74 protein-coding genes and 5 pseudogenes (1 of these 79 running past the window's edge) are annotated in these 86,787 nt (G+C 70.6%); 50 read left to right on the top strand and 29 right to left on the bottom strand.

Annotated elements, in window-relative coordinates:
- Positions 1-42: 42 nt before the first annotated feature.
- A complete protein-coding gene (locus IEZ21_RS23415) occupies positions 43-837 on the bottom strand; it encodes an IclR family transcriptional regulator (protein ID WP_246568070.1) in 795 nt (264 codons plus the stop codon).
- A gap of 193 nt (positions 838-1,030) precedes the next feature.
- Between IEZ21_RS23415 and IEZ21_RS23410 the strand changes: the two genes are divergently transcribed.
- The 4 genes from IEZ21_RS23410 to gnd are packed head-to-tail and all read left to right on the top strand — an operon-like array spanning position 1,031 to position 4,952.
- Positions 1,031-2,029 carry a cyclase family protein gene (locus IEZ21_RS23410; RefSeq protein ID WP_189323868.1) on the top strand — a complete coding sequence of 333 codons (999 nt, stop codon included), beginning with the start codon at positions 1,031-1,033 and terminating at the stop codon, positions 2,027-2,029.
- A complete protein-coding gene (locus IEZ21_RS23405) occupies positions 2,029-3,096 on the top strand; it encodes an NAD(P)-dependent oxidoreductase (RefSeq protein ID WP_189323867.1) in 1,068 nt (355 codons plus the stop codon). The genes IEZ21_RS23410 and IEZ21_RS23405 overlap by 1 nt, the downstream gene beginning before the upstream one ends.
- Positions 3,093-4,049 carry an NAD(P)-dependent oxidoreductase gene (locus IEZ21_RS23400; RefSeq protein WP_189323866.1) on the top strand — a complete coding sequence of 319 codons (957 nt, stop codon included), beginning with the start codon at positions 3,093-3,095 and terminating at the stop codon, positions 4,047-4,049. The genes IEZ21_RS23405 and IEZ21_RS23400 overlap by 4 nt, the downstream gene beginning before the upstream one ends.
- 6 nt (positions 4,050-4,055) lie before the next feature.
- Complete coding sequence (gnd, locus tag IEZ21_RS23395) at positions 4,056-4,952, top strand: phosphogluconate dehydrogenase (NAD(+)-dependent, decarboxylating) (protein ID WP_189323865.1); 897 nt, start codon at positions 4,056-4,058, stop codon at positions 4,950-4,952.
- A 454-nt stretch (positions 4,953-5,406) separates the two neighbouring features.
- On the opposite strand, the gene IEZ21_RS23390 is transcribed toward gnd, so the two are convergent.
- Entirely contained in the window at positions 5,407-6,960 is a 1,554-nt protein-coding gene (locus IEZ21_RS23390; RefSeq protein WP_189323864.1) for a gluconokinase, read from the bottom strand.
- A 287-nt stretch (positions 6,961-7,247) separates the two neighbouring features.
- Here IEZ21_RS23390 and IEZ21_RS23385 point away from each other — a divergent pair, with 287 nt between their 5' ends.
- The 6 genes and pseudogenes from IEZ21_RS23385 to IEZ21_RS47760 all read left to right on the top strand — a co-directional run.
- Positions 7,248-8,138: an NAD(P)-dependent oxidoreductase gene (locus tag IEZ21_RS23385; RefSeq protein WP_246568068.1), complete on the top strand. Its 891-nt coding sequence runs from the start codon at positions 7,248-7,250 to the stop codon at positions 8,136-8,138.
- Complete coding sequence (locus IEZ21_RS23380; protein WP_189323863.1) at positions 8,135-8,944, top strand: SDR family oxidoreductase; 810 nt, start codon at positions 8,135-8,137, stop codon at positions 8,942-8,944. Before IEZ21_RS23385 ends, IEZ21_RS23380 begins: the two co-directional genes overlap by 4 nt.
- A 17-nt stretch (positions 8,945-8,961) precedes the next feature.
- On the top strand, positions 8,962-10,026 hold the full coding sequence (locus IEZ21_RS23375) for an L-idonate 5-dehydrogenase (protein WP_189323862.1): 1,065 nt from the start codon (positions 8,962-8,964) through the stop codon (positions 10,024-10,026).
- Between the two features lie 96 nt (positions 10,027-10,122).
- Positions 10,123-11,178: a 2-hydroxyacid dehydrogenase gene (locus IEZ21_RS23370; RefSeq protein WP_246568066.1), complete on the top strand. Its 1,056-nt coding sequence runs from the start codon at positions 10,123-10,125 to the stop codon at positions 11,176-11,178.
- Positions 11,162-11,674 (top strand): annotated as a pseudogene (locus IEZ21_RS48870) (ATP-binding protein); the annotation flags it as partial. The gene IEZ21_RS23370 and the pseudogene IEZ21_RS48870, both read left to right, overlap by 17 nt.
- Before the next feature lie 40 nt (positions 11,675-11,714).
- Positions 11,715-12,620 (top strand): annotated as a pseudogene (locus IEZ21_RS47760) (IclR family transcriptional regulator); the annotation flags it as partial.
- A 137-nt stretch (positions 12,621-12,757) separates the two neighbouring features.
- Here IEZ21_RS47760 and IEZ21_RS47755 read toward each other — a convergent pair.
- Complete coding sequence (locus IEZ21_RS47755; RefSeq protein ID WP_373302275.1) at positions 12,758-14,134, bottom strand: RICIN domain-containing protein; 1,377 nt, start codon at positions 14,132-14,134, stop codon at positions 12,758-12,760.
- 31 nt (positions 14,135-14,165) lie between these two features.
- The gene (locus IEZ21_RS23355; RefSeq protein WP_189323860.1) at positions 14,166-15,596 is read right to left on the bottom strand and encodes an endo-1,4-beta-xylanase; all 1,431 of its coding nucleotides are present in this window, start codon (positions 15,594-15,596) and stop codon (positions 14,166-14,168) included.
- An 886-nt stretch (positions 15,597-16,482) separates the two neighbouring features.
- Between IEZ21_RS23355 and IEZ21_RS23350 the strand changes: the two genes are divergently transcribed.
- Positions 16,483-17,964 (top strand): non-reducing end alpha-L-arabinofuranosidase family hydrolase, encoded by a 1,482-nt coding sequence (locus IEZ21_RS23350; RefSeq protein WP_189323859.1) that lies wholly within the window; start codon positions 16,483-16,485, stop codon positions 17,962-17,964.
- 178 nt (positions 17,965-18,142) lie between these two features.
- On the opposite strand, the gene IEZ21_RS23345 is transcribed toward IEZ21_RS23350, so the two are convergent.
- The 7 genes from IEZ21_RS23345 to IEZ21_RS23315 are packed head-to-tail and all read right to left on the bottom strand — an operon-like array spanning position 18,143 to position 26,774.
- Positions 18,143-18,871, bottom strand: a complete 729-nt coding sequence (locus IEZ21_RS23345) for an alpha/beta fold hydrolase (protein WP_189323858.1) — start codon at positions 18,869-18,871, stop codon at positions 18,143-18,145.
- A gap of 34 nt (positions 18,872-18,905) precedes the next feature.
- Positions 18,906-19,604: a maleylpyruvate isomerase family mycothiol-dependent enzyme gene (locus IEZ21_RS23340; protein WP_189323857.1), complete on the bottom strand. Its 699-nt coding sequence runs from the start codon at positions 19,602-19,604 to the stop codon at positions 18,906-18,908.
- Entirely contained in the window at positions 19,601-20,437 is an 837-nt protein-coding gene (locus IEZ21_RS23335; RefSeq protein ID WP_189323856.1) for a fumarylacetoacetate hydrolase family protein, read from the bottom strand. The genes IEZ21_RS23340 and IEZ21_RS23335 overlap by 4 nt, the downstream gene beginning before the upstream one ends.
- Complete coding sequence (locus IEZ21_RS23330; protein ID WP_189323855.1) at positions 20,434-21,564, bottom strand: cupin domain-containing protein; 1,131 nt, start codon at positions 21,562-21,564, stop codon at positions 20,434-20,436. The genes IEZ21_RS23335 and IEZ21_RS23330 overlap by 4 nt, the downstream gene beginning before the upstream one ends.
- Positions 21,554-23,227, bottom strand: a complete 1,674-nt coding sequence (locus IEZ21_RS23325; protein ID WP_189323854.1) for a (2,3-dihydroxybenzoyl)adenylate synthase — start codon at positions 23,225-23,227, stop codon at positions 21,554-21,556. The genes IEZ21_RS23330 and IEZ21_RS23325 overlap by 11 nt, the downstream gene beginning before the upstream one ends.
- Positions 23,228-23,238: 11 nt before the next feature.
- On the bottom strand, positions 23,239-25,281 hold the full coding sequence (locus tag IEZ21_RS23320) for an acetate--CoA ligase family protein (protein ID WP_189323853.1): 2,043 nt from the start codon (positions 25,279-25,281) through the stop codon (positions 23,239-23,241).
- A complete protein-coding gene (locus tag IEZ21_RS23315) occupies positions 25,278-26,774 on the bottom strand; it encodes an FAD-dependent monooxygenase (protein ID WP_246568062.1) in 1,497 nt (498 codons plus the stop codon). Before IEZ21_RS23315 ends, IEZ21_RS23320 begins: the two co-directional genes overlap by 4 nt.
- 204 nt (positions 26,775-26,978) lie before the next feature.
- Between IEZ21_RS23315 and IEZ21_RS23310 the strand changes: the two genes are divergently transcribed.
- The 3 genes from IEZ21_RS23310 to IEZ21_RS23300 all read left to right on the top strand — a co-directional run bounded on the left by IEZ21_RS23310 (position 26,979) and on the right by IEZ21_RS23300 (position 30,406).
- Complete coding sequence (locus IEZ21_RS23310; protein WP_189323851.1) at positions 26,979-27,788, top strand: PaaX family transcriptional regulator; 810 nt, start codon at positions 26,979-26,981, stop codon at positions 27,786-27,788.
- A gap of 732 nt (positions 27,789-28,520) precedes the next feature.
- Positions 28,521-29,543, top strand: coding sequence for a DNA-directed RNA polymerase subunit alpha (locus IEZ21_RS23305; RefSeq protein ID WP_189323850.1), 1,023 nt, complete (start codon positions 28,521-28,523; stop codon positions 29,541-29,543).
- 239 nt (positions 29,544-29,782) lie between these two features.
- Complete coding sequence (locus IEZ21_RS23300; protein WP_189323849.1) at positions 29,783-30,406, top strand: TetR/AcrR family transcriptional regulator; 624 nt, start codon at positions 29,783-29,785, stop codon at positions 30,404-30,406.
- A gap of 62 nt (positions 30,407-30,468) precedes the next feature.
- Here IEZ21_RS23300 and IEZ21_RS23295 read toward each other — a convergent pair whose 3' ends face one another.
- The 4 genes from IEZ21_RS23295 to IEZ21_RS23280 all read right to left on the bottom strand — a co-directional run bounded on the left by IEZ21_RS23295 (position 30,469) and on the right by IEZ21_RS23280 (position 35,036).
- Positions 30,469-32,184 (bottom strand): DHA2 family efflux MFS transporter permease subunit, encoded by a 1,716-nt coding sequence (locus IEZ21_RS23295; RefSeq protein ID WP_189323848.1) that lies wholly within the window; start codon positions 32,182-32,184, stop codon positions 30,469-30,471.
- Positions 32,185-32,434: 250 nt separating this feature from the next.
- Positions 32,435-33,142, bottom strand: a complete 708-nt coding sequence (locus IEZ21_RS23290) for a 3-oxoacid CoA-transferase subunit B (protein WP_189323847.1) — start codon at positions 33,140-33,142, stop codon at positions 32,435-32,437.
- A complete protein-coding gene (locus IEZ21_RS23285; RefSeq protein ID WP_033327575.1) occupies positions 33,139-33,834 on the bottom strand; it encodes a 3-oxoacid CoA-transferase subunit A in 696 nt (231 codons plus the stop codon). Before IEZ21_RS23285 ends, IEZ21_RS23290 begins: the two co-directional genes overlap by 4 nt.
- A complete protein-coding gene (locus IEZ21_RS23280) occupies positions 33,831-35,036 on the bottom strand; it encodes a thiolase family protein (RefSeq protein WP_189323846.1) in 1,206 nt (401 codons plus the stop codon). Before IEZ21_RS23280 ends, IEZ21_RS23285 begins: the two co-directional genes overlap by 4 nt.
- Before the next feature lie 71 nt (positions 35,037-35,107).
- On the opposite strand from IEZ21_RS23280, the gene IEZ21_RS23275 reads away from it, so the two are divergent.
- A complete protein-coding gene (locus tag IEZ21_RS23275) occupies positions 35,108-35,989 on the top strand; it encodes a LysR substrate-binding domain-containing protein (RefSeq protein ID WP_189323845.1) in 882 nt (293 codons plus the stop codon).
- A gap of 57 nt (positions 35,990-36,046) precedes the next feature.
- Here IEZ21_RS23275 and IEZ21_RS23270 read toward each other — a convergent pair whose 3' ends face one another.
- On the bottom strand, positions 36,047-36,469 hold the full coding sequence (locus IEZ21_RS23270; protein WP_189323844.1) for a GlcG/HbpS family heme-binding protein: 423 nt from the start codon (positions 36,467-36,469) through the stop codon (positions 36,047-36,049).
- A 184-nt stretch (positions 36,470-36,653) separates the two neighbouring features.
- Entirely contained in the window at positions 36,654-37,295 is a 642-nt protein-coding gene (locus tag IEZ21_RS23265; RefSeq protein WP_189323843.1) for a TetR/AcrR family transcriptional regulator, read from the bottom strand.
- A gap of 333 nt (positions 37,296-37,628) precedes the next feature.
- Here IEZ21_RS23265 and IEZ21_RS23260 point away from each other — a divergent pair, with 333 nt between their 5' ends.
- From IEZ21_RS23260 to IEZ21_RS23230, 7 genes are all read left to right on the top strand, one after another.
- The gene (locus tag IEZ21_RS23260) at positions 37,629-38,924 is read left to right on the top strand and encodes a Rieske 2Fe-2S domain-containing protein (protein WP_189323842.1); all 1,296 of its coding nucleotides are present in this window, start codon (positions 37,629-37,631) and stop codon (positions 38,922-38,924) included.
- A 9-nt stretch (positions 38,925-38,933) separates the two neighbouring features.
- Complete coding sequence (locus tag IEZ21_RS23255) at positions 38,934-39,896, top strand: PDR/VanB family oxidoreductase (protein ID WP_189323841.1); 963 nt, start codon at positions 38,934-38,936, stop codon at positions 39,894-39,896.
- Positions 39,893-40,297 carry a nuclear transport factor 2 family protein gene (locus IEZ21_RS23250; RefSeq protein ID WP_189323840.1) on the top strand — a complete coding sequence of 135 codons (405 nt, stop codon included), beginning with the start codon at positions 39,893-39,895 and terminating at the stop codon, positions 40,295-40,297. The genes IEZ21_RS23255 and IEZ21_RS23250 overlap by 4 nt, the downstream gene beginning before the upstream one ends.
- A 167-nt stretch (positions 40,298-40,464) precedes the next feature.
- Positions 40,465-41,955, top strand: a complete 1,491-nt coding sequence (locus IEZ21_RS23245) for an aldehyde dehydrogenase (protein WP_189323839.1) — start codon at positions 40,465-40,467, stop codon at positions 41,953-41,955.
- A gap of 236 nt (positions 41,956-42,191) precedes the next feature.
- Complete coding sequence (locus tag IEZ21_RS23240) at positions 42,192-42,788, top strand: nuclear transport factor 2 family protein (protein ID WP_189323838.1); 597 nt, start codon at positions 42,192-42,194, stop codon at positions 42,786-42,788.
- Positions 42,789-42,846: 58 nt separating this feature from the next.
- On the top strand, positions 42,847-43,914 hold the full coding sequence (locus IEZ21_RS23235) for a maleylacetate reductase (protein WP_189323837.1): 1,068 nt from the start codon (positions 42,847-42,849) through the stop codon (positions 43,912-43,914).
- An 11-nt stretch (positions 43,915-43,925) separates the two neighbouring features.
- Entirely contained in the window at positions 43,926-44,864 is a 939-nt protein-coding gene (locus tag IEZ21_RS23230; protein WP_189323836.1) for a hydroxyquinol 1,2-dioxygenase, read from the top strand.
- A gap of 144 nt (positions 44,865-45,008) precedes the next feature.
- Here the strand turns inward: IEZ21_RS23230 and IEZ21_RS23225 are convergent, their stop codons facing one another.
- Both IEZ21_RS23225 and IEZ21_RS23220 read right to left on the bottom strand, forming a co-directional pair.
- Positions 45,009-46,706, bottom strand: a complete 1,698-nt coding sequence (locus IEZ21_RS23225; protein WP_189323835.1) for a thiamine pyrophosphate-binding protein — start codon at positions 46,704-46,706, stop codon at positions 45,009-45,011.
- A gap of 237 nt (positions 46,707-46,943) precedes the next feature.
- A complete protein-coding gene (locus IEZ21_RS23220) occupies positions 46,944-48,143 on the bottom strand; it encodes an FAD-dependent monooxygenase (RefSeq protein WP_189323834.1) in 1,200 nt (399 codons plus the stop codon).
- A 147-nt stretch (positions 48,144-48,290) separates the two neighbouring features.
- Here IEZ21_RS23220 and IEZ21_RS23215 point away from each other — a divergent pair, with 147 nt between their 5' ends.
- Positions 48,291-49,070, top strand: a complete 780-nt coding sequence (locus IEZ21_RS23215) for an IclR family transcriptional regulator (RefSeq protein ID WP_189323833.1) — start codon at positions 48,291-48,293, stop codon at positions 49,068-49,070.
- Between the two features lie 242 nt (positions 49,071-49,312).
- On the opposite strand, the gene IEZ21_RS23210 is transcribed toward IEZ21_RS23215, so the two are convergent.
- On the bottom strand, positions 49,313-50,944 hold the full coding sequence (locus IEZ21_RS23210; protein ID WP_246568060.1) for an MFS transporter: 1,632 nt from the start codon (positions 50,942-50,944) through the stop codon (positions 49,313-49,315).
- Between the two features lie 557 nt (positions 50,945-51,501).
- Between IEZ21_RS23210 and IEZ21_RS47750 the strand changes: the two genes are divergently transcribed.
- Complete coding sequence (locus IEZ21_RS47750) at positions 51,502-51,798, top strand: hypothetical protein (protein ID WP_246568058.1); 297 nt, start codon at positions 51,502-51,504, stop codon at positions 51,796-51,798.
- Between the two features lie 245 nt (positions 51,799-52,043).
- On the opposite strand, the gene IEZ21_RS23200 is transcribed toward IEZ21_RS47750, so the two are convergent.
- Together IEZ21_RS23200 and IEZ21_RS23195 are read right to left on the bottom strand one after the other, a co-directional pair.
- Entirely contained in the window at positions 52,044-52,472 is a 429-nt protein-coding gene (locus IEZ21_RS23200) for a nucleoside deaminase (protein ID WP_189323831.1), read from the bottom strand.
- Positions 52,469-53,344, bottom strand: coding sequence for a TIGR03619 family F420-dependent LLM class oxidoreductase (locus IEZ21_RS23195; protein WP_189323830.1), 876 nt, complete (start codon positions 53,342-53,344; stop codon positions 52,469-52,471). Before IEZ21_RS23195 ends, IEZ21_RS23200 begins: the two co-directional genes overlap by 4 nt.
- Positions 53,345-53,439: 95 nt before the next feature.
- On the opposite strand from IEZ21_RS23195, the gene IEZ21_RS23190 reads away from it, so the two are divergent.
- Together IEZ21_RS23190 and IEZ21_RS23185 are read left to right on the top strand one after the other, a co-directional pair.
- A complete protein-coding gene (locus tag IEZ21_RS23190) occupies positions 53,440-53,910 on the top strand; it encodes an Lrp/AsnC family transcriptional regulator (protein WP_189323829.1) in 471 nt (156 codons plus the stop codon).
- A gap of 58 nt (positions 53,911-53,968) precedes the next feature.
- Positions 53,969-54,517, top strand: a pseudogene (locus tag IEZ21_RS23185) (FAD-dependent oxidoreductase); the annotation flags it as partial.
- Positions 54,518-54,728: 211 nt separating this feature from the next.
- On the opposite strand, the gene IEZ21_RS23180 reads toward IEZ21_RS23185, so the two are convergent.
- The gene (locus IEZ21_RS23180; protein WP_143644986.1) at positions 54,729-55,112 is read right to left on the bottom strand and encodes a DoxX family protein; all 384 of its coding nucleotides are present in this window, start codon (positions 55,110-55,112) and stop codon (positions 54,729-54,731) included.
- Positions 55,113-55,305: 193 nt separating this feature from the next.
- Between IEZ21_RS23180 and IEZ21_RS23175 the strand changes: the two genes are divergently transcribed.
- The 8 genes and pseudogenes from IEZ21_RS23175 to IEZ21_RS23135 all read left to right on the top strand — a co-directional run bounded on the left by IEZ21_RS23175 (position 55,306) and on the right by IEZ21_RS23135 (position 62,459).
- Entirely contained in the window at positions 55,306-55,779 is a 474-nt protein-coding gene (locus IEZ21_RS23175; RefSeq protein WP_189323828.1) for a carboxymuconolactone decarboxylase family protein, read from the top strand.
- A gap of 178 nt (positions 55,780-55,957) precedes the next feature.
- Complete coding sequence (locus tag IEZ21_RS23170) at positions 55,958-56,881, top strand: RNA polymerase sigma-70 factor (RefSeq protein ID WP_189323827.1); 924 nt, start codon at positions 55,958-55,960, stop codon at positions 56,879-56,881.
- A 168-nt stretch (positions 56,882-57,049) separates the two neighbouring features.
- Positions 57,050-57,883 (top strand): NAD(P)H-binding protein, encoded by an 834-nt coding sequence (locus IEZ21_RS23165; protein WP_189323826.1) that lies wholly within the window; start codon positions 57,050-57,052, stop codon positions 57,881-57,883.
- Positions 57,880-58,542 carry an NAD(P)-dependent oxidoreductase gene (locus tag IEZ21_RS23160; protein ID WP_189323825.1) on the top strand — a complete coding sequence of 221 codons (663 nt, stop codon included), beginning with the start codon at positions 57,880-57,882 and terminating at the stop codon, positions 58,540-58,542. Before IEZ21_RS23165 ends, IEZ21_RS23160 begins: the two co-directional genes overlap by 4 nt.
- Before the next feature lie 145 nt (positions 58,543-58,687).
- On the top strand, positions 58,688-59,191 hold the full coding sequence (locus IEZ21_RS23155; RefSeq protein WP_246568056.1) for an anthrone oxygenase family protein: 504 nt from the start codon (positions 58,688-58,690) through the stop codon (positions 59,189-59,191).
- 24 nt (positions 59,192-59,215) lie between these two features.
- A pseudogene (locus tag IEZ21_RS23150) lies at positions 59,216-59,716 on the top strand (transposase family protein); the annotation flags it as partial.
- A gap of 387 nt (positions 59,717-60,103) precedes the next feature.
- Entirely contained in the window at positions 60,104-61,843 is a 1,740-nt protein-coding gene (locus IEZ21_RS23140; RefSeq protein WP_246568054.1) for a sensor histidine kinase, read from the top strand.
- A 193-nt stretch (positions 61,844-62,036) separates the two neighbouring features.
- Positions 62,037-62,459 carry a pyridoxamine 5'-phosphate oxidase family protein gene (locus IEZ21_RS23135; protein WP_189323823.1) on the top strand — a complete coding sequence of 141 codons (423 nt, stop codon included), beginning with the start codon at positions 62,037-62,039 and terminating at the stop codon, positions 62,457-62,459.
- Between the two features lie 56 nt (positions 62,460-62,515).
- On the opposite strand, the gene IEZ21_RS23130 is transcribed toward IEZ21_RS23135, so the two are convergent.
- A complete protein-coding gene (locus IEZ21_RS23130) occupies positions 62,516-63,175 on the bottom strand; it encodes a hypothetical protein (protein ID WP_189323822.1) in 660 nt (219 codons plus the stop codon).
- A gap of 343 nt (positions 63,176-63,518) precedes the next feature.
- Between IEZ21_RS23130 and IEZ21_RS23125 the strand changes: the two genes are divergently transcribed.
- Both IEZ21_RS23125 and IEZ21_RS23120 read left to right on the top strand, forming a co-directional pair.
- Positions 63,519-64,565, top strand: coding sequence for a histidinol-phosphate transaminase (locus IEZ21_RS23125; RefSeq protein WP_189323821.1), 1,047 nt, complete (start codon positions 63,519-63,521; stop codon positions 64,563-64,565).
- Between the two features lie 5 nt (positions 64,566-64,570).
- The gene (locus IEZ21_RS23120) at positions 64,571-66,289 is read left to right on the top strand and encodes an aldehyde dehydrogenase family protein (RefSeq protein WP_246568052.1); all 1,719 of its coding nucleotides are present in this window, start codon (positions 64,571-64,573) and stop codon (positions 66,287-66,289) included.
- A 13-nt stretch (positions 66,290-66,302) separates the two neighbouring features.
- Here the strand turns inward: IEZ21_RS23120 and IEZ21_RS23115 are convergent, their stop codons facing one another.
- Positions 66,303-66,803 carry an Lrp/AsnC family transcriptional regulator gene (locus IEZ21_RS23115; RefSeq protein ID WP_033327607.1) on the bottom strand — a complete coding sequence of 167 codons (501 nt, stop codon included), beginning with the start codon at positions 66,801-66,803 and terminating at the stop codon, positions 66,303-66,305.
- A 120-nt stretch (positions 66,804-66,923) separates the two neighbouring features.
- On the opposite strand from IEZ21_RS23115, the gene pdhA reads away from it, so the two are divergent.
- From pdhA to adhP, 13 genes and pseudogenes are all read left to right on the top strand, one after another.
- Positions 66,924-68,045: a pyruvate dehydrogenase (acetyl-transferring) E1 component subunit alpha gene (gene pdhA / locus IEZ21_RS23110; protein ID WP_189323820.1), complete on the top strand. Its 1,122-nt coding sequence runs from the start codon at positions 66,924-66,926 to the stop codon at positions 68,043-68,045.
- 5 nt (positions 68,046-68,050) lie between these two features.
- Positions 68,051-69,070: an alpha-ketoacid dehydrogenase subunit beta gene (locus tag IEZ21_RS23105; RefSeq protein ID WP_189323819.1), complete on the top strand. Its 1,020-nt coding sequence runs from the start codon at positions 68,051-68,053 to the stop codon at positions 69,068-69,070.
- The gene (locus IEZ21_RS23100) at positions 69,067-70,611 is read left to right on the top strand and encodes a dihydrolipoamide acetyltransferase family protein (RefSeq protein WP_189323818.1); all 1,545 of its coding nucleotides are present in this window, start codon (positions 69,067-69,069) and stop codon (positions 70,609-70,611) included. Before IEZ21_RS23105 ends, IEZ21_RS23100 begins: the two co-directional genes overlap by 4 nt.
- A gap of 102 nt (positions 70,612-70,713) precedes the next feature.
- Positions 70,714-71,151 (top strand): annotated as a pseudogene (locus IEZ21_RS23095) (phenylacetic acid degradation protein PaaN); the annotation flags it as partial.
- Positions 71,141-72,322 (top strand): thiolase family protein, encoded by a 1,182-nt coding sequence (locus IEZ21_RS23090; protein ID WP_189323817.1) that lies wholly within the window; start codon positions 71,141-71,143, stop codon positions 72,320-72,322. The pseudogene IEZ21_RS23095 and the gene IEZ21_RS23090, both read left to right, overlap by 11 nt.
- On the top strand, positions 72,319-73,125 hold the full coding sequence (locus IEZ21_RS23085; protein WP_189323816.1) for an enoyl-CoA hydratase/isomerase family protein: 807 nt from the start codon (positions 72,319-72,321) through the stop codon (positions 73,123-73,125). The genes IEZ21_RS23090 and IEZ21_RS23085 overlap by 4 nt, the downstream gene beginning before the upstream one ends.
- On the top strand, positions 73,122-73,991 hold the full coding sequence (locus IEZ21_RS23080; RefSeq protein WP_189323815.1) for a 3-hydroxyacyl-CoA dehydrogenase family protein: 870 nt from the start codon (positions 73,122-73,124) through the stop codon (positions 73,989-73,991). Before IEZ21_RS23085 ends, IEZ21_RS23080 begins: the two co-directional genes overlap by 4 nt.
- Before the next feature lie 100 nt (positions 73,992-74,091).
- Entirely contained in the window at positions 74,092-75,066 is a 975-nt protein-coding gene (gene paaA / locus IEZ21_RS23075) for a 1,2-phenylacetyl-CoA epoxidase subunit PaaA (RefSeq protein WP_246568048.1), read from the top strand.
- Complete coding sequence (gene paaB / locus IEZ21_RS23070) at positions 75,063-75,359, top strand: 1,2-phenylacetyl-CoA epoxidase subunit PaaB (protein WP_189323814.1); 297 nt, start codon at positions 75,063-75,065, stop codon at positions 75,357-75,359. The genes paaA and paaB overlap by 4 nt, the downstream gene beginning before the upstream one ends.
- A 46-nt stretch (positions 75,360-75,405) precedes the next feature.
- Positions 75,406-76,272 carry a 1,2-phenylacetyl-CoA epoxidase subunit PaaC gene (paaC, locus tag IEZ21_RS23065; RefSeq protein WP_189323813.1) on the top strand — a complete coding sequence of 289 codons (867 nt, stop codon included), beginning with the start codon at positions 75,406-75,408 and terminating at the stop codon, positions 76,270-76,272.
- Positions 76,266-76,784, top strand: coding sequence for a 1,2-phenylacetyl-CoA epoxidase subunit PaaD (gene paaD / locus IEZ21_RS23060; RefSeq protein ID WP_246568046.1), 519 nt, complete (start codon positions 76,266-76,268; stop codon positions 76,782-76,784). The genes paaC and paaD overlap by 7 nt, the downstream gene beginning before the upstream one ends.
- A complete protein-coding gene (paaE, locus tag IEZ21_RS23055; protein WP_189323812.1) occupies positions 76,781-77,890 on the top strand; it encodes a 1,2-phenylacetyl-CoA epoxidase subunit PaaE in 1,110 nt (369 codons plus the stop codon). Before paaD ends, paaE begins: the two co-directional genes overlap by 4 nt.
- Before the next feature lie 251 nt (positions 77,891-78,141).
- A complete protein-coding gene (gene adhP, locus IEZ21_RS23050) occupies positions 78,142-79,152 on the top strand; it encodes an alcohol dehydrogenase AdhP (protein ID WP_189323811.1) in 1,011 nt (336 codons plus the stop codon).
- Positions 79,153-79,222: 70 nt separating this feature from the next.
- Here the strand turns inward: adhP and IEZ21_RS23045 are convergent, their stop codons facing one another.
- The gene (locus IEZ21_RS23045; protein ID WP_189323887.1) at positions 79,223-81,604 is read right to left on the bottom strand and encodes a phosphoketolase family protein; all 2,382 of its coding nucleotides are present in this window, start codon (positions 81,602-81,604) and stop codon (positions 79,223-79,225) included.
- A 202-nt stretch (positions 81,605-81,806) separates the two neighbouring features.
- Here IEZ21_RS23045 and ppk2 point away from each other — a divergent pair, with 202 nt between their 5' ends.
- Positions 81,807-82,610, top strand: a complete 804-nt coding sequence (gene ppk2 / locus IEZ21_RS23040) for a polyphosphate kinase 2 (protein ID WP_189323810.1) — start codon at positions 81,807-81,809, stop codon at positions 82,608-82,610.
- Positions 82,611-82,619: 9 nt separating this feature from the next.
- Here the strand turns inward: ppk2 and IEZ21_RS23035 are convergent, their stop codons facing one another.
- From IEZ21_RS23035 to IEZ21_RS23025, 3 genes are all read right to left on the bottom strand, one after another.
- Positions 82,620-83,723 (bottom strand): zinc-binding dehydrogenase, encoded by a 1,104-nt coding sequence (locus IEZ21_RS23035; RefSeq protein WP_189323809.1) that lies wholly within the window; start codon positions 83,721-83,723, stop codon positions 82,620-82,622.
- A 342-nt stretch (positions 83,724-84,065) separates the two neighbouring features.
- The gene (locus IEZ21_RS23030) at positions 84,066-86,141 is read right to left on the bottom strand and encodes an iron ABC transporter permease (protein ID WP_189323808.1); all 2,076 of its coding nucleotides are present in this window, start codon (positions 86,139-86,141) and stop codon (positions 84,066-84,068) included.
- Positions 86,142-86,148: 7 nt separating this feature from the next.
- Positions 86,149-86,787, bottom strand: the 3' portion of a protein-coding gene (locus IEZ21_RS23025; RefSeq protein WP_189323807.1) for an iron-siderophore ABC transporter substrate-binding protein. The gene runs 348 nt beyond the window's last position; 639 of the gene's 987 nt are visible here — the last part of the coding sequence; its start codon lies beyond the right edge, outside the window; it ends in the stop codon at positions 86,149-86,151.

Raw genomic sequence — 86,787 nt, 5'->3', positions numbered from 1 at the left:
CCGTGGGGTGTACCGAAGAGGGCGTCGACCCGCCCCTGGGGCTCAGCCGCCGCCGACCGGCGCCCCCTGCGGAAGCATGGGGTTCTCCAGCCCCGCCGCTACGACGCGCAGGTCCTTGAGCAGCGCCTCGCGGAACTCGTCGTCGAGCCGGGCTTTGAGCACGGTGACACTGATCGCGAACGGCGCCGAGTCCGCACGGAAGCCGTTGACCGGCACGGCAAGACAGAGAATGCCCGCCGTGGCCTCCTCGTCGTCGATCGCGTAGCCACGCTCCCGGGTCTCGGCCAGGTCCGCCATCAAGGCGGGCACGGAGGTGATGGACCGCTCGCTGAGCGCGGGCAGGGCGCGGCCTCGCAGCCGGTCCTCGGCCACCGCCGGGTCCAGGGTGGACAGGATGGCCTTGCCGGTGGCCGTACAGTTCGCCGGGAAGCGGTCGCCGATGTTGGCGGTCAGCCGCAACGGCTGCGTACCGTCGTAACGCCCCAGATAGAGGACGTCCAGGCCGTCGAGTACAGCGACCCGGGCGGTCTCCCGCGAGATGTGGGCGCTGCGTCGGCACAGCTCGTAGAAGTCGCGCAGCTGATCGACGGTGGCCAGATAGCGGCCGCCGAGCTCGACGAGCTTGCGCCCCAGGCTGAAGCCCGAACCGTTTCGTGCGATCATGCCGGCCGCCTCCAGTGAGGCGCACAGATTGCCCGTCGAGGACTTCGGCAGGCCCAGGGCGCGCGCGATCTCACTCACCGACAGGGGGCGCCCTTCCGCCTCGCCGAGCGTGTCGAGGATGGCCACGGCCCGCGTCACGGCGGGGACGAGACCTCCCGGGTCACTTGCGCTCACCAGTAACTCCACCCATCATTCTGTTCGTCGTTCAGCATATTGGCTATTGTCTCTCGTGTGCCCCCGAACGACAATGCCGTCGGCGCACGCTTTTGCCGTCGAGATTCTTCGCATCCCTTCGGACACCTCGACCGTAGCGCGCCCTCAGGGCCCGCCGACGGCACCCTCCGAGCCTTGGAGCGCTGAGCAGCAGATGACCAGCAGCCCGCACGATCCACCTCCCGCCTCCTCCGGCCCCGCCGGTGACGCCTCCGGCAGCGGACCGGACAACGGACCCGCCCTGTCCCGCGCGGAGTTCGACACGCTCTTCGACGAGCTGCGCACCTGGGGCCGCTGGGCCCCGGACGAGGCCGACCGCGGCGCGTGGAACGGGGTCACCCCCGAACACGCACGGCGCGCCACCGCCCTGGTGCGAACCGGCACCGCCGTCCCCACCGCCCTGCCGTGGAACACGGTGCCCGGCCCCGACAACGGCAAGCCCGCGCTCCACTACATGTCCGACCTCGGCGACGTCGAAGCCCCCGAACCGTCCTGCCACAAGGACTTCATCGCCGTCGACTACCACGGCAAGGGCGTCAGCCACCTCGACGCCCTCTCCCACATCGCGTACCGCGGACAGCTCTACGACGGCCGCACCGCACGCGAGGTCGTCGACGCGGGCGGCGCCCGCTTCGGCGACGTGTCCGCGCTCGGGCCGCTCGTCACCAAGGGCGTACTCCTCGACCTGCCCGCCGTCCTCGGCGTCGACTGGCTGGAGCCCGGCCGGGCCGTGCACGCCGAGGACGTCGCCGCCGCGGAGAAGGCGCTCGGCGTCACCATCGGCGACGGGGACGCGGTACTGCTGCGCTCCGGCCACTTCCGGCGCCGCGCCGAACTCGGCGCCTGGAACCCGGACTCCGCGAGCGCCGGCTTCCACGTGGACGCCATGCCGTTGTTCGCCGAGCGCGGGATCTCGCTGCTCGGCGGCGACGGCGACAGCGACGTACGGCCCTCGCCCGTCGAAGGGCTGCATTCCCCCGTGCACGCCCTCGCGATCACCGCCATGGGCGTGCCGCTGCTGGACAACCTCGACCTCGAAGCGCTCTCCGCCGCTTGCGCACAGGCCGGCCGCTACGAGTTCCTGTTCGTCGTGGCCCCGCTGAACGTCCCCGGCGGCACGGGTTCGCCCGTCAACCCGATCGCGGTGCTGTGATGGGCGCCCCGGGATTCAGAGTCGGCGTCAGCCGGGACTTCCTGAACACGGACGGCCACAATGTGTGGGGTGACATCCGGCTCGGCGAACTCGACGCCGCCGGGATCGACTGGCACTACCTGCCGCGCGACACCGCAGAACTTCTCGCGACCGACGTCGACGGCCTGGACGCCGTCCTGTTCGCCGGCCCCGCCGTCACGGCACGCACCTTCGAGGGCGCGATCCGCCCGCCGCTCCTCTTCGCCCGCTTCGGCGTCGGCTACGACGCCGTCGACCTCGACGCCTGCACGCGCAACGGCGCCCTGGTGACCATCACCCCGGACGGCGCCCGTCGCCCGGTCGCCACCGCCGCCCTCACCCTGCTTCTGGCCGTGCTCCACAACGTGACCGCCAAGGACCGGCTGGTACGGGAAGGGCGCTGGGCCGAGAAGGAGCAGTGGATGGGCCTCGGGCTCACCGGCCGCCGTATCGGTCTGCTCGGCCTCGGCAACACGGCCCGCGATCTGGTCGGGCTGCTGCGGCCGTTCGAGGTCGACATCGTGGCGTACGACCCGTACTGCCCGCCGGAGACTGCCGCCGGGCTCGGCGTACGGCTCGCGGACGCCGACACCGTGATGGCGGAGGCCGACGCCGTGATCGTGATGTGCGCGCTGACGGAGGAGACCCGTCATCTCGTCGATACGCGGCGGCTGTCGCTGATGAAGCCCACGGCCGTCCTCCTCAATGTCGCCCGCGGGCCCATCGTGGACGAGGCCGCGCTGATCGAGGCGCTGCGGGTGCGGCGCATCAGGGGCGCGGGACTGGACGTCTTCGAGAGCGAACCGCCCGCCCTCGACAACCCGTTGCTGAGCATGGACCAGGTCGTGCTCAGCCCGCACGCCCTGGCGTGGACCGACGAGATGTCCGCCGGGAACGGTGGCAGCGCGGTGCGGGCCGTGCTGGAGGTGGCGGCGGGCCGCGTACCGCCCTTCGTCGTCAACCGGGATGTGGTCGGCAGCCCCCGACTGACCGGCCGGCTCGCTGAATTGACGGCTCGTCAGGAGACCCCGGCGGGAGCCGGCACATGAGCCCTGACAACGGCACCGGCACTGCTCGTCCGGACGTCGGCACCGGGCAGCCTGGGCCGGCGACCGTCGGCTTCCTGGGGCTCGGCGCGATGGGACTGCCCATGGCGGTCAACCTCGCACGGACAGGTTTCGACGTGCTCGCCTGGAACCGCGGCCGGCTCCCGCTGGAAGCCGCGGCAGCCGCCGGCTGCCGCAGCGCCGACCGGCCGGAGCACGTGTCCGCCGCCGCACCGGTCGTCCTCACCATGCTCCCCGACCTCCCCCAGGTGATCGAGGTGTTGGACGGCCCGGGCGGACTGCGCTCCGGCCGGCCGGTCATGGACACCCTGGTCGTGATGGGCACCGTATCCCCCGTCGCCGTCCGCGCCCTCGCCGAGAAGCTGCGCCCGCACGGCATCGCGGTCGTCGACGCACCGGTCAGCGGCGGGGTGACCGGCGCCCGCGACGCCACCCTGTCGATCATGGCCGGGGGCCCGGCGGAGACCGTCGCACGGGTCCGCCCCTGTCTGGAGGCGATGGGCTCGACCGTACGGCGCCTGGGAGACACCGGCGCCGGCTCGCTCGCCAAGGCCTGCAACCAGCTCGTCGTCGCCGGAACCCTGGTCGCGCTCGCCGAGGCCGTACTGCTCGGCGAACGCGGCGGCCTCGAACCCGCCGCACTGCTCGACGTACTGGCCGGCGGCCTCGCCTCCTCCGAAGTGCTCACGCAGAAACGGCACCACCTGGCCGAGGGGGACTTCACCCCGTCCGGCCCGGCCCGCTACCTCCACAAGGACCTCGGGTTCGTCCTGGACAGCGCCGCCGACGAACACGTCACGCTGCCGCTCTCCACCACCGTCGCCGGGCTGTACGCGGCGGTCGTGGAACAGGGCCTCGGCGACCTGGACAACAGCGTCGTCCTCGGCCTGCTGCGCGGCGGCTCCCCCAACTCCGATCACCACACGAAGGACTGAAGACACATGCAGGTAGGAATCGTCGGCCTCGGACGCATGGGCGGCAACATGGCGGCCCGCTGGCGGGACCGCGGCCACGAGGTACTCGGCTACAGCCGCACCTCCCCGGACCGTGACGCCAGTTCCCTGGAGGAACTCGTCGGCAAGCTCGCCGGGCCCCGCGTGGTGTGGCTGATGCTCCCCTCGGGAGAACCGACCCGCCAGGCCCTGCGGCAGCTCGCGGAGCTGCTGTCCCCCGGCGACGTGATCGTCGAGGGCGGCAACTCGCGCTTCAGCGACGACACCGAGCACGCCCTGATGCTCGCCGGGCACGGCATCGGCTACGTCGACTGCGGTGTCAGCGGTGGCGTCTGGGGCCGTGAGAACGGCTACGCCGTGATGTGCGGCGGCCAGGACGAGCACGTACAGCGCGTCTGGCCGCTGCTGGAGTCGCTCGCCCCGGACAAGGACGGGCTGTGCCACGCGGGTCCGGTGGGCGCCGGTCACTACTCCAAGATGGTCCACAACGGCATCGAGTACGGCATGATGCAGGCGCTCGCCGAGGGCTACGAACTGCTGGAGGCCGGCGAGTACGTACCCGACGTGCCCAAGGTGCTCGCCTCCTGGCGGCACGGCACGGTCGTCCGCTCCTGGCTGCTCGATCTCCTCGTCCGCGCCCTGGAGGAGGACCCCGGTCTGGCCGCCCTCTCCGGCCGCGTCGACGACTCCGGTGAGGGCCGCTGGACGGTCGAGGAGGCGGTACGCCTCTCCGTGTCCGCCCCGGCCATGACCGCGGCCCTCTTCGCCCGCTTCGCCTCGCGCAAGCCGGACGCGGACCAGCTCAAGGCCCTCGCGGCGATGCGCCAACAGTTCGGCGGCCACGCCGTGCACGCCACCGCCGCGGGCGCGGCGGAGCAGGGCTGACCGGTCCTGCCGGGCCCGCAGCACGTCCGGGAGCCCGCGATGGCCGTACGGCAGCCGTACGCACAGCCGGCGGCCGGTGGCCGGGGATGACCGGCACCCAGGTGCGAGCGCCCAGCGCCGTGCGATCGCACCGCAGGGGCCGTCGAGCCGCCCCGCCAGCGCCCGTGGCCCGATCCGCGCCTTGCCCATCACGGGTGCACCCCTGACCTCGCCCGGAAGAGGCGAGAACGGGGACCGGGCTGCCAGGAGCCGTAGCCGCCGACCGCTACGGCGCCCGCCGGGCTCGGGGTCGCCTTCGGCGCTCTCGCGCTGCGCGCGGCGGACCCTCTCGCGCCCCTCCTCGGGCTGAACGGACCCCTCGCGCCCTACCGGGTGGCCTTCGCGCTGCTCGCGCTGCTTCCCCTGGTCACGGTCGTGGAGGCGGCACGACTGCGGCGGGACGCCGGAGCCGTGGTCACCGGTGCGGCTCCTGGACCCCGCGCAGGAGTTGGTACAGCTCTTCGCTGAGGCCCCGGGTCTCCGCCAGCCGCCGCGCCGCCGTCGGGTCCGGGATCACGGTGCGGTGGGCGCGGGCACCGGGCACCGGGGAGGTCAGCGAGGGCAGGGCTCCGAGCGCGTGCCGGGCGAGCAGCGCGGCACCGAAGCCGGAGCCCGCGGCGTCGTCGGTGATCTCCAGCGGCATGTCGAGCGCGGCGGCGACGATCTCCGCCCAGAGGGGGGAGCGCAGGGCGCCCCCGGTGGCCCGTACCGAGGTGATCGGCGCGTCGGCGGCGACCAAGGAGTCGCGGACGAAGGCGAGTTGCTGCCCGACGCCCTCGATCATGGCCCGGGTCATATGGGCCCTGCCGTGTCCGCGGCGCAGCCCGATCAGGGCGCCGCGCGCGTCCGGGTCCCACCAGGGGGCGCGTTCCCCCAGCAGATGCGGCAGGGCGATCAGGCCCTCGGCACCGGGTTCCACCTGAGCCGCCTCCTTCAGCAGGTCGCCCACGTCGACGCCGCCGAAGGACTCGGCGGCCCACTGGGCGACGACCCCGGCGTTGCTGACCGCGCCGCCGAGCACCCACAGCCCGTCCGCGAGGTAGTAGCAGAACACCCGGCAGCGTTCGTCCACGCCCGGCCGGTCGCGTACGACACGCAGGGCGCCGCTGGTGCCGAGAGACAGCGCGGCGGTGGCCGGCGCGGTGGCACCGACGGCGAGATTGGCCAGCGGGCCGTCCCCGGCACCCGCCACCACGGGCAGGCCGGCGGGCAGCCCCAGCGCTGCGGCGGCTTCGGGGAGCAGCGTGAACAGGGCGGTCGGCTGCACCAGTTCGGGCAGCCGGTCGGCGCTCACCCCCGCGATGTCCAGGGCGGGGCGGTGCCATCGGGTGGTGCGCATGTCGAGCAGGCCGGTGGCGGACGCGCAGGACAGATCGGTGACCAGGCTGCCGGTGAACCGGGAGAGTACGTAGTCCTTCAGGCCGCACCAGGAGGCCGAACGCCGCACGAGTTCCGGCTCGTGTGCCGTGAACCAGGCGAGTTTGGTGAGCGGGGCCATGGAGTGCACGGGCGTTCCTGTCGCCCGGTGCAGCGCGGCGGCATCGGCGTTCTCGATGCTCACGGCGCCGCTGCCGCTTCCGGCCAGGCTGTTCCCGGTGCCGCGGCTGCTCCCGGGCGCCCCCAGGCGTCTGGCGATGCCGGCGGCCCGGGTGTCCGCCCAGCTGAGCGCCGGGGTCAGCGGTTCGCCGGAGGAGTCCAGGGCGAGCAGGGTGTGCAGGGCCGCGCTGAAGGACAGGGCGGCGACCGTGAGACCACGCCCGGCGCAGATCGCGGCGCTCTCCCGTACCGCTTCGACGACCCCGGCCAGCACCGTCTCCGGGTCGTGGACGGCTTCCCCGTGCCGCCCTGTGTGCAGGGGTGCGGGACGCTCGACGGTCGAGACCACCCGGTACGCACCGTCCACCGCGACGACTTTGGTGGCGGTGGTGCCCAGGTCGATCCCGAGCACCACCTGGGCCTCGTCCTTCATGATCGTCTCCGTTTCCGTCTCAACGGACGTGGAAACACGCCGTACATCTGCGGACGACCAGGACCGTAACAGCATGCGAGACTCAAGCCAATATACTGAACAGGCGGGCCTGCATGGACGTGCTCCCAGCTTGCCAATTCCAGCCCCTGAGTTCCCTTTGAGCAGCAATTACATCGCGGCCTACCCCTCAGTGAGAGGTTTTACTGTGCCGCACAGTTGCGCCCCCTGACCCATCTAGTTCAACATGTTGGCTCAAGTACAGCATTTGGTTCTGGAGGTAGGTCTGAGTGTCAGGACATCCGGAGGTGGGCGTCGCCGGGCTCGGGGTCATGGGGTCAGCCATCGCCCGCCGACTGCTGCGGCGTGAACGCACCGTGCGGGTCTACGACGTCCGGCAGGACGCGGTGGCGGAACTCGCCGGGGACGGGGCGGAACCGGTGGACTCGGCTGCACAGCTCGCCGCGTCCTCCGTGGTGATCCTTTCCCTCAACACCGCCGACATCGTCGAACAGGTGGTCTTCGGCGACGAAGGAGTCCTCACCGCCGGCCCGGAGGGCGTACTCGTCATCGACATGTCGAGCATCGATCCCGGGCGCACCCGCGCCTTCGCCGAACGAGCCGCGAAGCTCGGCGCCGGCTGGGTCGATGCCCCTTTGTCGGGCGGTGCGCCGGGCGCGGAACGCGGTGAGCTGACGCTGATGCTCGGCGGTGAGGAGGCAGACGTGGAACGGGCGCTGGCCGTGCTCGGGGCGCTCTCCTCCCAGCTCACCCACATCGGCCCGCCCGGCTCCGGGCAGCTGGTCAAGTCCGTCAACCAGGTGCTGGTCGGCTGCGGATTCGCCGCCCTCGCCGAGGCCGCCGCCCTGGTGCGGGCGGCCGGTCTGCCGCCACGGCACGTAAAGGCGGCGCTCACCGGGGGCAGGGCCGACTCGGTGCTGCTCCAGGAGTTCTTCGTCAAGTTCGCCGAAGTCGACCTCACGCCCACCGGGCGGGTCAGCAACATGGTCAAGGACCTGGAGGCGGCCCGCGACTACGCGCGCTCGACGGGAGTACCGCTGCCGGTCACCACCGCCGTCTCCGAACTGCACCGCTGGCTGGCCGCCGCGGGCCACGGCGACGCCGACAACGCCGCGCTCATGCACTACTACGGACACGGTCCGAACGGAGACCAGTCATGACAGCTTCTGCCCACGGTTCGGCGGAGCGATCCGCCAAGGGCCCCGCACTGTTCGGCCTCTCCGGGCGGCTGGCCCTGGTGACCGGTTCCAGCAAGGGCATCGGAGCGGCCCTCGCCACCGGACTGGCCGAGGCGGGCGCCGAACTCGTCCTCAACGGCCGCGACCCCGAGGCCCTGGAACGGGCCCGCGGCGAACTCGCCGAACGCACCGGGACCAAGGTGCACGCCGTGCCCTTCGACGTCACCGACGAGGCGGCCGTACAGGCGGGGGTTCAGGAGATCGAGGACCGGATCGGCCCGCTGGACATTCTCGTCAACAACACCGGTGTACAGCACCGAGAACCACTCCTGAAGGTCTCCGCCGAGAACTTCGAGCGGGTCCTGCACACCAACCTCACCAGCGCCTTCCTGGTCGGCCGCGCGGTGGCCGCGGGCATGGTCGGACGCGGCCACGGAAAGATCGTCAACATCTGTTCCGTACAGACCTGGCTCGCCCGTCCGGGCATCGCCGCCTACGCGGCGTCCAAGGGCGGCCTCGCGATGCTGACCCGGGGCATGTGCGCCGAGTGGGCCGGTTCGGGGCTGACGGTCAACGGACTGGCGCCCGGCTATGTGGTCACCGAACTGACCCGCCCACTCGTCGACGACCCGGCCTTCGACTCCTGGATCCGGGGCCGCACCCCGGCCGGGCGCTGGGCCTCGGTCGAGGATCTCGTCGGAACGCTGGTGTGGCTCGCCGCCCCCGCGTCGGACTTCGTCAACGGCCAGGTGATCGCCGTCGACGGCGGCCTGACCGCGGTCATCTGAGAAAGGACCGAGGACACATGAATCCAAGCTCGATGCGAGCGGTCGTGGCCCACGGGGCGGGGGACCTGCGCCTGGAGGAGCGTCCGGTGCCGGAGCCCGGGCCCGGTGAGGTGGCGGTCGACATCCGCTACGGCGGGATCTGCGGCTCCGACCTGCACTACTGGCGGCACGGCGCGGTCGGCGAGTTCCGGCTGCGCGAACCGCTCGTCCTCGGTCACGAGATCGTCGGCCGGGTGCGCGCCGCGGGCCCCGGCGCCCAGGCCCCACCGCCCGGGACCCCGGTGGCCGTGCACCCGCTGGCCTCCTGCGGCACCTGCCGACAGTGCCTCGCGGGACGGCGCAACACCTGCCTGGACACCGGCTATCTGGGCAGCGCCGCCCGCAACCCCCACGTCCAGGGCGGCTTCGCGGAGGTCCTGGTGGTGCCCGCGGAGCGGGTGCTGTCCCTGCCCGAGGGCCTGGACATGCGGCTCGCCGCGGTAGCCGAGCCCGCGGCGGTCGCCTGGCACGCGGTACGGCAGGCCGGTGACGTACGTGGCAAGCGGGTCCTGGTCACCGGCGCCGGACCGATCGGCTGCCTGGTGGTCGCGGCCCTGCGCGCCGCCGGAGCCGGTGAGATCACCGTGACCGATGTCCACGAGGCCCCGCTGGCCGTCGCCAAGCAGGTGGGCGCCACCTCGACCGTACGGGTCGACGGCCCGGCGGCCGATCGGGAAGAACTGGAAGGACTCGCGGCGGACATCGCCATCGAGTCCTCGGGCAACCCCGCCGGGCTGCGCACCTGCGTGTACGGAGTGGACCGGGGCGGTCTGGTGGTGGGCCTCGGCCTGCTCCCGCCCGGGGACACTCCGGTCGCCGCGAACGCGATGATCACGAGGGAGCTGCGGCTGGTCGGCTCCTTCCGCTTCGACACCGAGCTCGGCGAGGTGCTCCGGGCGCTGGCCGACGGCCGTCTCCCGGTCGGCCCGGTGGTGACCTCCGTACTCCCCGTGGCACGAACCGGCGAAGCCTTCGAACTGGCAGCCGACCCGGCGCGCTCCTGCAAGGTGCTCCTCGACTTCGCGGATCCGACGACGCCCTGACACGGCCGACGACGCCCTCACGTGACCCGACCACTCCGACCCGCCCGGGCCATCACCTCCACCCGCCAACATCTCTTCTGACCATGGGAGTTCAGCATGTCGGGCACACCCGTACCCCGCCCGCGCGTCGCAGTGAGCCGCGCCGGTCTGCCGGGGGCCGCCATGCGGTGGCTCGCCTCGCGGTACGACGTCACCTCGTGGGAAGGGACGACGCCGCCCACCACGGCCGAGTTGGGCGCGCTGGCCCGGGGCTGCGAGGGACTGCTCGTCCTCGGCAGTGACCGGGTGGACGCCGCCCTGCTGGACGCGGCCGGCCCGGGCCTCCGTGTCGTGGCGCTGGCGTCGATGGGCTACGACGGCGTGGATGTCGATGCCGCCGCCGCGCGCGATGTGGTGGTCACCCACACCCCCGGCGTGCTCGCCGACACCACCGCAGACGTGGCGATGGCGCTGATCCTGATGGCCCGGCGGCGCCTCGGCGCCAGCATGGGCGCGCTGCGGCGCGGAGAGTGGGGCGACTTCAGGATGGACGCCTTCCTGGGGCTCGACGTACAGGGCGCGACTCTCGGGCTGATCGGCTACGGGCAGATCGCCAAGGCCCTCGCGCGCCGGGCGGCCGGATTCGGGATGCGGATCCGGCACCACCACCCACGCCGCAAGGAGGACGACGAACTGTCCCGCTGGGTCACCTTCGAGGAGCTGCTGCGGACCAGTGACGTGGTGTCCGTTCACACGCCACTGACATCCGAAACCGCTGGCATGATCGGCGCACCGGAGCTCGCCCTGATGAAACCGACGGCGACGCTCGTCAACACCGGACGGGGCGGAATCGTCGACGAACAGGCCCTGCTCACCGCACTGCGCGGCGGGAAGCTGCACTCGGCGGGGCTGGACGTGATGGTGGACGAGCCACGTACGGACCCCGCCGATCCGCTGTTCGCCGAGCCGCACCTGGTGGTGCTGCCGCATGTGGGCTCGGCGACAGAGGCCACGCGCGCGGCGATGGTGGAGCTGGCGGCGCGCAATATCGAGGCCGTACTGGAAGGGAAAACGGCGCCGACTCCGCTGCCGGGGACCAGAGGGCGGCCCGCGGTGCCCCCGGGGGGACGCGAATCCGGTCTGCAGGGACCGGGACATGCGGTCAGCCGCTGAGGAAGTGCGAGCCGTGCGAATCGACCCATCGTGTACCGCTTGTGGGACGGGGTCCCATACGCGGTACCTGGCTGATGCGATCCCCGTACGACCAGGCACCGGCTCTCCCCGCGCCCGGAGTGGGACGGCCATGACTTCCAGCCACACACTCCCCCAGCCGCCACGGCCCGCTTCTCCTGCTCCGGGCACTCCGCTACGCGCCCGTATGGCCCTGCCCGCCGAGGAACACCGCGTCAGCCACCTACGGCGTTTCGCCGCCGCCGTGCTCAGCGGCTGGGCGATCAGTGGCGACACCCTCGACTCCGCCGTCCTGGTCGCCGGTGAACTGGCCGCGAACGCGGTCCGGCACGGCCGCCGGAACATGGTGCTGACGCTCGCCCTCGGCCCCGAGATCCTGCTCGTCACGGTCCACGACCACGGCGCCCGTCCCCGCCACGCCGCCGTGGGAGACGACCCTCGGCCCGAGGACGAGCGTGGACGCGGCCTCGCCATCGTCGAAGCCCTGGCGGAGTGGACCGTGATGCGCCGGCACTCCCATGGCACCCGTGTCCGTGCGGCACTGCGGCACTGCGGCACTGCGGCACTGCGGCACTGCGGCACTGCGGCACTGCGGCACTGCGGCACTGCGGCACTGCGGCACCAGGAGCCGACGCGCGCAACGAGCAGCGGGCAACAGACGCCGGACTGCAGGCAGCAAGTGGTACATCGTTCGCAATATGGGACCGAGGCAGCAGCCTGCAGCCCCGCACCCGCAGGTCCACCGCGCAGTACGGAGGAGCCTCATGACCCAGGTCGCACCACAGCCGCGGGCCAACGAACCCGCGGCGCGCTCCCTTCGCTCCGTCGAAAGCCGCTCGCCCGCGGTGACCCGCGCGGTCGCCGTGCTGGAGACCCTGTCACAGAGCCGCCGGCCCCTCACCATGACCGAACTGGCGCGCGCCCTCGACCTGGCGAAGTCCACCGTCGCGAACCTGTGCACGGCGCTGGAGGACAGCCACATGATCCGACGCGTCGACGGCCGCTGGGCTCTGGACTACAAGGTGCTCGAACTCGGCCAGGGCTTCCTCGCGGGCACCGACATCGTCAGCGAATTCCGTACGGCCACCGCGGCCCTGTCCGTCACCTCGCAGGAAACCCTGCTGCTGGCCACCCTGGACGACCTCGACGTCGTGTATCTCGCCCGGCACGACGGCAGCCAGCCCATCCGCCTGGCCAGTGACATCGGACGCCGTATGCCGGCCGTGGTCACCTCGCTCGGCAAGGCCATGCTCGCCTCCCTCCCTCTGGAGGAAATGGACCGGCGCCTCGCGAGAGTGCGGGCGCTGCCGGCGTTCACACCCCGCTCCCACCGGACCATGGACGCCCTCCGCCGCGACCTCGAGAGCATCCGCGAGCGCGGCTACGCCGTCGACGACGAGCAGAACACCGAGGGCATCACCTGTGTGGGGAGCCCCTGGGGAGAAGTGATGCGACTGATCTCCTCGCCCTACGCCCTCCGAGTTCTGGGTACGGTCGATGGGACAGACGTCGACGGAGTGGAGCCAGGATTGTCCTGGCTCCACTCCGTGGTGCGGGCGTGTCACTGGAACTGTGCGAAGAACCTCCAGATCTCTGCTTTGGTCCAGGTGGCGACGCCGCTTTCGTTGGGGGAGCCGTCGACCGGACCGGGTATGTGGCCACCGTCGAACGCGGCCCATTGGACCGGGTATCCGGCACGGCAGCCCGAGTAGGTGGTGGTGATGTGCGTTCGGCTGCCCGGCGCGGGCTCGCGCGGGCTTTGGGCAGTGCAGCCGTTGTTGGCGACGAACTTGTCGCGCAGGGACCGTCCTTGCCCGATGTTGAGGACGTTGTCGCTGATGCCGTGGATTCCGAAGTAGGCGATGGGCTGGTTGCCGCCGCTGCACCCGCTGATCTGGGCGCCGGAGATGACCGCGACGGCCCTGAAGACGTTCGCCCGGCTGCATGCGAGTGCGTAGCTCATGCCGCCGCCCCAGCTGAATCCCGTGGCGAAACGCTGTGCCGGGTTGACACAGAGGCCGCCCTCGATTCGCCGGATCATGTCGTCGACGAAGGTGATGTCCTCACCGCCCGAATTGGCCCAGCCGTTGCCGAGGCCCTGGGGGGCGACGAGGATCGCGCCGTTGTTCGACTGTTCCTGTTGGCCGTAGTAGGACCAGGCGGTCCCGCTCGTGCCGCCCGAGGCGACGTCGCCGGCGGTTCCGCCCCGCCAGTGGAACGCGAAGATCAGCCGGTAGGGGCGGCTGTTGTCGTAGTTGGCGGGAACCCTGAGGATGAAGCTGCGGCTCTTGCCGCCGCTCTGAATCGTGTGCGTCCCGCTCGCCAGAGTCGGGGCGCTGCCGCATCCGCCGCCACCACCGCCACCGGACGACAGCTTGACCATCTGCCATTGTTGGTTGGCGCCGCCCCAGTCGGAGTACTGGACGACGTTGCCGCCGTCGGCGGTGGAGGCGCCCTGCACCTCCACCGCCTTGCTGCTGCTGCGGTTGATCAGCCGGACGTGGCCCGCGTCGGAGTCCGCCAGGCGGAACTGCTGGTTGGCCCCGTTGTGGTCGGCCCACTGCTGGATCGCGGCACCGTCGGCGGTCGAGGTGCCGGCCACGTCGAGAACCTTGCCCGAATGCCGGGCCTTGAGGCGGTAGAAGCCACCGCCGGAGTCCACGAACTGCCACTGCTGGTTGGCTGCGTCGTTGCGCGTCCACTGGCTGACCCGCGCGCCGTCGGCGGTGGACGTGCCGGAGACGTCCAGCGCCTTGCCGCTGTTGCGATTGACCAGGACGTACCAGGCATTGGTGTCCACCGTCGCCGCCTCGGCGGGCGCCGGATTCACCGCGGCGAGCATGCCGATCGCGAGGGTCGCCGCCACCACGGCGGCGACCCGGGACCACCAGCGATGTCTGCGTGGAGGGGCGGGGGAAGCCGCACCGTAGGTCTTCATCGATTCACCCCTTCGTGCGTGGTAGGTCCCATCAGGTGCGGGTCCAGCGTTGGTTGCTGCCGTTCGAGCAGGAGTAGAGCTGGATCAGGGTGCCGTTGGCGGTGCCGGCTCCGACGGCGTCGAGGCAGAGGCCGGACTGGACGCCGACGATGGATCCGTCGGAGTTGAGGCGCCATCTCTGGTTGTCGCCGCCCCAGCAGCTGTAGATCTGGACCTTGGTGCCGTTGCCGGTGCCGGCTGCGTCCAGGCACTTGTTGCCGTAGACCCTGAGCTCGCCGGCGGCGGTGTGCGTCCACTGCTGGTTGGTGCCGTTGTTGCAGTCCCACAGCTGGAGCTGGGTGCCGTCGGTGGTGCCGGTGCCGGGCACGTCCAGGCAGCGGCCCGAACCGACGCCCTTGATCTGTCCGCCATCCGAAGGGGGCGTGGTGGAGCCGCCGTTGAGTGCGTTGAGGACTGCGGTGTAGGCGGGCTTCTTGCTGCCGTCGGAGTTGAACAGCAGCGGCGTGTGCTGCGGACGCCAGGAGTCGCTGTCGCGCACACCCCAGACGGTGATGCCGAGGCAGCGCGGGACGGCCAGGCAGTCGTTGGTCACGTTGGCGTACGTCGTGGGCGAGGCGCCCTGGATGTCGAGCTCGGTGATGGCCACATCCACACCGAGGGCGGCGAAGCTCTGCAGGGTGGTGCGGAAGTTGGCGTTGTACGGGCTGTCGTTGTTGAAGTGGGCTTGGAAGCCGACGCAGTCGATCGGGACGCCGCGCTGTTTGAAGTCGCGGACCATGTTGTACATGGCCTGGGTCTTGGCCCACGTCCAGTTCTCGACGTTGTAGTCGTTGTAGCAGAGCTTGGCGGCCGGGTCGGCGGCGCGCGCGGTGCGGAAGGCGACCTCGATCCAGTCATTGCCGGTGCGCTGCAGGTTGGAGTCGCGCCGGGCTCCCGAATTACCGTCGGCGAAGGCCTCGTTCACGACGTCCCACTGTGCGATCTTGCCCTTGTAGTGGGCCATCACGCCGTTGATGTGGCCGATCATCGCCTGGCGCAGGTTGCTGCCGCTGAGGCTCTGCATCCAGCCGGGCTGCTGGGAGTGCCAGGCCAGGGTGTGGCCGCGCACCTGCTTTCCGTTCTGCACCGCCCAGTTGTAGACGCGGTCACCGGCGGTGAAGTTGAACTGGCCTCGCTGCGGTTCGGTGGCGTCGATCTTCATCTCGTTCTCGGCCGTCACCGAGTTGAACTCGCGGTTCGCGATCGACGTGTACGCCGAGTCGCCCAGCCTGCCCGAGGCGATGGCGGTGCCGAAGTAGCGGCCGCTCTGCGCCGCCGCGGCGCCGAGCGTGCTCTCGGCCGCCTGTGCGGGCGGCGGCGCGACCAGTGCGGTGACCACAGCGAGGACGCCGACGACCAGCGCCAACAGCAGGCCGCGGATCTTCCGGCGGACAACGGGTCTGGGAAGGGCATACGAGCCCATGGCTGTGCCTCCAAGGTAGAAATCACGGAAGGACTGAAGCGCAGGGGAATGCGTCGTCCGCTCCCACTCGGCAGACGGACGGGGCGGGCCGGAACCCTGGCAGCACGGAATCACCGGACACCGCGGCCATGGGACCGGGACGGTCTCAACCAGCACGGACGGCACCCGGTCGGCCGTCGGGTGACGTACGGCGGGCGGCGGTGTTTCGACACAGGCATGGGGGTACCTCCATCGCGGCTCAGCCGGGGGACCGCCACGCAGCGTCGCGTACCTCTCCAACTGCGCGAAGAGCCAGGACGCGCTGGTGCGGACCTCACCGGAACGAAACGGGGTGGCGCAGGTGCATTGGTGCGCGGATCTGCCGGCAGCACAGATAGCTCAGGGCCAACAACGTTCGATATCTCGAACTATGGCCGGTTCTCAGACTGGGAGATTGAAGTATTGACGGTGGATCGTCAATACTCCCCGCAGAAGAAGTTTCGATTTCTTGCCCGAAACATTCGGAATTCCGGCGAGCCGGACGGCGAACCCCGGCGCCGCCGTCAACGGATCTCGTAGGGCCGGGACCGGGGCTTGGGCCGGGACGAGCGTGCGGACGCTTCTTGCTCGGCTTCCCGCCTCCGCGCGGACGCCTTTGGACTGGCGAGCCGTATCCGCAAACTCCGGAGTGATTCCGGTCGGCGCGACAGCTCGTCAGCCCAAAGGGGAGGGCTGTTTGTGGCCAGATCGGCGACAGGCCTTGACCAGAGGGCCCCACATTCCTAGCTTGTGGCGTCGAAGCATCCGGGAATTAGCTCGAAACATTCGAGATTGCCCCTGTCCCCCGGCACATCCGCTCCGTGGTTCATCGGGGGTCACCTCACCCCGCCCCCAAAGGAGGCCTCTGATGTGGTTACGCCACCCGTCCCCGGTCCGTCCAAGACGCTTACTCGCCGTCCTTGCGCCCTTGCTGCTCGTGGCCACCTTCCTCGGCGCCCAGCCCGCCAACGCGGCGACCGTCGACCCCAACGCCTCGTATGTGCTGGTCAACCGCAACAGCGGCAAGGCCCTGGACGTCTACAACCTGGCGACCAACGACGGCGCCCGCATCACCCAGTGGATCAGGAACGACCAGAACCAGCAGCAGTGGCAGTTCGTCGACTCCGGCGGCGGTAACTACCGCATCAAGTCCCGCCACTCCGGCAAGGTGCTGGACGTCAACAACGGGTCCACCGCCAACGGCGGCGCGATCGTCCAGCGGACCGACCTGAACAGCACCAACCAGCAGTGGCGGCTGGCCGACAGCTCGGACGGCTACGTGAGGCTCATCGCGCGCCACAGCAACAAGGCCCTCGAAGTACAAGGCGGCTCCACCGCCGACAACGCGAACATCGTCCAGTACGACGACTGGGGCGGCACCAACCAGCAGTGGCGGCTCGTCAAGGTCGGCGGCGGCAACCCTCCCGGCTCGTGCAATCTCCCGTCGACCTACCGCTGGACGTCTACGGGCGCGTTGGCGCAGCCCAAGGCCGGGTGGGCCTCGCTCAAGGACTTCACCGTCGTCCCCTACAACGGCAAGCATCTCGTCTATGCGACGACGCACGGCGCCGCGGGAACAGGAGCGGGCTGGGGTTCGATGAACTTCGGCCTGTTCAGCAACTGGCCGGAGATGGCCTCGGCCAGCCAGAACACGATGTCGAACTCCGTCGTGGCACCCACGCTCTTCTACTTCGCGCCGAAGAACATCTGGGTGCTCGCCTACCAGTGGGGAGGTGGCAGCGCCTTCTCCTACCGGACGTCGAGCGACCCCTCCAACCCCAATGGCTGGTCCGCACAGCAGGTGCTCTTCACCGGAAGCATCACCGGCTCCAGCACCGGCCCCATCGACCAGACGCTCATCGCTGACGGCCAGAACATGTACCTGTTCTTCGCCGGTGACAACGGCAAGATCTACCGGGCCAGCATGCCGATCGGGAACTTCCCGAGCAGTTTCGGCTCGACCTACACAACGATCATGAGCGACACGACGAACAACCTGTTCGAAGCCCCGCAGGTCTACAAGCTCCAGGGCCAGGACCGCTACCTCATGATCGTCGAGGCGATCGGCTCACAGGGCCGCTATTTCCGCTCGTTCACGGCCACAAGCCTGAACGGCTCATGGACACCCCAGGCCGCGACCGAGAGCAACCCCTTCGCCGGCAAGGCCAACAGCGGCGCCACCTGGACCAACGACATCAGCCACGGCGAACTGATCCGCACCACCGCCGATCAGACCTTCACCGTCGATCCCTGCAACCTGCAGCTCCTCTACCAGGGACGCAGCCCCAACTCCGGCGGCGAGTACGGCCACTGGCCCTACCGGCCGGGACTGCTGACACTGCAGCGCTGACGGCGTGACACCGGTCCGGCTCCCGTGCGGAGCCGGCGTGACGAAGAACCTGCTGGTGAGCTACTCCCCGCGGAAGCTGGGCTTCGTCCAGCAGCACGCGAAGGGCACCCGACCACGCCCGGCGCGGGTCAGGTGCCCTTCTCTGTGTGACTCTCTGTATGACGCGAAAGCGGCCGTTCTACACCGCGCAGGCCCGGACGAACGCGTCGGCCAGTTCGGCGGGGCGGGTGAAGAGGGCCTCGTGGCTGCCCGGGGTCTCGATGACCAGCGGGTTCTTGAGCCGTGGCAGGAAGCGGTCGGCCCAGGCCCACTCGCCGGGAAGGGCGAGGTCTTCCGTGCACAGGACGTAGGCGGTGGGGATGTCGAGTGCGGCGAACGCCGTCGTGTCCGCCTTCTCGGTGAAGGTACCCAGGGGCTGCGGGACGAGCAGGGCATGGACCAGGCGCTGCGTCTCCTCACTGGCGTCCTGCATGAACGCCTGCTGGAAGACCTCGAACGGGAACGTCACCGTGTCGTTGCCGGAGGCGGCCGCCACGCCGAGGAACATCTCGCCGTAGTGCGGCGGGCACGCGTCGATCAGGGACTCGCCGTCGTTCGGGACGAACGCGTTCCAGAACACCAGGCGCCGTATCCGGGATTCGAGCTTCGGCGCCGCGCCGGTCAGGACGAAGCCGCCCCAGCTGTGGCCGAGCAGGGTGATGTCGGTCAGCCCGGCACGTTCGACGTAGTCCACGAGGCTGTTCACACAGTCGGTGAGTGTCACACCGCGCGGGTCGTCGTCGGCGCCAAGGCCGGCCAGGGTGGGGGTGTGCACCTGGTGTCCGGCGGCTCTCAGCTCGGCCGCGACCGGGCGCCAGGCCCATCCGCCGTGACAGGCTCCGGTCACCAGGACGAAGGTCTCGCTCATGCCGATCTCCTTTGATCGTTCAGCCACGTCCGGCTCACAGCCAGCGTGGAAGTTCCGGGAGTTCACCGGTGGGGTGCAGTTCGTCGGTACCGCTCCGGCCGGTGAGCCAGGCGGCCAGGGCGTACGGCGGCCCGGTGACCGTGACGCCGGTGGTGGGCGTGCCGAGGACGACGGGGTCGTGGCCGTCCGCCGACAGCTCGGCACCGATACCCGGGGCGACGCGGGCCGACATCCACCCGGCCACCTCGCGTACGAGGGCCCAGGCGAACTCGGGTGGCAGCGCGTCCATGCCGACGCCCACGCGGAGGTCGGCCAGGTGGATCCACACCTCGCGGGCCCGCAGCCACGGCACTTCCGACGCCGGGATCTCGCGGCCCTGCGCGCTGACGACGGTGGCCGACCAGGCGTCGGACGAGAGTGCCTCGGCGGCTTTCCGGAAGCGGTCGGCGGACTCTCGTACGTCGGCTTGCTGTTCGGCCAGAGGCCGTCCGGCGCCCGCCTCGATGTCCGTGCCGCGCTGGTCCGGGGAGTCGTACATGGGCGTACGGATCCCCGTCCGGGCCCAGGTCAGCAGGTTGACCAGGGCGTCGGCGTTGCGGGCGAGGTGGGTGAGGAGGTGACCGCGGGTCCAGCCGGGCAGGGCGGACGGCTCGGTCACCGCGTCGGCGGGCAGGGCGTCGACCGACCGCTGCAGTGCGAGCTGCCCCTCCTCCGCCCAGCGCAGCGGGGTCACGGCTGCTTGTCCTCGACGATGGTGTTCACGCACTCCCCGATCCCCTCGGCCACGGTTCGTACGACCTGGCCGGGCTTCAGGAACACCTTGGGATCGCGGGCCGCGCCGACCCCGCCCGGTGTACCGGTGAGAACGAGGTCACCCGGCTCCAGCGTCGTGAACGTGCTGAGGTACGCGGCGATGTCCGCCGGGGTGAAGAGCAGGTCGGACGTGCGCGAGCGCTGCATGACCTCGCCGTCCACCTCGAGGCGGATCTCCAGGTCGGCCGCGTCGTCGATCTCGTCGCCGGTCACCAGCCAGGGACCGGCCGGGGTGCTGGCCTCCCACGCCTTGCCCTGCAGCCACTGCAGGGTACGCCACTGCCAGTCCCGCATGGAGACGTCGTTGACGACGGTGTAGCCGGCGATCGCGGCCGCCGCCTCCTCCTTGGTGGCCCGGCGGCGCAGCCGGGAGCCGATGACGAAGCCGAGTTCGGCCTCCCAGTCCAGCTGCTCCGTCTCGCCCGGGTGGACGATGTCGTCGCGGGCGCCGAGCAGGACGTTGGCGAACTTGCCGAAGAGAGCGGGGTACGACGGCATCTCCCGGCCCATCTCCGCGATGTGGGTGCGGTAGTTGTGGCCCACGCAGAAGATCTTGGCCGGGGTCGTGACGACCGGGGCGAGGTCGAGTGCGGCCACCTCGTGCGCCGGGCCGTCGGCGGCGGCCGCGTACGCACGCCAGTCGGGGCGGCGCAGCAGGGCGGCGACGTCGGTGGCGCCGGTCTCCACGGCCCTGACGCCGTCGAGGCGGACGGCCGCCGTGCCGGCGACGGTGCGGATGGTGGCGAGCTTCATGCGCGGGTGCTCCCGGTGTTCCCAGCCGTTTCCGGCTTCTCGGTCGTTTCGGTGCGGGCGAGGTTGAGCGCCTCGTAGAGGGGCGCGTCGCTGAAGGTGAACAGGTCGAGCTGCGTGTGCGCGGCGATGGTGAGCGCGCACCAGGAGGGGACGGCGATCAGGTCGCCTGCGGTCACCTCGATCACGCGGTCGTCGAGGGTGACGGTGCCGCTGCCGCGGAAGATCTGCCAGACCGAGGAGCCCACCGTGCGGCGCGTGGCGGTGGCCGTGCGCGGGCGCAGACGGTGCATCTCGGTGCGCAGGCTGGCGAGGGCGTCGCGGCCGGTGGCGGGGTTGGTGAAGCGGACACCGGCGTGGCCGGGCTCGATGACTCCCGGGTGTCCCTCGTCCGCCAGTTCCAGCTGGGCGGTGAGGGCGTCGTCGGTGTCGGCCCAACGGTAGGCCATCAGCGGGGAGTTGGGGCTGTCCGGCGCCCCGATCGGGCGCAGGCCCGGGTGACCCCAAAGCCGCTCGTTCCGCGACCGGGACGGGGTCGACCGGTCCGACACCCCGTCCTCGCCGAACTCGAAGAACCCCGCGTCCAGGCGGTGCACGAGCGGGATGTCGAGGCCGTCCAGCCAGACCATCGGCGCGTCGCCGACGTGGTGGTGGCCGTGCCAGTGCATCGACGGGGTGAGCAGCAGGTCGCCGGGCCGCATCTCGACGGCGTCGCCGTTGACGACCGTCCACACGCCCTCGCCCTCCAGGATGAACCGGAACGCGCCCTGCGAGTGGCGGTGGGCGGGGGCAACCTCGCGCGGGCCCAGGTACTGAACCGCCGCCCAGAGGTTGGGAGTCGCGTACGGCCGTCCGGGCAGGCCGGGGTTGGCGAGGGCGATGGCGCGGCGCTCACCGCCGCGCCCGACCGGCACCAGGTCTCCGGACCGGCGGGCGAGCGGCAGCAGGGTGTCCCACGGCCAGACGTGCGGGACGGCCTCGGGCTGTGGGGTCATCGGCATCAGGTTGCCGATCTCGGTCCACAGCGGGATGAGCCCGGCCGCCGCGAATCCGTCGTACAGCTTCCGGAGTTCGGGGTCCGTCTCCTCCGGGGCTATGACGGGCGCGATGCCGTAGCTGTCACTGGTCATCGGGGGTTCCTTCGGCGTCGAGCCGGCGCGTGATGTCGGCGCGCAGCGCTTTCTTGTCGATCTTTCCGACCTTGGTGGCGGCGAGTTCGGGGACGGTCACCAGCCGGTCCGGGAACTTGAAGCGGGCGACCCCGGCGTGCGCCATGACGCGGTGGACGTCGTCGAGGGTCACCGTGTGCCCCGGTTCCGGTACGACGTAGAGGCAGACACGCTCGCCGAGCGCGGCGTCGGGCATCGCCACGGCGGCGGCGCGCGCGACGCCGGGGGTCTGGTAGGCGAAGTTCTCGATCTCCTCGGCGGAGATGTTCTCCCCGCCTCGGATGATCATGTCCTTGTCGCGGCCCTCGACGACCAGGTTGCCGTCGGGCAGCAGCCGCACGATGTCGCCGGTGCGGTACCAGCCGTCCTCGGTGAAGGCGCGGGCGTTCTGTTCCTCGGCGCGGTAGTAGCCACGTGGGGTGTACGGACCGCGGGTGAGCAGCACCCCCGGGGCCCCCTCCGGGACCGGATCGCCCAGCTCGTCGACGACGAGGAGTTCGTCGTCCTCGCACATGGGGCGCCCCTGCGTCGTACAGATGACGTCTTCCGTGTCGTCCGGACGCGTGTAGTTGAGCAGCCCTTCGGCCATGCCGAACACCTGCTGGAGCGTGCAGCCCAGCTCGGGGCGCACCCGGCGGGCGACGTGGTCGGCGAGCCGGGAGCCGCCGACCTGCAGGAGACGCAGCGAGCTCAGGTCGGTTCCGGGGTGTTCGCGATGGTGGTCGAGCCAGCGCTGGGCGATGGCCGGGACCAGGGCCGAAGCGGTGACGCCCTCCTGCTCGAGCAGCGGGAACGCCTTCTCCGGGTTGGGAGAGCCCAGCACCACCCGGCCGCCGTTCAGCAGCGCGCCGAGCAGGCCCGGGCAGGCGAGCGGGAAGTTGTGCCCGAGGGGGAGGGCGGCGAAGTAGACCGTGTCGGCGCCGAATTCGCAGACCTCGGCGCTGCGGCGGGCGTTGTAGAGGTAGTCGTCGTGCGTGCGGGCGATGAGCTTGGGCAGCCCGGTCGTACCGCCGGAGAGCAGGAAGACGGCGATCGAGCGGCTCTCGGGCCGGTACGCGTCCACGGCGGCCCGGTCCTCGGGCGTGCCGGGAGCGGTGCACAACTCCCGCAGGTCCACGGCATCGTCGCCGACCTTGTCGCCAAGCACGAGGACGTGCTCAAGGGTTGGAGAGTCGCTCGCGACCTCGATGGCCATCGCCCGGTGGTCGTGGTCCTTGAGGAAGTCCGGCACCGCGATGGCGACGGCCTCGCTGTGCTCGACCAGGTGGCCGATCTCGTGTCTGCGGTGCCCTGGCAGGGCCATCACCGGGACGACGCCGAGGCGCAGACAGGCGTAGGTCAGGATCACGAACTCGGCGGTGTTGGGCAGTTGCACCACGAGCCGGTCGTCCGGTCGGAGCCCGAGCGCGGCCAGGCGCAGGGCCACGGCGTCCGCGCGCTCGGCGAGTTGACGGTACGTCAGCCGCCGGTCGCCGTCGACGAGCGCGACCGCGTCGGGAGTGGCGTCGGCGGCGGCGTGGAGCCGGTCGCCGATGGCGTGGCCTTCCCAGTAACCCTTCGCGGTGTAGCGCTCGGCGTACTCCGCGGGCCAGGGGACAGCGCCGTTGCTGCTCGGCCTTGGCATGGTCGTTCTCCTCAGGTGCGGTCGGCCGTGTGCACGATCACGGCGTCCAGGGCGATCAGCCCGTCGGCGGTGAGCCGCAGGGGGTTGATCTCGATCTCGGCGGTGCCGGGGCTGGCGGCGAGGGAGGCGGCGAGTGCCGAAACAACCCGCCCGAACTCGGCCCGGTCGAGCACCGGCCCGCCGCGCCAGCCGTCGAGCAGGGCGCGCGCGGCCAGGTCGTCGGGCATCCCCGCGGCCTCGGCCGCGGACAGCGGGGCGAGCCGGATCGCCACGTCGGCGAGCGCCTCGGCGGCCGTACCGCCAAGACCGGCGAGGACGACCGGCCCGAACACGGGGTCCCGTCGTACGCCGAGCACGAGGTCGACGCCGGCCGGGGCCATCGCCTCGACCAGGTAGCGGTGGCCGGGTCCGATGGCGTCGAGCGCCGCGTCGAGTTCGTCGGGGGTGCGTACGCCCAGGTGGACTCCGCCGATCTCCGTCTTGTGGAGGATCGCGGCATCGAGCACCTTGACCGCGACGGGCCCGTCCAGCAGGCGCAGGGCGTAGTGGGCGTCGGCGCGGGTGTCGCAGGCGACACGGTCGGGGGTGCGGATCCCGAGGGAAGCGAGGAACGTCTTGGCGGCGTCCTCGTCCAGCAGGCCGGACGGCACGGCGGCGGCAGTCTCCTGCTGAGGCCCGACGGCACGCACGGTCCGCTGCCGGGCATGCGTCACCAGGGCCCGTACGGCATTGGCGGCCGATGCCGGTCCGGTCAGCGCCGGAATCCCCGCCTTGTGCAGCCGCGCCCGCTGTTCGGCGACGTCCTCGGGGAGGCCGCCGACGACCACCACGGCCGGGGAGTCCGCACCGAGGCCGGCGTCCTGCGCGGCCGAGGCGAGGTCGACGCTGTCGGGCTCGGTCAGGGCGTAGACGGCGAGCAGGTCCACCGCCGGATCGGCGGCCGTGGCGGCGAGAACGCGGCCGAAGGTCTCGGCGGGCCGGCCGGTGTCGACCGGGTTGCGCTGGTAGGTGAGCGGGGGCAGCAGCTCACTCAGCGTGCGCTGCGTGGTCTCGGCCAGCTCCGGCATCCGTACGCCGTCGGAGCCCGCCCGGTCCGCGAGCAGCAGCCCCGGCCCGGCCTGGGCGGTCACGATCGCGAGCCCCGGGTCCGCATGCGGCCGCAGCCGGACGCGGGAGAGGGCGGTGAGTGCGTCCACCGTCTCCCGTTCGTCGTCCACGACCACCGCCCCGGCCTGTCGCAGCGCGGCGCGCGTCGTACGCCAGGAGGTGGCGAGCGCTCCGGTGTGCGACCGGGCGAAGTCACCGACGTCGCTGCGGCCGACGACGAGCGCCACGACGGGCTTGACGGAGGCCACCAGGCGTACGGCCTCGACCAGCCGTGGCCCGTCCGGAACCGTCTCCAGGTGCAGTGCGACGGCTGTCGTACGGCCGTCCCCCGCGAGGTGCTCCAGGACGTCCGCGGCGGTGACGTCGAGGCCTGCCCCGATGCCGACGCCGACGCTGATCCCGTTCCCGGCGGCGACCAGGTCGAAGGAGAGCGCGTGGTTGACGCCGCCGCTGGCCGCGACGACCGCGATGTCTCCGGCCGGCAGCTGCCCGGCCGCGGGCACGAAGCTGGCCGTCAGTCCGAGGTGGGGGGCGAAGAAGCCGGAGGTGTTGGGACCGAGCAGGCGGATCCCCGTCTCCTGGGCGACGCGGCGCAGCGCCTCCGCGTACTGCTCGCCCTCCGGGCCCGCCTCGCCGAAACCGCCCGCGCAGACCAGCGCCGCACGGCAACCCGCGGCGGCCGCCTCGGCCAGTGCCTGGGCGCAGCCGGCCGCCGGTACGCAGAGCACGGCCAGATCGAGCCGTCCGTCGGTGTGCGCGGCGGCTTCCGCGACCGAGGCGTACACGCCCTCGTCGGGCTCCGGGCGCCGCGCGTTGACCAGGGCGCGGGCTCCGGGGAAGGTGGCAAGGGAACGGGCCATGGCGGCGCCCAGCTTGCCGCTCTGCCGTGAGGCGCCGATCACGACCACGCCCTCGGGCGCGAGCATCGGCGTCAGGTCGGTGCTCATGCCCGCTCCCCCGCCACCAGGTCGGCGCGCCCGGACAGCAGCAGCGTCTCGGCCCGGTCGTCGTCCATCGCGTCCTCCACGATCAGCACGGGTACGCCGTGCTCCAGCCGGGCCTGCTCGGCGAGCAGCGACCGGGTGAGCGGTGTTCCGCCGTGCACGGCGACCAGGTCCGGGGGTGTCTCGTCGCCCAGGGCGTCGGCCAACTCGCCGAAGATCTCCGGCAGTTGAGCCTCACTTTCGGGTGCGGTGAGCCACAGGCACCCCTCGGAGCGCAACGCCGCGAGCTCCGCCGCGGTCAGCCGCCGTCCGCCGAACTCCCTGAACGGTGTGTCCAGGGGATCGCGTCCTTCGTGCGCCGCCCGCCAGTCCTGTACGACCTGCTCGACGAACTCCGGGTCGCGGCGCGCGATCCGTTCCTTGCCGATGCTGCGGGAGATGAAGTGGAAGGCGAACCGCGTCGGTTCGAACGCGTCGTGGTAGCGCCCGAAGTGCTCCCACCACGACAGGCTCGGCCGGGCGGCGCCCTGGATCTTCGCCACCGAGGGCTGCCGCGCCGCCTCGTACGCGTCCAGGGCGCTCGCGAGGTCGTCGCGGTGGGCGAGGAGGCTGTCGGCGAGGGCGACGGCGTCCTCCATGGCCATCTTGGTGCCGGAGCCGACGGAGAAGTGCGCGGTGTGCGCGGCGTCGCCGAGCAGGACGACGTTGCCGCTGTGCCAGCGCCGGGTGCGCAGGGTGCGGAAGTTGCCCCAGCGTGAGTTGTTGACCAGCAGTTCGTGGCCGTCGATCTGCTCGGCGAAGAGCTTCTCCAGGTAGTGCCTGGTCTTCTCGTCGCTCGGGCCGGGCGGCTGGGCGGTGTCGAACTCGTCGAGCCCCGCCCGCCGCCAGGACTCCTCGTCGGTCTCGACGATGAAGGTGCTGACGCTGTCGCTGATCGGGTAGCCGTGCACGGCGAAGGTGCCGTGCGGGCCGTGCTCGTGTACGAAGGTCAGACCGTCGAAGAGGTAGTTCGTGCCGAACCAGATGAACTTGGCGGTCGCGACCTCCACCTCCGGCACGAGAACGTCGGCGAGACGGTCACGGAGCCGGGAGTTGGCCCCGTCGGCGGCCACGATGAGGTCGTAGTCGGCCAGTTGCGCGGGGTCCGCGGGAACCTCGTGGCTGAACCGGAGCTCGACGCCGACCTCCTCGGCCCGCCGGTGCAGCAGCTCCAGCAGGGTCTTGCGGGTGATGGCGGCCATGCCGTTGCCGCCGCACCGGATCCGCTGCCCCTTGAGCCGCACCTCGATGTCGTCCCAGTGCCGGCCGTGCTCCGCGAGCGCGGTGCGCAGGACGGGATCCGCCGCGTGGATGGCGGCCAGCGTCGCGTCCGAGAACACCACGCCGAAGCCGAAGGTGTCCTCCGGGCGGTTCCGCTCGAAGAGCGTCACCTCGACCGACGGATCGGCCTGCTTGATGAGCGCCGCGAAGAACAGCCCACCTGGGCCGCCTCCCACGCAAGCGATCCGAGAAACCATGGCTCCTGCCTCCACGTCGAGTACAAGCCCAGACTCAGGCTCGGACACATCCTGTGTCAATGCATGCACGGGCGTTAATAATTTGTTGCGCATCGCCGAGGCTGATTTCCCTGTGAAAGCATGGGTTCTCTCGGTCGGATGGCTCATCATCACGACGGCCGTCCTTGTGACATAGTCGATTCCGTGAAGCCTCGATCGATCGTCTTCGACCTGTTCGGCGACTACGTCCGCTACCGCGGCGGCACCGCCCGGCTGCGTACCCTCAGCACACTGATGGGCTGCTTCGGTGTCGGTGAGAGCACGGTGCGGGTGGTTCTCGCGCGCCTGCGCAAAGAGGGCTGGTTCGACGTCCGGCGCGAGGGCAGGGAGACGCTCTACGCGCTCAACAAGCGCAGCCTCCAGCTCCTCGACGAGGGCCGCTCACGCATCTTCGACCGGGCGCCGTCCGACTGGGACCGGCACTGGTACATGGTCATCTACTCGGTCCCCGAGAGTGAGCGCGGTGCACGCGACCGCATCCGCAAGGAGCTGGCCTGGCTGGGCTTCGGCCCTCTGGCCCCGTCCACGTACGTCTCCCCGCACGACCGGCTCCAGCAGGTCCGGGAGAAGTTCGCCGACGAGCCTGCCATCCGCCTGGACACCCTGCGCTGCCAGTCCGGCGGGCTGCCCGTCGACCGCGAGATGGCGGCGCGCAGCTGGGACCTCGCCGCCCTCAACGAGGACTACCGGGAGCTGCTGCGCACCTACCGAAGCCGGATGCCGTCGTACCGGGCCGGGCACCTCAGCCCCGAGGAGGCGCTGGTCGAACGCATGCGACTGACCTACGACTACCGCAAGTTCCCCTTCCGCGACCCGGACCTGCCGACCGAACTCCTCCCGGCGGGCTGGGTGGGCCACGAGGCCCACGAGATGTTCCTGGAGGCCCACGAGGTCCTCGGCCCGTCGGCCGAGTCCTACTACGACGAGGTGGCCGGCCCGCGCCCCGTCCAGTAGGGCACCACGACAGGTGTCCCAGCTCGTGCGACGCCGCGGCCATGGTGTCGTGCAGCTCGCGGGTCACCTCGGCGTCTCGGCGACCGCCGATCTCCGTGGCGACGCACAGTGCACCCGTCAGCGAATCACGGGCCGCGTTCGCCGCCGCGGCGGGCAGGGCGGAGACCGCGTCGCCGGTGTCCGGCCGACACCGAAGCGACGCCCGTGAGGAAATAGCGGCCCTGCCAGTCGCCATCCAGCCTGGCGTCAGCACTGCCCGCTCCAGAGCGCGAGAGAAGACCGCCGAGGTCACGACCGGCGGCGGCCGCCACCCGCCGCGAGCCTGATGGTCCGCCCGCTGAGTCCGGTCCGCACCCCGCCCACGGCCCTCCGCCCTCCGCCCTCCCATCAGAAGGGCGTTTGTGCTGTTCAGGGCGGGTTCACTCACACGCAGAAAAGCGCCGGACTCTCCCCGGTGATCGCGGGGAGAGTCCGGCGCTGTCCGGCTGTCACCGGGTTTCTGCGGGTGGCCACGGTGAATACGCGGTGGCGCTTCCGAGCGCCCGTCAGGCGGTCTTTGACACCTCGGGGCAGAAAAGGCCGTGGGAGCTGCGGGGGGGGAAGGGAGGCCAGAAGCCGCCTCGCCGGGTTGGGGAGGCGGGCGGTTCGGCCTGCGGAGACCGCATCGCCCGTACCCTTCATGGTGTCCACGGCGTCACACAGCGGGCGCCAAACCACTGGAGGCAATACCTCGTGCTGATTGCTCAGCGTCCGTCCCTGACCGAAGAGGTCGTCGACGAGTTCCGTTCCCGGTTCGTGATCGAGCCGCTGGAGCCGGGCTTCGGTTACACCCTCGGCAACTCCCTGCGCCGCACCCTCCTCTCCTCGATCCCGGGTGCGGCGGTCACATCCATCCGTATCGACGGCGTGCTGCACGAGTTCACCACCGTGCCGGGCGTCAAGGAGGACGTCACCGACCTGATCCTCAACATCAAGCAGCTGGTCGTGAGCAGCGAGCACGACGAGCCTGTGGTGATGTACCTGCGCAAGCAGGGGCCGGGTCTGGTGACCGCCGCCGACATCGCGCCGCCGGCCGGTGTCGAGGTGCACAATCCGGATCTGGTTCTTGCCACGCTCAACGGCAAGGGCAAGCTGGAGATGGAGCTGACCGTGGAGCGCGGTCGCGGCTACGTCTCCGCCGTGCAGAACAAGCAGGTCGGTCAGGAGATCGGGCGCATTCCGGTCGACTCGATCTACTCGCCGGTCCTCAAGGTCACGTACAAGGTCGAGGCCACGCGTGTCGAGCAGCGCACCGACTTCGACAAGCTGATCGTCGACGTCGAGACCAAGCAGGCGATGCGTCCGCGTGACGCGATGGCTTCCGCCGGTAAGACGCTGGTCGAGCTGTTCGGTCTGGCCCGTGAGCTCAACATCGACGCCGAGGGCATCGACATGGGTCCGTCGCCGACGGACGCAGCGCTCGCCGCCGACCTGGTCCTGCCGATCGAGGATCTCGACCTCACCGTCCGGTCGTACAACTGTCTCAAGCGCGAGGGCGTCCACTCCGTGGGTGAGCTCGTGGCGCGTTCTGAGGCCGACCTGCTCGACATCCGTAACTTCGGTGCGAAGTCGATCGACGAGGTCAAGGCGAAGCTGGCCGGCATGGGCCTGGGCCTGAAGGACAGCCCGCCCGGATTCGACCCGACCGCCGCTGCCGACGCCTTCGGCGCGAACGACGACGCGGATGCGGGTTTCGTGGAGACCGAGCAGTACTGAACGCTGCGCCACGGCCGGGTCACAGGGGAGCCGGTGATCAGGAGACGGCACAGCGGACGACCGCACCCCCTTTCCCTGAGAGGGGTGTGCAAGGAAACGTATTCACCTGCCGTTCAGCGGGAACTGACCTGCGCGGCCACAGACCGGGCTCCAGCGGCCACGTCACCCGGACAACGGCCACAACAAAAATGACTTCATCGAGCGACTGGTTCATGAGACTCAGTCGGTATGATGCGGTCATGGCTCACGTTCCCGCGGCCGAGCGCCGCCCTCAGCTGATCAAAGCGGCCATCGACTTCATGACGAGGGAAGGAGTCGCAGCCGGGAGCACCCGTGCCATCGCCGCCGAGCTGGGGGTGGCCCAGGCCACGGTGCACTACACCTTCGGCACGAAGGAAGGGCTGTACCGCGCCGTCATGGAGCAGCTCGCGCAGGATCTGATCGCACAGGTCGAGCGGGCCGCACCGGCCGACGCCGGATTCGAGGAGACGGTCAGCACCCTGACCGCCGCCCTGTGGCGCACGGTGCGTGAGCAGCCCGCCAGCCATCAACTCCTCACGGAGCTGACCCACTTCGCGCTCCGCACCCCCGCCCTGAGCGAGGCCCTCGAGAGCCACCACCGGGGCGTGACCGAGGTGACGGCGCGACTGGTGACCGAGGCGGCCGAGCGCACCGGGCAGCCTCTCGCCCAGCCCGCGGAGACGATCGCCCGCTTCTTCCTCGCCGGCTTCGACGGGCTCACGATGCAACATCTCTCGTTCCCCGACGAGGAGGCCGAGCAGACCTGCCTCCAGGCCTTCGTGTCCGCCGTGGTGGCGATGGCCGGCGGCCGACTTGAGCTGGTGTCCGTACCGACGAGCTGACAGCGCACGGACTCGGGCGCCCTCGTACGCGTACGAGGGCGCCCGAGTCCGGTCCTAGGGGATCATGGATTCGGTCCGGTGTACTCGGGCTCCTTCTCCAAGGTGCCCGAGGTCCTGGTCTCTTCCCCGGACTCGGAATCACTCTCCATTCCTGCCTCCGCAGTACGGTCCTTGCCGGGGAGCAAGAAGGCCACGGACACCGCCCCCACTCCCAGGATCGCCGCGCCCACCAGGCTGGTGTGAGCCACCGCGTCCGCGAAGGACGAGCCGACCGCGTCCGCCATCTGGTGAGCGCCGTCGGTGAGTTGGCCGGCCTGCTCCTTGAGCTGTGCGGCCTGCTGCGGGTCGGTCGCCCGCGCCGCCTGTTCGGCGAGCTGCCGGGCCTGGTCGCCGATACCCTGGGCGACCCCGTATCCGGCGGCGACCGAGTCCTGCGCCTGGCCCAGTGCGTCGGCCGGGAGCTTGCTGCCGGCGGTCGCGTCCGACAGGTTCGACGAGTACGAGGTCGACAGCAGCGAACCGAGGATGGCGATGCCGATCGCCCCGCCCAGTTCCTGCGAGGTGTCGTTGACCGCGCTGCCCACGCCCAGCTCCTCCTCGGGGAACGCACCCATGATCGCGTCCGTGCAGGGCGAGAGCGCCAGGCCGATCGCGAGCCCGAGTGCGATGAGGGGTGCCACGAAATCGCCGTACGACGACGACTTGTCGACCTGGGTGAGCAGCACGAGTGACGCCGTGCCGCCGACCATGCCCGCGACGATCGTCGCCTTCATGCCGATGCGCGGGGTGAGGTAGCCGGTCAACGCGGAGCCGACGAAGACCGCGCCGGCGAGCGGCAGCATGCGTATGCCGGTCTCCAACGCGTCGTATCGCAGGACGAACTGGAGATGCTGGGTGAGGTAGTAGAAGGCGCCGAAGACCGCGAGGAGGAACAGTACGACGGCGATGTTGGCACCCGTGAACGTGCGGTTCGCGAAGCGGCGCGGGTCGAGGAGGGGGTGCGGGTGGTGCAGCTCCCACAGGACGAACGCCACGAGCCCCACGACCGCGACGACCGTGCCCGTGAGGGCCTTGGCGTCCCAGCCGTGCGGGGCCTCGATGAGCGTGAAGACCAGCGCGGCGATCCACACCACCGACAGCAGTCCACCGACGTAGTCGATCCGCGGGCTGTGCGTGGCCTTGGACGGCGGTACCAGGACGAAGGTGCCGACGATGGCGAGGGCGATCACGGGAACGTTGATCAGGAAGGTGGACTGCCAGCCGGAGCTCTCCAGCAGCATGCCCGCGATCAGCGGTCCGGCGGCGATGGCGAAACCGGCGGTGCCCGCCCACAAGGTGATCGCCTTGGTCCGCTCGGCGCGCGGGAAGGTCGCGGCGAGCAGAGAGAGCGTGGCGGGCATGATGAGCGCCGCGCCGACACCCATCACCGCACGGGCCGCGATGACCCCGATCGCGCTGTCGACGAGTGAACCCCATATGGCTCCGCCGCCGAACAGGACGAGCCCGAGAACGAGCGCGCCGCGTCGGCTGTACTTGTCACCGATCGCGGCGAACAGCAGCATCAGGGCGGCGTAAGGGATGGTGTAGCCGTCGATCACCCACTGCAGGTCCGTGCTGGTCAGGCCGAGGTCCTGGGTCATGGAGGGAGCCGCGACCGTGAGAGCGGTGTTGGCCATCACGATCATCAGCAGGCTCAGACAGAGCACGAGCAGAGCCCACCAGCGTCGGGCGTAGGGCCGGTCCATCTTCTCGACCGGTTCGTTCATGAATACATGCATGGCCAGGTCAGTCCTTCCGCCAAGAGGATCCGCGCAGTGCCCCCGCAGGCAGGGGTGGGTGCACGGAACGAACGGCATGCAGCAAGCTTCCGTTCGACAGACTTTATCACTCGACCAAGTCAAAGGATCGAGTCAGGCTCACCTGGCTGTTGAGAGAATGGGTCGCGCCGTGCTCTCCTTCATGCGCGACACCAGTTTGTACGTGATCTTCAAGCGGCGGGACTGGCCCCAGGGTTCCGGCGATCGCTCCTCAAGCCACTCGACCGTTTGCTCCCACGTCGCCGAGTCGCTCCGCGAGTTCGTGGGCGCTGATGCCGTATGTCTCCCGGATCCGTACGCCGTCGGGGCCGACGTCGAAGACGCCGTGGTCCGTGTAGACGCGGCTGACGCAGCCGACGCCGGTGAGCGGGTAGGTGCACTGCGGCACGAGCTTCGGCTCACCGGAGCGGGTGAAGAGCGTCATCATCACGTAGACGTCCTTGGCGCCGATGGCGAGGTCCATGGCGCCGCCGACGGCGGGGATGTCGTCGGGCTTGCCGGTGGTCCAGTTGGCGAGGTCGCCGTTGAAGGCCACCTGGTATGCCCCGAGGACGCAGACGTCGAGGTGCCCGCCGCGCATCATGGCGAAGGAGTCGGCGTGGTGGAAGTACGCCGCGCCCGGCAGCTCGGTCACCGGGACCTTGCCGGCGTTGGTCAGGTCGGGGTCGACCGCGTCGCCCTCGGCCTTGGGACCCATGTTGAGCATGCCGTTCTCGGTGTGCAGCACCACCCCGGAGTCGGCCGGCAGATGGTCGGCGATCTTGGTGGGCTGCCCGATACCGAGGTTGACGAAGGCGCCGGCCGGGATGTCGCGTGCGATGACGGCGGCCAGTTCGTCCATCGAGAGCCGGTGTTCGGCGCTCCTCGGCGCCCCGGCGTACGCCTGGCCGCTCGACGTGGTGCTTGACGTGGTGGTCATCGGGCCCCCTGCACGGTGTAGTGACGGGCCGCCACCTGGACGACCCGGTCGACGTAGATGGACGGGGTGACGACGGCCTCGGGGTCGAGCTTCCCGGGCTCGACGACCTGGTCGACCTGGACGATGGTCGTCGTCGCGGCCGTGGCCATGACCGGTCCGAAGTTGCGGGCGGTCTTGCGATAGACGAGGTTGCCCATCGCGTCCGCGACGTGCGCGCCGATCAGCGCGTAGTCGCCCTTGATGGGGTACTCCAGCAGGTACTTGCGACCGTCGATCTCACGCTCCTCCTTGCCCTCGGCCAGCGGCGTGCCGACCGCGGTCGGGCAGTAGAACGCGCCGATGCCGGCACCGGCCGCGCGCATCCGCTCGGCGAGGTTGCCCTGCGGCACCACCTCGAGCTCGATCTTTCCCTCGCGGTAGAGGCCGTCGAAGACCCAGGAGTCGACCTGGCGCGGAAAGGAGCAGAGCACCTTGCGCACCCGGCCGGCGGCCAGCAGCGCGGCCAGCCCGACATCACCGTTGCCCGCGTTGTTGGACACGATCGTGAGGTCCTTCGCCCCCTGCCGGATGAGCGCGTCGATCAGATCGAACGGCATCCCGGCCAGGCCGAAGCCGCCGACGAGGACGGTGGAGCCGTCCTCGATCCCGGCGACCGCGGCGTCGGCGCTCTCGACTATCTCCGCCCGGCTCACTGGGCTGCCCCCGTGACGTCGCAGTTCTCCAGTACGACGGCCAGGCCCTGACCGACCCCGATGCAGATCGCGGCGACGCCGTAGCGCTGCTTCGTCTCGCGCAGCACCTTGGCCAGCGTGGCGAGGATGCGACCGCCCGAGGCGCCCAGCGGATGCCCGATCGCGATGGCGCCGCCCTTCTGGTTGACGATGGCGGGGTCGACCTTCCACGCGTCGAGGCAGGCGAGCGACTGCACGGCGAAGGCCTCGTTGAGCTCGACCGCGCCCACCTGGTCCCAGCCGATCCCGGCCCGCGCCAGCGCACGGTTCGCGGCCTCGACCGGGGCGTAGCCGAACGCCTGCGGCTCCAGCGCCATCACACCGCGGCCCGCGATGCGGGCGATCGGGCCGGCCCCGATCGAGGCCGCGGCCTTCTCGCTGCCCAGCAGCACCGCAGAGGCGCCGTCGTTGAGCGGGCTGGCGTTGCCCGCGGTGATGGTGCCGCCCTGCTCCGGGGTACGGAAGACCGGCTTGAGCCCGGCCAGCACCTCCGGTGTGGATCCGGCTCGGATGCCCTCGTCGCGGGTCAGGCCGACGCCTTCGACCGGCACGACCAGGTCGTCGTAGAAGCCCGACTCCCATGCTGTGTGGGCGAGTTGGTGGGAGCGGGCGGCGAACTGGTCCTGCCGCTCGCGGGAGATCCCGAAGCGCTCCTGGAGCTGCTCGTTGGCCTCGCCGAGGCTGACCGTCCACTCCTTCGGCATCCGCGGGTTGACCAGCCGCCAGCCGAGCGTGGTGGAGACGGCGGTGACGTCGCCGGCCGGGAACGGTTTCGCCGACTTGGGCAGCACCCATGGCGCACGCGTCATCGACTCCACGCCGCCGGTCAGCACGACCTCGGCGTCGCCGGACTCGATCGTGCGACTGGCCGTCATCGCCGCGTCGAGGCTCGAGCCGCAGAGCCGGTTGACGGTGGTGCCGGGCACGCTCACCGGAAGCCCGGCGAGCAGCGCCGCCATGCGGCCGACGTTGCGGTTCTCCTCGCCGGCACCGTTGGCGTTGCCCCACACCACGTCGTCGATCGCGGCAGGGTCGAGGCCCGGCACCCTGGCGAGCGTCGAGGTGATCGCGGCGGCGGCGAGGTCGTCGGGACGGACGCCGGCCAGCGCGCCGTTGAAGCGGCCGAACGGCGTGCGCGTCGCGGCGTAGATGAAAGCACTCATGGCAGCGACGCTAGTCCCGGGCAACGATATTCTGAAGTATGCATATCCGGCCCGATTGATATGGACGACATATGGATCTGCGTCATCTTCGGTACTTCGTGGCGGTGGCCGAGGAGCGCCATTTCGGTCGCGCCGCCGAGCGGCTCCACATGGCCCAGCCGCCGCTCTCCCAGCAGATCCGCCAGCTCGAGGCCGAGCTGGGCGTCGAGTTGCTCCACCGCACCACACGCCGCGTGGACGTCACCGAGGCCGGCCGGGCCTATCTCGAGCGGGCGCGCGCGATCCTCGCCGACGTCGACGAGGCCGCCCACCACGCACGGCTCGTCGCTGCCGGCTCGGTGGGCCACCTCGCGATCGGGTGCGTGGGCTCGGCGACGTACAGCCTCCTGCCCGCGCTCTCGCGGCGGCTCTCGGAGGAGCTTCCCGGCGTCGACTTCTCCTTCCGCGGCGAGATGCTCGCGCCCGACCAGGTCGAGGCGCTGCGCACCGGCGCGATCGACGTCGCGCTGCTGCGCCCTGTGGCGGCCGACCTCTCCCTCACCGTGCACACCCTGCGCCGGGACCGCCTCGTCGTCGCCGTACCGGTCGACCACCGCCTCGCCCGCCGGAAACGGTTGCGGGTAGCGGACCTGGCCGGTGCCGACCTGATCGTGCACTCCGCCGACCGCCGGTCGGTGATGTACGACGTGGTGCTGGGCCTGCTGCGCGACGCCGGCGTCGAGCCGCACATCCGCCACGAGGTCGGCGAGACCTCGACGCTGGTCACACTCGTGGCCGGCGGCCTCGGCGTCGCAGTCGTCCCCGAGCCCGTGACCGCGTTGGCGCTCGACGGCGTCGCCTACCTGCCGCTGGCCGGGGCCGACGCACGCGTGGAGCTGGCCGTGGCCCACCGCCCCGACCGCTCCGAACCGCACCTGGCGCGCACCGTGGGGATCATCCGGGCGGCGTTCTGAGACATCTGCCGACGCCAGGAGGCTCGGCATCGCCGCCTCGCCGACCAGGAGGAAGGCCTACGCAACGATCTTCGCGACGGAATCGCGAGCCTGATGCGCGATGCGGTCGTCAGTGACGTCGTCCGCCCCGCCCACGCCGATGGCGCCGATGACCTCCCCGTCGGCCGTCACGATCGGCACGCCGCCGGCGACCGGCAGAAGGTTGGCATCGACCAGGTGGGGAGGCGCCACCTGCATCTGGGGGGATGCGGCGAAGGCCGCGAACTTGGCCGTCGGGACACCACTCACGGCCGACGTGTAAGCCTTGCGTCGCGCGGTCTCCACGCCAAGGAGGCCGACGCCGTCGTCGCTGAGAAGGACCTTCGTGACGCCACTTCGGTTGACCACGACAGCGCACACCTTGTGCCCCTCGGCCCTTCCCGCTTCCAGAGCGGCAAGTGCGGCGCCGTGCGCGATCTCGTAGCTGAGGGGCTCTCGCATCGAGCGGTTCCTTCCCTTGGCGACCTGGTGACCGAACGGTCGACCGGCCGTCTTCCGTGGAGTCCTTGGGCGCCCTCGGTCCAGGCGATCGCTGATCCCCAAGGCGCCAGGAGCCCGGCCAGTATGCAGCCGCCCGACCGCAAATGTGAAGCGGTTCTCACATTCGCATCCGGATGCTCAGAACTTACTGCGCCGGCCTGCCGAGGAGGTACAGGCAGGCAACGTCCACGAGCTCATCGGTGAGCTGACGCCACGTCAGTGGCCGGTCGGACTCGAACAGTTCGCCGTACAGCACACGGTTCTGACAGGCCCCGTAGACCAAGCGGTAGACGACATCCAGGCGCAACTCCGGCTCCGGCGCGTCGATCATCGGCAGGATCGGCTCCAGGAACTGCCGGAAGACATGGCAGGCATCGGTGGCGGCCTCGGACCCGACCCGAGCCACTGCGGGATCGGTGGCGCCTGCGGCCAAGAAGACCCGCATCAGTCGCTCGTGCGCTTGATATGTCCCGGTGAGTCCGGCGACCGCCGAGGCGACCAGGGCGGTCGGCTCTGTTCGCTGCGGAGCGAAGCGGCGAATGGTGTCGGCGCGAAAGTGATCGATCATGTCGAGCTGCAGCGCCGCGATCAAACGGTCCTTGCCGGCGAACCGTCGATAGACGCTGCCCACCGAGACGCCCGCTCGAGCAGCGACGGCCGCGACAGTGAGCGCCTCGGTGCCGCCCTCTTCGAGGAGGGCCGTACCTGCTTCCAGGATCCGCTGCTGGGTAAGCCGGCTGCGCGCCTGCTGCGCCGGCGGCAGATCGAGTGACGGTTCGGTACTCACCAACCCAGCGTATACGCCGCCGACATCGGCTCCGGCAGCCTCGCATCCAGCACTGCCGGGCCGCGGACAGCGGCGCGATCAGGCCGGTGGGCGAGCGGCGCGCACAGGGGTGGGACCACGCTGACCGGCTCGCGGCCGAGGCCGCCCGTCGGGTGACCGCTCCCCCCGACCGAGGAAGCACCGAACGCGACTCTTGACGCGCCGCGAGAAGAAATGCGAATGTGAATCACGTTTTAATTTTGCGTGTCGCACATGACGGTGCCCTCGCAGGTGACCCCCACAGCCCTGCACTCGCCACCTCCTGTGCACCCGAGCCGCACAGGAGGCAGGACGATGAGCACCACTTCAGAAGTCGACACGGGCACGGCCTACGGCCGCCCGAAACCCTCGTACAACGCCCGCCTCCGCGAGGTCGGGCCCGGTACACCCATGGGCGAGGCACTGCGCCGCTACTGGCACCCGGTCGCCAGCTCCGAGACGCTCATCGCCGGCGCCCTGCCGCAGAAGACCCGCGTACTGGGCGAGGACCTGGTCGTGTTCCGGGACGGGCAGGGCAAGCCCGGTGTCGTGATCGAGCGCTGCACCCACCGAGGCGCCAGCCTCTTCTACGGCCGTGTCGAGGACGACGGCATCCGCTGCTGCTACCACGGCTGGAAGTTCGACGTGCAGGGCCGCTGCATCGAGCAGGCGTGCGAGCCGGGCCTGGGGCGCAGGCGCGACGCCGCCCGTCAGCCGTGGTACCCGGTGGAGGAGCGCTACGGCCTGGTCTTCGTCTACATGGGCCCGCCCGAACTCAAGCCCGAACTCCCCCGCTACGACGTGCTGGAGAACCCCGCGGAGGACGAGAAGTACTTCGCCAGCTGGCCGGTCCCCCACGCCGCGGTCCTCGGCATGCCGACGGACTTCAGCTGGCTCAACATCTACGAGAACTCCGCCGACCCGACGCACGTCACCTGGCTCCACTCCACGCACAGCGGGTACCAGATGCTGGGCACCGGCACCTTCGGCTACCCCGAGAACTTCTTCGACCCGGCCCTCGTCGCCGACCGTGTGACGTACGAGCGCACCGACCACGGGCTGAAGTACACCCAGCGGTTCGAGATGGAGGGCGAGGACGGCGAGGTCACCGAGTACGGCTTCGCGGTCGAGCAGCACCTTCCCAACGTCTTCGGCCTGCCGAACTTCGTGAAGGTCACCCCCGACGAGCGGCCGGACCAGTTGCTGTGGGTCGTGCCCTCCGACGACACCAGCCACCGGCTCTTCTTCTCGATCCGCACGAACGATCCCGAGCGCATGATCCACTTCGTGATCGGCATCACGCAGAACGGCAAGCAGAACCACGAGCTGACCGACGAGGAGCGCCAGCAGTTCCCCGGTGACGCGGAGGCCCAGGGCTCGCAGGGAGCCATCACCCTGGACTCCGAGGAGACCCTGGCCACCGGAGACCGCGGCGTCGTCATGCTGCGTCGCATGCTTCTCTCGATGGCCGACGACGTCGAGGCCGGGCGCGACCCGATCAACATCGTCCGCGACCCGTCGGTGGTCCACCGCACCGAGTCCGGCCTCTTCACCCTCGGCAAGCGCCCCGCGGGCGACAACGCCGACGCCCCGACCGCCGCCGGCATCTGAGCGGGAACCATGAACAACGAGTGGCTCGACACCATCGTGGTCGCCCGGCGCGACGCGACTGCCCGGATCGTGGTGCTCGAACTGGTCAGTCCCGACGACGTCGAGCTTCCGGAGTTCGCCGCCGGCGCGCATGTCGACGTACTGGTGGACGGTGCCGCCGGGCTGGTCCGCCAGTACTCCCTGTGCGGGCCGCCGCACGACCGCGCCCGATACCGGCTGGCGGTGCTGGCCGAGACGGCGTCACGCGGCGGCTCGCTGGGGATGCACCGGCTTCGCGAGGGCGACAGGCTGCGGATCTCCCGTCCGCGCAACAGGTTCGGAGTCTCGGACCAGGCGCGTCGCCATCTGCTGATGGCCGGCGGAATCGGCGTCACTCCCCTGTTGGCCATGGCACACGAGCTCGAAGCCAGGGGCGCGGAGTACACGTTGCACCACTTCGCTCGAAGCCGGCCGGATTCGGCGTTCCTCGACGAGTTGGAGCAGAACCCCCGCGTTCGGCTCCACTTCGACGACGGCCCGGACGACCAGCGCTTCATCTCCGCCGCCGACCTCGGTCCGCCCGACCCCGACACGGCGATCTACGTCTGTGGCCCCGGGGGCTTCATGGACTTCGTGATCTCCCTGGCACTCGGAGCGGGATGGCCCGCCGAAGCGATCCACAAGGAGCGCTTCGCACCCGTGGAAGACGCCGCCGCGCACAGGGCCGGCGGGGCGTTCAGGGTGCGGCTGGCCAAGACCGGCGGCGAGTACGAGGTCAAGGACGGCGAGAGCGTCCTCGACGCCCTGCTCGCGGGCGGCGTCGACGCCCCCTACTCCTGCCAGCAGGGAATCTGCGGCGAGTGCATCGTCCGCGTACTCGCCGGAGAGCCCGACCACCGCGACGACATCCTGACCGATCGTGAACGCGCCGACGGCATGTTCACCACGTGCTCGTCCCGAGCACACTCACCGATTCTGGAGCTGGACCTATGACAACCACGTCCACCGCAACCACCAAGGCCGTCGAGGCGATCGAGCAGCTGGAGGCCGCATGGCTCGAAGCGCTCGTCGAGGGCGAGAAAGCGTTGATCCCCCTCATGCTCGAGGACAGCCGCGTCGTCCATGGCCCGGTCGGGAGGGTCGACGACCGGGAGACCTGGGCCCATTTCCATGTGACCCGCCGCCGCTCGGTCTCCGCGAAGGCCACGGAGCTCGAGATCACGGTGCGTGGCAACACCGCGATCACCACGTGCTTCCACGAGATGTACACCGTCCTCGACGAGAACCTCGCGCCGTTCCCGATGCAAGAAGTGGTGACGAAGGTCTGGGAGGAGACCGCGGAGGGCTGGCGCCTGGCGCACATGGTCATGGGCAGGCGGTTCCCGCCGGTCTGACGTCCCGGAAGGCCGACGGCACGACCCTCACGACGCTGTTCGATGAATGGACAACAGGGTTCAGGGCGTGCCGCCGGTCATGGAGTGTTCGACGTACATGATTCGTGCGGCGATCGCCCTGCATGGTTCATGCGGCGATCGCCGCTGTCGTGGAAGTGAGGCAACACATGTCAGCCACTGAGACCGAGGCACCCACATCCGGCGCGGTCCGGACCAGCGACCTCTTCATCGCGGGTGAGCACGTCGCGGCCAAGGACGGCCGCTACTTCGAGACCACCGAGGCCCTGACCGGCGAACCGATCGCACGGGTCGCCGCGGCCTCCGTCGATGATGTCAACCACGCGGTGGACGCGGCGGCGGCGGTCCTTCCGGACTGGTCGGCCCTTCCGCCGGCCGCACGGCGGTCGGTCCTGGAGCGTGCGGCCGCCCTGCTCGACGAGCGCACCGACGACATCGTCGCCACGATGAGCCGCGAAATGGGCGCCACGCTCCCCTGGTGCGGCTTCAACGTGCACGTCGCGAAGGGCATGCTCGTCGAGGCGGCGGCCCAGGCGTACGCGGCCGTCGGCGAGGTCATCCCGTCGGACGTGCCCGGCCTCACCGCCCTCAGCGTGCGTCAGCCGGTCGGCGTCGTCGTCGGCATCGCACCGTGGAACGCACCGCTCATCCTCGGCGTACGCGCCATCGTGTGGCCGCTGGTGTGGGGCAACACCGTGGTACTGAAGTCCTCCGAGCAGACACCGCTCACCCAGGCCGCCATCGTCCAGGTGCTGCACGACGCCGGTGTGCCCGCCGGAGCGGTGAACCTCATCAGCAACGCGCCCGAGGACGGTCCGAGCGTCGTCGAGGCGCTGATCGCGCACCCCGCCGTGACGCGTGTCAACTTCACCGGATCCAGCAGGGTCGGCCGTATCATCGGCGAACTCGGCGGTCGCCACCTGACCCGTGTGGTCCTCGAACTCGGTGGCAAGGCACCTTTCCTGGTGCTTCCCGACGCGGATCTGGAGGAGGCAGCCGCCGCGGCCAGCTTCGGTGCCTTCATGAACCAGGGCGAGATCTGTATGTCGACCGAGCGCGTCATCGTCGACAGAGCCGTCGCCGACGAGCTCTCCTCCCGCCTTGCCGAGCGTGCCGCCAAACTGGTCGTCGGCCCCCCGAGCGACCCCACCTCACAGATCGGTCCACTGGTCCACGCCGGCGCCCGCGACCACGTGGTCGAGTTGATCGAGGACGCCCGTGCCAAGGGTGCGCAGGTCCTGACCGGCGGCACGTCCGACCGCCTGTTCGTGCAACCCACCGTGCTGCGCGGTGTCACGCCGGACATGCGTATCTACACCGAGGAGACCTTCGGACCGGTGGTCTCCATCATCGAGGTGGATTCGACCGACGAAGCCGTCGCCGTCGCCAACGACACCGAGTACGGGCTCTCCGCCGCGGTCTTCGGCAAGGACGCGGCCGCGGCGCTCGACGTGGCGCGCCGGATCAAGTCCGGCATCTGCCACATCAACGGCGCCACCGTGCACGACGAGCCCCAGATGCCCTTCGGTGGTGTCGGTGCCAGCGGCTGGGGCCGGTTCGGCTCCCGCGCCGCGTTGGAGGAGTTCACGGAGTTGCGCTGGATCACCATTCAGTCCGGTTCCCGCCACTACCCCATCTGACGATGCGACGAGTTCGTACGGCGCACGTGACACGGCGTGCGCCGCTCCCCCGGCCCTTGCTCCCATGGCTGTGGTGCCTTGCCGCGGCTTTCAGCCCGGCGGTGGGCGCGGCCTGGCTGGCGGACGCCCGAGAGACAGAGGCCTCCCAGCGGCTCGACCGCGAGCTGGAGGAGCTCTTCCGGTCTGTCTGACGAGGCACCCGCACCAGGGATCTACGCCCCTCCAAGGAGTCAACAATGTCGCAGGCCGACAACGACCGCCACGAGATCCGGCAGCTCATCGAGAACTGGGCACTGTGGCGCGATGCCGGGGCTTGGGACCGCTTCGCCACGGTCTGGCATCCGCGCGACGGCTGGATGAGCGCCACCTGGTTCCAGGGAAGCGCCACCGACTTCATCAAGGCCAGTCGTGAGGGCTTCGAGAACGGAGTCAGCATCCTCCACTTCCTGGGTGGCCACACCGCGGACATCGTCGGCGACCGGGCCATCGCCCAGACGAAGATGACCATCAACCAGCGTGCGAGCATCGACGGTGTCGAGGTCGATGTCGTCTGCACCGGCCGCTTCTACGACTTCCTCTCCCGCGACGAGGGCCGCTGGACCATCGTGCGCCGGCAGCCGATCTACGAGAAGGACCGGCTCGACATCGTCGACCCCGCTGCCTCACTGACGTTGGATCCCGAGCTCCTGGATCGGTTCCCGACCGGCTACAGGCACTTGGCCTACCTGCAGACCAAGGCGGGCTTCACGGTGAAGGACGGGCTTCCCGGCCTCACCGGCACCGCAGTCGAGCAGCTCTACTCCGAAGGCACACAATGGCTGGCCAGGGCCTGATGCGGGCCGTCACCCGCATGCGGTCGACCCAGCCGAAGACCTACCCGAGGAACAAACGATGAGGTTCACACACGAGACCCTTCCCCAGCGGGTGGTGTTCGCGGCCGGGGAGTCGCCCGTCGCCGTGACGGCGGAGGTCGAGGCACTCGGCGGTTCCAGGGTCATGCTGATCGCGTCGGACCGCGAGAAGGAGCTGGCCGACCCGATCGCCAAGGAACTCCCGGTCGTACTGCGTCACGACGAGGTCGTGATGCACGTACCGGTCGAGGTCGCGGGGCGAGCCCTCCGGGCGGCGGTCGACGCGGACGCGGACATCCTGGTCAGCGTCGGCGGCGGCTCCACCACGGGTCTGGCCAAGGCCGTTGCGCTGAGCACCGGGCTGCCGATCGTCGCGGTACCCACCACATACGCCGGCTCAGAGGCGACCAACGTGTGGGGCCTGACCGAAGGCGAGACCAAGACCACCGGTGTGGACAACAAGGTGCTGCCCGCGTCGGTCGTGTACGACGCCGCTCTGCTGACCACGCTGCCCGGCGAGATGACCGTGGCGAGCGGCCTGAACGCGATGGCGCACTGCGTGGACTCGATGTGGGGGCCGCGTGCCGACCCGATCGACCGGGCGCTGGCGCAGGAGGGCATCCGCGCACTGGCGACCGGCCTGCCGGCGGTGGCCGACGACTCGACGAGTGTCGAGGGCATCGAGCAGACGCTGTACGGCGCCTACCTCGCCGCTGTCGCTTTCGCCTCGGCCGGCTCCGGGATGCATCACAAGATCTGCCACGTCCTCGGCGGCATGTTCAACCTCCCGCACGCACAGACTCATGCGGTCGTGCTGCCCTACGTACTGGCCTTCAACGCCCCGCAGGCCCCCGAGGCGGAGGCGCGTATCGCCCAGGCCTTCGGCACGGTCTTCCACACCGAGGCGGCGAGCGCCGGCCTGGCCGCCCTGCGCCAGGTGCTGGACGCGCCGAGGGCGCTGCGCGACTACGGCATGCCCGAGGACGGCATCGCCAAGGCGCTGGGGCCGATCACGCAGGCGATCCCGGCCAACAACCCCACCACTGTCACCGAAGAGAACCTCACCGCGCTGCTGCACGCGGCGTGGGCCGGCGACCCGATCAACTGAAGGAGGCCGTCATGGCTACCTACGTCAACCCCGGCTCGGCCGAGGCCGGTGCCCACGGCGCGATCTACCGCGAGGTGTCGCCGGAGCAGCAGACAGTCGAGCAGCAGCTCGTCGACAGCGTCGTGGCCTCCTTCGGTGCCTGCGAGGACCCGCGGCTGCAGGAACTCATGGTCTCCCTGGTCAAGCACCTGCACTCCTTCGTCCGCGAGGTCCGGCTGACCGAGGAGGAGTGGGGGACGGCGATCGACTTCCTCACCAAGGCCGGCCACATCACCGACGAGGTCCGGCAGGAGTTCATCCTGCTGTCCGACACCCTCGGCGCGAGCATGCAGACCATCAACGTCAACAACCAGGCCTACAAGGGCGCCACCGAGGCGACCGTCTTCGGGCCGTTCTTCGTCGAGGACGCCCCGGGGATCGAGCTCGGCGGCGACCTGGCCTTCGGTGCCCCCGGCGAGCCCTGCTGGGTCGAAGGCACCGTCACCGACACCGACGGCACCCCGCTCGCCGGCGCGCGGCTCGAGGTCTGGGAGGCCGACGAGGACGGGTTCTACGACGTGCAGTACGACGCCGGCAAGCGTGCAGGGCGGGCGCACCTCTTCTCCGCGGCCGACGGCAGCTACCGCTTCTGGGGCCTCACCCCGACGCCGTACCCCATCCCCGACGACGGACCCGTCGGCAAGATGCTCGACGCGGTCGGCCGCTCACCGCTGCGCGCCGCCCACCTGCACTTCATGGTGTCTCACGAGGGGGCGCGCACGCTGGTGACCCACATCTTCCCCGAGGGCGACCCGATCGGCCGCAAGGACACCGTCTTCGGCGTGAAGGACTCACTGATCAAGCGGTTCGAGCAGCAGCCCGCCGGCACGCCGACGCCCGACGGCCGCGTCATCGAGGGCACGTGGAGCCGGGTGCGCTTCGACATCGTCCTCGCTCCCGCGGGCGTATGACCGTGCCTGCCGCTCCGACTTGAGTCCGCCTTGAGGAGGCAGTTCTTGCCGCGGAGGCGGCGCGCAGCGTCGAGGAGCGCTGCGAGGGAACCTCGGTTCCCTCGCAGCGCTCCTCGACTTCGTGGGCGGGTTCGGAGTGGTGGCTCACGCCTCGCTCTCGACGCCGCCGAACGGAGCTTCGCCATTCATGACGCGCTCCTCCGGAGGAATGGGCGCGAGGCTCACTCGCACGTCGATGCACGTCGGCCGGCGGGCCGCGAGGGCGGCCTCGATCGCCGGGCGAAGCTGGTCCAGCTCTGTGACGTCGACGCCGTCCGCACCGAGAGCTCGTGCCACGCCGCTGTAGGAGCCGTTCTCCAGGCGGTTGTTGGTGACGCGTTCCTGTCCGTAGAAGAACTGCTGGGTGTGCAGGGTGGCGCCCCAGGCCTGGTTGTTGAGGACGATCACAACGACTGGCAGCCCCGCACGGACGAGGGAGTCGAACTCGGCCAGGCTGTAGCCGACCGCGCCGTCGCCGGTGACGAGGATCGTCGCCTTGTCGGGGGTCGCGTACTGCGCTCCCAGAGCGACACCGAGGTTGCTCCCCATCGAACTGAGGTAGCCGTGCCCGAGGTAGTGGGCCAGAGGAGCGAGCGCGATCGTCTCGGAGAGCCACAGCTCGGTCAGAGCGCCGTCGACGAGCACGGTGGCACCGTCGGGGACACTCTCGGTGATCGTGCGGACCGCGAGGTACGGGTGGATCGCGTCGTCCTCGTGCTTCTCGGTCTCGGCGGCAAGGGCGGACCGCCGGGCGGCCGAGACGTCCCGCAGGGTCCCCAGCCAGTCGCCCCGCCCCGAGGGCACGGGGCTGTCGCCCAGGCGCTCGTTCAGCAGGCCGATCGTGCCGATCGGGTCGGCCTGGATGCCGAGTTCGACATCCTGCAGACGGCCGAGCTCACGGCCGTCGGGGTCGATCTGCAATATCCGCGCGCTCTTCGGGAGCAGTTGACCCGTGCCGAACCCGGTGGTCATTCCGAAGCGCAGCCCGAGCAGCAGGACCAGGTCGGGCCGCTCGTCCTCGGGGACGGTGGCCAGGGTCTGGACGAGACCGACCTGCTGCTCGGAGCCGACGATCGCCCCGAGGCCCTCCCAGTCGGAGAGGAGGGGCACTCCGGTACGGGCGGCGAACTCGTGCAACCGGGCCCGTGCCTCGGCGGTGACGAAGGACTTGCCGACCAGCGCGATCGGCCACTGGGCGGTGCTGAGCGCCCCGAGGATCTGGTCGACCGCGGCGGCGGAGGCGATGCCGGTGCCGTCGATCTCGACGCGGTAGTCCTCGACCTCGTCGACGTCGACCGTCTGGCGAAGGACGTCCCAGGGAATGTCGAGGAGCACCGGGCCCTTGGGCTCCGACTGCGCGGCGCGGATCGCCTGGGCGACCAGGCGGGGGATCAGGTCGGCACGGGTGACGCGGTGCGCGAACCTGGTCACCGGGGCCGCCATGGCGACCTGGTCGAATCCGGCCTGCTGGTCGTTGATCTCGTCCCGTTCGAGAGGACCGGAGCCTGCGATGTAGAGGACGGGGGTCCGGTCCAGATAGGCGTTGGTGATCGAGGTCAGGACGTTGGTGAAGCCGCCACCGGCCGTGACGACGGCGACCCCCAGGTTCCCGGTGACCCGTGCATAGCCCTCGGCCGCGTGGCCGGCGTTCATCTCGTGCCGCACGTCGACGACCCGGAGCTTGGCGTCCAGGGCCTCCTGGAGAATGGGGTCGATGTGCGCTCCGGGCAGGCCGAAGGCCACGTCGACTCCGGCTCGCTGCAGCGTTCGCACGACGAGCCCACTACCGGTTGCGGTTGCCATTCGGTGGTCCGCCTCTCTGGACGTACTCAGGGTTTCGACAAGGGTCGTTGGGACATGGGCCGGGACAGGGCCGCGTCTCGGGCCGCCCGTACGGGAGTCTCGGGTGCGGCCCGGGTGACGACAACGGCTGTGTTCGTTGGATGGTCAATGCTTTGTTCGGCGTTCGGCGTTCGGCGTTCGGCGTTCGGCGTCGAAAGGTCGAGACCTCGGCCTCGGATCCTCGATGCCGGCTTTGCTTCACACCGAGGCCGAGACAGCGACCTCGGGGTCGTACTCGTAGATCCAGCCGTTCGTCCTGAGTGGGTCGGCCTGCGAGTACGCCAGGTCGCGCGCCTGCTGCTCGGGGCCGTCCGGAAGGTGGTTGATGTGAGACCTTCCGTGCGACACCTCCTGCAGGCGTGCCGTGCGGCGTCGACGTAGTTCTTCGTAGCGCCCCAGTGCCGCGGTCGGGTTGTCCGGGTCCGCTGCGAGGCAGAGGGCCAGGACAGCGCCGTCCTCGATCGCCTGGGCGGCGCCTTGGGCGAAGAACGGGAACATCGGGTGGGCCGCGTCACCCAGCAGGGTCGTGTTTCCACGGTTCCAGTGGTCGAGGGGCTCACGGTCGAGCAACGCCCAGCGCCCCGGCGTGTCGGCTGCCGTGATCAGCTCCACCAGACGCGGATCCCAACCGGCGAACTCGTCGAGCAGTTCCCTGAGCGTCGCGGTGGCCGTCCACGACTCGACACTGTTGCCCCCGGCCGGTGTGAAGGCGACGAGGTTGACGTACTCCTCGCCGGAGACCGGGTAGTGCACGAGGTGGCGGTCGGGGCCGATCCAGAGGGTCTGGGCGCGCCGCCTGGCGAAGTCGGGTGCCTTCTGGGCCGGTACGAGAGCCCGGAAGGCGCAGATGCCCGACTCCCTGGCGTGAGTCGGCCCGACGATGGCGCCGCGCACTCGTGAGTGGACCCCGTCGGCGCCGATGAGGATGTCCGGGCGAACCGTCTCGCCGTCCTCGAACCGAAGAACCGCCTGGTCGCCTTCGAACTCGACTGAAACGCAGCGCTTGCCGAGGTGGATCGAGTGCTCGGGGACAGCCGACCTCAAGGCGTTCAGCAGGTCGGCGCGGTGGGCGGTGTAGGTGTGCTCGCCGTACAGGCGTACGCACTCCTTCTCCAGGTTCTCCGCGGAGAGGACGGTGCCGCTCTCCCAGCGCCGGAACTCCCAGCCGGTCTCCATCTGGACCGCGCGCTTGATGAACCGGTCCAGCACGCCGAGACGTCGTAGAAGGCGGGCGGCGTTGGGCGCGATCACCAGGCCGGCACCGACCTCGGTCAGTGCGGTCGCCTGTTCGTAGACGTCACTGTCGAAGCCCTTGTCGCGAAGGAAAGCCGCGGCAGCGAGGCCCCCGATGCCGCCACCGAGGATCGCGATCTTAGGGCCGTCCTCTGTACTCATCATGCTCTTTCACTCCCGTGGACCTCGAGCGAGGTAGTGACTGGTCTGCATGCAAGAGTTCCGCAAAGTACGCGTTGTTAGAACGCCATCATTCATTCAACGAACATAGAAGGTAGAGTGACCGGGTCATGAGCGATGGAGGAGAGGCCCATGCCTCGCGCGAACGAGCCAGGACGCACGGTCAGCTCCCGACTGTGGGATCTGCTGTTCGCCTTTGACCCCAACAACACCGAGCTGACCCTCGCCGACCTGGTCCGGCGTACCGGCATGCCGCACGCCACCGCCAGGCGCCTCACGCTCGAACTCGTGGAGGCCGGCGCGCTGGAGCGCACCAGCGACAACCGGTTCGCGATCGGCCTGCCGCTGTGGCGCCTGGGGACCCTCGCACCGCGCGCCGAGACGCTCCGCAGCGCCGCCCAGCCGTTCGTGGAGGACCTGTACACGGCGCTTCGCCAGCATGTGCAACTGGCCGTCCTCCAGGGCGAGCAGGCCGTGATCATCGAACGGCTGTCGGCGGTCAACGCTGTCGGTCTGACGTCGCAGGTCGGCGGCCTTCTGCCCTTGCACTGCTCAGGTGTCGGCAAGGTGCTTCTGAGCCACAGCAGTACGGACTTCATCGATGAGGTGCTGACGGGAAGGCTGCAGCGCTTCACTCCCAGGACGATCGTGGACCCGGCCGAACTCCGTCGCGAACTGGCGTCCTGTCGCTCGACCGGAACGGTGGTCGTCAAGGAGGAGTTGAGCGAAGGGGCCGAGTCGGTTGCGACGCGCATCGTCGATGGCCGCGGCAAGGTCGTCGCGGCTCTGTCGGTTGTGGTGGCCGCGGGCTCGATCAAACTGCAAGCGGCCGTCCCCTCGCTGGTCGCGAGCGGACTGGGTCTGTCCAGGAGTCTCGGCTGGAGGCCGGGCGTTCCCATTCGCACCTCGTAACATTCGCGGGACGAGGAAACCAGCGCGTCATGCCGGCGGTTGCCGCCGGGAGAATCGCATGTGGCCGAGGCGCCGTCCCTCGTCGGGCGAACTCGTCGAGAACCGCACCCGTGTGTACGCCGTGGCCTGCCGCGACTACTGCCTCCGAGGAGGAGGAGGAGGAGGAGGAGTCGCGGCCGGCGCTCCGGTTGTCCTGGCCGGCCTGCCACCCGTGTCCCGGTGCCGACCCGTTCGTCGGGCGGTCAGTCGTTGAGGGTGTGCGGGTCGTCGTCGAGATGGGTCTCGCCCACACCACCGCGCGCACCCACGAGAGTGAGTGCCGCCGCCACCAGAGCAGCCACACCACCGAGCACGTACGCGAGGGAGTAACTGCTGCTGAGGGCGTCGAAAGCGATGTCCTTGAGCGGGTTGAAGGGCACGACCTGACCATCCGGCAGTGTGATGCTGGACGGCACCGAGTTGGCGCCGAGCGGGCCCGATTCCACGGCGTGCACCGCCGCCTCGAGCTGCGGTCTCTGCTCCGCGGGAGCATTGGCCGCAGAGGCCTGGAAGGCCTCGTAGGCGTTCCTCAGTTCAGGATCGCCGGCCAGCTTGCCGGCGATCTCGTCGGCGGCCCGGCCCAGTGCGACAGCGCCGGCGATCGCAGGACCAAGGGCGAACCCGAGGTCCCGGAACGTGCTCGTGACACCGCTCGCCATACCGGCAAGGTGGTTGGGCAACGTGTTGACCGCGACCGCGCTGATGGAGGCGAAGGCGAGTGCCGAGCCGACGCCGGCGAGAATCAGTGGCCCGACGATGGCGCTTATGGCCCGATCGCTCGTCGGAACGTCGGCGAACCACAGCCCGCTGGCGCCGATGAGGGTCAGGGCTGCGCAGAGAACCCACCGGGGGTTGTAGCGCTCGAGCAGCTTGGACGTGAGAGGCAGCAGTACGAAGCCGATGCCTCCGAAGAAGAGGAACGCGACGGAACTCTGCAGTGGGCTGAATCCCTGGATGGTGGTGAGACGGATACTGGTGCCGTACATGATCACGAGGAACGCGAACATACCGATCAGGGTGACCACCGAGTTCATGGCGAACGCCCGGTTCCTGAACACACTCAGGAGAAGGAGCGGCGCGGACGCACGGCTCTCGGCGAAGACGAACAGCACGAGCAAGGCGGCCGCGACGATGAACGCGATGACGATCTGCGGGCTCCCCCAGCCACTCTCGGGTCCCTGGATCACGGCGTACATCAGAGCGAACAGGCCGAGCGCGGCAGTGATCTGACCCGGCCAGTCGATGGACCGGCCCTCGGGCGAGGCGGAGTTCTGGGCGCGGGTCAGCGACAGGAGCACGCTCACCGCAGCGATGACAAGGACACCGACGAAGGCCCAGCGCCAGTTCCCGTTCCCGGCCCAGCCGAGTTCGATCTTGGCGGCGAGGCCTGCCAGCAGCGGTCCGAGGAAGCCGCCGACCGAGAGCGCGGTGGCCCAGATCGCCACGCCACGCGCGCGGGTGGCGGTGGTGTGCGTGCCGGCCGCCACCATGGCGAGGCTCGTCGGGAAGATGGCCGCGGCCCCGATGCCGTTGAGGACCTGGGCAAGGATCAGCACCGTCACCCGGGTGTCGGTCGATGATCCCTCAGTCGGCACCAGGACCGCGAGAGTCGAGCCCACGACGATGAGCGCGGCGCCCCCGACGAGCAGGCGCTTGCGGCCGAACAGGTCACCGAACACGCCGAAGCCCAGTCCCAACGCGGCGACGGGAAGCATGAAGGCCTCGGTGATCCACGTCAGTTGGGCCGAGGACGGCGCGAGATCCTGCTGGATCAGCCCGTTGATGAGCGAGGGGACGGAAAGGGCTATCTGCGCAAGGCACACGGCGAGAACCACCGCCGTCAGAGTGCCTGTGCTCAGGGTGTATCTGCCACCCTCTCCCTTTGCAGCACTGGGTGAATCGGTCTGAACCATGGACGACTCCTTGCGCGCAGAGCGCTGCTGCCGGAACCGACGTTCGCCGCCGGACCGTGCCAGGGGGTGCTTCTGTCTCGGTCATCCGGCAACACCGTTGCCGAACGCCCCAGGAGCCTTCGCGGAACGTTTCCGCACGGCTCGACCGGACCTGCCTCAGACGCTCGGCGCTGTGGCCGACCCGTCGAGCAGCGACAACGTAGGAGTGACCCCTGTCACGCTCAATGGACATGTTCATTAGACGAACAGGCCACCACTCGTCGGCAGCCTCGACGCGCAATATCCATGGGTGACGGCCTTACCGGGGCCGGTCCCACTCGGTTGCCTCGTACGCCTGCCGCGGAGCCGGCTGGCCATCGGTGCACTCCAACTGCCGCCGCTCGTTACGCGGCAGGTCACGCCCCGTCAGCCGCCGACGCACCTCCGCCTGCTGCTCGGGCGTCAACCCAAGGGGTCGGCGATTCCGACTTTGGTCGACGATGCCGCTGCCTCAGGACGACTGCGCACCATCTCGTGCTGCCCCAGGGTGGAACTCCGTACATCGAGGAGGCGGCATCTACCTGCGCGGCGAACAGGGCAGCTCGTTCGCCGACGGAGCCGTCATCAGCGGCAACGCGGCCACCGACAGCAAGCACGGCGACTGGAACGTCGGGATCTACACCGACGACAGCACCAACTGGGTCACCGTGGACCGCAACACGGTCTACGACTACGTCGCCTCCATCGGCGCGTGCAACGAGGAATGGGGTAACCGTCCCGTCCAGAACGTGCGCTAGCGCGGCAACTTCTGGGACGACGCCGTGCCCGAATGGCTCGAACGACGGGAGTTCCCCGGAGCCTGGCCCCCGGCCCGGCCTGCGCCACCAACACCGCCTGCGCCGCCGCCCTGGCGAACGCCGGCCCTCTCCCGTCCTGCCGCCGGCGCTTGGGCATGCCATGACGGAAGGGCGTGGCTCCTTAGGAGGGACGAGCGTACCCAGGTGCGTTCCGCTGGTGGCGGGCTCCGCCCTGGGCCCGGCGGTCAGCGATAGTAGGGCTCGACCACAGCCCGTACCTCGTCGAGCAGCGCGGGGCCGTCCTGCGGCACGAGCGGTCGGCTGCTGCCCGGCCTGATGTCCAGGAGCTGTTCGTTGGACAGGGCGAACACCACTCGCCGCAGCCCTGCCCATTGGATGACGGTCTCGCACATCCCGCACGGCTGGCAGCTGGTGTACATCGTGGTGCCTGCCGCCGTCTGCGCGTCGAGTTCTCTTGCGGCCCACCTCGCCAATTTGAGTTCCGGGTGTGCAGTGACGTCGTTGTCGGTGAGGGTGGTGTTGTGCTCCTCGGCCAGGATCGTCCCGTCCGGTCCTGCCAACAGAGATCCAAAGGGCGGGTTGCCGCTCGCGCGTGCCTTGGCCGCGAGAGAGATGGCCTGTCGGAGGAGGGTGTGGTCGTCGGGTGTGGTCATGACTGCTCCGTCGTGGTGCGGGGTGGGGTGCTGGGCGGGAGAAGGTGCGCGGCCACGGTGGCGAGGGCCTGCCAGGCCGCCTGCGGGTGACATGTCGCGTGGGGTTCGCCCGGGTAGGTGTCGAGGACGACGGACTTGGCGCCCAGCAGCCGCAGTTGGTCGAGGTCGTCCATGATCTGGTCGATGGTGCCCTCACCGGCGAGCCGTCCCGCTCCGTCGACCGGTTCCTTGGTGAGTCGCAGGGCGATGCGGGGAGCCAGGGCGGGCACGGGCAAGTGTTGCTCGTCCGCGTACGTCTCCAGCCTGCCTGCGGCTTCGCGCAGCCACGGCACGGTGGGGTGCAGCGGATGCCATGCGTCTCCGAGTCGTACGGCCCGGCGTAGCCCCGCGTCGCTGTTGCCGCCGACCCACACCGGGATCCGGCGGTCTCCGTATGAGGCGGTGTCCTTCCAGGCGGCCCGGATGTCCCGCAGGTGGCCGTCGGTCAGCTGTCCGCGCTGTGAGAACGGGATGTCGAGGGCGGTGAACTCCTGCCGCGCCCAGCCCACTCCCACGCCGAGGATCAGCCGGTCGCCGCTCAGCTCATTCAGATTGGCCGCCATCCGGGCGGTGAGCAGCGGGTGCCGGTAGGGAGCGATGAGGACCGTCGTGCCGAGCTGGATACGGGTGGTGAGGCCGGCCAGCCAGGACAAGGTGGTGAACGGCTCGTAGAAGGGTGCCGGATAGCGCTCGGCGACATCCGGCGTAATGGCTATGTGGTCCGAGATCATCAGTAGGTCGAAGCCCAGGCCCTCCACGGTCTGGGCCCAGCTTCGCAACACTCCGGGGTCAGTGCCCGGGCCGAAATTGGGGACGTTCACTCCGATCTTCATAGGGCCCAACCCTAGGCAGGACGTATGGATCGCCAGAAGGGATTCCCGCCTGTTCAGAGGCGGTTCAGCCGTGGATCCGCCGGTAGAATGGGCGTATGACCGAGAGTCTCGACGTGACGGACTGGGCGATCCTGACAGAAGTCCAACGGGACGGCCGGATCCCGTTCACCGAGCTGGCACGGCGGGTGAACCTGAGCGCGTCGGCGACCAAGGAGCGGGTGCGCCGGCTCGAGGAGGCCGAGGTGATCACGGGGTACCGTGCGGAGGTGAACCCGGAGCGGACCGGTTACCCAGTGATGGCGGTGGTCCGGCTCAAGTACCCGGGGCCGGGAACCCGGCACCAGCCGCTGCGCCGGCTGCTGGAGGAGCGCCCGGAGATCCTGGAGTGCCTGCGCACCACCGGAGACGACTGCTACGTCATGAAGGTGGCGGCCACGTCGATGGCCCACCTGGAGGAGATCGTCGACGAGCTGGCCGAGTTCGGGAGCACCACCACCAACCTCGTCCTCAGCCGGACGCTCCCGTTGCGCGGCCCGGGGGTGCCTCGGGTGAACACCGTCAGGTAGGCGCTGACGTGGCGCGGACTCCACTCCATCGCCGGGGCCCGGCCTGGCGTCCAGCAGCGACGGCCGTGAGCTGTCGAGCGAGGTCACCATCTGGACCGCCGGTTTCGGCGTGCCGGACCTGGCCGCGCGCAGCGGGCTCAGCACCGACCCCCTGGGCCGCCTGCTCACCGACGAGACCCTGACGAGCGTCGACGACGAGCGGATCGTCGCCGCCGGGGACTCGGCGGCCCCGTCGGACATGCCGTTCCGGATGAGCTGCCAGGCCGCCGGCCCGCTGGGCGCACACGCCGCCGACACGGTGCTCAGCCGCATCACGAGCAAGCGGCCCGCACCGATCGACCTGGGGTTCGCCGGCCAGTGCATCAGCCTGGGGCGCCGCGCGGGCATCTTCCAGTTCGCCCACAAGGACGACACCGCCAAGCGGCTCCACCTCGGCGGCCGAACAGGCGCGAAGGTGAAGGAACTCGTGTGCAAGCACACCATCAAGCAGCTGGTGAACGAGGCACGCAAGCCCGGCTCACACACCTGGGCCAAGGGCGAGCAGGGCCGCCGACTGCTGCGGGCCCAGCGCCGCGAGACGGCGGCCACCGCCGAACAGTCCGCCTGAACCACACACCGGCAGCCGACGTGGGGCCCGGTACTCGGCTGTGTTCTTTGTGCGGCGCGGCGCAGGTTCAATAGCGACGAAGCTGTTGTAGTAGGCGGGTGTTCATTGCTGAAGAGAGTGACGTCGTAGCCAACTCCGTTGGCTGGTAGGTGTATCGGTACGACCTGGAGTGTGCCTGGCACTTCGGCGCTCGACTGATATGCGCCGGTGGTCAGCCGGTGAAGGACTCGGGGCCGAAACGGCCCCATGCGACGAAGGCAGCCAGGGCGAGGTAGATCAGGTCGCCGGCGATCGTGGCCTTCTCGCCACGGCGCAGACGCATGGTGACCGCGCAGGCAAACAGCAGAACAAGTCCGGTGGCGGCCAGCGGCACCAGCACCGGCGCGATGTCGAGCACCGCGGGCAGAATCAGGCCGACCGCAGCCAGCAGCTCGACGGCGCCGATGGCCTTGAGAGCGCCGGGGCTGAACTCCAGGACCCACTGCGCAGAGGAACCCATCGCGGCCAGCTTCTCCTGCGGCACGAACATCTTGGAGCTGCCCACCAGGCAGACAGCGGCGAGCACCCCAGCGATGATCCACAGCGCGACGTTCATCATCAACTCCCTGATCGAGGACTTCCGCACCCGAGACGAGGCAGCGACTCGGCCTGTGACATGCCCGAACCCAGACAGCGGAGAGACGTGGGTCACACCGTTCCGTGTCATGGGTCACACCGTTCCGTGTCACAGGAGTGAGGGCCGCCTCGTCTTGGGGGTGAAGGCATCGACGAACGTGGAGGAGCACACGATGGACGCGCGATTGAACTACTTCGCCAACCCGGCCGCCGGCAAGGCCCTCAAGTACTTCATGTCGGCTGGCCGGGAGCTGAAGGAATCGCCGCTGCTGGCCACGACGCAGGAACTGGTGGCGCTGCGCGTGAGCCAGATCAACGGCTGCGCGGCCTGCATCGACATGCACACCAAGGAAGCCGCCGCGGCCGGCGAGACCCCGGTGCGGCTGAACCTGATCGCGGCCTGGCGGGAAGCGACGGTCTTCACCGCGGCCGAGCGCGCCGCACTGGAGCTGGCGGAGCAGGGAACCCGGGTCGCGGACGCGGCCACCGGGGTCAGCGACGACGTGTGGGCACGCGCCGCCCAGCACTACGACGAGGAGCAGCTCACGGCCCTCGTGCTGCTGGTCTCGTTCATGAACACGGTGAACCGACTGAACATCATCACCCAGCAGCCGGCCGGCGACTACCAGGTCGGCCAGTTCCACTGAACCACCACCGCGCCCTGGCCCGGGTCAGGCCCGCCGGGGCCAGGACGCCGTGGTCAAGGCGGGCAGGGCGGTCGCGGCACGAGCGTTGTCTGCTCCGCCCACACATCGGATGATCTTCGAAGGATGCCTCGCCGGCGCGGGTCCGGCCAGGCACACAGACCACAAAGGGGGAGTCGGCGTGGGCAAGGTCGAGGAGTTCGAGGAGCTGCGGCCGCTGCTGTTCTCGATCGCGTACCGGATCCTGAGCAGCGTGGGCGAGGCGGAGGACGCGGTGCAGGAGACCTGGCTCCGCTACGACGCCTCGACCACCCGGCCCGTGTCGGCCAAGGCGTTCTTGTCAGCCACGGTGACCCGGATCGCGATCGACGTGCTGCGCTCCGCCCGGGTGCGGCGGGAGAAGTACGTCGGACCGTGGCTCCCCGAGCCGCTGCTGGACGATCCGTACCAGGACCCGGCCCGCGCGGCGGAGCTGGCCGACTCGGTGTCGATGGCGGCGCTGCTGCTCCTGGAGCGGCTCAGCCCGCTGGAGCGGTCGGTGTTCGTGCTGCGGGAGGTCTTCGCCTTCGGCTTCGACGAGATCGCCGCCGCGGTGGGGCGCTCGGAGGCGGCGTGCCGGCAGCTGCTCGTTCGGGCACGCCGTCACATGCACGAGGGGCGGCCCCGGTTCGAAGCGGACCGCCAGGAGCGGCAGGAGCTGGCGAGGCGGTTCTTCGAGGCATTGGCGCAGGGAGACGTGGACGGACTGCAGAGTCTGCTGTCGGCCGATGTCCAGCTCGTCGGGGACGGCGGTGGCAAGGCCCCGCAGCTGGCCAGGGCCGTCGCCGGCGCCGAGAACGTGGCCAGGCTGCTCGCCACCGTCTACCCGCTGATGGCACGGGTCGACATCACGTTCGAACCGCACGAGGTCAACGGCCAGCCGGGCGCGCTCTTCCGCGATCGCGCCGGAAAGATCCTCCACATCCTCGCCCTCGACGTGCTCGACGGGCAGATCCAGACCATCCGCTCGGTCATCAACCCCGACAAGCTCGGCCACCTCGGCCCGGTCGCCGACGCCTGGGCCGTCGACCAGGAAGTGAAGCAGACCCGCAAGCAGACGCAGTGACCTCCCGACCAGCCTGACAGGGCAGAACCGGAGGTTTCAGTGCCGCATGCCGATGGTCCTGGCGCACGGCTCGTCCGTGACGTTCTCCCACGATTTGAACCGCGCTACGAACCGTGATCATCCACCGCGCAAGATCGATTATCGACCACACCCACGAGAGGTTCAGTCATGATCCTGATCACCGGGGCCACCGGCGTCGTCGGCCGGGAAACCGTCCGCCTCCTGGTCGAGGGGGGAGCGAAAGTCGCCGCTGTCACCCGCGACCCGCACGCCGAATTCCCTACGGGTACCCAGCTCGTCCACCCCAAGAGGGTTCCCACCCTCGACGGCGTGGAGGCCATCCTGCTCAGCCCGCGTGCCACCGGATCCACCGCTGCCGGCCTGTTGGCCCACGCCCGCGAGACGGGCGCGGCACGGGTGGTCGTGCTGTCCTCCGTGACCGTGCAGTACCCGGCCGGGCACGCACGCTTTTGGCAGCAGTTCCACGCGGTCGAGGACGTCGCGAAGGGGAGCGGCCTGGACTGGACGATCCTGCGCTGCGCCGATTTCGCCGCCAACACCCTGGCCTGGGCCGGGCAGATCCAGGCGACTGGGACCGTGCGGGGGGCCTACCCGCACGCGAGGACCTCGACCGTCGACGAGCGTGACATCGCCGCGGTGGCCGCCCTCGCCCTGACCCACCCGCAGCACCGCGGTCAGACCTACCTGCTCACCGGAGAGCAGTCGCTGAGCCAGCCGGAGAAGGTCGCCGCGCTCGGCGCGGCGCTCGAGCGGACCCTGTCGTTCGTCGAGGCCGCACCGGACGAGATCCGCCACGGCATGCTCGCCGCCGGCCTGCCCGACGAGGTACCCGACCGGCTGCTCGGCTCACTGGCCGACTACGCCCGCGAAGCCGGGCCCACCACCGACACCGTGCGGCGGCTGCTGGGCCGCCCGGCCCGCACGTACGCCACCTGGGCGCAAGACCACCGTGTGGCCTTCACCGCGGGAGGACCCCGATGAAACTCACGATCGTGGCCGCCACCGGCGGTATCGGACGGCACCTGGTCGAGCAGGCGGTAGCCGGCGGGCATGACGTCACCGCCGTGGCCCGCCGCCCACGTGAGCTGCCGGGCGGCGTCAGGACGGTCGCCGTCGACCTCACCCGACCCGACCTGCGGACGCTCGCCGCGGCGGTACGCGGCACCGACGCCGTACTGTCCGCGCTCGGCCCGCGCAACCCGCGCACGGACGCGGGCATCACCTCGCGTGGCACCCGCGCGATCGTCGCGGCGATGCAGGCCGAGCACGTCCGGCGGATCATCATCGTCAGCGCCGCACCCGTCGGGCCGGTGCCGGGCCGGCCGACGCCCCCCAGGCACGATCCCGGCGACGGCTTCTTCATGCGCCACCTGGGAGTCCCGTTGACCCGGGCGATGTTCGGCCGGCACTACGCCGACCTCGCCGTCACCGAGCAGACCCTGCGCGACAGCGGACTGGAATGGACGGTGTCGCGCCCGCCCAAACTCACCGACAAGCCCCTGACCGGCACGTACCGGACCGCGTGGAACCGCAACATCCGGGGCGGGTTCTCCGTGCCACGCGCCGACGTCGCCCACCACATGCTCGCCATGGTGAATCAGCCGGACACCATCGAGCAGGTCGTCGGAATCGCGACCTGACGCATACCGGCCACGCACACGCCCCGGGCCGCGGGTGAGAAAGCGAGCGACGACCCGCGACGGCAGCCAACAAGGTCAGGAAGATGCCTCGCCGTCCCGCCCGCCCCTTCGCCGCCCGGGTCATCCATCACGAAAGAACGTGATCATGACGAAGTACGCCCGTTTCGCCAGCCTCGTATGCGCGGGGCTGTTCGCCGGATTCCTCACGTCAGTCCTCGTCCTGGAACTCTCGCTGCGCGGCTTCGACAGCACTGTCTACACCCAGGTCCGGCTGGTCGAACTGGACTCCCTCGACAAACTCGCCGTCGCCACACTCCTGCCGGCGCTGATAGCCACAGCGGTACTGGCTTACCAGACCTACCGAACGAACACCCGATGGCCGACCGTGGCCGCACTCGCCCTTCTGGTCTTCGTTCTCGGCCTCACGCTCATCGTCAACCTGCCCATCAACTCCGACCAGCTCCACTGGAACGCCCAGTCCCCGCCCTCCGACTGGACCGACGTACGGGACCGCTGGCAGATCGCCCACGCCGTCCGGACGGTGGCCGCGGTCCTCGCCTTCGCGGTCCTCGCCCTTGCGGCGCCGTTGCCTTGTACACGTCGTTCAAGCTCGCCGAACACCTCGCGGAGAGATCGGCTGCGCGCATGAAGTGAGGGAGTCCAACGTCAGTGTGTGAAGACAGAGTTGGACTCCCTCGCGACCGCACCCCATGTGAAGACAGAGGATCCGCCAAGGGACTCGCCGCATCTCGCTCCGTGGCGGCCGACGGTGGGGATCACCCCGCTGCTGAGCGACGCCGAGCTGGTCACGCTCGCGATGATGCAGGCCATGCTCGGTTTCACCTCCGAGGCCAGGTGGCTCCGCCACGCCCGCTCCCACCTGCGGCATCTCTTCCCGTACCTTCCCAAACAGCCCGGCTACAACAAGCGGCTGCGCAAGGCCGCCGAGCTGCTGCGTCAAGTCACCCGGCTACCGGCCGTCCACACCTCCGTGTGGAGCGATGACGTGTGGATCGTGAACTCCACGCCGGTGGAGTGCGGCCGCTCACGCGAGACCGTGAAACGTTCCGACCTGGCCGGATGCGCCGAGTACGGGTACTGCGCCAGCCACAGACGCTTCTTCTGGGGCCTGCGGCTGCACCTGGTGTGCACCCTCCAGACCCTGCCCGTCGCTCTGGACACCTTCCTCGTCCGAACGGTTCTGGTTCCCGCCCTCGCCCTCGACCTCGGTCGCTGGTTCTGGTGGCCCGGCAGCCTCTTCCACCGCCTGGCCCACGACGAACCGAACGCGTCGGCAAGCCCTTCAGCCGACGCACCCACCCCGGCCCACGATCCGGCCTGATACGGGGCGACGCTGACGCGGGTTCCTTCACCCGCGTCAGCGGCCGTTCAGCGCACCACCAAGCGGATCAGACCATCCGCGGCACTTGACCTGCACGCAAGCGACCTGACGCACCATCAGGAACGAGTGTCGGATGAGCGTCACATATGTTCGCGTGCCGTCAGGGCTCTTCGGCATGATGGGGGAGGTGCCGCTGGCACCTTTCGGGAGGGAGCGGGCATGGCGGAAAGTCCGACAGCGAGGCGGAAGGACGGCCCGGCGGCACCTCAGTTGCGGCTGGACGAGCTGCTGGAGGGGCTGCAGGCGCAGGTGGCGCAGGTGCGCGCGACCCGGGACCGGGTGCACACGCTGCTGGACGCGGTACTCGCGATCGGCTCCGACCTGGATCTCGATGTGGTGCTGCGGCGGATCACCGAGTCCGCGGTGGCCGTGGTGGACGCCGAGTACGGGGCGCTGGGGGTGGTGGGCGAGGAAGGCCGGATCAAGCAGTTCATCACCGTCGGTGTGGACGAGGACACCATCAAGGCGATCGGCCACTATCCCGAGGGCGAGGGCATCCTGGGGCTGCTGATCAGGGAGCCGGAGCCACTGCGCCTCGCCGACCTCGGCACGCATCCCGACTCGGTGGGCTTCCCCGAGGGGCATCCGCCGATGACCACGTTCCTGGGGGCTCCGGTGCGCGTACGCGACCGGGTCTTCGGAAACCTGTACCTGACCGACAAGCGCGGCGGGGCGCAGTTCGACGACGAGGACGAGGCGGTGCTGCGCACCCTGGCGGCGGCAGCGGGCGTGGCCATCGACAACGCCCGGCTGTACGAGGACACGCTCCGCCGGGAGCGGTGGCTGGCGGCTAGCAGCGAGCTGACCCGCAGCCTGTTGTCGGGCACCGACCCGGATCAGGTACTGCACCAGGTCGCCACCACCGTGAGGTTCCTGTCAGGGGCCGATCTGGTGACGATGGCGGTGCCGATCGACGGCGGCGACGAGCTGGTGATCGAGGCCGCCGACGGGGAGGGCGCCGAGCGGGTGCGCGGGCTGGTACTGCCGGCCACCACGCTGGCCGCGAAGGTGCACCGCTCCAACGAGCGGATCACCAGCAACGCGCTGTCCCAGGAGCCGCAGGAGGGGGCCGGCTCCGCGGCTCATGTGGAACTGGGGCCCGGGTTTCTGCTCCCGCTGGGCGGGAGCGAGCACGCCCGTGCGGTCCTTCAGATCGCCAATCTGCCCGGCGGCGAGGAGTTCTCCGACGCCGTCATGACCATGATCAGCGGCTTCGCCGACCAGGCCGCGCTTGCTCTGGAGATCGCCGAGCATCGGCGCGAGGCGGATCATCTCCTGGTCCTGACCGACCGGGACCGCATCGCACGCGACCTTCACGACCTGGCCATCCAGCGGCTGTTCGCCTCCGGGCTGACGCTGAACTCCGTACTGGGACGGATTTCCGACCGGCCCGAGGCGGCCGAGCGCATCCAGCGTGTGGTCGACGACCTCGACGACACCATCAAAACGGTGCGGACCACGATCTACGCCCTGCGCGAGCGCGACCGCTCCGAGGGGCGTGCCGGACTGCGCGCGAAGCTGCTGTCCGAGACCGACAAGGCCGCCGAAGCCCTCGGCTTCAGCCCCGCCCTGCGCATGACCGGCCTGCTGGACACGGGCGTACCCGCGGGCCACGCCGATCACCTGCTGGCGGTGCTGCGCGAGACCCTGTCGAACGCCGCCCGGCATGCGCACGCCACCACCGTCGAGGTCACCGCCGAAACGGACGGCAGCCGGCTGCGCCTGCGCGTGTCCGACAACGGACGCGGCATCGACCCCGCCGTCACCCGCCGCAGCGGCCTGGACAACCTCCACCGCCGCGCGACCGACCTGGGCGGCAGTCTCACGCTCACACCGAACGAGCCCACCGGCACCGTCGTGGAATGGACGGTGCCCCTCCCCGCGGAGACTGAGGCGTAACTCGCTTGCCAGGTCCGGCTGTTCAGGACCCCACGGGGTCTCAGCCGCGGCGCGGGGCGCGCGGGTACCGTGTTGCCCGCACGGCTCCCGCGAATCAACGGCTGTGATCGGCCGTCCTCGCGTCCCAAGGGGGCCAAGAGGGTAGGGCCGGTCGGCCCTACCCTCTCACCGCGACCGCGGAGACCATGGACGGATGTTCCAGAACGACGCCTTTCGCGCACTCGACCGGCAGGAGAGCCTGCGCCTGCTCGCCAAGGTGCCGGTCGGCCGCGTGGTCTACACCCGGCAGGCTCTGCCCGCGGTCCTGCCCATCAACTTCTCCCTGGACACGGACGCCTCCGTCCTGCTGTCCACCTCGCCGGACTCGGACCTCGTACGCGCCATCGACGGCGTCGTGGTCGCCTTCGAGGCGGACGAGTTCGACGCGGCGACCCGGTCCGGCTGGAGCGTGGTCGTCACCGGCCGGGCCACCGTGGTGACCGACCCGGCCGAGCACGAGCGGCTGTCGCAAGCCGGTCCCACGTCCTGGATGCCCCTGCGGGACCCGGTGTTCATACGGATCGAGTCCGAGATGGTCACCAGACGCGAACTCAGGGGAACGCACGGCACGCAGTGAGGCGCAGTCCGCAGCGGGCCGCTGGATTGTGGCCGGCCGCCCGGCACGTGACTGCGTCACGGATGGTAGATGTCCCAGGTCGTCGACCTGGTGGGTGAGGGGTCGGCCGTCGGCCGGTCCGGGGTGCATGCGGTGGGATTCTGCGGCGGGAGCAACCAGTAGGCACCGATCCGCTCCGTCCCGAACCGCACGTCCATGTCCCCGGCGATGGCCAAATCCCGTGTCGTCCGCGGCAGTTCCCGACCCCTCAGGGGCGCGCCCGCGTACGCCGCCACAAGGATCCGGGTGCAGATGCCGTCCTGTCCGTCGGGAAGGCCCCTGGGGAACCCGACGGTACGGGTCCTGCTGCCGTCCGCGGACAGTCCGTAGCGCATGACGGACGACGTCTCCGTCCCCGTCGTCCTGGCCGAGAGGGTCCAGAACTCGACCTGCACACCGAGCGGTTGGCACAGCACCCGGCCATCACCCGTGTGCCGTGCGCGGACGACGACCGAAGCGTCCTCGTACGACGGGCCTGCCCCGTCGACCGTCCCGCGGAAGGACACCGCGGTCCGCAGCCATGCGGCCTGCTCCCGTCCCGACCAGTGGCCGTCGTCGCGGCAGTCGCCGGCCTGCGCGTCTGCGGACGCCTTCGAGCAGCCGGTCGCGAGCAGCGCGAGGGCCGCCGCGCACGCCGTCAGGGCTCCGTGGCGGAGGCGGGTCTGGGTGCTGTGCATGGTCTCCCTCGATCGGAACAGGGCGGGCCGCGGACATCGCGCGGCTCGGGCGGCGAGCAGTCTGCTCACGCCTCGCCCGCGGCGGGGGCCTCGATGGCCCGCTGTGTCCGTCCCGTGATCAAGGAGACGAGCATGCGCCCCGCGGAGGGCGCGCCGTCCGTCTCGTGCCAAAGGTTCCGCAGGGCTCGCCGGGAGACGGTTTGCTGGCCAACTGCCTCGATTTCGGCGATTCGTAGCCGAATTTCCCAAACAGTTGAGTACTTGTCGTCCTCTCCTCACGATTTGGCTGTCAAGTGCCCGACGGCGAGGCCTCGGGCCCCAGCGCTGCAGAAGCGAGTCCAGCATGGTGCGTGTCCGTGCGTCCCTGTCCCAGCTGCCCGCCTACGTCCCGGGCCGCAAACTGCCCGGGGCCGTCGTGCTGGCCAGCAACGAATCCCCGCACGGGTTGCTGCCGGGGGTGGCCACGACCCTCGCGGAGGCCGCCGGCGGTGTGTCGCGGTACCCCGATCTGCACGCCGCCCCGCTCGTCGAGGCCCTGGCGGCGCACCACGGGGTCGAGCCGGACCGGATCGCGGTGGGCGCCGGTTCCTCCGAGGTGTGCGGGCAGTTGCTGCACACCGTCGTGGGGCCCGGTGACGAGGTCGTCTTCGGCTGGCGGTCGTTCGAGGCGTACCCGATCCTCACCGCCGTAGCGGGCGGTACGGCGGTGCGGGTGTCCCTGCGCGACCACGCCCTCGACCTCGACGCCATGGCGGCGGCGATCACCGCCCGGACCCGGCTGGTCTTCGTGTGCAACCCCAACAATCCGACCTCCACGGCGGTCGGCGCGCGGGCCCTGACCGACTTCGCGGACCGGGTGCCGCGGGACGTGCTGATCGTCGTCGACGAGGCGTACCGGGAGTACACCGATCCCGCCCGGGTCCCCGACGGCCTCGCCCTCCTCGGCGACCGGCCGAACGTGGCGGTGCTGCGGACCTTCTCGAAGGCGTACGGCCTGGCGGGGCTGCGTGTCGGCTACTGCGTCGCGCCGCCCGGCATCGCCGCGCACGTGCGCCGGACGCAGGTGCCATTCAGCGTCAGCGCTCTCGCTCAGCGGGCCGCCGTCGTAGCTCTCGGCGAAGGCATGGAGGTCGCCCGGCGGGCCGCCCTCACGGTCGCCGAACGCGACCGTGTCACCGGGCGGTTGCGGGCGCTCGGCCATGATGTGCCCGACTCCCAGTCCAATTTCGTCTGGCTGCCGCTCGGCGGCGACAGCGGGGACTTCGCCCTGCACTGCGCGGACGGGAAGGTCATGGTCCGCCCGTTCCTCGGCGAGGGCGTCCGGGTCACGATCGGGCTGCCGGAGGAGAACGACGCCCTCCTCGCGCTCGCGGCGAGCTGGAGAGGCTGACGGCCATGCGCCCCGGTCCCTACGAACGGCACCACGAGCTGCTGCAGAGCATCGTTCGCGCGAGCGCCGCCGGTGAGTGCCGACGCCCCTTCACCGAGGCGACCGGCCAGGACGCGGCCGACGCGGGCATGAGGTCGACCCGCACGGCGGGAAAGGTGTTCCGCTCGCTGCTGGGACGGACCTTCGCCCTGCCGCAGCCCGGCGAGACAGGTCTTGTGCGCACGGAGGCGTCGCCGTACGGCGTCGGTCCGGCCATCGCCTACCCGCGCTGCGATCCCGCGGAGCTGGTCGCGGCGGCGGGGCGGGCGGCGGCCGGCTGGCGGGTGGCCGGGCCGTACGAGCGCGCCGGGCTCGCCGTGGAGATCCTGCGCCGGCTCAACACCCGCAGCCACGAACTGGCCCTCGCGGTGCACCACACCACCGGCCAGCCCCTCCAGGCGGCCTTCCACGCCGCCGGGCCGCGCGCCCAGGACCGTGGCCTTCAGGTGGTGGCCCAGGCCTTCGCCGAGTCGGAACGTGTGCCGGCCGACTCGCACTGGAAAATCACCGGACGGGGCGGGCAGCCGTGCACTCTGCGGGGCACCTGCACCCTCGTGCCCCGTGGGGTGTCGCTGCTCGTCGGCTGTCCCGACTTCCCGCTCTGGAACGGGTATCCGGGCCTGTTCGCCGGCCTGGTGACCGGCAACCCGGTCGTCGTGGCTCCGCACCCTCGCTCGGTACTGCCGCTGGCGATCACGGTGCGGGTCGCCCGGCAGGTGCTCGCGGAGGCCGGTCACTCCCCGGACCTCGTGACCCTGGCCGTGGCGGAACCGGAGCGGCAGGTGCACCGGCGACTGGCCACGGATCCGGCGGTGCGCATCGTCGACTTCACGGGCTCCGCGCGCTTCGCCGACTGGCTGGAACAACACGCCCGCCAGGCCGCCGTGTTCGCCAACCGGACCGGGCTGAACACCGTGGTCGTGGACTCGACCGACGACTACCAGGGCCTGGTACGGGGTCTCGCCCTCTCCTCGTGCCGGTGCAACGGCACGGTGCGCACCACGCCGCAGAACATCCTGGTACCGGAGCGGGGCTTCAGCACCGACGAGGGACACAAGACGCTGCGGGACCTCGGGGCCGACCTCGACGAAGCCGTGGACCGGCTGCTCGGGCACCCCGCCCGCGCGGCGAGGCTGCTGGGCGCGATCACCGCCGACGAGGTGTCCAGCGCTCTGACGGAGGCCGCGCGGTGCGGCCCGGTCCTGCACGCGTCCGGTCCCGTGGCCCATCCCGACCACCCGTACGCCGATCTGCGCAGTCCGCTGCTGGTACGGCTGCGCGCCTCGGACGAACGGGTCTACACGCGCGAGTGGCCCGGGCCGGTGACCTTCCTGGTGGGCACTGACTCGACCTCGCACAGCCTGGCCCTCCTGCGCCGTACGGTGGCGCGGCACGGCGCGCTCTACGTCTCGGTGCACTCCACCGACCCGCTGGTGCTGGCGGCGGCCGAGACGGCGGCGCTTGACGCCGGGGTGCATCTCGTGGAGAACCTCGACGACCTGCCCGCCGACCCGTCCTCGGCCCTCGCCGAACTGCCGGGCGCGGACGCCCACTTCGTCACCGGACGGTTCCGCGTGGTGCGCTCCCGGCGGCGCGCACCGGCAGCGGCTCCCGTCCCGGCACCTGACCGGCCGGCGGTCGCCGCGGGGAGCCCTGCCGCCACCGCCGCGCTGATCGACGTATGACCGCGGCGGTCCCTCAGTCCGTCCAGGTGGCGCCGCGGCCCCGCACCTCGTCGAAGACCAGCCAGGTGCGGGTGGAGCGCACGCCCGGCACCGCCTGGATGCTCTCCAGCACCACCTTGCGCAGCGCCAGGTTGTCCGGCGCGCGCACCAGCACCAGGACGTCGAAGTCGCCCGTGACGAGGGCGACATGCTCCACGTACGGGATCTCGCGCAGTTCGCGGGAGATGTTCCGCCAGGCGTTCTGGTCGATCATCACTGTGACGTACGCGCTCGTGCCCAGGCCCGCCCGCTGGGCGTTGAGCTGCGCGGTGAAGCCCGTGATGACGTCCTCGGCCACGAGCCGGCCGATGCGCGTGTAGGCGTTGGCCCGGGAGATGTGCACCTGTTCGGCGAGGGCGCGGACCGAGATCCGGCCGTCCTCGAGGAGCCGGCTCAGGATCTGCCGGTCGATGTCGTCGAGCGGGACGGCAGTTCGTCCGGCCGCCGCCCCCGGCAGGGCGTTTTCCTCGGACACTTTGTCCTCCCGGTCTCTTCGATTCGGCAGTTCGTCGCCTGTTCCGCCGAGCTATTGAACACATATTCCGCGACGGCGACCATTCTCCTGTCAAGTGTCCAGAGAAAGCGAGTGCCCTCCATGTCTGTGAAGAGCCTCCGCCAGACGGTGCAGGGCCTTCTGCCGTCCCTGTCGCCGGTGCGGTTCGTGGCCGAGGACGGCACACCGGTCGCGAAGCAGCCGACCGACTACACCGAGCCCGAGGTCGAGGCCCTGCTCGAGGCCTGGCGTCGCATGGTCCTGGGCCGCCGGTTCGACACCCAGGCGACCGCCCTCACCAAGCAGGGCCGCCTCGCGGTCTACCCGTCCAGCCGCGGTCAGGAGGCCTGTCAGATCGGCGCCGTGCTCGCACTGCGCCCGGACGACTGGCTGTTCCCGACCTACCGCGACTCCGTCGCCCTGGTGACCCGTGGCATCGACCCGGTCGAGGTGCTGACGCTGCTGCGCGGCGACTGGCACTGCGGCTACGACCCCGCCGCCACCCGCGTCGCACCCCAGTGCACCCCGCTGGCCACCCAGGTTCTTCACGCCGTCGGCATGGCGGAGTCGATGCGCCGCAAGGGCGAGGACGGCGTGGCGATGGCCCTCGTCGGGGACGGGGCGACCAGCGAGGGCGACTTCCACGAGGCGCTGAACTTCGCGGCCGTCTTCCGCGCCCCGGTCGTCTTCTTCGTGCAGAACAACAAGTACGCGATCTCCGTCCCGCTGGCCCGGCAGACCGCGGCGCCCGCCCTCGCCTACAAGGGCATCGGCTACGGGGTGCGCGCCGAGCAGGTCGACGGCAACGACCTGCTCGCGGTGCTGGCAGTACTGACCGCGGCCGTCGAGCACGCCCGCGCCGGGAACGGCCCGGTCCTGGTCGAGGCGCACACGTACCGCATGGACGCGCACACCAACGCCGACGACGCCACCCGCTACCGGGAGAACGACGAGGTCGACCAGTGGCGGGCCGCCGACCCGGTCGACCGCCTGGAGACCTGTCTGCGCTCGCGTGGCGCGCTCACCGACGAGGACGTGGCGGCGCTGCGGGAGGAGGCCGAGGAACTGGCGGCGCGGGTGCGGGCCGGCATGAACGCAGACTCCGTGCTGGATCCGCTGGAGCTGTTCGACCACGTATACGCCGATCTCACCCCGCAACTGCGGGAGCAGCGTGCCCAGTTGGCGGCCGAGCTCGCCGAATCCGCCCAGGCCCAGGAGGACTGACGACCATGGCCAAGGTCACGATGGCGCAGGCGCTCAACACCGCCCTGCGCGACGCACTCGGCGAGGACGAACGGGTCCTCGTCTTCGGAGAGGACGTCGGCCCGCTGGGCGGCGTGTTCCGCATCACCGACGGGCTGACCCGCGACTTCGGCGAGCAGCGCTGCTTCGACACCCCGCTCGCGGAGGCCGGCATCGTCGGGCTGGCGGTCGGCATGGCGATGGGCGGGTTCCGGCCCGTGGTGGAGATGCAGTTCGACGCCTTCGCCTACCCGGCGTTCGAGCAGATCGCCTCGCACGTCGCCAAGCTGCGCAACCGCACACGCGGGCGGATCGGCCTGCCGATGGTGATCCGCATCCCCTACGCCGGCGGGATCGGCGGAGTCGAGCACCACTGCGACTCCAGCGAGGCCTACTACGCCCACACGCCCGGCCTCAAGGTCGTCACCCCGGCCACGGCCGAGGACGCCTACTGGCTGCTGCGTGACGCGGTGGCCGACCCCGACCCGGTGGTGTTCCTGGAGCCGAAGAAGCTGTACTGGTCGCGCGAGGACACCGATCTGGAGACGCGCGGGGCACTGCCGTTCGGGCGGGCGGCGATCCGGCGCGCGGGGCGTGACGCCACCATCGTGGCCTACGGCCCCTCGGTCCCCGTGGCCATGGCCGCTGCCGAGGCAGCCGCCGAGGACGGGATCGAGCTGGAGGTCGTGGACCTGCGGACGCTGGTGCCCTTCGACGACGAGACCGTCACGGAGTCGGTGCGGAGGACGGGGCGCTGCGTGGTCGTTCAGGAGGCGCAGGGCTTCGCCGGGGTCGGTGCGGAGATCGCCGCCCGGGTGCAGGAGCGCTGCTTCCACTCGCTGGCCGCGCCCGTGCTGCGGGTGGCCGGCTTCGACATCCCGTACCCGCCGCCGAAGCTGGAGCACGCGCACCTGCCCGGCGTCGACCGGATCCTCGACGCCGTCGACCGACTGCAGTTCTCCGACGAGCCCGACACCCGGCACCTGTTGAAGGGAGCGGTCACATGACCACCGCAACGCTGCACGAGCAGCTGTTCAAGCTCCCCGACCTCGGCGAAGGGCTGACCGACGCGGAGATCATCGAGTGGAAGGTCGCCGTCGGCGACACCGTGACGATCGACCAGATCGTGGTCGAGGTGGAAACCGCCAAGGCCGCGGTCGAGGTGCCGGTGCCGTACGCGGGCACGGTGCTGCGGCTGCATGCGGAGGCGGGTTCGGCGGTGGGGGTGGGGGAACCGCTGATCACTGTGGGGGCAATTACCTCCGGCGGGGGCGGCGCAGGTGACGGCTCGGGCGATCCGTCGCCCGGCGAATTCGGTACCGGGGCCCGCTGGTCCGGCTCGGCCGACGGACCGGGCGGCGGCATGGGCGAGGCCCTCGGCTCGTTGCCGTCCGGTAAGCCCGTGGCGGGACCGGTACCGGCCGACCCGGCCGCAGTGCGGTACCGGGAGGAAGAGCAGGCCGGATCCGGCAACGTGCTGATCGGCTACGGCACCGGACACGAACCGGCACTGCGCCGTCGCCGCCGACGCGCTGGGGCCGCTACGGCGATCCCCGGGCCCGTGGCCGAGGCGGCGCCGGCGATCGAGCCGCACGCTCCCCGGGTCATCTCGCCTCTCGTGCGCAGGATGGCGCGGGACCACGGAGTCGACCTCACCGTGCTGGTGCCGTCCGGTCCCGCCGGGGTCGTCCTACGGCGGGATGTGGAACAGGCCGTCGCCCAGGGCGCGAGGCACGCGGAGGCACCGTCCGGCGCGCGGGCCAGCGCGGAGCCGACGCCTGCGTCACGGCTGGAAGCCGCGCCCGTGCCCCGACCGGGACCGGCGCCCGTGCCCCGACCGGAGACCGCCCCAGACGGTCCCGTCCGCATCCCGCTCCGAGGCGTTCGTAAAGCCGTCGCGGACAAGCTCTCCCGCAGCCGGGCCGAGATTCCCGACGCCACCACCTGGGTCGACGTGGACGCGACCGGACTGCTGCAGGCCAAGAAAGCGCTGGAGGCCGCCGAACCCGGCCGCCGCGTCGGCCTGTTGGCCCTGTTCGCCCGGATCTGTGTCGCCGGTCTCCGCCGCTACCCCGAGCTGAACTCGGCCGTCGACACCGAACGCCGGGAGATCCTGCGCTACGACGAGGTGCACCTGGGCTTCGCCGCCCAGACCGAACGCGGCCTCGTCGTCCCCGTCGTCCGCGACGCCCACCGGCTGACGACGGTCCAACTCGCCGCGGAACTCGCCCGGTTGACCGAACTGGCCCGGACCGGCAGCCTGCCGCCCGACCGGCTGACCGGAGGCACCTTCACCCTCAACAACTACGGCGTGTTCGGCGTCGACGGCTCCACACCCATCATCAACCACCCGGAGGCGGCGCTCCTCGGCGTCGGCCGCATCGTCGACAAACCCTGGGTGGTGGACGGCGCGCTCGCCGTCCGCAAGGTCACGCAGCTGTCGCTCAGCTTCGACCACCGGGTCTGCGACGGCGGCACGGCCGGCGGCTTCCTGCGCTTCGTGGCCGACTGCGTGGAACGCCCGGCGATCCTGCTCGCCGACGTCTGACCCGACCTGCTCCCCCTCTCCGTACCTGGGCGCACCGCACCCACCAACCGACCGAACTTTCGGCCTGGAGCCTTCATGTCCCCCGACCAGCATCCCGACTTCCCCGACCATCCGGACGCCGTCGTCCGCACTCCGCTGGTGGCCCAGCTCGACGCCGAGGCCGACGAGAAGACCTACACGAGTGAGTGGTTCGGGCCGGTCTCCTTCGTCATCGCCACCGACGACACCGCGCACTCCCTGCGCGTCCTGCACGACACCGTACGGCGCCACGGCGCGCTCACCGCCTGCGTCTACGCGACCGGCGAGGACGTACTGGCGGCCGCGCGGGCGACGGCCCTGGAGGCCGGCGTGCATCTGTCGGAGAACCTGACCGGCGACGTGTTCCCCAACCAGTCCGCCGCCTTCAGCGACTTCCACGGCACGTCGGCCAACCCGGCCGCCAACGCGACCCTGACCGACCCGGCGTTCGTCACCGGCCGCTTCGCCGTCCTCCAGTCCCGCCGTCACGCCCCGGCCGAGGAGCACGCCGATGTCCGATGAGGTCTATCTGATCGACGGGGCCCGCACTCCACAGGGCCGTTACGGCGGCGCCCTGGCCTCCGTGCGCCCCGACGACCTGGCCGCGCTCGTCGTCGGCGAGGCCGTGCGTCGCGCCGGGATACCAGCCGACTCCGTGGACGAGGTGATCCTCGGCGCCGCGAACCAGGCCGGAGAGGACAACCGGGACGTCGCGCGGATGGCCGTACTGCTGGCCGGACTTCCGCACACCGTGCCCGGATACACCGTCAACCGGCTGTGCGCCTCGGGGCTTACGGCCGTCGCGTCCGCCGCGCACTCGATACGGGCGGGCGAGGCCGAGCTGGTCGTGGCCGGCGGGGTCGAGTCGATGACCCGTGCGCCCTGGGTGATGGCCAAGCCGGGCACACCCTGGTCCCGGCCCGGCGACGTCCACGACACCTCACTCGGCTGGCGCTTCACCAACCCGCGCTTCCCCGCGACGACGACCTTGTCGATGGGCGAGACCGCGGAGGAGGTCGCCGCCCTGGACGGCATCAGCCGCCTGGACGCGGACGCCTTCGCACTGCGCAGCCACCGCCGGGCGGTGGCCGCACAGGCGGCGGGCCGTTTCGCGGCGGAGATCGTCCCGGTGCCGGTGGCGGACGGTGAGGTGGACCAGGACGAAGGGCCGCGCCCGGCCACCACGCTGGAGAAGCTGAGCGGCCTGCGCACCGTCTTCCGCCCGGGCGGCATCGTCACCGCGGGCAACTCCTCGCCGCTGTCCGACGGGGCTGCCGCCCTGGTGGTGGCGAGCGGGGCGGCGGTGGAGCGCTACGGGCTGACTCCCCGGGCCCGTGTCGTCACCGCCGCCTCGGCCGGGGTCGAGCCCCACTTGATGGGCCTCGGCCCGGTGCCGGCCACCGCCAAGGCGTTGGACCGGGCGGGCTGGACGGTCGGGGACCTCGACGCGGTCGAACTCAACGAGGCCTTCGCCGCCCAGGCCCTTGCGGTCATGCAACGGCTGAAGCTCGACCCGGACCGCGTCAACGCCGACGGCGGCGCCATCGCACTCGGCCACCCCCTGGGCTGCTCCGGCGCCCGCATCCTGCTCACCCTGCTGGGCCGACTGGAGCGGGAGGGCGGCCGGCGAGGCCTGGCGACCCTCTGCGTCGGTGTCGGACAGGGCGTGGCCATGCTCGTGGAACGCGTATGAACAAGACACCCGCGGACGGCCCGTACGAGAACCAGCTGTACGAGACGCTCTCGGTCGAGGAGCGCACGGACCGGGTGGTCGTCACCTTGCGCCGGCCCGCCGCCCGCAACGCCATCAACGGCCGCATGATCACCGAACTGCACCGGGTGTGCGAGGAGTTGGAGCGTGCCCCGAAGTTCCTGCTGCTGACCGGGCACGGCGGGGTCTTCGCGGGCGGTGCCGACATCGGCGAACTGCGCGCTCGGGGTCGCGACGAGGCCCTCCAGGGCATCAACAGCCGCCTCTTCGAACGGGTCCACAGGCTGCCCCTGCCCACCGTGGCCGCGGTGCCGGGCTGGGCGCTGGGCGGCGGCGCCGAGTTGGCGTACGCCTGCGACCTCAGGATCGCCGGGCCGGACGCGGTCTTCGGCAATCCCGAACCGGGCCTGGGCATCCTCGCCGCCGCCGGTGCCTGCTGGCGGCTGCGCGAACTGGTGGGCGAGTCGGTGGCCAAGCAGGTCCTGCTCGCCGGACGCACCCTCGACGCGCCGGCCGCACTCGCCTGCGGGCTCGTCATGGACGTCGTACCGACAGACCGGCTGATCGACGAGGCGCACGCGCTGCTCGACCGGATGGCCCGCTCCTCGGCCCTCGCCCTGCGGCTGACGAAGCTCGTCACCGATGCCCCGGGTGCCCATCCCGTGGCCGACGACCTTGCTCAGGCGGTGCTCTTCGAGAGCCCGGACAAGGAGGAGCGCATGACGCGCTTCCTGGAGAAGACCGAGACGACGGAGACGACGCAGAAGACGGGAGGCCGGGCATGAACTCGGCAGCAGCACCGCCCTCCGTGGTGGGGGTGATCGGCGGCGGGCGCATGGGCGCCGGTATCGCCCAGTCCTTCGCGGCCGCCGGGTCCCGCGTGGCCGTCGTGGAGCGCGACGGCTCCGCGGGCGCCGCCGCTCTGGAACGGATCACCACGGGACTTCGGCAGGCGGCCGAGCGCGGGACGCTCGCACTCGCCGGGCCGTCGGATCTCGACGTGCCGGACCGTGTCGCCGTCCTCTCCTCGATCGCCGAACTGCCCCACGACACCGACCTGGTCGTCGAGGCGGTCCCGGAAGACGCGGCTCTCAAGGCCGAGTTGCTTGCCGCCGCCGAGGACGTCGTGCACGACGGATGCGTGCTGGCCAGCAACACCAGCTCCCTGTCCGTCACCGAACTCGCGGCGGCCTTGAAACGTCCCGGGCGGTTCCTGGGGATGCACTTCTTCAACCCCGTTCCCGTCTCCGCCCTCGTCGAACTGGTCCTGACCCCCGACACCACCGAAGCGACCCGGTCCGCGGCGGTCCGCTGGGCGCACGCCCTCGGCAAACAGGACGTCGTCGTCAAGGACTCGCCCGGCTTCGCCAGCAGCCGACTCGGCCTCACCCTCGGCCTCGAGGCGATCCGCATGGTCGAGGAGGGGGTCGCCGACGCGGAGGCCATCGACACGGCCATGCGCCTCGGCTACCGGCACCCGATGGGACCGCTGCGCCTCACCGACGTGGTCGGACTCGACGTACGGCTCGCCATCGCGGAGCACCTGCACACGACGCTCGGCGAGCGGTTCGCGCCGCCGCGGCTGCTGCGGGAGAAGGTCGCCCGCGGTGAGCTGGGCCGCAAGAGCGGTCAGGGGTTCTACCGATGGTGACAGGAACTCCACGTACCTCCTGGACATAGAACGCCGCGCCCCCGGCTTCCACGGTCACTGACCACTCCACCTCCCCCGACCCACGACAGGACACGCCATCGTGAACAACCCCACCGCAGCACCCCCGCGGCCGTACGACCCGGAGGCCGCCTTCGAGAACACCATCGCCCGTGACCAGCGCATCGAACCCCGCGACTGGATGCCCGACGCCTACCGGGCCACGCTCGTCCGGCAGATCGCCCAGCACGCCCACTCCGAGATCATCGGCATGCAGCCGGAGGGCGAGTGGATCACCCGGGCGCCCTCGCTGCGCCGCAAGGCGATCCTCTTCGCCAAGGTGCAGGACGAGGCGGGGCACGGGCTCTACCTCTACTCGGCGGCCGAGACGCTCGGCGCCGACCGCACGAAGATGACGGAGCGGCTGATCGACGGCGGTCAGAAGTACTCCTCGATCTTCAACTACCCCACCCGTACCTTCGCCGACGTCGGGGTGATCGGCTGGTTCGTGGACGGGGCGGCCATCTGCAATCAGGTCCCGCTGTGCCGCACCTCGTACGGCCCGTACGGACGTGCCATGGTCCGCGTCTGCAAGGAGGAGTCCTTCCACCAACGGCAGGGCTACGAACTGCTGCTGACCATGATGCGCGGCACCGACGAACAGCGCGCCATGGTGCAGGACGCCGTCGACCGCTGGTGGTGGCCGTCCCTGATGATGTTCGGCCCGCCCGACGACGACTCCCCCAACTCGGCGCGGTCCATGGCCTGGAGGATCAAGCGGCACAGCAACGACCAACTGCGGCAGCGCTTCGTCGACATGACCGTCCCGCAGGCCGAGAAGCTGGGCGTCACCCTGCCCGACCCGGACCTGCGCTGGAACGAGGAGCGCGGCCACCACGACTTCTCCGCCCCGGACTGGGACGAGCTGAAGCGGGTCGTCTCCGGTGACGGACCGTGCAACGCCGAGCGGATCGCCCGTCGCCGGGCCGCGCACGAGGAGGGTGCCTGGGTACGGCGGGCCGCCACCGCGCACGCCGCCAAGCGGACGGCCCGGCTGCGGGAAGGGGCGGCGGCATGAGTACGTCGACAAAGGGCGACTGGCCGCTGTACGAGGTGTTCGTCCGCGGCAAGCGCGGGCTCAACCACGTCCACGTCGGCTCCCTGCGCGCCGCCGACGACGAGATGGCCCTCCTGCACGCCCGCGACCTCTACACACGGCGCAACGAAGGCGTGAGCATCTGGGCCGTGCGCTCGGACACCATCGCCGCCTCCGCGCCCGACGAGAAGGACCCGTTCTTCGCCCCCAGCGGCGACAAGGTCTACCGGCACCCCACCTTCTACGACATCCCCGACGACGTCCCCCACATCTGACGTCCCCCATATCTAGGGAACATCCAGGAACTTTTAGGAGCAGCGCATGACCGACGAGCATGTGTACGTCGACGGCGACAGCGCCCGCTGGGCGTTCGGCACCGGTTTCACCGACCCCCTGCACGGCGTCGACCAGGCGGTGCCCGACGGGGTCGACGCGGAAGACCTGGCCGCCTGCTGTCTGGCGCTCGGCGACGACGCCCTGGTGTCCGCGCAGCGGCTGGCCGAATGGTGCACCCGCGCCCCGGAGTTGGAGGAAGAGCTGGCGCTGGCCAACATCGGACTCGACCTCCTCGGCCAGGCCCGACTGCTGTACGCCAGGGCCGGCCGGGCCGACGGCACGGGCCGCGGCGAGGACGCGTACGCCTACTTCCGCGACCCGGAAGACTTCCGCAACGTACGCCTCGCCGAACTGCCGGGCGGCGACTTCGCGTTCACCGTCGTCCGGCTGCTGGTGCTGTCCGTCTGGCGGCTGGCCGTGTGCGAGACACTCGCCGCCGCACCCGACCCGGTGCTGGCCGCGATCGCCGCGAAGAGCGTCAAGGAGCTTGCCTACCACCGCCGTTACGCCGCGGAGTGGACGGTACGCCTCGGTGACGGCACCGCCGAGTCCGCCAGTCGTGTACGGGCCGCGCTGGACGCCCTCGCCCCCTGGCTGGACGAGTTGCTGACGGACCGTGCGGCAGCGCGCCTGGGCGTGGATCCGGTCGCCGTCGCCGCTCGGACCCGGCTGGAGCTGTCCCACGTGCTGGCCGATGCCGGGCTGAACCGGCCCGACGACGTGTCCCGGCTCGACGCGCCGGTGCCCTCGCTCCCGGGCTCCGGCAGGGACGGTGAGCACACCCCGCATCTGGCGCCCCTGCTCGCCGAACTGCAGAGCGTCGCCCGCGCACACCCGGACGCGTCGTGGTGACGGCGTCGGCGGAACGGGCGTTGCGGATCGCCGCCGAGGTCCCCGACCCGGAACTGCCGATGCTGACGCTCGCCGACCTCGGAGTGCTGCACGGCGTCGACGTGACGCCCGACGGAACCGTCGTCGCACGGCTCACCCCGACATACGCGGGCTGCCCCGCCGTGGCCGAGATGCGCGCCGAGGTGACGGCCCGGCTGCGGGCCGCCGGCTTCACCGACGTACGGGTGGTCACGGTGCTCGATCCGCCGTGGACCACGGACCGGATCACCGACGAGGGCCACCGCAAGCTGACGGAGCACGGCATCGCGCCGCCCGGCCCACGCGGCGCGCCGGGTCCGGAACCGGGCCGGACCTGGCTGACCCTGTCGACCACACCGACCGAAGTTCCCTGCCCGCGCTGCGCCTCGGTGGACACCGAGGAGCTCTCGCGCTTCGCCGCCACCGCCTGCACGGCACTTCGGCGCTGTCGTGCCTGTCTGGAGCCGTTCCCTCACGTCAAGGACCTGCTATGACCCTGCCCCTGCCTCCCGTTCGGTCCCGCCGCCGCCCGGCATTCCACGCCCTGCGGGTGTCCGCCGTGGAACCGCTGTGCGCCGACGCGGCCGCTCTCACCTTCGACGTCCCCGACCGCCTGGCCGCCGAGTTCGCGTTCCGTCCTGGTCAGTGCCTCACCGTGCGCCGCGAGATCGACGGTCGCGACGAGCGGCGCTCGTACTCGATCTGCGCACCGGCCGGTACGGCACCGCGCATCGGCGTCCGCGTGGTACCGGGCGGACTGTTCTCCTCCTGGCTCGTGCACGGCGTACGCCCCGGGGACACCCTGCAGGTCATGGCCCCGACCGGCGCGTTCGCCCCGGATCTGACCGGTGCCGGCGGCCTCGGCCACCAGGTACTCGTCGCCGCCGGGTCCGGTGTCACGCCGATGCTGTCCATCGCCGCGTCCGTCCTCGCCGCGGACGAGGACGCGCACGTCACGCTCCTGTACGGCAACCGGCGCACCGGCACCGTGATGTTCGCGGACGAACTCGCCGACCTGAAGGACCGGTACCCGGCCCGTTTCCAGCTCGCCCACGTCCTGTCCCGCGAGCCGCGCGAGGCCGGGTTGCTCTCCGGCCGTCTCGACACCGAGCGCCTCACCGCACTGCTGGACGCTCTCCTCGACGTCCGGGCGGTCGCCCACTGGTGGCTGTGCGGCCCGCACGGCATGGTGCGCGACGCCCGCGCGCTCCTCACCGGACTCGGCGTCCCGGTGGACCGTGTCCACCAGGAACTGTTCCACGCAGACGATGAACCACCCGCACCGCCCGCCACCGACCGCGACGACGCCACCGGCCGGGGCCCGACGAGCGAGGTCACCGTGGTCCTCGACGGCCGGGCGACCACGTTCGCCGCGCCACGCCACCGCAGCATCCTCGACGGCGCCCAACAGGCCCGCCCCGACCTGCCGTTCGCGTGCAAGGGCGGCGTCTGCGGAACCTGCCGCGCCCTGGTCACCGACGGCGACGCCGACATGCGCCGCAACTACGCCCTGGAACCAGCGGAGGTCTCCGCGGGCTACGTCCTCACGTGCCAGACCTACGCCGCCTCTGACATCCTCACGGTCGACTACGACAGCTGAGCCCCCATTAGTGGGCTCGCGGTGTGCGGGCGCCGTCCGGGCCGCAGCCGAAGCGGATCAGCACCTGCGGATGGCATCGCTTGTCTCGCGGCAGCGCATCCCCCTGGATCGAGGGGTCCGTTTCCGCGCCGATCGGGGCCGATCGGCCCCCCCTTACGAGGACGTGCGGCACCTGCCGCCGCACCCAGGACGCGACCGATCCTGGAACTGCACCGCACCGCACCACACCGACAGAGCTTGGGGAGCATGTGATGAAGGCAGCAGTCGTCCGGTCGTTCGGCCAGCCACTGGTGATCGAGGAGCGTCCCGACCCGGAGCCCGGCCCCGGCCAGGTCCGCATCCGCCTGGAGGCGTCCGGACTGTGCCACACCGACATCCACGCCGCGCACGGCGACTGGCCCATCAAGCCCAGCCCGCCCTTCATCCCCGGCCACGAGGGCGTCGGCCTCGTCGAGGCACTCGGCGCCGGAGTGACCCACCTGGCCGTCGGCCAGCGGGTGGCCGTGCCCTGGCTGGGCTGGGCCTGCGGGCGCTGCGAGCACTGCCTGTCCGGCTGGGAGACGCTGTGCACGCAGCAGCAGAACACCGGCTGCAGCATCGACGGCGGCTACGCGGAGAAGATGCTCGCCCCCGCCGACTTCGCCGCGGTGGTCCCCGACGGCATCGACCCGCGCGACGCCGCCCCGCTGACCTGCGCCGGCGTCACCACGTACAAGGCCCTCAAGGTCGCGGGCGTCCGCCCCACCCAACTCGTGGCGATCTCCGGCATCGGCGGGCTCGGCCACCTGGCCGTGCAGTACGCGAAGATCGCCGGAGCCACCGTCGCCGCGATCGACGTCACCGACGACAAGCTGGATCTGGCCCGCGAGCTCGGCGCCGACATCCTCATCGACGCCCGCAAGGAGGACCCCGCCGAGGTCCTCAAGGCGCACGGCGGCGCCCACGCGGCGATCGCGCTGGCCGTCAACGAGCAGGCGTTCGCCTCCGTCTACGGCGGACTGCGGCGCGGCGGCAAGCTGGTCATGGTCGCCCTGCCCGCCGGCGGCACCATCAGCGTGCCGATCTTCGACACCGTCCTGAACGGCACCTCGGTCATCGGCTCCATCGTCGGCACCCGCCAGGACCTGGACGAGGTCTTCCAGCTGCACGCCGCCGGACGCACCAAGGTGATCTACGAGACCCGCCCGCTGGACACCGTCAACGACTCCATCGCCGAGGTCCTGAACGGTCAGATCAAGGCACGCATCGTCTTCGAGATGTGAGACACCCGCGCATGGCTGCCGTGAGGGTGTGGGGCCGTTCGGCCCCCGATCCGGGCCCTGTTGGCATCCGTCAGCCGTCCCACACCCAGTCGGCGACCTCCGGCAGGTCGGTGCCGTGGGCGCGGATCCAGTCGTGGTGGCGCAGGCGGGCGTCCTCCATACGCTGGCGTACGGCCGCGGCGCGCACCGCGAGCCCGGGAACGCGGTCGATGACGTCCATGACCAGGCGGTAGCGGTCCATGTCGTTGCGGACGACCATGTCGAACGGTGTGGTCGTGGTGCCGATCTCCTTGTAGCCGCGCACATGCAGGTGCTGGTGGCCGGTGCGGCGGTAGGCGAGGCGGTGGATCAGCCAGGGGTAGCCGTGGTAGGCGAAGATCACCGGCTTGTCCGGCGTGAAGAGCCCGTCGTACTCGAAGTCGGTCATGCCGTGCGGGTGTTCCCCCTGCGGCATGAGCCGGGCGATGTCGACGACGTTCACCACGCGCACCGCCAGTTGCGGCAGGTGGCGGCGCAACAGCCCGGCGGCGGCCAGCACTTCCTGCGCCGGCACGTCCCCCGCGCAGGCCAGGACCACGTCCGGTTCGCCGCCGTTCTCCGTACCGGCCCAGTCCCAGATCCCGGCGCCGCGCGCGCAGTGCACCCGCGCCTCGTCCATCGTCAGCCAGTCGAAGCAGGGCTGCTTGCCGGCCACGATGACGTTGACGTAGTCGCGGCTGCGCAGGGCGTGGTCCGCGACGGACAGCAGGGTGTTGGCGTCCGGCGGCAGGTAGACCCGTACGGCCTCGGGACTCTTGTTGAGGATGTGGTCGACGAAACCGGGGTCCTGGTGGGAGAAGCCGTTGTGGTCCTGACGCCAGACGTGCGAGGTCAGCAGGTAGTTGAGGGAGGCGATGGGGGCGCGCCAGGGCAGTCGGCGGGTGACGCGCAGCCACTTGATGTGCTGGTTGACCATCGAGTCGACGATGTGCACGAACGCCTCGTAGCAGGAGAACAGCCCGTGCCGACCGGTGAGCAGGTAGCCCTCCAGCCAGCCCTGGCAGGTGTGTTCGGAGAGGATCTCCATCACCCGGCCGTGCCGGTCGAGGTGTTCGTCCACGTCCAGGGTGCCGGCCTGCCACGCCTTGCCGCTGGCCGCGTAGACGGCCTGGAGCCGGTTGGAGGCGGTCTCATCGGGGCCGACGAGACGGAAGTCGCGCCGGTCGGTGGTGGCGCGCATGACGTCTTCCAGCATGTCGCCGAGGACGCGGGTGGGTTCGTGCATGCCGGTGCCGGGTTTGTCGACGGGGACGGCGTACCGCTCCAGCGGAGGCAGGGGCAGTTCACGCAGCAGAAGGCCACCGTTGGCGTGTGGGGTGGCGCCGAGCCTGCGATCCCCTTCCGGGACGCACGCGAGGACGGCGGGTACGGGACTGCCCTGCTCGTCGAAGAGCTCTTCCGGCTTGTACGAACGCAGCCACGCCTCCAACTGACGCAGGTGATCCGGGTTGTCGCGGACGGCGGACAAGGGCACCTGGTGGGAACGCCACGTGCCCTCCACCGGCAGTCCGTCGACCTCCGCCGGCCCGGTCCAGCCCTTCGGGGTGCGCAGCACGATAACCGGCCAGCGGGGGCGCTCGGTCGCGCCGTCCTCGCGTGCGGCGCGCTGAATGGCGGCGATGCGGTCCAGCGCGGAGTCCATGGCCTGCGCCATGACCTGGTGGACAGCGGCCGGGTCGTCGCCGGTGACGTGGATCGGATCATGGCCGTAGCCGCGCAGCAGCTCGTCGAGCTCCGACTCGGGGAGCCGGGCGAGCACCGTCGGGTTGGCGATCTTGTAGCCGTTGAGGTGGAGGATCGGCAGGACGGCCCCGTCGTGGACGGGGTCGAGGAACTTGTTGGAGTGCCAGGAGGCGGCCAGCGGTCCGGTCTCCGCCTCGCCGTCGCCGATGACACAGGTCACCACCAGATCGGGGTTGTCCAGGGCGGCACCGTAGGCGTGCGAGAGGGAGTAGCCGAGTTCGCCGCCCTCGTGGATGGAGCCGGGCGTCTCGGGGGCGACGTGGCTGGGGACGCCGCCGGGGAACGAGAACTGCCTGAACAGCCGCGCCATCCCGGCCGCGTCCCGGGTGATGTCGGGATACGTCTCGGTGTACGAACCCTCCAGCCAGGAGCCCGCGACCACCGCAGGACCGCCGTGCCCGGGGCCCCAGATGCACAGGGTGTCCAGGTCACGGGCCCTGATGACACGGTTGAGGTGGGTGTACACGAGATTGAGCCCGGGCGAGGTACCCCAGTGGCCGAGCAGCCTCGGTTTGACGTGCTCGGGGCGCAGCGGCTCGGTCAGCAGGGGGTTGGACATGAGGTAGATCTGGCCGACGGACAGGTAGTTCGCGGCGCGCCAGTGGGCGTCCAGCGTCCTCAGCTCGTCGTCGGTGAGGGTGGCGGACGCCTGCCGGGTGTCGACGGACATCATGGAAGTCCCTTCCGGATCGGGGATCTGGGATCGGTGATCTGGGATCTGGGATCGGTCGGAGGTGCATGCGGGTCCGTGGGTCCGTACCTCTCCCACACTCGCCCACCCGCCGGGTACCCGACAGGGCCGAACGGACCATCTCCGTTCAGGTCGATTACGTTGAGGCCATCGACGTAGGCCATCGGGCGATGGAGGCGGCATGACCGGCAAGAAGGCAGGCAAGGTGCCGCGCGCGGCATACGAGCGGGAACTGCTGCGCCTGCAGACCGAGTTGGTGAAACTGCAGGAGTGGGTGCGCGCCGAAGGTGCCCGGCTGGTCGTCGTCTTCGAGGGCCGGGACGCGGCGGGCAAAGGCGGCACCATAAAGCGGGTCGCCGAGCACCTCAACCCGCGGGTCGCGCGGATCGCGGCGCTGCCGACGCCGACCGAGCGGCAGCGCACCCAGTGGTACTTCCAGCGGTACGTCGAGCATCTGCCGGCCGCCGGGGAGATCGTGCTGTTCGACCGGTCCTGGTACAACCGGGCCGGCGTCGAGCATGTGATGGGCTTCTGCACGAAGGAGGAGTACCAGCTGTTCCTGCGCCAGTGCCCGATCTTCGAGCGGATGCTGGTGGAGGACGGGATCCTGCTGCGCAAGTACTGGTTCTCGGTGAGCGACACCGAGCAGCAGGAGCGCTTCCGGCAGCGGTTGGAGGACCCGACGAAGCGCTGGAAACTCTCGCCGATGGACCTGGAGTCGATCACCCGCTGGGAGGCGTACTCCCGGGCCAAGGACGAGATGATGGTGCACACCGACATCTCCGAGGCGCCCTGGCACGTCGTCGAGAGCGACGACAAGCGCCGGGCCCGGCTGAACATGATCGCCCACCTGCTCGACTCCGTGCCGTACCACGAGGTGCCGCCGCCGGTGCTCGAACTGCCGGAGCGGCCTGCGTCGACCGGCTACGAGCGTCCGCCACGCGATCTGCAGACCTACGTCCCCGACCACGCGGCGAGTCTGTGACGCACAGACTCACGTCTGCCGCGGCACGATGAGCGCCTTCACCACGCGCTGGGCCGCGACGTCCTCCAACGCGGCCTGTGCTTCGGCGAGGCCGTACTCCCTGGTGATGAGGTCGGTCCACGGGAAGATCCGCCCGTACCGGGCCATGACCTGGACCGCCCGGTACACGTGTCCCACGTCGCTGCCCCAGCAGCCGCGGATGTCCAAGTGCTTCTGGTTCAGGTCGAGATGCGGATTGAAGGTCGTCTCACCGGCGTCGGTGTACTGGCCCACGATCACGTATCGCCCGGCGTCCCGGGTGAGCCGCATGCCCTCGGGTACCGCCGAGGGCACACCGGTCGCCTCGATCGTGACGTCCGCGCCGCGTCCCGCGGTCGCTTCCCGGACTGCCGCTATCCGTTCCTCGGGCGTGGTGCTGCCGATGTCGATGACGGTGTCGGCGCCGAACCGTGTCGCCGCGGCCAGTCTGGCCTCGGGCCCCCCGACGACGATCACCCGGCCGGCGCCGCGCAGTTGGGCGAGAACGGCGGCGCACAGGCCGACGGGACCCGCGCCCTGGACCACGACCGTGTCGCCGAAGGCGATCTCGCCGAGCGTCACGGCGTGCAGCGCGGTGGGCATGCCACAGCCTCCGGAGAGGAACGCCCGCCAGTCCAGTTCGTCGGGCAACGGGATCACATGGACGCCCGGCTTCAGGTGGATGTACTCCGCCCAGCCGCCCAGCAGTCCGTCGCTGGCCGAGAGGGTGACCCCGTACACCTTCCGCTCCGGGCAGCGGGTGGTGGCGTGGCCGACGGTGCAGTACCAGCAGCGCCCGCAGGTCCCGTACACATCGAGGAACGTCACGGTCTGCCCGACCCGCAGCGGAACTCCGTCCACGTCCCTCGGGGCCTCCCCCGGCCCCAGCGCGCTGATCCGCCCCACACTGACGTGTCCGGGAATGATCGGGTACGGCACACCCGCGAGCTGCCCCTTCCACAGATGCCCGTCCGTACCGCACACCTCGCTTCCAAGGGTCCGCAGCAGGATCGCGCCCGGCTCCAGTTCGGGACGGGCGAAGGAACGGAGTTCGAGCGGTGCGTGGGGTTCGGACATGACGACGGCGGAGATCACGAGGATTCCTGTTCACTGAGGGCCCGCTGCTCTCACGCGGGCACACGGATGGGCTCCGGATCCTAAGCGGCTCCGGCGAAGTCCGGTGCGGTACCGCGCCCCTAAGCCACCACCCACCCGCGCCCTCCCACCGGCGGGAGGGGTCGTGGGCCGGTGCGTCGTATGCCCGTCGCTTAGCTCCGGTCTCGGAGAACCCGCACCCTGTACCAGCCCAGAGCCGTATGCCCGCCCTGCGACGGGCTGACGCACCGGACCGCGGCCCCGACCCACCCACCCACCCACCCAAGGGGCGCGGGGAACTGCGCGACCAGCCACCCACACACCCGCAGCTCAAAACCCGCCTCACCCAGCGGAGCGCGAACGCACCAGCAGGTAAAGGAAGTACGGCGTGCCGATCACAGCCGTCATCAGGCCGGCGCCAAGCTGGGCCGGCGCAATGACCGTACGGCCCACCAGGTCCGCCGTACACACAAGCGTCGCGCCGAGCAGCACCGCGACCGGCACCACCCTCACGTGCTGCCGACCCACCAGGGCCCTGGCCGCGTGCGGTGCCACCAGTCCCACGAAGCCGATCGTGCCCGCGGCGGCCACGGCGGTGGCGCTGAGCAGGACGGCCAGCGTGAGGAAGCCGAGGCGTCCCCGTGCCAGTCCGAGCCCCAGCAGCCTCGGGGTGTCCTCGTCGAGCGACACGAGGTCGAGTTCGGTGCGCCGCAGGCAGGCGACGAGGAGGCCCACGGCGAGTACGGCCGCGAGGGGCACCACGTCGGGCCCGGTCCGCCCGTAGGTGGAGCCCGACAGCCAGGTCAGCGCCAAGGTCGCGTTGAACGGGTCGGTGAGGATGATCAGCAGGCTGATCAGCGCGGACGCCGCGGTGGCGACACCGAAGCCGACCAGGACGAGCCGGTTCTGCTGGAACCCGCCCCGCGCAGCAAGCCCAAAAACGAGGACAGAACTGACCGCGGCGCCCGCGAACGCCGCCCCGGCCACACCCCACGACCCGACGGAGGACACCGTCGTCACGAGAAGCACGGCCCCGAGCGCGGCCCCTCCGGAAACCCCCAGGATGCCGGGGTCGGCGAGCGGGTTGCGGGTCACGGCCTGGACGAGCGTCCCGGCCAGGGCGAGTGCCGCGCCCGCGAGGAGCGCCGCGAGCACGCGGGGCACCCGGGTGTCGAGTACGAAGCTGATGGTCTGGCCCGCTCGCCCCTGCGCCCAGTTCGCCACGTCGCCCAGCAGCAGCTTGCTGTCGCCAAGGAGCACGGCGGCGATCGTCACGCCGACGAGCACGGCCACCAGTACGCCCGTGGTGGTGAGGAACACGGCCCGGCTCCTGATACGCAGCCCGTCCTGCGCGGCCGCACCGGCGGTGTCCCGGACCCGTGTGGCCATCACGATCAGGAAGACGGCGCCGACGAGGCTGGTGACGACGCCGGTCGGTACGGCGACGGCCACGTCCGCGGGCACGATGGCGCGCAGCAGTACGTCCGAGCCGAGGACCAGCGCCGCACCGGTGAGGCCCACGACCGGGAGGCTCGTACGTGTCCGTGAGAGCCCGCGGATCCTGCGGACGAGGGGGCGGACGAAGGCAGGCGCGCACAGGCCGACGAAGCCGATCGGCCCGGCGAGGGTGACGGCTGCCGCGGAGAGCAGCGCCGCGAGGACGACGCCCGTGATCCGGGTGGCCCGGACGGGGACGCCAAGCCCACGGGCGGCATCGTCGCCGAGAGCGAGCGCGTCGACCCGTCGCGCGAGCAGCAGAAGCCCGACGAGACCGACCAGCCCGATCGGCGCCATCTGCAGCACGCCGTCGAAGCCGTTCTGGGAGATGCTGCCCTGGTACCACCGATAGAGGCCTTGTGTCTCCTGCGGGAACAGCAGGAGCAGTCCCTCGGTGAGGGCGGTCAGGCCGAGGGCGAGGGCACTGCCGGCGAGTACGAGCCGGACGGTGCCCGCGCCCAGTCCGGAAAGCCCGAGCACCACGGCCGCCGCCCCGAGTCCGCCGACGAACGCGGCACTTGAGGAGGCGAGCAGCGGCAGCGAGACCCCGGTGACGGAGACGACGCCGAGAGCCAGGTAGGAGCCCGCGTTGACCGCGAGGGTGTCGGGCGAGGCGAGCACATTGCGGCTGACCTTCTGCAGGGCGGTGCCCGCCATCGCGAGCGTGATCCCGACGAGCAGCCCGGCGGTCATGCGCGGCAGCCGGGAGGCGATCACGACGGACGCGTCACCCGGCTCGGCCCGGCCGGTGAACGCCTTCCAGACCTCGGACGCGCCGACCGCCGCCGTGCCCTGCGTGATGTCCAGGACCGCGAGGGCCGCCACCAGCAGGGCCAGCACGGCCGTCACCGCGGCCGCGCCCATCCGGGACTTGGCCTCGGACGGGCGGGTGGCGGGGGGTACGGGTGCGGTCACAACCATGGTGTTGCTACTTCGTCAGCGCGGCGACGACGGCGTCGATGTACGCCCCCATCGATCCGGTACCGCCGAACATCCAGATGCCGTCGGGCAGCCGGTGCGCATTGCCCTTCTCCACGAACGGCAGCGACGTCCACACCTTGTCCTTGGCCAGAGCACCGCTGAAGGGGGTGCTGGTCTTGTCGCCGTCGTTGCCGATGTACGCGAACTGCACGTCGTCGCCGAGCTTGGTGAGGCCCTCGACGTCGGTGGAGCCGAGCCCGTAGTCCTTGTCGCCCTTGACCGTCCAGGCGTTCTTCAGCCCGATCTCCTCGTTGACCGCCCCGATGAGCGAGCCGCTGGTGAACGGGCGGATCGTGACCTGGTTGGAGACGAGGTAACCGTCCGCGAAGGCATAGTCGGCGCCGGCGAGACCGGCGTCGGCGAGGGCCTTCTTGCCCTCGGCGATCTTCGCCTGGAAGTCCGTCTTGAGCTTCTCGGCCTGCTCAGTGGTGCCGGTGGCCTCGGCGATGACGTCGAGGTTCTTGTTCATCTGTCCGATGGGGTCGGCGGCGTCGGCGGACTTGATCTGCAGGACCGGGGCGATGTCGCGCATCTGCTTCACGGCGGCCGGTGGCAGGTCGCTGCTGGCGACGATGAGGTCGGGCTT

It is taken from the genome of Streptomyces flaveus (assembly GCF_014647675.1).
GTDB lineage: Bacteria > Actinomycetota > Actinomycetes > Streptomycetales > Streptomycetaceae > Streptomyces > Streptomyces flaveus.
Note: the sequence above shows the minus strand (reverse complement) of the source record. Positions and strands in the feature narration are given on the sequence as shown.

Coding starts and splice junctions, on each gene's coding strand:
- IEZ21_RS23410 (WP_189323868.1), top strand. CDS start 1,031: ATGACCAGCAGCCCGCACGATCCACCTCCCGCCTCCTCCGGCCCCGCC.
- IEZ21_RS23405 (WP_189323867.1), top strand. CDS start 2,029: ATGGGCGCCCCGGGATTCAGAGTCGGCGTCAGCCGGGACTTCCTGAAC.
- IEZ21_RS23400 (WP_189323866.1), top strand. CDS start 3,093: ATGAGCCCTGACAACGGCACCGGCACTGCTCGTCCGGACGTCGGCACC.
- gnd (WP_189323865.1), top strand. CDS start 4,056: ATGCAGGTAGGAATCGTCGGCCTCGGACGCATGGGCGGCAACATGGCG.
- IEZ21_RS23390 (WP_189323864.1), bottom strand. CDS start 6,960: ATGAAGGACGAGGCCCAGGTGGTGCTCGGGATCGACCTGGGCACCACC.
- IEZ21_RS23380 (WP_189323863.1), top strand. CDS start 8,135: ATGACAGCTTCTGCCCACGGTTCGGCGGAGCGATCCGCCAAGGGCCCC.
- IEZ21_RS23375 (WP_189323862.1), top strand. CDS start 8,962: ATGAATCCAAGCTCGATGCGAGCGGTCGTGGCCCACGGGGCGGGGGAC.
- IEZ21_RS23370 (WP_246568066.1), top strand. CDS start 10,123: ATGTCGGGCACACCCGTACCCCGCCCGCGCGTCGCAGTGAGCCGCGCC.
- IEZ21_RS47755 (WP_373302275.1), bottom strand. CDS start 14,134: ATGAAGACCTACGGTGCGGCTTCCCCCGCCCCTCCACGCAGACATCGC.
- IEZ21_RS23355 (WP_189323860.1), bottom strand. CDS start 15,596: ATGGGCTCGTATGCCCTTCCCAGACCCGTTGTCCGCCGGAAGATCCGC.
- IEZ21_RS23350 (WP_189323859.1), top strand. CDS start 16,483: ATGTGGTTACGCCACCCGTCCCCGGTCCGTCCAAGACGCTTACTCGCC.
- IEZ21_RS23345 (WP_189323858.1), bottom strand. CDS start 18,871: ATGAGCGAGACCTTCGTCCTGGTGACCGGAGCCTGTCACGGCGGATGG.
- IEZ21_RS23335 (WP_189323856.1), bottom strand. CDS start 20,437: ATGAAGCTCGCCACCATCCGCACCGTCGCCGGCACGGCGGCCGTCCGC.
- IEZ21_RS23330 (WP_189323855.1), bottom strand. CDS start 21,564: ATGACCAGTGACAGCTACGGCATCGCGCCCGTCATAGCCCCGGAGGAG.
- IEZ21_RS23325 (WP_189323854.1), bottom strand. CDS start 23,227: ATGCCAAGGCCGAGCAGCAACGGCGCTGTCCCCTGGCCCGCGGAGTAC.
- IEZ21_RS23320 (WP_189323853.1), bottom strand. CDS start 25,281: ATGAGCACCGACCTGACGCCGATGCTCGCGCCCGAGGGCGTGGTCGTG.
- IEZ21_RS23300 (WP_189323849.1), top strand. CDS start 29,783: ATGGCTCACGTTCCCGCGGCCGAGCGCCGCCCTCAGCTGATCAAAGCG.
- IEZ21_RS23295 (WP_189323848.1), bottom strand. CDS start 32,184: ATGCATGTATTCATGAACGAACCGGTCGAGAAGATGGACCGGCCCTAC.
- IEZ21_RS23290 (WP_189323847.1), bottom strand. CDS start 33,142: ATGACCACCACGTCAAGCACCACGTCGAGCGGCCAGGCGTACGCCGGG.
- IEZ21_RS23280 (WP_189323846.1), bottom strand. CDS start 35,036: ATGAGTGCTTTCATCTACGCCGCGACGCGCACGCCGTTCGGCCGCTTC.
- IEZ21_RS23275 (WP_189323845.1), top strand. CDS start 35,108: ATGGATCTGCGTCATCTTCGGTACTTCGTGGCGGTGGCCGAGGAGCGC.
- IEZ21_RS23270 (WP_189323844.1), bottom strand. CDS start 36,469: ATGCGAGAGCCCCTCAGCTACGAGATCGCGCACGGCGCCGCACTTGCC.
- IEZ21_RS23260 (WP_189323842.1), top strand. CDS start 37,629: ATGAGCACCACTTCAGAAGTCGACACGGGCACGGCCTACGGCCGCCCG.
- IEZ21_RS23255 (WP_189323841.1), top strand. CDS start 38,934: ATGAACAACGAGTGGCTCGACACCATCGTGGTCGCCCGGCGCGACGCG.
- IEZ21_RS23250 (WP_189323840.1), top strand. CDS start 39,893: ATGACAACCACGTCCACCGCAACCACCAAGGCCGTCGAGGCGATCGAG.
- IEZ21_RS23245 (WP_189323839.1), top strand. CDS start 40,465: ATGTCAGCCACTGAGACCGAGGCACCCACATCCGGCGCGGTCCGGACC.
- IEZ21_RS23240 (WP_189323838.1), top strand. CDS start 42,192: ATGTCGCAGGCCGACAACGACCGCCACGAGATCCGGCAGCTCATCGAG.
- IEZ21_RS23235 (WP_189323837.1), top strand. CDS start 42,847: ATGAGGTTCACACACGAGACCCTTCCCCAGCGGGTGGTGTTCGCGGCC.
- IEZ21_RS23230 (WP_189323836.1), top strand. CDS start 43,926: ATGGCTACCTACGTCAACCCCGGCTCGGCCGAGGCCGGTGCCCACGGC.
- IEZ21_RS23225 (WP_189323835.1), bottom strand. CDS start 46,706: ATGGCAACCGCAACCGGTAGTGGGCTCGTCGTGCGAACGCTGCAGCGA.
- IEZ21_RS23220 (WP_189323834.1), bottom strand. CDS start 48,143: ATGATGAGTACAGAGGACGGCCCTAAGATCGCGATCCTCGGTGGCGGC.
- IEZ21_RS23215 (WP_189323833.1), top strand. CDS start 48,291: ATGCCTCGCGCGAACGAGCCAGGACGCACGGTCAGCTCCCGACTGTGG.
- IEZ21_RS47750 (WP_246568058.1), top strand. CDS start 51,502: ATGCCGCTGCCTCAGGACGACTGCGCACCATCTCGTGCTGCCCCAGGG.
- IEZ21_RS23200 (WP_189323831.1), bottom strand. CDS start 52,472: ATGACCACACCCGACGACCACACCCTCCTCCGACAGGCCATCTCTCTC.
- IEZ21_RS23195 (WP_189323830.1), bottom strand. CDS start 53,344: ATGAAGATCGGAGTGAACGTCCCCAATTTCGGCCCGGGCACTGACCCC.
- IEZ21_RS23190 (WP_189323829.1), top strand. CDS start 53,440: ATGACCGAGAGTCTCGACGTGACGGACTGGGCGATCCTGACAGAAGTC.
- IEZ21_RS23180 (WP_143644986.1), bottom strand. CDS start 55,112: ATGAACGTCGCGCTGTGGATCATCGCTGGGGTGCTCGCCGCTGTCTGC.
- IEZ21_RS23175 (WP_189323828.1), top strand. CDS start 55,306: ATGGACGCGCGATTGAACTACTTCGCCAACCCGGCCGCCGGCAAGGCC.
- IEZ21_RS23165 (WP_189323826.1), top strand. CDS start 57,050: ATGATCCTGATCACCGGGGCCACCGGCGTCGTCGGCCGGGAAACCGTC.
- IEZ21_RS23160 (WP_189323825.1), top strand. CDS start 57,880: ATGAAACTCACGATCGTGGCCGCCACCGGCGGTATCGGACGGCACCTG.
- IEZ21_RS23155 (WP_246568056.1), top strand. CDS start 58,688: ATGACGAAGTACGCCCGTTTCGCCAGCCTCGTATGCGCGGGGCTGTTC.
- IEZ21_RS23140 (WP_246568054.1), top strand. CDS start 60,104: ATGGCGGAAAGTCCGACAGCGAGGCGGAAGGACGGCCCGGCGGCACCT.
- IEZ21_RS23135 (WP_189323823.1), top strand. CDS start 62,037: ATGTTCCAGAACGACGCCTTTCGCGCACTCGACCGGCAGGAGAGCCTG.
- IEZ21_RS23130 (WP_189323822.1), bottom strand. CDS start 63,175: ATGCACAGCACCCAGACCCGCCTCCGCCACGGAGCCCTGACGGCGTGC.
- IEZ21_RS23125 (WP_189323821.1), top strand. CDS start 63,519: ATGGTGCGTGTCCGTGCGTCCCTGTCCCAGCTGCCCGCCTACGTCCCG.
- IEZ21_RS23120 (WP_246568052.1), top strand. CDS start 64,571: ATGCGCCCCGGTCCCTACGAACGGCACCACGAGCTGCTGCAGAGCATC.
- pdhA (WP_189323820.1), top strand. CDS start 66,924: ATGTCTGTGAAGAGCCTCCGCCAGACGGTGCAGGGCCTTCTGCCGTCC.
- IEZ21_RS23105 (WP_189323819.1), top strand. CDS start 68,051: ATGGCCAAGGTCACGATGGCGCAGGCGCTCAACACCGCCCTGCGCGAC.
- IEZ21_RS23100 (WP_189323818.1), top strand. CDS start 69,067: ATGACCACCGCAACGCTGCACGAGCAGCTGTTCAAGCTCCCCGACCTC.
- IEZ21_RS23090 (WP_189323817.1), top strand. CDS start 71,141: ATGTCCGATGAGGTCTATCTGATCGACGGGGCCCGCACTCCACAGGGC.
- IEZ21_RS23085 (WP_189323816.1), top strand. CDS start 72,319: ATGAACAAGACACCCGCGGACGGCCCGTACGAGAACCAGCTGTACGAG.
- IEZ21_RS23080 (WP_189323815.1), top strand. CDS start 73,122: ATGAACTCGGCAGCAGCACCGCCCTCCGTGGTGGGGGTGATCGGCGGC.
- paaB (WP_189323814.1), top strand. CDS start 75,063: ATGAGTACGTCGACAAAGGGCGACTGGCCGCTGTACGAGGTGTTCGTC.
- paaC (WP_189323813.1), top strand. CDS start 75,406: ATGACCGACGAGCATGTGTACGTCGACGGCGACAGCGCCCGCTGGGCG.
- paaE (WP_189323812.1), top strand. CDS start 76,781: ATGACCCTGCCCCTGCCTCCCGTTCGGTCCCGCCGCCGCCCGGCATTC.
- adhP (WP_189323811.1), top strand. CDS start 78,142: ATGAAGGCAGCAGTCGTCCGGTCGTTCGGCCAGCCACTGGTGATCGAG.
- IEZ21_RS23045 (WP_189323887.1), bottom strand. CDS start 81,604: ATGTCCGTCGACACCCGGCAGGCGTCCGCCACCCTCACCGACGACGAG.
- ppk2 (WP_189323810.1), top strand. CDS start 81,807: ATGACCGGCAAGAAGGCAGGCAAGGTGCCGCGCGCGGCATACGAGCGG.
- IEZ21_RS23030 (WP_189323808.1), bottom strand. CDS start 86,141: ATGGTTGTGACCGCACCCGTACCCCCCGCCACCCGCCCGTCCGAGGCC.